Raw genomic sequence first — 113,893 nt, 5'->3', positions numbered from 1 at the left:
TGAACGGAACTCAGATCCGCCTCGGCCCGGCCAGCTTCGCCGACGACGAAACCTTGGCGGCTACCATCGCGCACGAACATGTCCACATCCAGCAGCAGTTGGCGGGCGAACATCTCACCCGGCCGCTACGGGAGCTGGAGGACGAAGCGTACGCCAGCGAATTGCCAGCCCTTGAACGGTATAGGACCAACTCGTCATGACTGCAGTGCAGTTCCGTGTGAACGAAGTCTTCGACATCCCCACCCGCGGCGGGTTGATCGCTGTCTGCTCGACCGACAACGGTGAGATCATCGGCGTTCCCCGCTTGCGGGATCATTCGAGTGGCCAGCCGGTTCACGTGCTCGGGGTGGATCGCCCAACTCCGCGGACTCTGCGCACCGGAGAGACGATTCTCGTCATAGACCGGGCGGACGCCGAGTACGTGCAAGTAGGACGGCTATGGACCGTGGAAGGGCAGTGAGCCGGAATAGCTGGCATCCCCGCCCTTGCCACTCGGTCACGCGCCCATGTGGGCGCCGGCCCGGCTCGACCTCACCGGCCGTCCGTTGACCGTCAGGCGGAACTTCGATCCGCGGACCCCCACCGGCACCGGCTCCAGGGCGATCCGCGGCCCGAACTTCGTCAGGGTGATCAGCAGGCCGCCGACCACCGCCATCGCGATACCCACCCACAGCAGGTTGAGAACGGAGAGGGTGACGCCGCCGACGGTGATGCCCGCGCCGGTCTTGGCGAGTGCGTTGGTGTACATAGCGGACAAGGTCCTTCCAGTGGGGTTTCAGGTGGCGGCCCAGCCGCCCTTGTCGCCGCGGACGAAGGCGGCGAGCGCTTTGGCGTAGATGTAGGTCAGGAGGAGGGTGTAGAGCTGTTCCGGGACGAAGGTCGCCGCGTACAGGCGGGCTCGCCAGCCCATGGCCCAGACCGACCACACGCGTTCGGCCAGGAGGATGACCGAGGGCAGGGCCCAGTACCAGCGGAAGTCGACGTCGCCGAAGACGATCAGGGAGACCGCGAGCGCGATCAGGTAGACGGCGGCGACTATTGCCGAGAGGAGGAGGCCTACCTGTTGGCGCCAGTAGGTCCAGCGCATGTGGAAGGGCATCAGGCGGCCGTACTGGACGATGTTCCGCATCGCCCCGAGGTACCAGCGTTCGCGTTGCCCGATGAGTTTCGGGACGGTTTCCATGACGTCGGTCGTGGCCGTCATGCCCTGCGGGGAGAGCACCTGATATCCGCATGCTTGCAAGGCGAGAGTGAGCTCGTTGTCCTCGGTCAGCGAATGGGTGTCGTAGAACTGTTGGCCCTCGGGGAGCAGGGTGCCGGCACGGCGTTGCTGCCGTACGTCGAGCAGGGCCCCGTACGAGAAAAGGGTGCCCGTGCCGGTGAGAACGTGCGCCCGCCCGCCCATGCGTTTAGCGACCTGGCCGTAGCGGTGGTATTCCATGCGCTGCAGGTAGCCGAGCACGGTGTGGCATTCGCGGCCGGTGAAGGTACCGCCGACTCCGCCCACGCCGGCCGTGAGGTGCCGCGCGGCGATGCTCACGAATTCCGGGGACAGGGTCGTGTCGGCGTCCATGACCAGGATCGCCCAGTCCCACGGGTCGTCGAGGTACGGCTCGAGCCGGTCCAGCGCGTAGTTGATCGCGCCGGCCTTCTTGTCGGGGTTGTGGCCCGGGTACGGGATCACGTAGGCGCCGTGCGCGGCCGCGACGTCGGCGGTGTCGTCGGTGCAGTTGTTGGGTACGACGACGATCTGGTCCGGGGGCTGGGTCTGGCGGCGCAGCGACGCGATGGTGTCGGCGATGGCGTCGGCCTCGTTGTAGGCCGGGACGATCGCGACGACCTGCAGCCGCCGCTGCGGCCGGAACCGCCGGGTTCCCTCACCCGTGGCGTGCGAGGCGGTGCGGGGCCGGGGTACGGCATGGCGCGGCGGTGCTTCGGCCGGATGGCTGCCGATCATCGGTTGCCGCCACTCCCTGGGTCGTCACGCATGGGCATACGTCGTTGCGTGAAAGACCGTAAACCTCTTCACCTCTTTCCGGGAACACCCGGGACGGGCCACCCCGCCGGGCCCGAACGGCGAGCCGGGCCGACCGATCGGCCCATCGGACACGAAGCGGCCGATCAATCACCCTCGGCGAGGTCGGCCGGGTCACCGTTGGTGCTCGTCGCTGTCAGCGCGGCGGCGAAGAGAACCATCTGATTGACGGCGTTGAGGAAGACGAGCAGCCCGACCGAGCCGGCGACGAGCTGGTACGTCGGGTTCGCCTCGGTGCGTTCCACGTAGATCCGCCCGAGGGTCTTGAGCAGCTCGAGGCCGACCGCCACCAGCAGCGCCGGCCCGAGGACCCGGCGCCACGGCATCCGTACGCGGGGCAGCCCCGTCAGCATGGCGGCGGCGAGCACCATGTTCACGCCGACGGCCAGCACCACGCCGATCACGCTCAGGATCCACCGGGACGGGGTGGCGCCGGCGTCCGCCGCGTCGACCAGCCGGTCGGCTACCACGGAGGTCAGGTACGCCACCGAGAGCGAGGCCGCCAGCAGGATGCCGAGGCCCACGAGCACCAGCAGATCGATCAGCACCCGGCTGACGAGTTTGCCCGGATACTCTGGCAATCGCCACATTCGCCGGATCGACGAGCGCAGCGCGTCCACCCAGAACCAGCCTGTGACCGGCAACCCGATGAACGCGACGACTCCGGCCGTACCCCGGGCGTTCCGTAGGGTCTGCACGTCGACCTGGGGCAGGTTCTCGGCCACGTACCGTTCCACCGAGCCGAGCACGACCGGGTTGTCGAGCACGAAGCCGAAGATCGAAAAAGCCAGCAGGCCGAGCGAGAAGGCGGCGAAGAACGCGTAGTAGGTCACGGCGGCGGAGAGCCGGCCGCCGTCGGCCTCGTCGTACCGCACGCCGGCCCGCACCAGGTGGTCGAGCCACCCGGCCCGGCGACGCAGCCGGGCCCACGCCCCCGTCACCCATCCCACGAACCGCCGAGCCGTCACGCGGCCAGCAGTACCCGCGGCCCGGCCCTGTTACGCAGCGGATCTGCTCAGCGGGGAGAGGTTTTCCGCAGCTCGGCCGCTACGTTGCTGCGGAGCTCCGACACCCGCTTCAGGTCGGCTTCCGCGGTGAGAACCGCCCGCAGCGCCGTGTCGAGGTGCGGGCCGTGGTGTCCCTGTGTGCCGCTGGGCAGGCCCTCGGCGCCGCTGCGCAGCGTGTTCAGGCAGAGCTCCGCGCCGTCGAGGCGGCCCCACAGGTAGTCGTTCTCGCGGTACTCGGTCTTGAGGAAGCCGCCGAAATGGTGGACGGACACCCCTTTCAACTTCGGTTTGGGTACGCCGGCCAGCCGCCGCGCGTCCAGCGGGCTGAATCGCGTCACGCCGATCGGGGTGAACTGGGGCACCGGCGACAGCGCGATGACCGGGAAGATCAGCGAGTCCCACAGCGGGAAGGCCGCGTACCGGGAGAGCAGCTCGTCGGCGGCGGCGGCGTCCCAGTCGCGGGTCTCCTCGCCGAACGCCGTCCACATCAGCGTCTGGATGTCGGCGACCGCGGCGGACATGCCCTCGTCGTACCCCTTGACCAGCGTGGCGATCCGGTCCTCGAACTCGCTCGCGAAGACGGCGGGGTCGGTGAGGCAGACGGCCTCGGTCATCGACTCCCGGCCGAGGAACTGGGTCGTCTCCGCGGGCAGGCCGGCGACGGTCCGGCGGATCTGGTCGCGGATGCCGCCGATGATCGTCCAGGCCGCCGCCTTGAGCCGGTTGAGCTGCTCCGGTTCGACGCCCGGCGTCCCGTAGAGGTGGTTGATGCCGGCGAGGACGAACTTCAGGCGGCGCAGCCGGTACGGCACGTCGATCCGGTCCAGCAGCGCGATGCGTTCCAGATGGTCCTTCGCCGTCCAGCTCGGCTGCAGCCGGAGCCAGGCGTGGATGACCGCGCGGGCGAACTCGCGGCGGTTCGAGCCGGGCGGGTCCTCGAAGTGGTCGGCGAGGTGATCGGCGATCTCGTCGGCCGCCGCGTCCAGCTTCAGCCGGCAGTACGTGCCGTACGACGGCCCCAGCCGGTCGACGGCCTGCTTGTGCATCGCCTCGGTGAGGTGGCGTACCGCGGCGCGGTCGAGCTTGCGGGGTGCGCCGAGGCCGGCCACGTCGATCGCGTCCATGACCTCGCCGATGTGCTGCAGCGTGATGTCCCCGACCTGCTTGATCTTCAGGTTGAGGTCGCGCAGCTGGGTGAGCTCGCCGAGCACCGGCTGGTGGGAGCGGGCGCCGATCAGGGCGGACTTCAGGTCGGGCAGGAGCCCGCGGCGGCGCGGCGGCCGGGTGGCGTCCTCCGCGGCCGGGACGAGCGCCCCGCCGGGCACGGGTTCGATGTAGACCAGCCGCCGGATGACCTCGGTCTCGGCGGGCATCCTCGCGATGGCGTCGACGGCCAGGTCGAACGGCTGGTTGTTGAGCACGCCACCGTCGGCGAACAGCGCCGAGCCGTCGGGACGCTGCCACCGCAGCCGGGTGAGGACGGTCTCCCGGTCCAGCGTGCGGTCCCTGCCGTCGGCGGCGAGCTCCCCCGCGAAGCTTTCCAGCGAGACGGGGACGAACGCACCGGGGAACGCCGAGGTCGCGCGGGCCGCGAACGCCAGCGCTCCGGTGTCGCCCGGACCGAAGGCGGCGGAACCCTTCTCGTACGCGAAGGTGAGCACCTGCCGGTGGTCCAGGGCGTGCTGGCTCGGCCCTCCCCCGCCGGCCGGTACGAGCACGTCGAAGCCGTCGAGGTCGGTGGCCGTCACCATGAGCCGCAGGTCGTTGCCGTCGGGCACCAGCCGCTCGGTCTCCGGCTCGTCCATGGCGCCGATCGCGTCGTACAGCGAGCGGGACATCTCGTCGCCACGCAGCGGGTACGTGCGGCCGTGGCGCAACGCCAAGCCGGCCAGCACCCGTAGGCCGGCGACCGCCACCTGGGGATGCAGCAGCCCGACTCTCGGCCCGACCAGGAGTTTGCGCAGGTCGCCCTTCTTCATCCAGAGGTCGCGCAGGGCCCTCTGGGAGCCGCCGACGGCGAGGACCTTCGCGAGGCAGACGCCGTTGATGCCGCCTGCCGACGTACCGGAGATGACGTCGATGACGACGGAGACCGGGCGGCCGGCGACGGCCTGGTCCCGCAGCTCCTCGAAGTACGCGTGTTCGCTGCGGTCGCCGGCGTCGAAGGGGTTCGGTGCGTCGGCGACGGCCCTCGGATCGTCCTGATAGGCCCGGTCGAAGGCCCGGGAGGCGATCACCAGGTGGTGGAGTTCCCTGGTCAGGCCGTGCATGTAGATGGCGAGCGACACGCCGCCGGAGCAGACCAGGGCGAGCCGGAGCTGGCGCAGGGGAATCGGCGCCGTGGACGCCATGGCGGGCCTCCCACCATCGAGGGCAGTGATCGTCCTCATGGTGTCGCGGCGGCGGGCGCGGTGAGGGCTTTTGCCGCAACTCCGACACCGGGCAGGGGCTAAATTTCCGCCTTGACTTAAGTGTCGCCGGAAGTCAGGCTCCTCTCATGTCGGCACTCGTCGATCTTTAAGGAGCTCCCGTGAGGCGATCCCTGACCGCGGCCCTGGCGGCCGCGTCCACGGCCGCGGCGGCCGTTCTAGGTCTGCCCGTATCCGCCGCCGCGACGCACCGGGGCAGCCCGGTCACCGGCACCTACTCCACCGGCGCCGCGGCGGCCTGGCAGCCGCTGCCCACCGTCCGCTACGGCGCGGACGACGGCACCACCACCGACGCCACCGTCGTCGCGGACCCGAGCCAGGCGCGTCAGCGGTACGCCGGCATCGGCTTCTCCCTCGACGAGACCAGCGTCTCCAACCTGTGGAAGCTCACGCCGGCCAAGCGCGAGGAGGCCGTACGCCTGCTCGTCGACCCGAGGCACGGCGCCGGCTTCGACCGCTTCCGGCTCACCATCGGCAGCCCCGACCTCATCGAGCACCTGCCGTTCTGGTCGTACGACGAGCTGCCCGCCGGGGTGACCGAGGACTTCGGGCTCAAGCACTTCTCCATCCAGCGCGACATCGACCTGCACATCGTCGACACCGTCAAGCTGATCCAGCGCTACAACCCGCGCGCGACGTTCTTCGCCTCCGCGTGGAGCGCGCCCGCCTGGATGAAGACCAACAACCGGTTCACCGGCGAGGTGGCGCTGCTCCCGGGCAGCACAAGCGCCTACTACCAGGTCGGCAAGCTGCGGGACGACTGCATCGACGTGTTCGCGCGGTACTACGTGAAGTATCTGCAGGCGTACGCCCGGCAGGGCATCCGGATCGACGCGCTCACGCTGCTCAACGAGCCCGGGATGGACGTGGTCTACCCGGCCATGGACATCAGCGTCGCGCAGCAGCAGAAGCTCGCCGTGGCGATCAAACGGAAGCTGGCCGCCGCCCGGCTGCGGACCGGCCTCTACGTGCACGACTTCAACTTCTGGGACTGGCGCGACCCGAACAGCACCGAGACCAAGAACTACTACCGGATCTTCGACGACGCGAAGGCGCTCAAGGCGGCCGACGGGATCGCGTTCCACCCGTACTGGGGTGACCCCACGGTCATGCGCGACGCGTACGAGCAGTACGGCAAGCCGGTGCACATGACCGAGACGAGCGACCTGAACCCCGCGACGATCCTGAGCTACTTCCGGCTCGACGCGAGCTCGTACGTGATGTGGGCGCAGACCACCGACCAGGACGGCGGGACGCTGCACTGGACCGACAAGCGCGACAACAACGTCGACTGGGACGAGATCGGCCGCACCACCAAGTGGCCGAACCGACTGGTCAAGGTGGACACCGCCACGCGCGACTTCAGCGTCCGGGACGAGCTTTACGCGATGGGCCAGTTCGCGAGATACCTCACCCCTGATCACGTACGCGTGGAGTCGAGCGCGACCGCCAACGGCATCAGCAACGTCGTCTACCGCGACCACGACGACTACGTGGCGGTCCTGGGCAACGGCAACACCAAGGATTCGACGGTACGGGTGGAGCTCGCCGGGAAGTCGTTCGTGGCGAAGGTGCCGGCCGGCTCGTACGCCACGTACCGCTGGACGGCGCACGTGCCGCCGAAGCGCAACCACGCCCCCGTGCTGCGCGACGTGCCCGCCGTGACCGCGGACCAGTACGGCACCACCCGGGTGCAGCTCACCGCCACCGACCGTGATCGGGACAAGCTCGCCTACTACGCGGTCGACCTGCCCGAGGGCGTCACGATCGACGCGCGTACGGGCCTGGTGACGATCAGCCCGACCGCCCCCGGCACGCAGGACCTGACGTTCTACGCGACCGACGGCCGCGCCCGCGACGAGGTGACCGTGCACGTGACCGTGATGCCGCACGGCGCGCCGATCGGAGCGAAGGTGGAGGCGGAGGCGTACGCGGCCCAGCACGGCTGGACCGACGGCGGCCCGAACTTCATCGAGAGCAACGCGTCGGCCAGCGGCGGGAAGAACGTCGGCTGGACGGCGCCGGGGAACTGGCTGTCGTACCGGGTGGACGTGGCGCAGGCCGGCACGTACGACCTGGAGCTGCGGGTCGCCAACGGTACGGGCGCGGTCGCGGCGGACGCGGTGTCCTTCCGGGACGCCCAAGGGGCCGTGCTGGCGAAGGTGTCCGTGCCCGACACCGGCGGCTGGGGCGCGTACCAGTCGGTGCACGCGACCGTCACCCTGCCCGCGGGCGACCAGCTCGTGACCGTGTACTGCGAGACCGGCGGCTTCAACCTGGACTACCTGCGGCTCACCGCCTGACACGCCGGACGGCTCGGGCGACCGTTGTCGTACGGTCTCCCGAGCCGTCCTGTCCCCGGCGCCTACGTGCAGGTGACGCAGGTGCCACCCGGGCGGTCGATGATGGAGCCGGCGACGACCGATTGTCGGTCGCCCGAGGTGGCGCCGGCGCTCAGGGACGCGCCGACGGTGAGCGTCAGCCCGGCCAGGACGGCGAGGACGACGGCGAGCAGTCTCCAGGACATCAGGACTCCAGATCGCTTGTTTCATCGGGTTGGAACGCCAGGGACGGCGGTGCGGCGACACGTAACGCACCGAGCGCCAGTCCTAATTGGAACCTGTTCTCCACGCCGAGACGGTCCATCATCGTACGCATGATCCCGGTGACCGAGCGGGTGCTGATCCGCAGCCGCTCGGCCGCCGTCTGGTCGGTGTGACCGGCGGCCAGCAGCGTGATCAGGGTGCGCTCACGGTCGGACAGCTCGATCGGCGCCACCCACCGCTGCGGGGCCACCGCGGCCCGCCAGTGCCGGTCGAAGAGCGCGAGCAGCGCCTGCAGGACCGGCGGGCGCGAAACCTCGAGGTAGCCGCGTTCGAGGTCTTCCGGGTCGGCCGGCAGCAGCGCCGTCCGGCGGTCGATCACCATCAGCCGCAGCGGCACCTCGGCCGCCTCCCGCCGCTGGTACGACGTCCCGTTGACGAGGTGGCCGCTCACGTCCAGCGTGTCGCCGTCCGCGGGCGGCATGCCGAGGAAGCGCAGCTGCACGCCGCGTTCGAACAGCGCGGTGTCCATCGGCGCCGCGGCCCGGGCCGACACGGCGTCGACAACCTGGACGTTGCTCATCGACAGGAACTCGTGGATCGGCGGCGCGATGAGCTCACTCACGCGGCGGCTGGCGTCTTCCCGCGTCGGCAGGTAGAGCATGTCCTCCGCGAATCCACCCGGCAGGCCGGGGACGATCCCCATCGGCAGGGCCGGCGCGACACTCGTCCGCAGGGACCGTACGACGCCGTGGTGCTGGGTGGTCGTCGCGTGCCGGTCGACGAGCCGCATCCGGCGTGAGCGGAGCATCGAGACCACGGCGTCCGGACGGCGGGCGGTCCAGATGCGGGTCGTCGTACGGGAATCGTCGGTGGACACCACCGCGCCGGACTCGAGCAGCTCGGCCAGCGCATCCGCCGTGCGCCGGCCGGCCAGGCCCAGCTCGGCGGCGAGGGCCCGCTGGGTGCGCGGACCGAACGTCACGAGAGTGCGGAAGACAAGGTCCGCGTCACTGGAGAGACCCCAGCGGACCAGGGAGGGCACAGCGGCGCCGACAGGCAGCGGTGAGCTCGTCACTCCATCGATTGTCATCTCACAAGTCAACCGTCGCTTCCCACGGACGGCCCCGGAACGTTGGCCTTGCGGAGGAAGCCCAGCGCGAGCCCGAGCTGGAAGCGGTTGTCCACCCCGAGCCGGTCCATCAGGCTGCGCAGGATGTTGGTCACCGAGCGGGCGCTGATGCCGAGCTGCTCGGCCGCGGAGACGTCGGTGTGCCCCTGTGCCAGCAAGGCCACCAGCTCGCGCTCGCGGTCGGACAGGGTGATCTTCGGCAAAACAGATGCTCCGTTCCGGCGGTCCGTCACGTCGCGCATGGAACCACAGCGCTTGCGCGCCGGTCCAGGGCAAGGCGGATTCGTCCGATCCGGTTGCGCAAAACCGCAACGGCGCGCTTGCGGGATCCCGCAAATGTGCCGGGCGGCAAGCGTTCTCCGTTGACCGGTCGGCCGACGGTCAGCAAGGTGGCAGACACGGGGCGCGAAGGTCTCGTACGCCGCCGCCACGGACGTACGGGGCCGCCGGTGCACCGCCCCGCGGCAGGGCGCCGAGGCCGAACCGGCCGCGGCCGCCCGCCGGCGAGACCACGGGCCGGCTCCGACGTTCGGACGGGGGACGTCGGAACCGGCCCACCGGCGCGGGTCCTCTTTCGCCAAACCCGCTCATGATCATGGTGTCTCGGGGCGTAATAGGGACGATGAAGACGTTCCTCGCCCTTGTCGCCGCCCTGTCCGTGCTGCTGAGCTCCGGCGTGCCCGCCGCGGCCGCCCCGGCCTCCCCCGCGTCGACGGCACCGCCGTACCACGTGGTCCGCCCCGGGCAGACGATCAAGAAGATCGCCGCGGCGTACGGTGTGCGGCCCGCCCAGCTGCGCGCCTGGAACGGCATCGTCAAACCCAACCAGCCCACCCCCGACGGCGTGCTCAACGTCGCGAAGCCGACCACGCCCCTCACCGGCTGGCGCACCTACGTGGAGCAGGTCACCCCCGCGGCGGTCAACTGGAACCCGGCCGCGAAATGCCCGGTTCCCCCCGCCGACCTGCGCAAGGTCTGGGTCACGTACATCGACTTCTACGGCGTCTCCCGCTCCGGCAGCATCGTCGTCCACAAGAGCATCGCCGCCCGCACCCAGCGCGCCTTCCTCGCGCTCTACCGCATGCGCTTCCGCCTGCAGGGCATGAGCCCGATGTCGGTCAACGCACCCTGGATCACGGACATGGGCACGGTCACGGCGGGCTACACCTGCCGCACGGTGGCCGGCAGCAGAACGCTGTCCCAGCACGCGTACGGCTTCGCCATCGACGTCAACCCGGTCCAGAACCCGATGATCCGCGGCACCTACCTCGACCCGGGCAACGGCCGCGACTTCGTGTCCAGGGCGCCGTACCGGCGCGGCATGATGCACGCGGCGGGGGCGGTACGCGCATTCACCAGCAACGGCTTCCACTGGGGCGGGCGCTGGAACACCCTCAAGGACTACATGCACTTCAGCACGACGAACAGGTGAGGCTCAGCGCGTCCGCGTGACTCCGTGCGCGGCGAAGGAGCGGCGGTCGCCGCGCCAGGCTTCGCGGGGGGCTGCCTCGGTCAGCTCGGCCAGGTCGGTGGCGGTGAGGCGTACGCCCGCCGCTGCCGCGTTCTGGTCGATGCGGGCCGGGTCCCGCGTGCCCGGGATCGGCACCACGTCCGGCCCCTGGGCGAGCAGCCACGCGAGCGCCAGCTGACCCGCGGTCAGCTCGCGACGGGCGGCGATCTTGGCGACCGCGTCCACCAGCGCGAGATTGCCGGTCAGGTTGTCCGCGTGGAAACGCCCGTCGCCGGAGCGGAAGTCCCCTTCGGTGGGTGCCGGCCGCGTGCCGGTGAGCAGTCCGCGCCCGAGCGGGCTGTACGGCACCAGCCCCGCCCCCGCCCGCCGCGCCGCCGGTACGACGTCGTCCTCGGGTTCGCGCCAGGCCAGCGACCATTCGAACTGCACCGCGGCGATGGGGTGGACCGCCGCCGCGGAGGCGATCTGGCCGGGGCTCGCCTCGGACAGGCCGAGGTGGCGGACCTTGCCCGCCGTGACCAGCTCACCCATGGCGCCGACGGTGTCCGCGACCGGCACCTCCGGGTCGACGCGGTGCAGGTAGTACAGGTCGATCGTGTCCACGCCGAGGCGGCGCAGGGAGGCTTCGCAGTAGCCGCGGACCCGCTCGGGCCGGCCGTCGACGCGTACGCCGTCCGGGCCGCGCACGATGCCGAACTTGGTGGCGAGCACGACCCGGTCCCGGCGCCCCTGGACGGCCCGGCCGACCAGCGTCTCGTTGTGTCCCTGGCCGTAGCTCATCGCCGTGTCCAGGAGGGTCACGCCGAGGTCCACGGCGCGCCGGATCGCCGTGATCGACCGTTCGTCGTCGGCCGGGCCGTACCCCTGGGAGAAACCCATGCAGCCGAGGCCGAGCGCCGAGACCGTCAGTGCGCCGAGCTGTCGTTCGTCCATGTCGCCAGCCTGGCGGGCGGCGAGCCATCGGTCCAACAGCGATTTGCGCTGGCATTCATCGCTGTCCACGATGAATCGATGGAGCTGCGCCAGCTGACGTATTTCGAGGCGGTGGCCCGCCACGGCGGGTTCACACGGGCCGCCGAGCGGCTGCGCGTCGCCCAATCGGCCGTGTCGGCCCAGGTCCGGGCCCTGGAGGCGGAGGTCGGCGTCGCGCTCTTCGCGCGGACGACGCGGCGGGTGGTGCTCACCGAGGCGGGCGAGGTTCTGCTGCCTCGCGTACGCCGGGTGCTGGGTGAACTGGACGAGGCGCGGGAGGAGCTGGCCGGCCTCGCCGCGGTGGTGAGCGGCCGGGTGGCGCTCGGGGCGACCGCGGTGCTGGGGACGTACGACCTGCCCGGCGCCCTGGCCGCGTTCCACCGGCGGTTCCCGGGCGTGCGGCTCACGCTGCGCACCGGGCTGATCGCCGAGCTGCTGACGCTGCTGGACGCCGGTGACGTCGACCTCGTGGTGGGCCCGGTCCACGACGACCTCGCCGCCCGGTACGTGTCGCGGCGGCTCGTCGGCGAGGAGGTGGTGCTCGTCGTCCCGCCCGGCAGCCGTCTCGGCGCGGGTCCCGTACGCCTGGCCGACGCCCGCGACGAGCCGTTCGTCTGCCTCCCCGCCGGCAGCGGCCTGCGGGCGATCCTCGACCGGGCGGCCGCGGACGCCGGTTTCGCGGCCCGGGTGCCGTTCGAGACGCACAGCGCGGCGAGCATCCGCGAGCTGGTCTCCGCCGGGCTCGGGGTGGCGCTGCTCGCCGCGTCGGCGGCCCGTACGCCCGGCCCTCCGGTCGCGGTCGTGGCGCTCGACCCGGCGCCGGCGCACCCGCCGATCGGGGTGATCCACCAGCGGGACCGGCGGCCGGGCGCGGCGGCCCGGGCCTGCCGTCAGGCGCTCATCGCCGCGGCCGCAGCAGCGCGACCAGGAACTCGGCGTCGTCGGTGAACGGGCGCAGGTCCCACGACGAGAGCAGCAGGTCCGGCTCCAGCCCGGCGGTCGCCGCGTCGGCGAGGAAGTCGGCGAAGTCGTAGTCGCGGCCGGCGCCGAAGCCGACCACCAGGCGGGCGCCCTCGGCGAGGTGGGCGCGCAGGCGGCGCAGGATCTCGACGCGGGTGCCCGGGGCCACGAAGGTCATGACGTTGCCGGCGCAGACGATGACGTCGAAGCGGTCCGGCAGGTCCAGCTCGGCGAGGTCGCCCTGCAGCCAGCGGGGGCCCGGGTGGTCCTCCTCGGCCGCCGCGATCAGGTGCGGGTCCAGGTCGACGCCGGTGACGTCGTGGCCGGCGGCGGCGAGGAAGGCGCCGACGCGGCCGGTGCCGCAGCCCGCATCGAGAACCCGGGAGCCGCGCGGCACCATGGTGTCGACCAGGCGGGCCTCGCCGGCCAGGTCGGCGCCCTCGCGGGCCAGCTTCCGGAAACGCTCGACGTACCACGCCGAGTGGCCGGGGTTCTCAGCGATCTTCTGCAGCCAGAGGTTGTCCACGTCCGCAACGGTGCCAGACGCGCAGCGGCCCGGCCCCACCAGGGACCGGGCCTTCACCTGCGGGGGTCTACCAGGTGCGGTAGTCGTCCTGCGTCTGTGCGTTGAACAGGTCCGTACGGGCCCGGCGCGCCGGGTTGGTCCGCAGGTCCTTCAGCTCCAGCACGTCGACACCCTTGGCGATGTCGTTGGAGTAGATGAAGCCGTTGTACCAGTACGCCGACCAGGAGCCGCCGAGCACGAACTGGGTGGCCGAGATCGGGCCGCGCTCCCAGTACGCGAGCTCCTTCGGGCTGCGCGAGTCGGTGAAGTCCCAGACCGACACGCCACCCTGGTACCAGGCCTGCACCATGATGTCGCGGCCCGGCACCGGGATCAGCGAGCCGTTGTGCGCGACGCAGTTCTCGGTCTCGGTGTTGGTCCGCGGGATCTTGAAGTAGCTGCGGAACTCCAGCTTGCGGTTGCTGCCGCGGCCCACGATGTCGTAGATCGCGTCGGCGCCGCGGTTCGGGCCGATCTCCGGGTTGCAGGTGGCCATGCCGCCGCCGCCCAGCTCGTCGGTGAAGACCACCTTGGTGGCCTTGTTGTTGAACGTGGCGGAGTGCCAGAAGGCGAAGTTCTCGGTGTCGCGCACCGTGGTGATCACCTTCGGCGCCGACCGGACCGAGATGTCGAACAGCACGCCGTCGCCCATGCAGGCGCCCGCCGCGAGGTCCTTCTCCGGGTACGCCGTGATGTCGTGGCAGCCGGTCGTGGCCGACTTGCCCTCGCCGCCCTCGTACCCGCCGTCGGGGAACAGGACCGGCGTGGCGACGACCGCGGCGGAGGCCGGGGCGGACAGCGGCACCCGGACGATGGAGATCTTGTCGTGCGGCAGCGCGCAGTTCGGCTGGTCGGCCGCGGCCAGGTTGTACGACGACACGTACAGGTAGACGGAGTTGTCGCCCGCCTTGCCCGGCACCAGCGTCTGCGTGTGCGACCCGCAGTCGGTCTTGACCGACTTGACGTACTTCGGGGTCAGCGGGTCGCTGATGTCGAAGACCTTGATGCCTTCCCAGCGGTCGCCGGGTGCGGCGTTGGTGGACGCGGCGTTGTCGCACGAGTCGTTCGTACGCTGCGAGTCGGTGCCCAGGAACAGCAGGTTCCCGCTAATCGACACGTCGTTCTGCGAACCCGGGCAGAGCACCTGGGCCGCGACCGCCGGCGCCTTCGGGTTGCTGATGTCGTACACGGTGAACCCGTTGTAGTTGCCACCGAACGCGTACGTGCCCTTGAAGGCCCAGTCCGTGTTCGTCGAGGTGGCGAACGGTCCCGTCTTCGGCAGGTACGCGACCTGGTTGAGGTTCGGCGTGCTCGCGACCTCGTCGACGCCGGGCGGGGTGCCCGGGTCAGCCGGGGCCTGCGCCAGACCGCTGGACGGCGCGGCCAGCAGCCCGGCGACGACGGTCGCGGCGCTCAGACAGGCCAGGCGCTTGAGCTGCCGCCCTCGTGGGGCAGAGTGCTTCATGAAGCTCCTTCCGGCTTTCCACACACCGAGGGGCAGATTGTTGTCACGGTCGGTGCGCATTCACCATCGTCGCTACAGTAGTGGCCGGACGCCGGGCCGGGAAGCGTGTGACGTCGATGGAATGGAAGCGATGAGTCGCCAAAGGACAGTCGCGCTGGTCGCAGCCGCCGTGGCCGTGCTGGGCGCGGGCGGCGCCGCGCTCGCGGCCCGCTCGGGTGACGACCGGTCGGCGGCGGCGCCGCGGGCCACGGTCAGCTCGGGGCCGCCGCAGCGGGTCGTGCTGCCGGGGCGTCCGGGCGATCCGGCCACCGTGACGGACTCCGACAAGGTCCGCGCGCCCGACGGGTCGACGTACAACGCCGTCGACACGGCGTTCGTGCAGATGATGATCGTCCACCACGGGCAGGCCGTGGAGATGGCGAAGCTCGCGCCCGAGCGGGCCGCCGACACCCGGCTGCGGGCCCTGGCGCAGCGCATCGGCGCCGCGCAGACCCCGGAGATCACCTGGATGCAGGGGTGGCTGCGGGACCGCCGGCAGCCCGCTAGCGACCCCGCGCACGATCACCGGACGATGCCCGGCATGCAGAGCGACGCCGACCTCGGCGCGCTGGCCGGCCTGCGCGGCGCCGACTTCGACCGCAGATTCGTCGCCATGATGGCCGACCACCACCGTGGGGCGATCAAGATGGCCGGTGACGTGCTGGCCGGCGGCACCGACCAGCAGCTCTACGAGTTCGCCAACGAGATGGCCGTCGAGCAGGGCAGCGAGATCCGCCGCATGCAGCAGCTCGGAATCGGCTGAGCGGCCGCTCACAGCTATTGCATCGATCACGATCCCCCGTCGGGGAGATGCGCGAGGCTGACGTTCCTGGATAGGTTGTCCCGTGTGGATGTGAGGGGTGTGCTGCGGCGTGCGCGGCTGTCGCTCGTCGCCTCCCTGTTCCTCGCCGCCCTGCTGGGTGGCCCGGTCACCGCAGCCACGGCCGCCGAGCCGTTCGCTGCCCCCGGCACCGCGACGGCCGTCACCTCGATCGCCGGCACGCCGCTGGCCGATCTCATGGCCGCCGCCCCGACCGGTGATCTTCCCGTCGCCACCCCGGCTGTGGACCGGCTCGCCACCGTGGCGATCGACGCCGCCGCCGCACCGGGCACGGCCGCCGACCTGCTCGTGGTGGCGCTGCTGCTCGCCGCGTTCGCCGTCCGCCCTCGCGCCACCCGCCTGACCAGCCAGATCCGCGCCGCCGTCGCCGGCCCGCGGGCGCCACCCGCCGCCGCCTGACGGCACCCGGCAGGGCCCCCGTCCGCGCAAACGCGATCGGGGTTGGTCGATTACTGGCGCTCATCGGTGGAAAAGGAACGGACATGGAATTCGCTCTCGAGTTTCTGGCGGTCAACAGCGGCCGGGTGGTCGTCATCTGGCTCGCGCTCATCGTGCTGGCCGTCGTCGCGCTCGGCGGCCTGGCGCTGCCGAACGGCGTACGGCGTCCCCGGCAGATCACCGCGTGGCTGGCCGAGTCCGCCGCGCAGAAGCGGGCGGAGAACGAGCGCCGGGCCGCCGAGGTCCAGGAGATGATCCGGTACGCGGACGAGGTCGCCGTGGCCGCGCGAGGGGCCGCCGCGACCGCCGAGCGCCGCCGCGACGAATGCCAGCAGGCCCAGGCGGCCGTCGAGCGCGCGTGGCAGGCGTGGCAGGACGCAGACGCCGCCCTCGAGCGCGCCCGCCGCGCCGCCGCATACGAGGTCCCCGCCACCGAGCCGGCCACGGCGGACGACACCGACCGGGTGCAGGCGCTGCGGCGTGCGGCTCAGGCCGCGTACCGGCGTGGTGACCTCTCCGACGGCCAGCTGCTGGACGCGCTGACCCACCGCAACGGATGGGACCCGACGCTGCACCCGGTGGAGCAGGAGCTCGTGCTGGCCCGGGCGGCCGTGAGCCACCGCTTCACCGCGTACCAGCAGGCCCTGGACGCCGAGGACGCCGCCTGGCAGGCGGCCGACGTCGCGACCGCGGCCGTCCGGACCCTGCGCCAGGAGGCGACCGCCGCGATGGTGGTGGCCGACACGGCGCGGCAGGCGCTGCCCGAGCCGGCCCGCGCGATCCTGGACCGCGCCGGAGGCGAGACCATCGTGGTCAGCACGCCGGCGCCGGCCCACGCCGGGTTCGACGGTCTGGGCCTCGGCGACGGGGACGCCGCCGTCACCCAGCCGGTCATGGCCTCGGCCGAGACGACCCAGCCGGTCATGGTCTCCGCGGAGACCACCCAGGCCGTCGCGACCCAGGAGGTACGCCCCGCGCGCGGCTCGCGGCGCGAGGTGCCGGCCTGGGCCCAGCCGACCGCCGGGCGTCCGCAGGTCGCGGGGGTGCGCTGACGCCCATGCGGATCGCCCTGGTCACCTCGCACGGCTTCCCGGAGCCGCACTGGCACGACGCGGACACGCCGCTGGTGGCCCGGGAGCTGACCGCGCGCGGCGCCACCGCGGACGTGGTGACCTGGGACGGCGGCCGCCGGGTGGAGTGGGCCGGGTACGACGCGGTGGTGCTGCAGTCGCCGTGGAGCATGTGGACCCGGCTGCCCCAGTTCGACGAGTGGCTGTGGTCGCGGGAGCTCGACGGCACCCGCCTGCTCAACCCCATCGACGCGGTCGCGCTGGGCTCCAACAAGCGCTACCTGCTGCACCTCGGCACGGCGGGGATTCCCATCGTGCCGACCACGCTCGTCGACGGCGATCCCGATCCGGTGGTGCTGCGGGACCTCTTCCCGCCGCCGGAGACGCCGCGTCCCACCGTCGTGGCGAAACCCATCGCGGGCGGCGGCACGCTGGGCGCCCGCGAGTTCCGGGTGGACCAGCTGGGCGCGCTGGCCACGTACGTCCGCGAGCTCGGCACCGCGATCGTCCAGCCGTACGTGTCGGCCATCGACACCCACCGGGAGCTGGCCGTGCTGACGCTCGACGGGGCGATCTCGCACGCGGTGACCAAGGCGGCGATCCTGCGGCCGGGCGAGGCGACCCGGCCGTTCCACCCCGACCCGCGGCCGTACGCGGGCTTCACCGCCCAGCAGGAACGGGTGATCCGGCAGACGTACGCGGAGCTGCGCCGGCTGCTGACCAACGAGCCGCTGTCGGTGCGCCTCGACTTCATCGTCGACCCTGCGTCACCGTCGGGGCTGCTCCTGCTCGAGGTGGAGATGGTCGCCCCGGTGAAGTTCTTCCCGCTCTTCCCGCAGGAGTGCGGCCACTACGCCGAAGCGATCCTCGCCCGCGCCGCCATCTGAGCGGCCCGCGTCAGGCGGCGCCGCCGTTGACGAAGATCGTCTGGCCGTTGATCCAGCGGGCCGGCCCGGCCAGCGACGACACGACCTCGGCGATGTCCTCCGGCCGCCCCAGCCGCTGCATCGGGTTCTGCCCGGCGATCTGCTGGATCAGCTCGTCGCTCTTGCCGTCGAGGAAGAGCGCGGTGGCGGTCGGGCCCGGCGCGACCGCGTTGACGGTGATGTCGCGGCCCCGCAGCTCCTTGGCGAGGATCGGGCTGATCGCCTCGACCGCGCCCTTGCTGGCCGCGTACGCCGCGTAGGCCGGGAGGTGCAGGCGGGTGACCGAGGTGGAGAAGTTGATGATCGCCCCGCCCGCGCGGACCCGCCGGGCGGCCTCCCGGCTCACCACGAACGCGCCGCGGATGTTGGTGCGGTGCATGCGGTCGAGGTCGTCGAGGTCGAGCTCGGCGAGGGGCGACAGGATCATGATGCCGGCCGCGTTGACGACCACGTCGACGCCGCCGTACCGCTGCTCGGCGATGTCGAAGAGGGTCTCGACGTCGGCGGGCTCGGCGATGTCCGCGCGGACCGCCACCGCGCGGCCGCTCTCCTTCTCGATGACCGCGACGGCCGCCTCGGCCTCGGCCTGGTTGCCCGCGTATCCGACGACGACCGCCTGGCCGTCGGCGCCGAGCCGCTCGGCGACGGCCCGGCCGATGCCCCGGGACCCACCGGTGACCACGGCGACGCGCTGGTTGTCCGACATGCTGCACTCCTCGATCCGGTCCGGATGTTTACGTCGCTAACAGTGCCACGTTATCGTCGCTATCGTCAAGTCGCTAACACGCTTCTGTTATCGTCGTTACCATGGAGGGCATGAGGAGCAGCCGGGAGCGGATCGTCGAGGCGGCCGCGGCGCTGCTCACCGCGGGCGGCCGGGAGGCCGTGTCGACCCGGGCCGTCAGCGCCGCCGCGAACGTGCAGGCGCCGACGATCTATCGGCTGTTCGGTGACAAGCAGGGGCTGCTCGACGCCGTGGCGAGCCACGGGTTCGAGACGTACCTGCGCAGCAAGACGGCGCTGGAGAGGACCGACGATCCGGTCGAGGACCTGCGCCGCGGCTGGGACCTGCACGTCGGCTTCGGCCTGGAGAACCCGGCGTACTACGCGTTGATCTACGGGGAGCCGCGCGCGGGTGTCGAGTCGCCCGCCGCCCGCGAGGCCTCGATCATTCTCGCCGATCAGGTACGCCGCATCGCCGAGGCCGGCCGCCTACGGGTCAGCGAGGAGCGGGCCGCGCACCTCATCCACTCGGCGGGCGCCGGCATCACGTTCGAGCTGATCGGGCTGCCGCCGGAGCGCCGCGACCCGGAGCTGTCCCGGCTGGCCCGCGAGTCGGTCATCGCAGCTGTCACCACGGAGAAGCCCGCGGGCGCCGGCGGCGTGGCGAGCAGCGCGGTGACCCTGCGAGCGGCGCTGCCGGGCCTGGACGTGCTCTCCCCCGGCGAGAAGAGCCTGCTCGCGGAGTGGCTGGACCGGATGACGCGCTAGAGCGTCACCCAGGCGCCGGAGCGCACCGAGGCGGCCATCGCGTCGAGGGCGACGGCACTGCGGACGGCGTCGTCGAGGGTGGGGCCGTACGCCTTGCCCTCCGCGATCGAGCGCAGGAAGTGCCAGGCCTCGATCACCTTGAGGTCGTCGTACCCCATCGCGGTGCCGGCGCCGGGCTGGAAGGCCGCGCACTCACCCGCGCCCGGTCCGACCTGGACGGTCTGCGTCGGCTGGTCCTGGTAGTCGCCGGCCGCGCTGACCCGGAGCTCCCCCATGCGCCGGAAGTCCCAGGCGACCGCGCCACGGGTGCCGTGCACCTCGAAGCCGTACGCGTTCTGGTCGCCCACCGCCACCCGGCTGGCCTCGAGCACGACCCGCGCGCCGGAGGCCATCCGCAGCTGGGCCGACACGTAGTCCTCGTTCTCGACCCGGCCGAGCTCGCCGCCCGCGGCCCGGGTGTGCCCGGCGGTGGCACCGGCCGGCCGCGCCCGCTGCGGCAGAAACACGGCGGTGTCGGCGATCAGCGAGCCGATGTCGCCGAGCAGGTGCCGGACCAGGTCGACGCCGTGCGAGGCCAGGTCGCCCAGGACGCCGCTGCCGCCGCGGGCCCGCTCGAAGCGCCAGCTCAACGCGCCGTCGGGATGGGCCGCGTAGTCGCTGAACAGGCGGAACGCGGCATGGGTGACCGCGCCGATCTCGCCCGCGGCGATGAGCTCCCGCGCGGCGGCCACCGCGGGCGCGTGGCGGTAGTTGAAGCCCACGGTGGCCTGCACCCCGGACTCCTGCGCGGCCTGCGCGACGGCCCGGGCGTCCTCGGCGGTGAGGCCCACCGGCTTCTCGATCCAGAGGTGCTTGCCGGCGCGGGTCAGCGCCACGCCCATCTCGCGGTGCAGGAAGTTGGGCGCGGTGACGCTGACCGCGTGGACGTCCGGGTCGGCGAGCAGCTCACGCCAGTCCCGGGTGGCCGTGGCGAAGCCGTACTGGTCGGCGGCCTCCTCGGCGCGGCCCGGCACCTCGTCGGCGGCGGCGATCAGCTCCGGGCGTACCCCCAGGTCCGGGAAGTGGTGCAGGACCCGCAGGTAGGCCCGGGTGTGCACCCGGCCCATCCACCCGAAACCGGCGACCGCGACGCCCAGCGTTTGCCTCATCGCCGCAGCGTAAGAGCACGACGGGCAGGCAGCATAGGCTGCCTGCCCGTCAAAAACACCTCACCAGGTGGTCGGTGGTGGCGGCGGGACGACCGGCGGGCGGTCGTTGCACGTGATCACATTCGGAAGGTACGGCGCCAGCCATCCACCGTCATTTCCACCGAGATCCGTCAGGGCGAATTCCGAGCCGGCCGGGGTGAAGTGGAAGGAACCGCAGTTGTTCACGCCGACCGCGCCGACGTGGCGAGCGTTGACGTTCTCGAAGGACGCGGATCCGGCGGCGCGGGCGCTGACCACGGAGGTCCCCGTACCGTCGACCCTGATGTCCTTGAAGGACACCCCGCTGATCGAGTACTGGTCCTTCACCGGCCAGTCGCTGACCAGCATGATCGCGTTGTACGTGCTGTCGAGGTAGTGGTCGCCGGTGACCCGGATGTCGGCGTCGATGCTCCGGTCGAGGGCGAAGAACCAGATCGCCCCGAGCCCGATGTTCCAGTTCAGCTCGTACGTTCCCGCCCGTACGACGGCATTGTCCTTGATCGTCAGCGTGCCGGTGAACGGCTCGGCGCCGAACCGCGAGCCGGCGTGGATGCCGCTGCCCTCGCGGACCGGGTCGGCGATCAGGTTGGCGGAGACGGTGTTGCCCTCACCGCCGTAGATCGCGATGCCGTTGGCGAGCGTGGGGCTCTGCACGGTGTTGTGGTCGAACGTGTTGCGCGCGTCCGTGGTCTTCTCCGACCACATGGCCAGGCCGTCGTCGCCGGTGTTGCGGATGACGTTGTCCCGCACGACCGAGTTCGTGACCCCGGTGTGGAAGTTGAGCCCGTCCGCGATCTGGTCGACGATCACGTTCCCGGTGACCCGCAGGTTCGTCATCGGCCCGTCGAACCACATGCCGACCTTGGTGTGCCGGATGTGCAGCCCCTCGATCGTCGAGTCGCTGAGCGCCCCGCCGATGCCGTTGACCTGGTCGGTGTCGATGCGCTCGCGGACGTCACCCTCGATCGCGAAGCCGCGCAGATGCACGTTGCGGCTGCCGCCCTCGGCCGCCGGCCTGCCGTAGAAGCCGACGCCGGTGTGGACCGAGCCGTCGGGCGCGGGCTCGTCGAGCGCCACCTCGTGACCCCTGACCTTCGTGTACCAGCTCCCGGCCCCGACGATCGTCACGTCGTCCACGATGATGTGCCGGTCGACCTGGTACGTGCCCGGCGGCAGGTAGACCTTGAGCCGGGCCTTGCGCGCGAACGCGATCGCCCGGTCGATGGCCGCCGCCGAGTCCCGGCGGCCCGTGGGGTCGGCGCCGAAGAGCAACACGTTCGCGGCCACGGCCTCGACGTGCGGGGCGCCGACGAGCTCCGAGTCGAGCAGGTCGACGACGGTCCACGGGGCCGCCGCGGAAGCGGTCAGCCGGACCCGGTCGCCGGCCCGGTACGTGCGCCCGAGCAGGAGCCGCCGCTCGTCGTAGAAGTGCATGGGCCGGAACGGCTTCGTGATCACCGGCGTGGGGGTCGTCGCCGACGGGACGCAGCCGCACTCGGTGATCCACCAGTCCGGGTGCAGCAGGTCCGCGCCGGGGTCGTTCGTGAACGGGTACTGGTTGTAGAGGTACGCGTACTGCGAGGTGAGCGTCATCGTGCGGCGGCCGTGACCGTTGACGGTGACGGCCAGCGGCGCGGTGATGCCGCCACCCGTAGGAGCGTCCGGCAGCGCGTACCGGACGGTGATCGCGTTGGCCGCCGCGGGCAGCGTGAACTCGACGTACTGGCCCGGGGTGAGCCGGACGGCCCGCCGCCCGGACGCCTCGGCGGGCAGGGTGTAGGCGGCGCGGTCGGGGCCGATGACCTGGCCGGTGAAGCGGGCGCTCTCCGCCTCCTGCTCGAGGAGGCCGACGCGTGCGCCGCGGCCGGCGGTGAGGGCCGGGTCGAGGCCGGCCCGGGTGACGGGGACGGTGGGCGCGGCCTGGGCGGGACCGCCGGGGATGAGGACGGGTGACAGCCCGGTCAGGGCCGCCACCGCGACGGCGGCCCACCTCGTGCTCAGAGACATGCCGTGACTCTAGGTTCATTGTGATGAAACCCACAAGGCATAGTCGCGTAATTTCGTCGTCCTGTTGTCTTCTTTCAGAGCACCACGACGAGCTTTCCGGCGGCGCGGTTCGCCTCCATGTCGGCGTGGGCCTGAGCGATCTCATCCAGCCGGTACGTGCGGTCCAGCGGCACGACCGCCTCTCCCCTGGCCACGGCGTCGAGAAACTCCTGTAGCACCTCGGCCGGCAGGTCGTCCGCGTCGCCGCCGTACGCGGTCAGCCGTACGCCGCGCGGCAGGTAACCGATCGGATAGAAGTCCTTCACGATCCACTCGTTGGACAGGATCCCGGAGAAGCAGACGACCCCGTGCCGGCGTACGGCGCGCAGCGTGTCGGGCAGAGCCGGGACGCCGACGAGTTCCAAGGCGTTGTCCACACCGTCCGGGACGACGGCGCGCACCTTGTCTGCCACCTCGCCGTCGTCGATGAGCACGTGGTCGACGCCGATGCGCTCCAACGCCGCCGCCTTGGCCGGATTGCGGGTGGTCGACAGGACCGTGATGCCCTGCCGCTTGGCGAGAACGGCGGCGGTCATGCCCACCGACGACGTGCCGCCGCGGATGAGCAGGGTCTGTCCCGGCTGCACGCCGAGGCCGTCGGTCAGCGAGCCGTACGCCGTCTGCAGCGTCTCGGGCACCGCCCCCAGCACGGCCCAGCCCAGGTCACTCCGGAACGGGATCACCTGCCGGGCGGGTACGCACGTGTACTGCGCGTACCCGCCGTCGAAGGTGCGGCCCATCCCGCCCATCATCGCCATCACCTGCTGCCCGGGCTCGTACTCGCCGCCCGGCGCGGCGGCCACCACCCCGGCCGCCTCGATGCCCGGCACGCGCGGGAACGTGACGCCCTCGGCGAGGCCGAGCCGGGTGTGCAGCTCGGACCGGTTGAGCCCGAACGCCTTCACCCGGATCAGCACCTCGCCGGGGCGCGGCACCGGGACGGGCAGCGTCCGCACCCGCAACGCCTCGGGCGGACCGGGCGCGTCCAGCACGACTGCTTCCATGAAAGTATCTTCCATGGAAGCTAATTTACTCGAAGAACTTGAGACTCCAACCGGTGTTCGTGGTGGCGCCCGGCACACTGGTCGCTCCAGCTGCCGTTCGCGGAGTACACGATGTGCAGCTGGCAGAGATGACTGTCAATACGTGCGTTCCTCGGCGACAAGCTGCCGGGTCGCCGGGGCCACCTCGGCGGCGAAGCGCTCGATCGTCGGCGCGTCGTCGGCGGCCAGGATGAAGGCACTGACGCCGTACTCGAGGGCGAGGCCGGCGAGGTCCTCGGCCCACTGCTCGGCCGGCCCGTCCAGGAACGCCCGGCCCGTGGGTGCGAAGCGGCCCCCGATGTTGAGCAGCCGGCGGACCGCCCGCGGATCCCGGCCCGCGGCCCCGGCCGCCTCGTCGATGTGCCGGTTGATGCCGGCCAGGTCCTCGGCGCCGCCCGGCAGATAGCCGAGCGACGGCAACACCCCGTCGGCCGCCCGCCCGACCAGCGCCAGCATCCGCGGCTTGTACGCGCCCACCCAGATGTTGATGTCGTGCGCCGGAGCCGGGCCGCGCTTCGCCCCCACCACCTGGTAGTACTCGCCGCGTACCTGGACCGGGCCGGGCCGGTCCACGGCCCAGACCTGCCGGATCACCTCGATGCCCTCCTCGAGAGCCGCCACCGACTCGCCCGGGCTCAGCCGGCGCCCGCCCATGGCCACGATCGGGTCCCAGAAGCCGCCCGCGCCGATGCCCAGCTCCACCCGGCCGCCGCTGAGCACGTCCAGGCTCGCCAGGCTGCGGGCCAGCGGCGCGGGCGGACGCAACGGCAGGTTCAGCACGTTGCCGCTGAGGTGGATCCGCTCGGTCCGGGCGGCCGCGTACGACAGCAGCGTCCAGGTGTCGTGGAACCGCGGCTGGTACGGGTGGTCCTGGAACGTGGCCAGGTCCAGGCCGGCCCGGTCCGCCACGACGGCCAGCTCGACCGCCTGGTGCGCGGGCTGCGCCGTGGGCGTGATGAAGGCGCCGAACTGCAGGTCGTGCCCGTAGTCAGTCATCGCTGTCCCCCTCGCGGGTCGATGGTGAAGTTGTCGCGGAGCAGGTGATGCGGGTCGTAGCGCCGCTTCAGCTCGCGCAGCCGGGCCAGCGTGGCGGGCGGGAACGCGTCGGTCAGGCGGTCGGGGCTCCGGTCCGTCTCGAAGCTCAAGTACATGCCGTCGAAATACCCGTACAGGTCGCGCCAGACGGCGTCCACGCGGCGCGGATCCGAGCCCATCGCGACCACCGAGAAGTTGGCCGAGCGGTGGGCGTACGCGGTGGCATCGGCGGGGACGTCCGAGACCGCGCCGCCGACCGTACGGATCTGGAACCAGTGCACCGCGCCGCTCGCGAGCATCCGGGCGGCGGCTGCGGCGAACTCCGGCGTGAGGTGCTCGATCAGCCCGGAACGGGCCACCGGATCCCCCTGGGCCCGGTGGTACCCCTCGGCCGCGTTCGCCATGATTCCCGCGTACGGCAGCAGCACGACGTTCTGGTCGTACAGCGGCCCGACCGCGGCCAGGGGCTGCAGCCGGTCGATGATCGTGTCCGGCTGGTCGGCGTCGACGACGGCCATGACCTGGGCGAACGATGGCTGCCCCGGGCGTCGCGGACCCAGGATGAGCTGCCCGCTGACATCACGCGGCGCGGCCTCGATCGCCTGCCCCCATGCCACGAGCAGCGCCGCCGGATCCTCCGCGCCCACCACGAACTGCGCGAAGCCCACGTCGCCGACCTCGTCCACCTCGAAATCGAACGAGGTGACCACGCCGAAATTCGCCCCGGCGCCGCGCACCGCCCAGAACAGGTCCGCGTGCTCGTCCGCCGAGGCCCGGACGACCGTACCGTCCGCCAGCACCATCTCGACCGCCCGCAGGTGGTCGATCGTCAACCCGTGCTCGCGGGCCAGCCACCCGACCCCACCGGCGGTGGCCAGCCCGCCGACGCCGACGCCGCCGTAGTCACCCGAGCTCAGCGCCCAGCCGTACGGCGCCAGAGCTGCCGCCACATCGCCCCAGCGAGCACCGGGCCCGATCCGGACCAGGCGCTTCGCCTCGTCGAGCACCTCGATGCCGTTCAGGGCCGCCACGCTCACCACGATGCCGCCGTCGTTGGTGGACCGTCCGCTGATCCCGTGGCCGGCGCTGCGCAGTCCGAACGGCACGCCGGGATGCGCCCGTACGAACCCCAGCGCGTCGACGACCTCGGCGGTGGTACGCGGCCGCAGCACCAGCCCGGGCGCTCCTCCCCGCAGGTACGTGTTCCGTACGCGCGCGTACTCGACATCGCCCGGCTCCACCGCGGTCTCGGCCAGCGACGCCGGCACCCGGTCGTAGTCGATGCCCGCGCGGCGCTTCGCCCGTACCGCCGCACTCCTGCCGGGGACGGTCCCGGCCGTCTTCCCGACGGCCTCCCGCAGCGCGGGGATGGCGTCCTTCACAAAGCGGCGCAGCACTGTGGGGTCGGTGGAGCGGACGAGGAGCGTGCCCGCGCCTTCCTCGACGATCAGGGGAAGCAGATCGTCGGTGGACACCCCAGGGTCGATGATCAGGGTGCGCCGGATCTCGGCGGGGTCCCGCCCGGCCGCGCGGGCCGCCTCGTCGATCACCTTGTTCGCCGCCGCCACCCCGTCCGGTCCCAGCACCGCCAGCTCCGCGACCCAGCCGTCGGCCGTCCGTCCGGCGATCTGCAGCAAGCTGTGGGCGTACCCGGAGATCTGGATGGGGATGCGGTGGGCCGGCAGCGGGCCGCGCTGCATCCGGGGGATGCGGTAGTGCTCGCCCCGGTAGGTGAGCGGGCGCGGGTCGTCCGCGTCGAGAACGCCTCGGATGATCTCTATGGCCTCCGCCTCGCCTTTCGCCTCGGCGCGCTCGCCTGTCGTCAGGGTGAGGTCGACGCGGCCGGCGGAGAGCAGGTCCAGGGCCGCCGCGGACCGGGCCAGCATCGCCGGGTCGCGTGGTGGCACCGACGTGTGCGCCGCCAGCTGGACCCGGCCGGTCCGCGCGGCTACCCAGCTCAGCAGGGTCCACGCGTCGAGCCCGTCCGGATCCTCCGCGATCGCGACGACGTCGTAGCCGAGCTCCTCGGCGAGCCGCGCCCGCTCCACGCTGTCCCCCGCCCGGGCGGCGTCCGGGTCGAGCAGCACACCGTCGCCCGGCCGGGCGGCGTCCGGGTCGAGCAGCACGCCGAACGTCAGCTGATGCCCGTAGGTCATCGGTCGCCTCCTCGCGGGTTGATACATCAACCGTTGATACATCAACCGGCGGCCGATCCGCAAACGGACGTAATATTCGTCGCGTGACCGCGACCGCCGACGTCTCCGCCGCCTGGCAGGCGTACCAGCGCATGCGCCTGCAGCTGAACGGCCGGATCAACCGCGAACTGTCCCGGTCGACGGGCCTGTCGGAGGCCGATTTCGACATCCTGTTCCTGCTCGAGCAGTCGCAGGAGGGCACCATGCGCTCCATCGCCCTGCGCTGCGGCCTCGAGTGGGAGAAGTCACGCCTGTCCCACCAGCTGCGCCGGATGGCACAGCGCGGTCTGATCACCAAGGCCGCCGGCGCGGTCATCGAGCTCACCGACCGCGGTCGCGAGCAGATCGCAGCCGCCCGGGCCTGCCACGAGGCGGCCGTCCGGCGCTACTTCGGCGACGTGCTCACCCCCGACCAACTGGCCACGCTGACCGCCATCTCCGACCGGGTCGTGTCGCGGCTCACGCAGGATCGGGAGCACTCCGGGCAGTAGGTTCAGATCATGCCCAATCTGCACGTCATCGTGGCCAGCACGCGCCCCGGCCGGGTCGGCCTCCCCGTCGCCACCTGGGTCGCCCGGGCCGCCACCGAGCACGGCGCCTTCGACGTCGAGCTGATCGACCTCGCCGACCACGCGCTCCCCCTGATGGACGAGCCCAACCACCCCCGCCTGCGGCAGTACACCCACGACCACACGAAGCGCTGGAGCGCCACCGTCGACCGCGCGGACGCCTTCGTGATCGTCCACCCGGAGTACAACTACAGCTTCAACGCGGCCATCAAGAACGCCATCGACTACCTGCACCAGGAGTGGGCGGACAAGCCCGTCGGCTTCGTCAGCTACGGCGGCATCTCCGGCGGCCTGCGCGCCACCCAGGCCCTGAAGCAGGTGGTCACGACGCTGCGCATGGTGCCGATCGTGGAGGCGGTGCCGATCCCGCTCGTCGGCCAGTACCTCAACGACGACGGCGAGTTCGTACCGAGTGAGCCGATCGCGGCCGGCGCGGCGCCGATGTTCAACGAGCTGTTCCGGCTGCATCAGGCCTTGGCGCCGCTGCGGAAGCGGGACTGATCCGCCGCGGCCCTCTTCCAGCGCGCGGCCGGTTCCACCGCGCCGGCGCCGCCCCGTCGGGTTCTTCCGCATAGCTGCCGCTGGTCCGCCGCGGCCCTTCGCTGGGCCGCTGCGGCCCTTTGCCGGGCCGCTGCGGCTCCGGGCCGCCCTCGCCGGGTCGCTTCTCAGCTCAGGACGTACCGGCCGCGGCCCAGCCGTTTCGCCTCGTACATCGCGGCGTCGGCGACCCTCAGCAGGCCCTCGTCGGCCCGGGACGTGCGGGTAGCCACGCCGATGCTCGCGCCGACCGTCAGGTACCGGCCCTCGAACGGCACGGGCCATGCCACGTCGGAGATCAGCCGCTCGGCGAGGCGGGCCGCCTCCTCGGCGGTGACACCGGGGCAGAGCAGCACGAACTCGTCGCCGCCGAGCCGGGCCACCAGGTCCTGCTCGCGTACCGCCTGCGACAACCGGCCGGCGACGGTCCGCAGAACCGCGTCGCCGGCGGCGTGCCCGTACCGGTCGTTGATCTCCTTGAAGCCGTCGAGATCCAGGTAGAGCACGGCGACGGGAGCGTCCGGCGCGGGCACCGCCCGGGCCAGCCGGTCACCCAGCACGGACCGGTTCGCCAGCCCGGTCAGCGGGTCACACAGAGCCTGATAGGCGAGCTGCGCCTGCGCCCGTTCCTGCTCCCGGACCGCTGCCGCGAACCGTACGATCACCAGCAGCGCACACGCCGCCGAGGCCACGACCGCGGTCACCTTGTCGTCGGAGATGAGCGTCAGCAGCGGGGCGGTCATCAGCGCCACGGCCAGGAAGAAGATCCGGCCTGGGTGCAACGTACCGGCCGCGACGCCGGGATTGGTCAACTCGTTCCGGGCCGGATGCAGCCCGGCCGCGACGACCAGCGCGTTCCCCAGGATCACGGCCGCCCCGAGCCGCCCGTAGACATCCTCCGGCAGGAACAGCGGCAGCACGTTCCAGCCCAGATCCATGGCGAGGAACCACACCGCCCCGGCAAGCACCAGCCGCGTCGGCGCCGTACGCCGCCCCGGCGACAACGCGACCACCAGCGCCCCGCTGAGCAGCACCACGTCGGCGAACGGGTACAGCAGAGGCACCGCCGACTGGGCGACGCTGAACCCCTCGGCGAGCGGCTTCATGATGAACTGCCAGCTCACCGCGCCCGCCGCGACGGTCAGCGTGAGCGCATCAACAACGGCACCGCGCAACCGGCCCGGCGCCCGCCGCCGCGCCATCAAGGCCAGGGAAGAAGCCAGCAGCGGATAACCGCCGAGCCAGAACGCATCCGCCAGCCCCACCGCCGGCGTGCCGCCGAAGACGTGCACCTCGAACAGCTCCCAGGCGTCGCCCCCGAACCAGAGGGTCACGCAGAGGGCGACAAGCACCCAGGGCAACCGCTCACCCCGCCGGTGCAGCTTGAAGGCCGCCCACCAGGCCAGCACACACAGGACGGTGTAGGCGACGACATGCAGGACCTCACCGGCGGGCGAGAAATAGAAGTACGCCTCCACCGCGGTGACAAGGGCCATCACCAGCACAAACAGTCGTACGCCAGTCCGGGCCACGCCGGGCCATCGACCCACATGGGGCCTACTTGAGCTGATGTGGCGCGTGTTACCAGACCCCGTCGTCGCCTCGTCCGGGATCAGCAGCCGGCGCAGGCCCACCGGGTGGTGGGGCCGGCGCGGCCACTTCCGCGGCGCAGGCCCACCGGGTGGTGGGACCGGGCGCGGCCACTCCCGCGGCGCAGGCCCGCCGGGTGGTGGGACCGGGCGCGGCCACTCCCGCGGCGCAGGCCCGCCGGGTGGTGGGGCCGGGCGCGGCCACTCCCGGAAGGCCCGCTCCCAGCCGGGCGTACGGAGGCCGCCCCGAGTCGGGTGCCCTGGTCAGGGAGCGCGCCGGGCCAGCCAAGCGCGGTCTGCGCCGATCAGCAGGAGCGCATCGTCGCTGCCGGCGACCGCGATTGGACCGGCCGGCACAGCGAGCTCAGCCCACGAGCCGCCGTCGGATGAGCTCCACACCCGGTCCGCCGAAGCCACCAGGCTGCCGGCCGCAACTGTCAACGACCGCACCCCCGTCGGCGTAGCCCGACCGAAGCCGCCGGCCGAGCCCTCACCGCCGGTTTGCGTCCGACCGCCGCTCGACTCGCTGCCGCTCCATTCACTGCCCCTCGACTCGCCGCCGCCGAGGGCCGGCCATTTGCCGCCGACGCGTTGCCAGGCGGCGAAGGCATCCCCTCTCTGCCCGACCGCGATCAGATCCCCGCGGAACGTGGTGAGCCGCTGCAGCTCAACAGCCTCGACCGACGACCGCGCCCACCTCCTGCCGTCAGCCGACTCCCAGACCGCGCCCCCGGCCCCCTGCCCCGAGGCCGGCGCGGCCGCCCCGATCAGGACATACCGGCCGTCGAGCACCGCGCCGTCGCGCGCCAGCGCCCCCTTCTCACCCACCTCGTACCGGACGAAGCGGGTGCCGTCCCGCGACAGCCAAGCCGCCGGCCCGCTGGTCCGGTTCCCGGCGATCAGGAATCCGCCGGGCCCACCGGCGATCCGCCCGACGTCCACCGCCTCGTCGCCCCCGTACAGCTCGAACGGCGCCGGCACCTCGGCGAGCGCCCCGTCCGGCCGCTGGTACCACGTGCTCGTCCGAGGGTTGCCGTGCGCGCCACCGCTCTGCGCACCGATCGCGGCAACCCGGCCGTTGGCGCACGCCACCGAGTACAGGACGTTCCGCGGCCCGTAGAAGCTTCCCGGATGCGGCACGATCGTCACGCTGTGCCAGGTACGCCCGTCCGCACTGTCCCAGGCAGCCGGGCGAGGATCACCGCCCGCCGCCTGCAGGGCGCCGACCACCCACCAGCGCTTCCCGCACCGCACGGCGTCGCGCAGCACCTTCGGCGCGGCGGCGGGCAGCGTCACCTCCACGAACCTCGTGGTGCCGTCGCGGTCGGGACCGGGAACGAGGCCCGTGCTGCCGTCGCCGTTAGGACCGGGAACGAGGCCCGTGCTGCCGTCGCCGTTAGGACCGGGAACGAGGCCCGTGCTGCCGTCGCGGGTGGGACTGGGCGCCGGTGGCGTGGCACCAGATCCCGTGCACGCGGACGCCGCGAGCAGGGCGACCACAAGCGCGAAGCACGCCGTGAACGCCCGCCCGCGCACGTCAGACCTTCCGCAGCCGGAACGTCAACCCGATCCCCTCATCGGTGAACGGCGTCCCCCACGCGCCGCCGCCCTCGGCCGTGGAGGCTTCGCCGTAGTCGGACGCGAGCACCTCCTCGGTGACCAGGCCCCGATGCTCCTCCAGAGCCGCAGCCGTGTCCGGGTCCGTGGCGACATAGCGCAGCGCGATCCGATCGGACACCTCCAGGCCGCTCGACTTGCGCGCCTCCTGGATCAGCCGGATCGCCTCCCGCGCAAGGCCGGCGCGGCGCAACTCGGGTGTCAGGTGCAGGTCGAGGGCCACCGTCGCGCCCGCCTCCGACGCGACGGCCCAGCCCTCCCGCGGCGTCTCGGTGATGATCACCTCGTCGGGGGCCAGCTCGACCGGCTCCCCGGCGACGGTGACCGTGGCCGTACCGGTGGCTAGATCATGCTTGAGCACGGTGGCGTCGGCCGCCGCGATGGCGCGAGCCACGTCCTGGACCCGCTTGCCGAAACGCTTGCCCAATGGCCGGAAGTTGGCCTTGGCCGCGGTGTCAACCAGCGACCCGCCCGCCGCCGCGACGCTGAGCACCATCCCCACGTTCAGCTCGGACGCGACCTCGGCCAGCAGGTCCGGGTCGAGCTCGGCGAAGCCCTGCGCCGATGCCAGCGCCCGGGCGAGCGGCTGACGGGTCTTCACGCCCGATTCGGCGCGGGCCGCGCGGCCCAGCTCGACGAGCCGCCGGACCAGCGCCATCTGTTCAGCCAGGCGCGGGTCGATCAGGGACTCGTCGACCGTCGGGTACGCCGCGAGGTGCACCGACGGCGCGGCGGTCGGCGTCACGGGCAGCACGAGGTCCTGCCACACCCGCTCCGTGATGAACGGGACGATCGGCGCGAGCAGCAGCGTCACCGTGGACAACGCCTCGTGCAGGGTCGCGAGCGCCGCCGGATCGCCACGCCAGAACCTCCTGCGGCTGCGGCGCACGTACCAGTTGGACAGGTCGTCGACGAACGCCGCGAGCAGCCGGCCGGCCTCCTGCGTGTCGAACACCTCCATCGCCGCGTCCACCGCGCGCACCAGCGCATGCAGCTCGGACAGCACCCAGCGGTCGAGAACCGGCCGGTCGGCGGGCGCCGGGTCCGCGTCCGACGGCGTCCACCCGGCGGTACGCCCGTACAGCGCCTGGAAGGCAGCCGTGTTCCAGTACGTCAGCAGGATCTTGCGTACCACCTCCTGCAGAGCGGTGTGCCCGACCCGCCGCGACGACCAGGGCGAGCCCACCGCGGCCATGAACCAGCGCACCGCGTCAGCACCGTGCCGGTCGAGCAGCGGGATAGGCTCGAGGATGTTCCCGAGGTGCTTGGACATCTTGCGGCCGTCCTCGGCCAGGATGAGCCCAAGACAGACCACGTTCTCGTACGCGGACCGCCCGAACACCAGCGTCCCCACCGCCATCAGCGTGTAGAACCAGCCGCGGGTCTGATCGATCCCCTCGGAGATGAACTGTGCGGGATAGCTGCGCTCGAAAAGCTCCTTGTTCTTGAACGGGTAACCGAACTGCGCGAAGGGCATCGACCCGGAGTCGTACCAGGCGTCGATGACGTCCGGAACCCGAGTCGCGGTCTGCCCGCACTCGCACGCGAACGTGATCTCGTCGATGAACGGGCGGTGCGGATCGAGGTCACTGAGATCCCGCCCGGTCCGCTCGCTCAGCTCGGCGAGCGAACCGATGCAGGTCTGGTGGTCATCGGGGCAGCGCCAGATGGGCAGCGGCGTACCCCAATACCGCGAACGGGACAACGCCCAGTCCACATTGTTGGTCAGCCAGTCGCCGTACCGGCCGTGCTTGATCGTCTCGGGCTGCCAGGTGGTGCGCTCGTTCTCCGCGAGCAGCTGGTCGCGGATCGCGGTGGTGCGCACGTACCAGGACGGCTGCGCGTAGTAGATCAGCGGTGTGTGGCAGCGCCAGCAGTGCGGATAACTGTGCTCGTACTGCTCCTCCCGGAACAGCACGCCGCGGGCCTGCAGGTCGGCGACCAGCACCGGGTCGGCGGCCTTGAAGAACATCCCACCGACCAGGGGTACGTCCGCAGCGAACGTGCCGTCGGGGCGCACCGGGTTCACCATCGGCAGCCCGTAGGCCCGGCAACTGGCCAAGTCGTCCGCGCCGAAGGCGGGCGCCTGATGCACCAGACCGGTCCCGCTGTCGGTGGTGACGTACGTCGCCAGGATCACGATGTGCGCATCGGGCACGTCGACAAGATCGAAGGGCCGACGGTACGCCCACCGCTCCATCTCCTTGCCGGTGAAGCTGTCACCCGTACGCGTCCAGCCGGCCAGCACCTGCTCCATCAGCGGCTCGGCGACCACCACCCGCTCGGCGCCATCGGTGGCCACCACGTACGTGACATCGGGGTGAACCGCGACCGCGGTGTTGGAGACCAGCGTCCAAGGGGTCGTCGTCCACACGAGCAACGAGACGCCGGAGAACGGACCCGAGGTCAGGGGGAACCGCACGAAGACGGACGGGTCGACGTCCTGCTCATACCCCTGGGCCAGCTCATGATCCGACAACGCCGTCTGGTCCCGGGGGCACCACGGGGCCACCCGGAAATCCTCGACCAGCAGGCCCCTGTCGAAGATCTGTGTGAGCGACCACCACACGGACTCGATGTAGCCGGGATCCATCGTCCGGTACGCGTCGTCCATGTCGACCCAGTAACCCATGCGCTCGGTCAACGCCGTGAAAGCATCGGTGTGCCGGGTGACGGACTCCCGGCACTTCGCGTTGAACTCGGCGATCCCGTACGCCTCGATGTCCTGCTTGCCGGTGAACCCCAGCTCCTTCTCCACCGCAAGCTCGACGGGCAGGCCGTGACAATCCCACCCGGCCTTCCGCTCGACGTGGAAGCCTTTCATCGTCTTGTACCGCGGGAACACGTCCTTGAAGACACGGCCCTCGATGTGGTGGGTGCCGGGCATGCCGTTCGCGGTGGGCGGCCCCTCGTAGAAGACCCAGTCGGGTCCCTCGGAGGTCTGTTCCAGGCTGCGCGCGAAGATGCTGTTGGCGCGCCAGAAGTGCAGCACCTCATGGTCGAGCGCGGGCAGATCGACCTGCGCGGGTACGGAACGGTACATCGGCCCTCCTCCGTCGAGTCTCGCCATCGGGAGGTCACACAGCTCCCGCCGGCTCACTTGCCGGTGGACACGGGTTGCGCCCGCCGGCTCACTTGCCGATGGACGCGCTTGCCTCCGCCGGCTTCTCACCGCCGGAGGGACGAGGCCGTGGCCCCGCGGTACCACCCTCCTTGGCCACGACGATCCATGGCCCACTCATTCGGGTCGCCCGGCTCGGAGGGTGATCTTGGCGCCGCGCACACCCCCGGGCTCCCACCATCCCCGGTCGCTCTCCGGCTGCGTACGGCGTTACTCGGTCCTCGTCAGCGCCTTGCGGAATCGAATCGTAGCGCAGTCGGCGGGTCCGGCCGACCGGTTATCCACAGGCCTCTGAGCTGGGAAAACATGCTGTCGTCAGAGGAACCGCGACGGATCGCCGGCCCCCTCCCGCAAGATCTCCGGCGTACCCCCGGACAGGTCCACGACGGTCGTCGGCACGGTGCCGCACTCCCCGGAATCGATCACCGCGTCGACCACATGATCCAGACGCTCCTTGATCTCCCAGCCCTCGGTCAGCGGCTCCTCCTCGCCGGGCAGCAGCAGCGTGCTGGACAGCAGCGGCTCCCCCAGCTCGGCGAGAATCGCCTGGGTCACGACGTTCTCGGGAATGCGTACCCCGACGGTCTTTTTCTTGGGATGCAGCAGCCGGCGCGGAACCTCCCGGGTCGCGGGCAGAATGAAGGTGTAACTGCCAGGCGTCGCGGCTTTGACCGCACGGAACACCGCATTGTTGATTTGTACGAGCTGACCGAGCTGGGCGAAGTCCCAGCACACCAGCGTGAAGTGGTGGCCGCTGCCCAACCGCCTGATCTCGCGAATCCGCTCGAGCCCGGACGCATTTCCGATCCGGCACCCGAGCGCATAACAGGAGTCCGTCGGGTACGCGATCAGCGCGTCATCCTTCAGGAGCCCCACGACCTGGGAGATCGCCCGTGGTTGCGGGTTATCGGGGTGCACGTCGAAGTACTTGGCCACACGGAAAGCCTAGAACCGTCGGCGTCCTGCCGTTGTGCTCCTGAAGCAACGATTCTTGTGTCTCAGGTCCCTTGCGCCCGAAAGTCTGACGCGGCTCACCCGCAGCGCACGTGGGCGGCTCCATCCGGCGTGATCCGCTGGTCAGGTCGGACAGGGCTGTTCGACCGGCACCAGCGGCCGGCCGGCCCGCGCAGCCTGCGCCTGGGCAAGCAGACCGACCCCCATCCCCGCGGCCAGGGCGCTGAAGCCGACGGTCGCCACACCGACGGAACCGCCGGCGACCCGCTCCCCCAGCAGAACAAGACCGATCAAGGCAGCCGCCACCGGATTGGCCAGGGCGTTCACGGCGAGCGGCGCCGCAAGCCCGTCACGGTACGAGCGTTGAGTGAACAGCAGCCCGGCGCCGGACAACACGGCAACGGCGGCAGCCGCGAGCGCAACGGTCGGCTGCGACAGCGCACCGAGCCCCGCGTCGCTGACGTGCACGGCAACCGTCTGGGTGAGCGCCGACGAGACCCCAAACGCCACTCCCGCGGCACCCGCCGCCCACAGCCCCGACGCTCCGGGCACAGCGCTCCAACCACCCAGGGTGGTCAGCACGACGGCCGTCACCAGCAGCAGCCCGATCAGCTGTCCCCCGCCCAACACGCCGATACCGCCGGCCGCGCCCATGAGCACGAGAATGCCCCCAAGGCCGAAAACAACCACCGCCATCCCGTGCCACTCAACCCGCGTCACCGCGCGCCGCACGACGACCGCCCCGAACGGTACGGCGAGCACCAGCGTCAACACGCCGAACGGCTGCACCAGCGACAGGGCGCCGTACCGCAGAGCCACGACGTGCAGCGCAGCGCCGGCCCCGTTCAGCCCGATCGCCACCCACCACAGCGGGGTCCGGATCAGTGCACCGATGGGCTGATGCGCCACCCGTTCCTGGAGCACGGCAGCCCCCGCGTACGCCATGGCGGACGCAAGGCAGAGCACAACAGCGATCGCAGTGGCCGTCATGGCGTCGGCTCCGATGGTCGGACGACTCCGTTGGCCCCCCAGTTCGGCCGCGATGGCTTCGAGGTTGCGGCGCCGAACGCGTCGATGCTCGCCTTCGGAGGCACAGCGGCAGCGGCTGCGGCTACGGCTGCGGCTGCGGCTGCGGCAGCGGCAGCGGCTACGGCTACGGCTGCGGACATCTCCCGGCCTGCCGCTCTGGACGGCTGACGTCCGCGGCCCTGTACCCCGCCGCTCCTATCCCCGCCCGAGGTCCGAAGCGCGGTGGAGCGACGGACGGCCGACGCACCCCGCCGCCGCGCCCCACCTGCCGAAACTCCGCTCAGCGCCACGTGGGTCACCGTACGCGCGGACCCACCCGCGTCGCGTCGTCCGCACGCGGTACCGCAGGCTCCCCCAGAACCGCTCGATGCGGTACCGGAGCCACTCCGACTACCGCGCTCGTAGTACACGCGCCCAAGCGCAGGAGCTGATGGCGTGAGCTATCGGTCTAGGCTTCCTCCATGGCGTTCGAGCAGCACGGACACACTCACCGCCTCGACTGGGTGGACCCGACCATCCGCGAATGGGACTGCACGGTCGTATGGTCGGATCCCACCGACCCGGAGGCCGGCATCGTGCTCGACCGGTCGGCGTTCTACCCGGGCGGCGGAGGCCAGCCGCCCGACCATGGCGTGCTCCTCTGGGAAGGGGTGCAGACCCGCATCGTCGACACCCGCAAGGGCGACGATCTGTACCTCATCCCGGCGCCCGGCGACCCCGTGCCGCGGGCCGGCACGAGCGTCCGGGGAGCCATCGACGACGTACGCCGCAGCACGCTCATGCGCACGCACTCCGGCCTGCACATCCTGTGCGGTGCGGTGTTCCGCGACTTCGGCGCCCTGGTCACCGGCGGCAACATGCAGCCGGGCGAGGCCCGTATGGACTTCAACCTGCCCGAGGTGCCGCCCGGCTTCAAGCAGGCCCTCGAGGACGCGGTGAACGCCGAGATCGCGGCCGACCGGAAGATCGTCGCGCGCGTCCTGCCCCGCGAGGAGGCTCTCGCGATTCCGGACCTGGTGCGCACCCAGGACGCGCTGCCGCCGCTGGACGACCCCGAGATCCGCGTCGTGGACATCGTCGGCCTCGACGTTCAGGCCGACGGGGGTACGCACGTCGCCTCCACGGCCCAGGTGGGCCGCATCCAGGTGGTGAAAGTGGAGAGCAAGGGTCGCCAGAACCGCCGGGTACGCATCAAGCTCGCCTGACCCGCCACGCCTGATGGACATCCACCACCGCCTCAGCTCCTGAATGATCGAACTGGCGTTCAGCACTCTGCATCACCAACTCGTCAGCAAGAGGTGGTTGACCAGCAGGGCCGTCGCCGCCTGAACCGCCAGCCAGGTACGCCGGCCCGGCAGGGGCAACATCGCCGCACCGGCGGCGAACCAGACCGCGAACGGCAACCAGATCCGCTCGGTTTCCGCCTTACTGAGCCCGGACAGGTCGGCTGCAACGATCGAGGCAGCGGCGGCGAGCGGCAACAGCCGTGTGGCGTCCCATGACACCTGCGCTACGGCTCGCCGAGCGATCACTGCAGCCGTGGGCCCTGCGCAAGCCACCAGAGCCGCGATATTGGCCCAGACCCAGTAGCCGTACGGGCGGATGCTGGCCAGCCCTTGGTAGTAGCGCTCGACAACCAGGTGGTAGCCGTCCAGCCACCAGAATCCCGCTACAGAGAAAGCGCCTATAACGACCACGCCGCCTACCAGGGCGCCGCCCAGTACGGTGGCAACCGCGGCTGTCCTCGGCTCTCGGCCGGACGAGGTGACGCCCCCTGCAGTTCTCCGCGAAGCCGCGGCTGCCCGGGTCCCGTCTCCCCCGGGCGCTTTTCTCCCTGCCAGCGTGGCGACAAGGACTAGGGGCGCAAGCAGCACCAACCCGTAGGACAGGTAGGCGCCGAAGGTGACAAGCGCTCCTCCCGCCACGGCCGTCATCGCGCGCTTGCGGGTCAGAAGCATGACACCAACAGCCGTGACGCCGGCGAACATTCCATCGGCGGATGCACCGACCCAGACCGCGCCAGGAAAGATCACCGCGAACGGTACGACTGCTCGAGCCGCTGCCTCGCCGGAAGCACTGAGGAGCCGTACGGTCTCCGGCACTGCAATAGCCGCCAGTGAGCCGACGAGGACACAAACAATGGCTGCCCAGGCACCGCCACCGAGGCCCAACCGCTCCAACCAGACGAAGACGAGGAGTGCGCCAGGCGGGTGGCCTGCCACATGCGTCGTCCAGGAATCCGGCTGAAAGGCGAGGATGCGGCCGGTGAAGTCTCCGAGCATCTCCGAGACGTCCGTAATCCCCGGGACCTCGTGCAGGTACTCCGGCCCAGTCGACAACCTGCCGGCCACGCCGCGATGCCACCCGTCGACCAGGGCCAAGCTCAACGTCCATGCCACAGCCGCGACGTAGGCAGTGCCAACGAGAGCGCGCCAGGACAGCCGCTCCGCGACCATGAATCCTTGCCACACGACGAGCGCCCCAACGGCGAGAGCCAGCGGAGTTCCGAGGCCCAGATGCGGTAGCCAGTGAGCGTAGAACGGCGCCGCGCTTGCCTGCACCGGCCGGCCGTTGAGGTACAGGAGCCCACCGATCAAGGCGGCCAAGGCCACGAGGGCCACCGCAACGATGGCAGCTGCGGCATCCCTCCGGTCGACCGGACGACGGCTCGGCTCGACGGCATCGACCTTCCGCCGTTCCGATCGACGGCTCCGAACGGCGGCCATGCTGATCATCAGCGCAGCGCGGCGCGAGCGAAGTCGGCCATGCCCGTGGCCAGCTCGATCTCAGCACGGAAGCCGAGCTCGACCTCCGCACGTCGTGGGGAGGCCACCACGTGCCGCACGTCCCCGAGCCGGAATTCGCCAGTGACAACGGGCTGCGGTCCCCCCATCGCGCCGGTCAGAGCAGCCGCCATGTCCAACACCGTCGCGGGTCGCCCCGACGCGACGTTGTACGCCGAGAATCCTTCCGTCTCGGCGGACAGGGCCAGCACGTTCGCTCGCGCCACATCACCGACGTGGACGAAATCCCGACGCTGACCGCCGTCCTCGAAAACTCGAGGTGAGCGACCGGCTTCGAGCGCAGACCGGAACATCGCCGCAACCCCGCTGTAGGGCGTATCCCGCGGCATCCCGGGCCCGTAGACGTTGTGGTAACGCAACGCCACCACGGAGCCGCCAGTCTGTCGCGCCCAAGCTGCGGCGAGATGTTCCTGAGCAAGCTTGGTGGCGGCATAGACACTCCGCGGGTCCAGGGGCGCCTCCTCTGCCACCAGCACCGACGTCAGACCGGCGCCACAGAGCGGGCAGGACGGCTCGAAGCGGCCGGCCACGAGGTCGGCCACCGCTCTCGGTTGCGGACGCTGCGGCCCGTGATCCCCGCACTCGTACGCCCCCTCGCCGTACACCACCATGGAGCTCGCCAGAACCATGCGGCCGACGCCGGCGTGAGCCATCTCGGCGAGCAGCACCGCCGTCCCGAGGTCGTTGTTACTGACGTAGTCGGGAAGATCGGCAAGGTCGACACCCATCCCGACCATGGCTGCCTGATGGACGACGGCATCGACACCGCGGAGGCTGCGCCGGACCGCATCACGGTCGCGCAGATCGACGACGTCGACCGGGGCACCCGCCACGGACGGCGGGAGAGCCGTCCGATGCGCCGCGGGATGACCGCAGTCCACGACAGACACGGGGTGCCCGGTCGCCACGAGTGCGGCCGTCACATGAGATCCGATAAATCCGGCGCCGCCGGTCACGAGCACATGGGTCACGACGCCGAAGATAGGCCCGGTCGAGGACCGATGAGAACAGCTCGGCGCAGCCGTCAGAACTTCGTAAGAATGCGGCATCCGTCGTTACTTTGTAAGGGTTTCCGGGCCGGGACCGGCGATACGTTCCCGTCCATGACCGATGTCGTGCTGCCTTGTTTGAACGAGGCGCCCGCCCTGCCATGGGTGCTCACCCGCATGCCGGCGGGCTTTCACCCGATCGTCGCCGACAACGGCTCCACCGACGGCTCCGCTGACGTAGCGCGGGCACACGGCGCTCGTGTGATCTGCGTGTCGCAGCCGGGATACGGCGCCGCGGTGCATGCCGGGTTGATCGCGGCGGATCCGGACGACGGCCTGGTGTGTGTCCTCGACGCCGATGGGTCCTTCGACCCGCGAGAGCTTTCCCGGCTGACCGATCCGCTACGGCAGGGCACCGCCGACCTCGTCGTCGGACGGCGGCGCCCGACATCCCGGCGCGCATGGCCCCTTCACGCTCGCGCAGGGAATGCGCTCTTGGCTCGCCGCGTACGCCGGACGACCGGACTGGACGTTCACGACATCGGGCCGATCAGGGCAGCACGGCGGGCGGATCTTCTCGCGTTGAACCTGGTGGACCGTCGTTTCGGCTACCCGCTCGAGTTGTTGATAGCCGCGGGCCGCGCCCGGTGGCGAGTGCTCGAGCTCGACGTGCCGTATCACCCGCGCACCGAAGGTACCCGCTCGAAGGTGACCGGCACTGTCCGAGGCACTGCCCGAGCGGTCCGTGACATGCGGGCGGTGCTGGCTCGATGACCCAGTTCCTCGTTCTCGCCAAGGCGCCCGTCCCGGGCCGTGTGAAGACGCGGCTGTGCCCGCCGTGGACCTATGAGCAGGCAGCGCAGGTCGCCGCCGCCGCGCTCTCCGACACCCTTGTCACCGTCGGCTCGGCCCCCGCGGCGTCACGCACGTTGGTTGTTGACGGCTCGTACCCCGCTCCGCCTGGCTGGCAGACGCTGCCGCAACGCGGCGGGCCGCTGAGTGATCGGCTCACCGGCGCGTTCTCGGATGCCGGCGGCGACTCGGCCGTGCTGCTCGGGATGGACACCCCGCAGGTCACCGCCGACATGCTGGAAGACGCGGGCGACTACGCCGGGGCCGACGCCACGCTCGGGCTGGCGGAGGACGGTGGATGGTGGACGCTGGGGCTACGGGACCGTTCGCACGCTGAGGTTCTTCGCAAAATTCCGACGTCCACCGACCGGACAGGCCAGCTGACCCTCGCCGCGCTGCGTGATCGAGGACTCCGGGTTCGGCTTCTGCCCGTCCTGCGGGATGTCGACACGGTCGCCGACGCGCGATCCGTCGCAACGCTGTGCCGCCCGGAAAGCAGCTTCAGAGCCGCCGTGGAGGCACTGCGCCATGAGTGCTGAGGTGCTGAGCGTCTATGACGAGGCGCTGCGGGCTGCCGAGGAGAGCCGCGGTGCCGAGCTCATCCTGCAGGACGCCTTCGGCAGGGAACGCATGATCGACGCGGCGGAGTGGTATCGCGACCACATCTCCGGCGACGAGGGTTTGGTCCGCCGCTGCTCGGGACCCACGCTCGACGTGGGATGCGGCCCGGGTCGTCTCACTGTTGCCGTCAGCGCGCTCGGACACGCCGCCCTTGGTATCGACATCAGCCCGATGGCCGTCAGCATCGCGCGACGGCGAGGGGCGGCTGCGCTGCGGAGAAATGTCTTCACACCCGTTCCGGGGCACGGTCGCTGGCACCACGTCCTACTCGCCGACGGCAATATCGGCATCGGTGGTGATCCCTCCGCGCTTCTTCGCCGATGCCGGGAGCTCATCGGCAGGGCCGGGCGCATCCACGTCGAGTTGTCGTCACCCGGCGGGCAGAGCTGGGCCGGACGAGCAACCGTACGCGGGGCCAGCGAGCGACCGCCCGCGGCTTTCCGCTGGGCGGAGGTGGCTGCCGACGACCTCGCCACCTTTGCGGGGCCGGCTGCCCTGCACCCGGTTGACACCTGGCAGGAGGCGGGGCGATGGTTCGCGTCCTTGGAAAGGATCTGAGACTTCCTGATCTGGTGAGCCCCGAGTCGTTCCATTCCGAGCTGCGGTCGACCCGATTGACGAGTCAGCTCGGCATCGCGTTGGGCGTCGCCTTCGCCGTCTGTTTCGTTACCGGGCTCACCAGCCACCTCATTCAGCATCCTCCGGCCTGGTTCTGGTGGCCGTCGCGACCCGCGGGCCTTTACCGCTTCACGCAGGGGCTTCACGTGGCGACCGGTCTGGCGTGCGTACCCCTGCTGGGAGCCAAACTCTGGTCGGTCTACCCGAGGCTCTTCGAGCGCCCGGCGGTGCGCTCGATAGGTCATGCTCTGGAACGCGCAAGCATCGCGGCGCTCGTTGCGGCGGCCCTGTTCCAGGTCGTCGGAGGGTTGCTCAATGTCTCTCGCTGGTATGGAGCTCTTCCGTTCTTCTTCACTACCGGGCACTACTGGGGAGCATGGCTGGCCGTCGGCGCATTGCTGGTTCATATCGGCGTCAAGCTGCCCACTGTCAGGGACAGTCTCGCTCGCCGAGTCGCCGACAAGGGGCCAGGAGGCATCAGCCGGCGGGAACTGCTGGGTACGGTCGGCGCCGCGGCCGGAGTAATCACCTTGGCGACGGTCGGTCAGACCGTAGCGCCGTTGAGCCCCGTCTCCGTCCTGGCACCTCGCCGTCCCACCGTCGGGCCCCAGCGCCTGCCGGTGAACAAGACGGCAGCCGGCGCCGGAGTGCGGGACCTTGCCTTGGATCCTGCGTACAGGCTCGTGGTGAGGGGACCGGACGACGAGCTCTCGCTGTCGCTCGCCGAGCTTGCCTCGCTGGCCCAGCACACAGTGGTGCTGCCGATCGCCTGCGTCGAGGGCTGGAGTGCGAGCGGCACATGGAGCGGCGTACGGCTCGGCGACCTGGCCAGGATGGTCGGCCTCGATCCCGGCGAAGCCTCCGCCGAGGTTGAGTCCTTGCAGCAGGGCGGCCGGTACCGCGTCTCGACCGTGGCGCCCACGCACATTCGGGATGACTGGACGCTGATCGCACTAGGGCTCAACGGCGAACCACTGCACCTGGATCACGGATACCCGGCGCGGCTCATCGCTCCGAACAGGCCGGGAGTCCTGCAGACGAAGTGGGTCGGACGCATTACCTTCCGGCGGGACAAATGACGTCCGACCAAAGCGGTGTGGCGAACGATGGCGGCCGGCAGACGGAGCCCGGCTTGCGGACCGGTGGGAGCCACGCGGCAAGCGAACGCGTCGCGGAAGGTGGTGCGACCATGGCGAACCCTCACAGGCTTCGTCCCCCACAGAAGGAGGGGCTGCGGGCCGCTGCCGGCGTGGGCACCACCAGACGGGCGCTGATCGTGGCCGGTGGCTTACTCATGGGTTATGCCGTCTTCGGAGCCACCACAGAACCCGGGCTGAAGCTGGGCGGGGTCCTGTTGTTCCTGATCGCGATGGTCGCGGGCCATGACGGCCTCTTCATGCCCGTGGTCATCGCCGCGGGCGGCCTCGTTACCCGAGCCGGTCGCCTCGTTCGCGCCGCCGCCATCATCAGTCTTTCGGTGGGCGTCGTGGCCCTGCCGTTCGTGCTCGGCTACGGACGGAGCTCCGACAACCCATCCGCTCTTCCCCTGCGGTACGGGCTCGGCCTCATCCTGGTGCTGGCATCCATCTGGGCCGTCGTGCTGGCGACCATGCTCATCCGGCGTCTTGGTCGAATTCGTCAGAACACCGTAAGAAGCCAGAAGTCCCCTCCCGGGCCCTCCGATGGGTAGCGTCGCTGTCGTGACTCACCACGTTCTGGTCGTGGACGACGATCCGACCGTCAGCGATGTCGTCCGGCGCTACCTTGAGCAGGACGGCTGCCGTGTCCGGCTGGTCGGGAACGGCGAGGCCGCGCTGGCAGCTGCCTCGGCCGAGATGCCCGATCTCGTCGTCCTTGACCTGATGATGCCCGGCATCGACGGCCTGGAAGTGTGCCGGCGGCTACGCCAGGATGCGCCTGAACTGCCCGTTCTGATGCTCACTGCCCTGGGCGAGGAGCCCGATCGCGTCGCCGGACTTGAGGTGGGCGCGGACGACTACGTGACCAAGCCGTTCTCTCCGCGCGAGCTGACGCTGCGGATCCGGTCGATCCTGCGACGGGCGGCCCAGACGGACAAGCCGCATCCGGTGCTCGTCGACGGCGATCTGATCGTCGACACGTCCCGACGCGTCGCCACGATCGGGGGCGCACCGGTCAAGCTCACCAAGGGCGACTTCGATCTGCTGGCGTTCCTCATGGCGCACCCGGGCCGCACCTGGAGCCACCAGCAGTTGCTGGAGAAGGTGTGGGGGTGGTCGGTCGGGGAGACCGGGACGGTCACCACCGCCATGGCGCGGCTGCGTGCCAAGATCCAGCCTGAGGACGCCTCGCCCAAGCGCATCCTGACGTCGTACGGCGCCGGATACCGGTACGAGCGGGTGACCGGCCGTGCGTGACCTTCTGCTCATCGGGCTGTACGCACTGGCGGCAGGCGCGGTTGTCGGCCTTATCGGCGAGATTTCACTGCGGCTGCTGCGCCACCGCTCGATCATCATGCACATCTGCGTGATGCTCACGATCACGGTCGCGTCCGTGGTGGCGGGGGTCGCGGCGGTCGCGCAGGCGATGTTCCTCTCGGCACACGACCTGCAGGTCGTCCTCACCACGGTGCTCGCCTCCGCCACGGTCAGCCTCACCGTCGGCGCCACGTTCGGCCGCCGGCTCGCCGCCGCATCCGTCTGGTCGGTCCAGGCGCGAGAACGCGAGCGACAGATGGAGGCGAGCCGGCGGGAGCTGGTCGCGTGGGTCTCGCACGACCTCCGAACGCCGCTGGCCGGCCTTCGCGCCATGGCAGAGGCGCTCGAAGACAATGTGGTCAGCGATTCGGTGACGGTGGCCGAGTATCACCGGCGGATCCGCACGGAGACGGACCGCATGAGTCAGCTCGTCGACGATCTGTTCGAGCTGAGCCGCATCAACGCCGGCGCGCTGCAGCTGAAGATGGCGAGCGTGGCGTTGCGCGACATCGTGTCCGATGCGATCGCCACCACCACTCCTCTTGCGGCGCAGCGAGGAGTCCGCATCGTCACGCGGGAGTCCGTCTGGCCGACAGCCACGGCCAGCGAACCGGAATTGACGCGTGTCATCTCGAACCTGCTGGTGAACAGCGTGCGTTACACGCCTCGCGACGGGACCGTGGAGATCGCAGCAGGCGCCGGGCCCGGCGAGATCTGGCTGTCGGTCTCCGACACCTGCGGCGGAATTCCCGAAGCTGACCTCCCGCGGGTGTTCGACGTGGCATTCCGCGGCGAGCGCGCCCGCACACCGCGGCCTCAAGAGGAGGCAACAGGCGGCGGGCTGGGGCTCGCGATCGTCCGTGGGCTGGTGGAGGCGCACGGCGGTCAGGTACACGCACACAACACCGAGGCCGGGTGCCGCTTTGAAGTACGGCTGCCCAGCGGCCCGGCGCCCATCACTCCTGCTCACCGCGCCTCGGCATCGGCGAGCCGAGAAAGGCCGGCCATCCGCCACACCCCAGCACCGCCGAGCACGGTACAACCAGCAACCCACCACGCCACGGCACCCCGGGACCAAGGAACGCCATCCACCCCTTACGCCACGGCACCCCGGGACCAGGGAACGCCATCCACCCCTTACGCCACGGCAACCCCGGACCAGGGAACGCCATCCACCCCTTACGCCACGGGACCCCTCGACCGGGGACAGCCCACTACCCACTACGCCGCAGCACCGCCGGATGTCGGACAACCGATCGGCCACCGCGCCGGGCAGTCCTGGCAGGAAAAGCCAACCGCTCACGAATTGCAGTTGGATTGGCAAATTCCTGACGTTCGCACCGAAATGCCCGGTCGGCGTGATGACAGATCGGGGTAGCCTTGCGAACCGATAGACCGAGACCGGGGGGATCGGGTGAGTCGGCTGCGCAAGCGCTGCGAGCTTCTCCTTCAAGGCATGCCCATACCGCAACCGTTCGATTTGGACGCATTCTGCGCGGTCGTCGCCGCTCGTCGCGGCCGGCCGCTGACGCTCCAGCCGACACCCGGGTTGAGCGCCGGGGCCCCGTGCGGGCTGTGGATCTCGGTGCCCACCGCGGACTACGTCTTCTACGATCCCGACACGTCGCGTCTGCACGCCGAGCACATCGTGCTGCACGAGCTGGCGCACATGCTGAGCGGCCACACGACCAAGCTCGACGTGAGCGGTGGCGCGCTGGCGAGGTTGGTTCCCGACCTGGATCCTCGTACGGTGCGGACCGTGCTCGGCCGGGTCAGCTACACGACGTCGCAGGAGCGGGAAGCCGAGATGCTGGCCTCCCTGATCCGCGCGCGAGCCGCCGAGCCGGTCGCGCCGCCGGATCTGCTCGGCGGCACTCTCAGCCGAGTCGCCGACGTGTTGAACTTCCGCTCTTGAACGGCGCGCTGACCGGGGTCGTCCTCGTCCTGCTCTGGGGCTCCGTCCTGGTCCGCCTCCCCACCCTGTGGCGGGATGCCCAGCAGCGGGCGATGTGGGCGATGCTTCTCACGCTGGCGGTGACCAAAACTGTCGCCACCCCTGGGGTCAACGGATTCCTTGCCGATTTCGTCTCCCAGCCGCAGGTGATTCCCCATTTCCTCGGCATCGCGGTGGCCTTCTTCCTGCTGCGCTTCATCTCCCTGCTGACGGCGTACTACCCGGCGCACCCGAGGGCCGCTCGTCATCAGGCGCTGCTGGCGGGTGGAGTTGTGGCGTCGCTGCTGATTCTTTGCATCGTCACGCCGGGCGGTATCACCACGAAGGGCACCGAGCTTCTGAGCACGGCCATTGCGCCGGCGGCGGCGGCGTACTGGGTGGTATTGAATGGATATCTAGGCGCCGTTCTGGTGATCGCGAGCAGGCTGTTCTGGCGCGTACGCCGGTCTGCGCCGCCGGGCTTGTTACGCCAAGGGCTGCATGCCATCACCATCGGGCTTCTCATGATCGCCCTGTACGCGATCCTCAAGACCGCGCTGGTCATCCTGCACGCGTGTGGCCTCACGATGACGGTCGACACGATCGAGCCGATCGCCAACGCAGTCCGCGCCATCGGCACGATCCTGGCGGTGATCGGCGCGGCCGTGCCGGCGGGCGGCAAGCTTCGTTCGCTGGTACGCGCCTACCGCTCGCTCAGGGCCCTCACTCCATTGTGGCGAACGATGCGCCGGACGTTCCCGGAAGTCATCCTTTTCTCGCGCCGGCGTGCGCTCGTCGAGCTCGCCGGCGTCGAAGACGTTCAGTTGCGGCTCTACCGGAGGGTCATCGAGATTCGCGACGGGTTGCTGGCACTGCGCGACTATCTCCCCAGCGACACGTTCAAAGAGGCCCGCGCCTTTCTCGGCGACCGCGCGACGCCCGCGCTCGTGGAGGCATGCGGAATTGCGCTCGCCCTCAACCGACACCACGCAGCAACCGCAGCCGACGAAGCAGGCGCGCCGGTCACAACAACCCGGGCAGGCAGAACAGGCGCGGCGCCCGCGGCAGGCGCGGTGGGCACGGCAGGCGCGATCAGCCAGAGCTCACCGGGAGCGCCTCCCACAGATACAGCGGACCCGAGATGGACGGACGTGGGCGGCGAGCTGGCCGACGAGATCGCTTGGTTGAGCGCAGTCAGTGCTGCCCACCTTCGCGACGAGCCCAGAGCCTTCGCCCGTCTCCATTCCACTGCCGGAGTCAGCTGACGGACATATCACCAAGGAGCGGTGGCCGACGGCGCCGCACCCGCCGCGTGCGGAACAGGGCCGGCGAGCGGACAAGTCGTCAAAGAACGGCCTGCTGGAGGGCAAGTGACCAGCCTGGACCCTGTGGCGGCGTGACGCGCCTTCAGAAACCAAGCCAGCCCACGCGAGCTCGGCACCAACGCGGCCCGGCACCCGCTCAGTCGTCCCCTTTGGCCCGGTCGCGTTCCAGTTCCCAGACCTTGCGTACCAACTCACCTATCGTGTTTCTGCTGCTGGGGGACACATCTGCCGCCCGCAGCGCGATCTCTGTGACCTGGGCGTCTCTCAGCGTACGGAGCAGGGCCAGTTGGTCGTCGATCTTTCGAGCTTCGCCGTCGTCGAGGAAGTAGGCGACCGGTACGCCGAAGAACGTTGCCAGGCCCTTCAGATGCTGGATCGTCGGGTTGTCGCGGCGGCCCGTACGGAGCTGCCAGATGTACGTGTGGGAGATCTGGATGCCCTGGTCGGCTCGGATGGCTTCGGCCACGGCCATGTAGCTGAACTCCCCCTGACCGGGGGGCCGGACCTGTTTGAAGAGGCGATCGAGCTTGTCGGCGATGGAGAACTCGCGGGGCATGCCTTTCCCCTCCTCGCCGGGACCACGACGACGTGGTGCGACTTGTTGGCCGCGTGGTCGGCAGGCGGGGCGGCCCGATTCCGGGCGGGCCTTTCAGGACCACGAGTGCCAGCGGCGCGGTGCGGATCACACGGCTGCCGAACAGCTGATCAGCGGCCGAGCAACTACGCGATCAATCAATAACAACCCGACAAATCGGCATCCAAGGAACCGACATGTCGAGCATCCTGCAACGAACTGCGGAACAACCGAGCAACAAACAACCCGGCAGCAGACTGCCGAGCAACCGAGCAGCAACTGCCCCGGCATCCGAGCCACCTGTCCGGGCAACCCGAGCACCCGAACAACCCGAGCACCCGAACAACCCGAGCACCCGAACAACTCAAGCACCGAACAACCCGAGCACCGAACAACCCGAGCGCCGAACAACCCGGGCACCGGACGACCAACCAACCCGACGGTCAGTCAACCGAGCACCGCACCACCCCGCAACCCAGCTGCCAGGCGTGCGGATCGTACCGACGAAATCGGCCGTCGCATCGACGTCCATGAGCAACCGTACGGCTGCACATCCCCCGATGCTGGACGTCGCGAACGACCGTAAACTCAGATTGATAACACTTCGGCCGAGCGTAAACCATGGACGTACGTCGCTCAACCCGCCGGTAGGATCGGCGCCATGACGGACATCGTGGAGAGTGCTGAGGTATCGACGCTGCTCGACGAGTTGACGCGGATGGAGGGGCGCGAGGATCCGTACCCTCGGTATCGCCGGTTGCGGGAGATCTCTCCGCTGGTCCGCGCCGACGACGGCGCGCTGGTTGTCACCCGGCATGCCGATTGCGTTGCGGTGACGCGCGATCCGCGGCTGGGGCACATGCCCTCGCACATGATCGATTTCGTCAGCCCGGGGTGGCGGGATCATCCGGCGCTGCGGCAGCTGTTCACCAGCATTCTCACGATGAATCCGCCGGATCACACGCGCCTGCGCCGCCTGATCAGTTCGTCCTTCACCGCGCGTCGGGTGCAGGCGTTGCGGCCGCGGATCGCCGAGATGGTCGGTGACCTGCTCGTACGGATGAGCGGCGAGGTCGATTTCATCGAGGCGTTCGCGTTCCCGCTGCCGGTGAATGTCATCGGCGAGCTGCTGGGCGTTCCCGAGCCGGACCGCGCCCAGTTCCAGGGGCTGGTCCGCGACTGGACGCAGGTGCTGGAGATCATCACGCCGGAGGTGCTGGCGACGGCCGACCCGGCGGCCACGACGATCCGCGAGTATCTGAGCGGGCTGGCCGCCGAGCGGCGGCGCAAGCCGGCCGATGACCTGATCAGCGCGCTGGTCCTGGCCGAGGAGGACGGCGACAAGCTCACCGACGACGAGCTGCTGACGATGGCCGGGCTGCTGTTCGCCGCCGGGTTCGAGACCACCACGAACCTGCTCGGCAACGGCCTGGTCGCGCTGCTGCGCAACCCCGATCAGCTCGCGCTGCTGCGCAAGGACTCCGGTCTCGCGCCGGGCGCGGTCGAGGAACTTCTCCGGTACGACAGCCCGGTGCAACTGCTCAGCCGGGTGGCCTGGGACGACGTCGAGATCGCGGGCGTACGCATCTCCGGCGGCGAACGCATCGTGGCGTACCTCGGGGCGGGCAACCGCGATCCGGAGCGGTTCCCGGACCCGGACCGGCTCGACCTGACCCGCTCAGACAACGCACCGCTGTCGTTCGGTGGGGGCATCCACTACTGCGTGGGGGCGCCGCTGGCCCGGCTCGAGGCGCAGATCGCGCTGCCCGCGTTGGTCACCCATTTCCCGGAGCTGGCGTTCGTCGGCGAACCGGAGCAGCGGGACAGCCTCGCGATCCGCGGCTATACGAAGATCCCGATCAGCGCCGCCTGACGAGCAGGCGCCGCCGGACGAGCAAGCGGGCCGGACGAGCAAGCGGGCCGGACGAGCAAGCACGGCCAGACGAGCACGCACGGCCAGACGAGCACGCACGGCCAGACGAGCACGCACGGCCAGACGAGCACGCGCGGCCAGACAAGGGCGAAGCTCAGGTGAGCGATTGCGGCCGAGGAGAACGGAGTCGGAAAGCTGAGATGGCCGGCCGTGTCCGGGAAGAGCCGTGAAGGGTCGGCGCTGACCCAGAAAGCCAAGCGAGCCGAGACCGAGCGAGCCGAGACGGAGTGAGCCGAGACGGAGTGAGCCGAGACGGAGTGAGCCGACACGGAGCGAGCCGAGACCGATCGGGCAGGGAAAGAGAGCGACTGGGCCGGGAAGAGACCGACCGAGCCGGAAAATAAGAGCGCCGCTGCGAATTCCACGGGGGAAGAACTCGCAACGGCGTCGAGACAAAGAGTATCGACCGGCGCGGTTGTTGTCCATCCGTACCGGCGATCATCGTGGGGCGCCGAACTACCGATGCGTGCCCCGCCGGTCGGGGTCGGCGTCGCCCCGATCAGCACACCGGACACCCTGGTCAGCAAGATGGCCGCGCCGGTCAGCCGACGGCCGCACCGCACCCCACGGCATGCCAAGCCGCCGGTCAGGAGAAGGCTCACCGCACGTCAAGCCGCCGGTCAGCGCAAGCCCGCACGGCACGGCGGAGCCGCCGGTCAGCGCAAGCCCGCACGGCACGGCGGAGCCGCCGGTCAAATGCCGGCTGAGGCCGCCGGCGTCTACTCAGCGACCCCCACGCCCGGCGCCTCCGCGCTCTGTGCGAGGAGCTTCTTTCGCTGCTTGGTGGGCAGCTTGTCGACGTACAGCAGCCCGTCCAGGTGGTCGGTCTCGTGTTGCAGGCAGCGCGCCAGGAGGCCTGTGCCTTCGATGCGGATCGGTTCGCCGTGCATGTCGACGCCCGTCACGGAGGCGGTTGCCGGGCGGCCGATGTCGGCTCGTACTCCCGGGACCGAGAGGCAGCCTTCGCTGTCCACGTCGAGGCCGCGGTTGTCCGGGAGGTGCAGCACCGGGTTGACCACGTGCGCCACGACGTGCGTACCCGTCTCGTCGGGGCAGTCGACCACGAAGACGCGGGCGTCGACGCCGATCTGGTTGGCGGCCAGGCCGACCCCGTCGGCCGCCGCCATGCTGGCGAACATGTCCGCGACGAGCTGCTGCAACGTCTCGTCGAACACCGTCACGTCCGCGCAGCGGCGGTGGAGCACGGGGTTGCCGTAGCGGGTGATCGGTCGTGGGGTTCCGGCCCGGGTCTGCACGCGCCCATCCTAATTTGCGACCGTGAGGGCGACATACAGCCCGGCGACGGCGATCGCCATGCCGCCGAGCAGCAGCCGCAGGCCCTTCTCCGGCATCCGCGGTTGCAGGTGCGCGCCGAGGTAGCCGCCGATCAGGCCGCCGAGGCCGCACGACAGCCCGACCACCCAGTGCGGCGCGATCTCGCCGCCCTCACCCAGCGCGAGGACGGCGTAGGCGCCGGCGCCCGCGACGGAGGTGACGAACGTGGAGGCGAGCGCGGCCGGTGCGACCGTCGCGACCGGCATGCCGCGGCCGACCAGGATCGGGCCGAGGATCGAGCCGCCGCCGATGCCGTAGATGCCGCCGACCACCCCGACTGCCAGGGACATGCCGGTCACGCTGCGCGAGGAGGGCGCCGGCTTGGGGCGGGTCTTTCTTGCGGGTTTGAGCGTACGGGCACAGAGCCACGCCCCCAGCGGAAGCAGCAACGCGGCCACGATGATCCGGAAGGCGCGCGGGCCGGGGACGGCGTACACGCGGATGATCGCACCGACGACCACGCCGGGCAGGGTGCCGGTGAGCATGAGCCGGGTCAGCGGACCGGTGAGCGCCCCGCGGCGGCCGTACCGGAGCAGCGCGCCCGGGCCGGAGACGACGTTGAACAGCAGGTTCGTCGGGGTGACCGCCGGGTTGGGCACGGACAGCATGCTCAGTTGGACGGGCAGGAGGAAGACGGCCCCGGAGACGCCGACCGGCGTGGTGAGGACGGCGATGAGCAGCCCGGCCGCGAACCCGATGACGACCTCGACCATCGGCCCAGTCTCCCGGACGCCCAGGAGAGGCCGCCGGGCACCTCACCGGCCCGGCCGGCGGAAAGCCGCCGGCACGCCACCGGACCAGGCAGCGGAAAAGGCCGCCGGGCCAGGCAGCGGGAAAGCCGCCGGGCCGAGGCAGCGGGAAAGCCGTCGGGCCGAGGCAGCGGGAAAGCCGCCGGGCCGAGGCAGCGGAAAGGCCGGCGGGGCGTCGCCGGCCCGGGGCTGGGAGGCCGGTGACGCCCCGACCGGGGTCAGGCGGTGGGCGGGGTGTCGCCGGCCGGGCCCGGTTCGTCGGCCGGGCGGGTGGCGCGGCGGGCGGCCCGGCCCGCGGCGTCGGCCGCCGTGCCGGCCCAGTTGCGGGCCTTGCCGGCCTGGGTGCCGGCCCAGTCGCCGAGGTCCGCCGCGCCGCCGGTCACCCGGCGGGCCAGGGAGATCAGCGGGTCCTGGGAATTCTCGAACGTCTCGCGGTAGTGCGAGGCCGCGGCCTTGACGTCGCCGGTGACCGAGGCGTTGCCGTCGCCGTCGCGGCGGTCGTAGTCGCCGCCGAGGATGCGGGCGTAGTCGCCGGAGTCGACCCATTTGCGCAGCTCGGCGGCGCGGGCGACGGGTACGGGGTGGCTGCTCCACGCGGTCATGCCGATCTTGTGGATGCTGTCGCGCAGGTCGCCGCCGCCCTCGTAGTCCGCGGCCTGCTCGAGGAACGCCGCCGTGTCGATCTGGCTGAGGTCGCCACCGCCGGCCATCTTCATCAGCAGGCGGATGGAGGCAGCCGGGTCCTGGCCGGCGAGCAGGCCCGCGCGGTCGGCCGACAGTTCCGCCTTGCGCCACCATTCGTACATCGCCACGATGATGGCCCGCAGTGCGAGCGCGCCGATCGGGATCCAGCTGACGTTGGTGGCCCAGCGGGTCAGGATCATCATGATCGTCTTGTAGACGGCGTGGCCGCTGCGGACGTGCCCGATCTCGTGGCCGAGCAGCGCGCGCAGTTCGTCGTCGTCGAGCTTCTCGACCGCCGCCGTGGTGATCACGATGAACGGCCGGTCCATGCCGATCGCGCGGCCGTGGATGATCGGGTCCTGGGTGACGTACAGGTCCGGCAGCTCGGCCACGTCGAGGGTGGCAGCCGCCTCGGTGAAGCGCTGGTAGACGCGGGGGTACTGGCGGTGGTCGACGCGGATCGAGCCGGCCAGGTACTGCAGGCGGAACCCACGCTCGTTCCACATGCCGAAGAACGCCTTCACCACGTCGTCGAAGCCACGCAGCTCGCGCAGGGCGGTGAGCGCGCCACGGTCGGCGGGGTGCTCCCAGGCGCGGGAACTGATCCCGGTCAGCGTGACCCGCTGCCGCGCGGGCCGATTGTCGTCGTCGATGGTCATGGCGGTCCTTCCGGTCGACGCCTCCGCGAGGCTTCTGCAGGACACCGAGCTTGGCCGTCCGGGGCGGGTCCGCGCATCGGCTCGGAGCCGGATCTCCCCCGGTCCCCCTGCGACTTTCGGCCGACCCGTACAGGACGGACAAATCCTCAAGCTGAGGTGTTTTTGATGGCCGGCAGCGGTTGTGACGGCCTTCGCGGCGCTCGCATCCTCGAGGGGTGCGCATCGGACTGATCGGGTTGGGACGGATCGGCGCGTTCCACGCCGGGACGCTCAGCTCGCTGCCGGGCGTCGAGCTGGTCGTGTGCGATGCGCTGCCCGCGGTCACGGAACGGGTCGCCGCGACGGTCGGCGCCGAGGCCGCCGCGACCCCCGCCGAGCTGCTGCGCCGCGACCTCGACGGCGTGGTCGTCGCAGCCGCCACCGACGCGCATCCTCAGCTGATCCTCGCGGCGGTCGAGTCGGGGCTGCCCGTGTTCTGCGAGAAGCCGGTGGCCCGGGGCGCCGCCGAGGCCGAGGAGGTGCTGCGGCACTGCGCCGGTGCCGTGGTGCAGATCGGGTACAACCGGCGGTTCGATCCCGGCTTCGTCGCGGCGCGGGCGGCGGTGCGCGCCGGGGAGCTGGGCCGGCTGCACACCGTACGGTCGACGACGCTGGATCCGGCCCCGCCGCCCGCCGCCTACCTCGCCGCCTCCGGCGGCATCTTCCGCGACTGCAGCGTGCACGACTTCGACATCATCCGGTTCGTGACCGGCCGCGAGGTGGTCGAGGTGTACGCGACCGGCAGCGCCCGGGGCGACGACGTGTTCGCGCGGACCGGCGACGCCGCCACGACGGCCGCCGTGCTCACCCTCGACGACGAGACGATCGCGGTCGTGTCGAACACCCGCTACAACGGCCGGGGGTACGACGTACGCCTGGAGCTGCACGGCACCGCCGACAGCGTCGCGGTGGGGCTGGAGGACCGCCTGCCGCTGCGCTCGGTCGAGCCGGGGGTGTCGTTCCCGGCCGGGCCACCGCACGACTTCTTCATGGACCGTTTCGCGTCGGCGTACCGGCGGGAGCTGACCGCGTTCACCGAGGTCGTGGCCGGTACGCGGGAGAGCCCGTGCACGGTCGCGGACGCGGTGGAGGCGGGCTGGATCGCCGAGGCGTGCACCCTGTCACTGCGCGAGCACCGGCCGGTACGGATGACCGACGTGAGGAGTGCCGCATGAAGATCGCCGGAGCGCCCATCTCCTGGGGTGTCTGCGAGGTGCCGGGCTGGGGACACCAGCTGCCGGCCGACCGGGTGTTGCGGGAGATGCGCGAGGTCGGGCTGACCGCGACCGAGTTCGGCCCGGACGGCTTTCTGCCCTCCGACGACATCCTGCGGCAGATCGGGCTGACCGCGGTGGGCGGGTTCGTCCCGGTGGTGCTGCACGAGGGCGAGCCGGTCGTGGACCTGGACCGGTTCGTGGCGGCGGGCGCGGACACGGTGGTGCTCGCCGCGGCCACCGGACGGGACGGGTACGACGACCGCCCCGACCTCGGCGACGACGGCTGGAAGCGGGTGCTGGCGAACCTCGACCGCATCGCCGGAGCCGCCCGCGCGAGGGGCCTGACCGCCGTCCTGCACCCGCACGTCGGCACGATGGTCGAGACGCCGGAGGACGTCGACCGGGTGCTCGACGGCTCGCAGGTGGCGCTGTGCCTGGACACCGGCCACCTGCTGATCGGCGGTACGGACCCGGTCGAGCTGGCGGAGCGGGCCGGCGAGCGCATCGCGCACGTGCACGCGAAGGACGTCGACGCCGCGCTGGCCGCGAAGGTCCGCGCCGGGCGGCTCACGTACACCGGGGCGGTCGCGGCGGGCATGTACCGGCCCATCGGCGACGGTGACGTGGACTTCGCCCGGGTCGCCGCGGCGCTGCGCCGGCACGGCTACGACGGCTGGTGGGTCCTCGAGCAGGACACGATCCTCACCGGCGAGCCGGTGGGCGAGGGGCCGGTCGCGGACGTACGCCGCAGCGCCGAACGGCTCCGGGCGATCCTCGCTAGCTGAACCGGTAGCGGGTCTGGGTGTACGGGCTCTTGCCGAAGGACAGCACCTTCGCGGGCGCCACCCCGAACACCCAGCCGGTGCGCCCGTCGGGGTCCCGGAACGCGTCCGAGCCGACCTCGTAGTCCCAGTCCAGCTTCGACTTCCACAGGCCGGCGAGCGCGGTGAGCCGGTGCCGGTCGGTCACGCGGACGGCGGTGCCCTCGACGATGACGTCGACGCCCTCGCGCAGCCGGTTGACCCCGGTGGTGAGCACGACCGCCGGGTTGCGGACGAGGTTCGCCGACTTCTGCTCCTGGTCACCCGTGCAGAAGTGCAGGACGCCCTCCCACCAGACGGCGGGCAGCGGGGTCACGTGCGGGCGGCCGTCCGGGCGTACGGTCGACAGCCAGAACATCTCCGAATCCTCGAGCAGCCGTTCGATCTTCGCCCAGGGCACCGCCGCGGTGCCCGGCTCGCTGAAATCCCCGTTGAGTTCGGCGGTCGGTTCCATACTCGTTCTCCTCAGGACAGTTCCTCGGCGCGGGCCAGCAGGGCCCGCTGCTCAGCGTAGGAGTGGGCGACCGAGGCGGCCCGCTCGAAAAGTGCGACGGCCCGCTCCCGGTCGCCGGCCCGGGCGGTGAGCTCGGCCTCGGCGGCCACCGCCAGCGGATAGTCGTCGAGGCCACCGCCCTCCCGGGCCGCCGCGAGCAGCGCCAGCCCGTCCGCCGGCCCGTACGCGTACCCGTGCGCGACGGCCCGGTTGAGCTGGACGACCGGCGACGGCAAGCGCTCGGCGAGCCGGTCGTAGAGGCCGGCGATCCGGGGCCAGTCGGTGGTGTCGGCGGCGTGGCAGGCGGCGATGCGGGCCTGCAGCGCGTACGGGCCGTCGGTCGCCGGCAGGATCCGCAACGCCTCGGCGATCGCGTCGTGGTCCCAGCGGGCGCGGTCCTGCCGGTCCAGCGTGAGCAGGTTGCCCTCGTCGTCGCGGCGCGCGTCCCGGCGCGAGTGCTGGAGCAGGAAGAGGGCCAGCAGCGCCGCCACCTCCGGCTCGCCGGGCATGAGCGCCGTGAGCAACCGGGCCAGCCGGATGGCCTCGGCCGCGAACGCCGGCTCGCCGTCGCTGTCGTACCCGCGGGTGAAGAGCAGGTACAGCACGGCCAGCACCCCGGGCAGCCGCTCGGCCAGCGCCGCGCCCGACGGCACCCGGTACGGGATCCGCGCCTGCGCGATCTTCGCCTTGGCCCTGGTCAGCCGCCGGGTCATCGTCGACTCGGTGACCAGGAACGCGCGCGCGATGTCCGCGGTCGGTACGCCGGCGACCGTCCGCAGGGTCAACGCCACCCGGGCCTCCAGCGCGAGCGCGGGGTGGCAGCAGGTGAAGATCAGCCGCAGCCGGTCGTCCGACGCGGTCGCCGGCTCCGGGGCCGGATCGCTGAGCACGGCAAGCTCCGCCAGCTTGCGGCGTTCGACGGTCGCGCGCCGCAGCACGTCTATCGCGCGGTTGCGCGCCACCGTCATCAGCCAGCCGCCGGGGTTGTCCGGAACGCCGTCGGACGGCCAGCGTTCGAGCGCGACCGTGACCGCTTCCTGGGCACAGTCCTCGGCGAGGTCCCAGTCGCCGGTGATCCGGATCAGCGCGGCCACGATCCGGCCGTGGCTGTCCGCCAAGGCCTCGGCAACGACGGCCCGGACCGGCTCCATCAGGCGCCGGGGAAGGGCCGCAGCTCGATCCGGCCGCGCCACGCCATCGGGTGGGCACGGACCACCTCGATGGCCTCGTCCAGGTCGGCGCACTCCAGGATGTCGTAGCCCACGATGACCTCCTTGGTCTCCGCGAAGGGGCCGTCGGAGAGCAGCAGCTGCCCGCCGCGGACCCGGACCGTCGTGGCGGCCGACGGCGGGGCGAGCTGGTCACCCTCGAGGCGCCGGCCGGCCGCGTCGTTCTCGGCGACCCACTTGTCGACGTCGGGCACCAGCGAGTCGTCGGTCTCGGGCTCGGTGTCGGTGCAGACGAACATCATGTACTTCATCTCGGGCTCCTCTGTGTCGGTGTTGCCCCAGTGACGAACGGCGGTGGCGCGACCGGACAGGTTCGCGGAAAAAGATCTCAGAATTCTGCCGGCGGGGCGTTGTGGGGCGTGATCACCTGGATCGCCGACGGGTTGGACCGTACCGGACCGGGCAGCGCGCCCCGGGCCTGCATGATCACGTGACAGGCGCGGCGCAGGTCCTGCCGCAGGTCGTGGTGGAGCACCGCGGAGAGGCGGCGCTGCCGCAGCAGGGCGGTGTTCTCGCCGTCCAGGTCGTGCGCGACGAAGACGTCGTAGCGGCGGCCGGCCCGCTCGAAGGCGTCGATCACGGCCGCGTTGCCGCCGGCGCCCGCGTACATCGAGTAGACGGCGCGGACGGCCGGGTTGCCGCCGAGCACCTCACGGGTTCCGATGTGGACGGCGTCGGCGCGGTCCTCCTCGTCGACGACCTCGAGCAGCCGCCGCCCCACGGCCCGGGCACGCATCTCGGCGCGGAAACCCATCTCCCGCTCGTCCTCGCCGCGGAACGAGCCGTGCCCGCGAACCACCAGGACGTCGCCGGCGCGCTCGGCGAGCCACTCCTGCACCAGGTAGGCGGCGGTCGCTCCGGCGGCCCGGTTGTCGATGCCGACGTACGCGGCCCGCGCGCTGGTCGGCAGGTCGGTCACGAGCGTCACCACCGGTACGCCCTGCCGTGCCAGCCGGGCGACGGCGGCGACGATCTCCGGGACGTCGGGGGCCTTGAGGATCACCCCGTGCGACTTGGCCCGCCCCACCTTGTCCAGTACCGCGAGGAGATCGCCCGCTCCGGCGCTGTCGAGGAAGTGGAACCGCGATCGGATCACCGCCGGCCGCAGCCCCGGCAGTTCGGCCTCGAGCGCGGCGCGGACGCCGGCCGAGAACCGCGCGGGCGCCTGCACGACGACGTCGATCATGAACGTCCGGCCGCCGAGGCGCAGCTGCGACTGCTGCCGGTCGAGATCCGCGATCGCCTGCTCGACCTCGCGGACCGTGCTCGCCCGGACCCCGCCGCGCCGGTGCAGCACCCGGTCCACAGTGGCCGGGCTGAGGCCGGACTGGGCGGCGATCTCGCGGATGCGGTACGGGTGCTTCACGCCGTACACGATGAGGGGTTTTTGAGGTCCTTTCAAGGGTCTTTGATGGCCTTTCAGCCCCTAGCCTGACGACATGACGACCTGGTTCTCGGCGGCGGACTGCCGCCTCGCGGACTTCCGGACCCTGGTGGAGCAGCCGACGGACGCGGCCGCATATCCGCTGGCCACCGGCGTCGAGCACAACGTGCTGAGCTACGACCGGACGATCCTGACGGCCGACCGGCGGGCCGCGGCGGCCGAGCTGGCCCGGGCGCTGATGGACGGCCCCGGCATCGTGGTGTTCCGGGGCGCCTTCGCGGCGGAGGTGGTGGACCGCGCCACGGCCGTGTTCGCCGCGATGATCGAGGAGCAGAAGGCGGCGGGGGTGGCCGGCGGCGACCACTTCGCGAAGCCGGGGGCGAACGACCGGGTATGGGGCGCGCTGGACAAGTTTGCGCTGCGTGACCCGGCGGCCTTCGCGGCGTACTACGACAACGACCTGCTGGCGCTGGTCTGCGAGGCCTGGCTCGGCACCGGATATCAGGTCACCTCGCAGGTCAACGTGGTGAACCCGGGCGGGCAGGCGCAGGTCGCCCACCGCGACTACCACCTCGGCTTCATGTCGCGGGAGCAGGCGGAACGCTACCCGGCGCACATCCACGCGCTCTCCCCCGTGCTCACGCTGCAGGGGGCGGTCGCGCACGTCGACATGCCGGTGGAGACCGGTCCCACCCTGTACCTGCCGCACTCGCAGAAGTACCCGGCCGGGTACGTGGCCTTCCACCGGCCGGAGTTCACCGCGTACTTCGAGGAGAACCACGTCCAGCTGCCGCTGGCGAAGGGTGACGCCGCCTTCTTCAACCCGGCGCTGTTCCACGGGGCCGGCACGAACCGCAGTGCGGACGTCAGGCGCATGGCCAACCTGCTGCAGGTCTCGTCGGCCTTCGGACGCGCCATGGAAACCGTCGACCGTACGGCGATGTGCCGCGCGCTGTACCCCGTCCTGCGGGCGTACCCGGGTTCCGTGGCCAACGTCGTGGCCGCCTGCGCCGAGGGGTACGCGTTCCCCACCAACCTCGACCGTGACCAGCCCATCGGCGGTCGCGCCCCGCAGACCCAGGCGGAGTTGATGCACCGGGCGCTCGCCGAGCAGTGGGATACGTCACAGCTCGAAAAGGCCCTCCACGACCAGCGCGAACGGCGAGCCGCCGCGGGCTGACGGTTCCCGATCTTGCAAAGTCGGCGCTATGGTGGTTGGGCGCCCGAAGCGGCGCTGCCCCTGGCCGAGAGGCGCTGCGACGGACCTGCTGGTCCGCCACGCTCGGCCCGCGGGCCACTGTCGAAAGGGCGCCTCCTGAAGAGGGGGTGCCCTTCTCCATGTCACCACGACTCCAGCAGCTCAACGGCATCGACTTCGCCGTGGCCGACCTCTCGCTGGCCGCCTTCGGCCGGCACCAGATGCGTCTCGCCGAGCACGAGATGCCCGGCCTGATGTCCATCCGTGAGGAGTTCCGCGAGGCCCAGCCGCTCCGCGGTGCCCGCATCGCCGGCTCGCTGCACATGACGATCCAGACGGCCGTGCTGATCGAGACCCTGGTCGCGCTCGGCGCGCAGGTCCGCTGGGTCTCCTGCAACATCTTCTCGACCCAGGACGAGGCCGCCGCGGCGATCGTCGTCGGCCCCGAGGGCACGGTCGAGGCCCCCTCCGGCACGCCGGTCTTCGCCTGGAAGGGCGAGACGCTGGAGGAGTACTGGTGGTGCACCGAGCAGCTGTTCGACTTCGGCGACGGCCTCGGCCCCAACATGATCCTCGACGACGGCGGTGACGCCACCCTGCTCGTGCACAAGGGCGCCGAGTTCGAGAAGGCCGGCGCGGTCCCCGCGACCACCGCCGAGGACGCCCACGAGTACACGATCATCCTCGACACGCTGCGCCGCAGCCTCGAGTCGGACCCGCAGCGGTTCACCAAGGTCGCCGCCGAGATCCGCGGCGTCACCGAGGAGACCACCACCGGCGTGGCGCGGCTCTACAAGTTCGCCAAGACCGGCGAGCTGCTCTTCCCGGCGATCAACGTCAACGACTCGGTCACCAAGAGCAAGTTCGACAACAAGTACGGCATCCGCCACTCGCTGGTCGACGGCCTCAACCGGGCCACCGACGTGATGCTCGGCGGCAAGCTCGCCGTGGTCTGCGGCTACGGCGACGTCGGCAAGGGCTCCGCCGAGACGCTGCGCGGCCAGGGTGCCCGCGTCGTCGTCACCGAGGTGGACCCGATCTGCGCGCTGCAGGCGGCGATGGACGGCATGCAGGTCGTGCGGCTCGAGGACGTGGTCTCCGAGGCCGACATCTTCATCACCACGACCGGTGGCACCGACATCATCACGGTCGAGCACATGGCCGCGATGAAGCACAACGCGATCGTCGGCAACGTCGGCCACTTCGACGACGAGATCGACATGGCCGGCCTGGCCAAGGTCCCCGGCATCGAGAAGGTCGAGGTCAAGCCGCAGGTCCACGAGTGGCGCTTCCCGGACGGGCACGCGATCCTCGTGCTCTCCGAGGGCCGGCTCATGAACCTCGGCAACGCCACGGGTCACCCCAGCTTCGTGATGAGCAATTCCTTCACCAACCAGGTGATGGCGCAGATCGAGCTGTGGACCAAGCCCGACGAGTACGACAAGCAGGTCTACGTGCTGCCGAAGCACCTCGACGAGAAGGTCGCCCGGCTGCACCTCGACGCGCTCGGCGTCCGGCTCACCGAGCTCACCAAGAAGCAGGCGGAGTACCTGGGCGTGGCGGTCGAGGGGCCGTACAAGCCCGACCACTACCGCTACTGATCGAACCCCTGGGGCCGCGTCCTACCGGGCGCGGCCCCACCGGGCGATCCTGTCGAGAAGGCTGCGCCCCAGCGCGTTGCCCGGCTCCAGGATCGCGATCTGGAAGACGTGCGGCATCCCCTCGTAGACGTCGACCTCGACCTTCGTACCGGCGACGGACGCCTTCTCCGCGAAGCGCAGCGTGTCGTCCCGCAGCGCCTCCGCCCCGCCGACCACCATCACCAGCGGCGGCAGGCCCGAGAGGTCGCCGTACAGCGGGGACTGCGGCGCCCGATCGCCCGGGGCATCGCCGAGATACTGCCCGATCAGGCGGGTCAGCAGCTCCCGCGTGACCGGATCCTCCGGCGAGTCGTCCACCGACGCCCCCGTGATGGCGAGGTCGGTGACCGCCGACCAGGTCAGCACGCCGGCCGGGAGCTCCTCGCCGGCGTCCCTCAGCCGCAGCAGCATCGAGAGCGTGAGCGCGGCCCCGGACGACTCGGCCAGCACGAGGATCCGCTGCGGCGGCACCCCGCCGTCCACCAGCCCGCGGTACGCCGCCAGCACGTCCTCGAGCGGCTCCGGGTACGTGTGGGCCGGGGCGAGGCGGTGATGCGCCACGAGCACGGGGCGGCCGGTGGCGCGGGAGAACTCGTACGCGGCCCGGTTCATCAGCGGCGGGTTGCGATGCTCGAAGCCACCGCCGTGCACGTACATGAGGTGTCCGGCCTCGTCGGAGGCCTCGGCGCGGACCGTCACGCCCCACGGCACGGGCACCGGCTCGACCGGGATCTCGAACGACAGGCCGGCGAAGCCGGGAACGGTGGCGCCGTCCGGCACCGGGAGCACGGTGAGGTCCATGCCGTGGTGTCTACCGGCCGCCTGTGGCCCCGGCAACCGGATTCGGCGGCAGCGACACCTGGCCGGTGAGCCGCAGATCGCGCGAGGACGAGCCCACCGAGATCCGGTACGCGCCCCCGGCCGTCACCCACCTGCCGGCCCAGTGCTGGAAGCTCCGCGCGTCCAGCGTGGTGGTGACCCGGCGGGACTCGCCCGGTCCGAGCGTCACCCGGTCGAAGCCGCGCAGGTTGTTCGGCGGTTCCCCGGTGGCAGCGGGCTGGCCGACGTACACCTGGGCGATCTCGGCTCCGGCCCGGGCGCCGGTGTTGGTGATCGTGTACGAGACCGGCACCGAGCCGTCCGGGCGGGGCGCGCCGACGGCCAGGTCCGCGTACCGGAACGTCGTGTACGACAGCCCGTGGCCGAACGGGAACAGCGGGGCCACGTTCCGCGCGTCGTACCAGCGATAGCCGACTTGCAGCCCCTCGGAGTACTCGCCGCCGGGCCAGCGCTGCGGCGCCGCCGCCGGCACGTCGGCCAGCGAGCGGGGGAATGTGACCGGGAGCTTGCCGGAGAAGGTGACGTCGCCGTAGAGCAGGGCGGCGAGCGCGTGGCCGTACTCCTGGCCGGGATACCAGGCCTGGATCACCGAGCGCACCGAGTCCACCCACGGCAGGGCGACCGCGGAACCGGTGTTGACCACCACGACCGTGTTGCGGTTGGCGGCGGCCACGTCCCGTACCAGGCGGTCCTGGTCGGCGGAGAGGCTGATGTCCTTGAGGTCGGCGCCCTCGGTCCCGTCCTTGCCGACCACGACCACGGCCAGATCGGCGCGGGCGGCGGCCGCCACGGCGTCGTCGTGCAGCCGCTGCCCGGGCCGGGTCCAGCCGAACGCCACGACGGCGTTGCCGGTGAACTGCGCGTGTTCGATCTCCACCGGCACCGGCCTGCCCGCGGTGAGCGTGACCGTGCCGGTCCGGGTGCGCCGGCGCGTCTCGGACCAGCCGTTGTCCACGACCGTACGCCCGCCGATCCGCAGCCGGCCGCCGTCGCTGCTGGTCAGCGAGAACGTGTAAGCGCCGGTGGCGGGCGGGGTCAGGGTGCCGGTCCAGCGCGCCGACCAGTTCTCCTTGATCCCGATGCCGGCGTTCCCGTGGTGCCAGAACTCGTCGAGCGTCGCGTCGGTGCGGGTGGCGACCGGGGGGCCGGCCATTGTCGTACCGGCGAAGAACTCGCCTCGCAGGCCGCCGCCGAGCACGTCCGCCTCGACCGGAGGCAGCGCGCCGTCCGCCCGGACGGTGCCGGGCTGGTAGGTCACCTCGGCGCCGGCGCCTGCCCGATCCTTGATCCCCCGGTACGGCGAGACGACATCCAACGGGATCACCCGGGCGCTGCCGCCGCCCTGGCTCACCACGCTCGCGCCGCCCCCGTTGCCGAGCACGGCGACCGACCGTACGCCCGGGCTGACCGGCAGCAGGGCGCCCTCGTTCTTCAGCAGCACGCTGCCCTGCTCGGCCACCCGGCGGGCGACCCGGGCGTGCGCGTCGTTCGTCACCACCGCGCTCAGGTCGCCGGTCTGCTCACGGTCGAACAGGCCGCGCCGGAACATCGCCGTGAGGATGCGGCGTACGTGCTCGTCGACGTCGACCTTCCCGGCCTTGGCCGCCGCGGTGAGCGGGGCGCCGAAGTACCGGCTGTCGGGCATCTCCATGTCGAGGCCGTTGGTCGCGGCCCGGACCGTCGAGTGGGTGCCGCCCCAGTCCGAGGTGACGAAGCCGGAGAACCCCAGCTCGTCGCGGAGGATGCGCTGCAGCAGGTCGCCGTTCTCGCAGGCGTACGTGCCGTTGACCGGGTTGTAGCCGCACATGACCGAGTCGGCGCCGGCCGCGATCGACGCCTCGAACGCGGGTAGGTAGATCTCACGCAGGGTCCGCTCGTCGATCCGCGCGTTGCTGCCCGGCGTGTTGCGGGCGGTCTCCTGGTTGTAGACCGCGAAGTGCTTGACCTGCGCCATCGGCCCCTCGGCACGGATGCCACCGATCTCCGCCGCCGCGGACCGCCCGGCCAGGTACGGGTCCTCCCCCAGCGACTCGAACGCCCGGCCCCAGCGCGGGTCCCGGACGATGTTCACGGTGGGTGCGAGGGCCACGTTCGTACCCTTGCCCCACTGCTCGGCGCCGATGACCCGGCCGTACTCCCTCAGCAGCGCGGGATCCCAGGCGGCCGCGGCGGCGACCGGCGCGGGCAGCTGGGTGACGCCGGTGGTGTCGTTGCCCACGCCCGCCGGGCCGTCCTGCAGGTGCAGCGCCGGGATGCCCAGCCGCGGGTTGCCGTCCACGCAGCCGATGTAGCCGCACTCCGCCCCGCCGTGCATCATCGTCAGCTTCTCGGCGAGCGTCATGCGCGACAGCAGCGCCTCGGCCCGGTACTCGGGCGTGGAGGTCCGCTCCCGGCCGCCGGTCCCGGCCAGCACCGCGCAGAGCAGCAGGCCCAGCACCCCGGCCGTACGCGCCACCCGCATGGACCCTCCCCGCCTCGCGTGACCCCGCGCAGCCTAGCCGCGGCCACCCCGGCCATGATCGCGAGATCATCCGCCGTCCGGGAGAATGGGACGGTGCATATCGAGGCGACACTGTTGTTCGTACTGGCGGGAATCGCGGTCATCGTCGCCGCGCGTTGGTTCGGCGACCGGACCGGTATACCCGCGGCCGCGGTGCTCACCGTGCTCGGTATCGCGTACGCCGTCCTGCCCGGCCCCAACATCGAGCTCGAACCGGAGCTCGTGCTGACCCTCGTGCTGCCGCCGCTGCTCTTCTCGGCCGCGCTCGACTCGTCGCTGCTGGACATCCGCCACAACCTGCGCACCGTGGTCAGCCTGTCGGTCGTGCTGGTGCTGCTCACCGCGCTGCTGATCGGCGTCGGCTTCCACTTCTTCGTGGCCGGGGCGACGCTCGCCGCCGGGGTCGCGCTCGGCGCCGCGGTGGCCCCGCCGGACCCGGTCGCCGCGCTGTCGGTCGGCAAGAAGGTCGGGCTGCCCCGCAACATCGTGACGCTGGTGCAGGGCGAGGGCCTGCTCAACGACGCGACCGCGCTGACCCTGCTCAGCGTGGCCGTGTCCGCCGCCGTGGGCGGGACGTTCTCGTTCTCCGCGGCCGTGGGCGAGTTCGTCATCTCCGCGACGGGCGGCGTGATCGGCGGCATCGTGGTCGCGTACGCCGTCCGCTCCACCCGCCCGCTCGCACAGGACCCGATCATCGCGAACGCCATCTCGCTGGCCACCCCGTTCGTGGCGTACCTGCTGGCGGAGCGGGTGCACGTCTCGGGCGTGCTCGCCGTGGTCGTCGCGGGGCTCATCGTCGGGCACGACACCCCACGGCTCGGCTCGGGCGCGAGCCGGCTGCAGGTCAGCGCGGTGTGGCGGCTCGTCGACTTCGTGCTCGAGGGGCTGGTGTTCCTCCTGATCGGCCAGCAGCTCCCCCGGGTCATCGAGGGGCTGTCCGAGTTCAGCACCTCGACGATCGTCATCGCCGTGGCCGTGTCGGTCGGCGTGGTGCTGGTGCTGCGCCCGCTGTTCCTGATCGTCACGCAGAGCCTGCCGCGCTGGATGCACTCCCGGCTGGGCGGCGAGCCGGACGCCGCCGACGCGAACCGCCGCCTCAACGGCCGGGAGATCACGGCGCTGAGCTGGTCGGGGACCCGCGGCGTCATCACCCTCGCCGCGGTCTTCACCATCCCGGCGCGTACCAAGGAGGGCAACCCGTTCCCCGACCTGGACCTGCTGCTGTTCTGCGCGTTCGTGGTCGTGCTGGTCACCCTCGTCGGCCAGGGCGTCACCTTCGGCCCGCTGGTGCGCAGGCTGGGCCTGAAGGCCGACGAGGCGGACCGGATCCGGCTGCGCAACGAGGCCCGCTCGGCCGCCGTGCAGGCCGCCATGGACCGGCTCGACGAGATCAAGCACCAGCGCCACGACCACGTGGAGGACCAGGCGATCGAGACGATGCGCCGGCAGCTCGGCCACCGCCTCGAGCGCTACCGCCGCCGGCTGGACCTGCTCGACCAGGCGGACTCCGACGAGGTCCCGGTGTCCCCGCAGTACGAGGCGGCGCTGCGGGTGCGCCGCTCGGTGATCGACGCCCAGCGCGACGAACTGCTGCGCTGGCGGGACGTGGGCCGGCTCTCCGACGAGGGACTGCGGGTTCTCGAACGGGAGCTGGACCACGAGGAACGGCTCCTCCCCGACCGCTCGGCCTCCTGACCGCCCGCGCGGTCAGACGACCGGCACGTCGCGGCGGCGGAAGCCGGCGAGCCCGGCCGCCCCCAGCGCCACCGCCACCAGCGTCAACGCTACGAGCGGCGTCGCGGTGGCGTCGCTGCCGGGCACGCGGGGCACGTGGGTGAACGGCGAGACGTCGAGCACCCACTGGTCGAGCTGCAGTGCCGCCCCGACGATCAGCAGGAGGAAGCAGGCCGCCACCACGCCCCACGCGGCCGGCGCCTGCCGCGGCAGCAGGCCGAAGAGCAGGACGGTCAGCGCGGCCAGCACCCACACCGCGGGCACCTGGGCCAGCGCGCCGCCGAGCGCGCCCCGGAACGTGCCCGGCACGTCGTCCAGGCTCGTCCCGGCGATCAGGCCGGAGACCGCGCCGGCGGCGGCGAGCGCGAGGGCCGGCCCGGCGAAGGCGAACACCAGGTGGCTGCCGATCCAGCGCAGCCGGGTGGTCGCCGTGGCCAGTACCAGCTCGGTGTGACCGGTGCCCTCCTCGTCGCGCAGCCGCAGGGTGGCCTGCACGGCGTACGCGGCCGCGACGAGCCCGAGCATGCCGCTGGTCGCGACGAAGAAGTTGTCCACCGCGCCGGACGCGCCGCCCATCCGGGCGAAGACCTCGGCCATGTCCGCGTTGTCGTCGGTCAGCTCGGCCACGCTCTGCGCCACGCCGCCGAAGACCAGGCCGAGCGCGGCGAAGCCGGCGACCCAGCCGAACAGCAGCCCGCGATGCAGCCGCCAGGCCAGCGTGAACGGGCTGCCCAGGCCGGGCGCCGCGGATGCCGGGCCGGGCCTCGGAGCGAGCAGGCCGGCGCCCACGTCGCGGCGGGCGGCCAGGGCGGCCGCACCGGCGATCAGTAACCCGGTGAGGGCGACGGCCAGCAACCCGGGCCACCACCGGTCCGCACCGTACGGGAACATGCGCTGCACCCACCCGATCGGCGACAGCCACGCCAGCCAGCCGAGCGTGCCGCTGCCCGTGTCGCTCACGTCGCCGGCGAGGCGCAGCACGTACGCGACGCCGAGCGCGATGACGGAGATCGAGCGGGCCGTCCGGGCGCCACCGGCCAGTTGCGCCGCGACCGCGCCGACCCCGGTGAACATCCACCCGGCGAGGCCGAACTCGGCGGCCAGCGCGACGGAACCGGCGACCGGCAGGCCCTGCGCGATCATGAGGGAGGCGAGGATCAGGGCGAGCACCACGTTCGCGCCGAGCGTGGCGATCACCGCCGCCGCCAGGCCCGCGTGCCGGCCCACGACGCCGGAGCCGATCAGCTCGGTGCGGCCCGCCTCCTCCTCCGTACGCGTGTGCCGTATGACCGTGAGCAGGCTGAACAGCGCGATCATCACCGGGATGAAGCCGCCGCGCCAGGCGACCAGCTCGCCGAGGCTGCTGCCGTGCAGCGGCCCGTACAGTCCGACGAAGCCCGCGTTGCCGGTGCTGACCCGCGCGTACTCGAGACGGTCCGCCGCGGTCGGGAACAGGCTATCGAAGGACGACACGTAGAGCGCCGGTACGCACCCGAGCACCACGGCCCACAGCGGCAGCAGCACCCGGTCGCGCCGCAGGATCAGGCGGATGAGCTGCCAGGTGCCGGTCATTCCGACGGCTCCTTGCGGTATTGGCGCAGGAACAGCTCCTCGAGCGTCGGCGGATGGCTCGTGAGGCTGCGCACCCCGACGCCGACCAGCGTGCGCAGCGCGGGTTCGAGAGCGTCGGTGTCGACGTCGAAGGTGACGCTGTGGTTCTCGGCGCGCAGGCCGTGGACGCCCGGCATGGTGGCGAGCCCGTCGACCGGGCCGGCGAGCTCCGCCTGGATCGTCGTGCGGGTGAGGTGGCGCAGGTCGGTCAGGGTGCCGCTCTCGACCGTACGGCCCTCGCGGATGATCGTGACCCGGTCGCAGAGCGCCTCGACCTCGCTGAGGACGTGGCTGGAGAGCAGCACCGTACGGTCACCGCGCCGGCTCTCCTCCCGGACGACGTCGCGGAACGCCGCCTCCATCAGCGGGTCCAGCCCGGAGGTCGGCTCGTCGAGGATCAGCAGCTCCACATCGGACGCCAGCGCCGCGACGAGCGCCACCTTCTGCCGGTTGCCCTTGGAATACGTCCGGGCCTTCTTGCGCGGGTCCAGGTCGAAGCGCTCGAGCAGGTCGGCGCGGCGCTTCTCGTCGAGCCCGCCGCGCAGCCGGCCGAGCAGGTCGATGACCTCGCCGCCGGAGAGGTTGGGCCAGAGCGTGACGTCGCCCGGCACGTACGCGAGCCGCCGGTGCAGCGCGGTCGCGTCGGACCACGGGTCCCCGCCGAGCAGCCGGGCCGTCCCGGCGTCCGGGCGGATCAGCCCGAGCAGGACCCGGATCGTCGTGGTCTTCCCGGCGCCGTTGGGTCCCAGGAAGCCGTGCACCTCGCCGGTGCCCACGGTCAGGTCGAGACCCTGCAGGGCGTGGGTACGCCCGAAGCTCTTCGTGAGCCCCGCAACGCTGATCGCCTCGGTCATCATGACTCCTCAGGGGTACTCATGAGCCGGTCAAGGGCGGCGTACGCCTGCTCGGCCTGCTCGGACGAGAGCAGCGGCTGCGCGAAGATCTCGACGGCCGCCCGGAGCATGCGCAGATGCCCGTGGGGTTGCCGGGTGTCCTCACCGATCGCCGCCGATATCTGGTCGCGCATCATGAACATGCCCATCTGCAGCGCGCAGAGGACCGCCGCGTACGCCCGCGGGTCGGCGGACTTGACCGTGGCCTTCTCGTACCACTGCTCGGCCTCCCCGACCATGCGCTGGAACAGGTTGGCGCCGCTCGGCGAACCGTCCAGCGTGGACCGGATGAGGTAGCTCTGCAGCCGCAGTGGGGCCGCGCGGATCGCGTCGTAGATCAGGCGCCCGTCGGACGAGCCCCCCTCGATGTACGGGGCCCGGATCCGCGCGATCTCGGCCATCGCGTACTCGTCGCAGGCGTCGCGCAGCCCTTCCTTGGAGCCGAAGTGGTGGCGCAGCAGCCCGGACGACACCCCGGCGGCCTGGGCGATGTCGCGGATGGTGGCGCCGCCGATGCCCCGTTCGGCGAAAAGTTCGATCGCGGCGTCCCGGATGCGGGCGCGAGCGGTCAGGTCCCCCGTACTACTCACGCGTGCAGATTACTACACAACCGTGTAGTCCTCCAGGGTTCGACGGACGGCGATACGTGGGCTGCACAACACCGGCCGGCCCAGGTCCGCCAGCAGGCCCTCGGCTCCCGCCATGCTGGCCTGCGCGAGCACCACGACGTCGACGTCGAGGGTGCGGGCGTGCTCGGCCACGCGGCGGGCGTACCCGTCGAGGTCGCCCGCCTCGAACAGCGGCCAGGCGTCGAGGCACGGCGCCTCGACGATCTCGGTCCCGGGCCTGGCGCAGGAGGCCAGCAGCTCGCACGTGGGGCCGAGCGTGGAGGCCGTGCTGGCGACCACCCCGATCCGGGCGCCGGCCGCGACGGCCGCCTCCGCCATGGGCCGGTCCACCCGCAGCACCGGTACGCCCACCGCCGCGCCCATCCGCTCGGCATGCCCGCCCAGCGTGGAGCACGTGCACACGATGACGTCCGGGCCTTGGGCGGCCACCTCCCGCAGGCGTTCCAGGAGGCGATGCTCGACGTCGCTGTCGACTCCACGCACGCGGGCATCCGCGAGCAGGCTCTCGTCGACGACGTGGACGTCCGCGCAGCCGGGGCCCAGCTCCCGGAGCAGGCCGCGGAAGGTGCCGACGTGCACCTCGGCGGTGTGCAGAAAACCGATGATCGTCATCGGCCCAGCCTGCCCCAGGCTCAGGCGCAGAAGATCTCGGACAGGCCGGTGATGTCGAAGACCCGCCGGATGTGCGGCGGAACGTTGACGACCACCAGGGCGCAGCTCGGTCTCCGGTGCTGGACCAGCGCGTTGATGCCGGACGAGTCCAGGAAGGTGACCTTCGTGAGGTCCACCTCGACCCGGCTCCGGCCGGGCACGGCGTCGGCCAGCGCGTCGGCGAACACCGGAGCCGTGGCCTGGTCGATCTCACCGGCGCAGCAGAGGCACGCATAGTCGTCGGTGGCCTGCACCAGGCCGACGGTCAGCAGCTGCTCCGGCACGGTGAGCGGTTCGCGGGTCAGACGGTCTGCCATCGGGACCTCCACGATGAGGATCGATGGCCAGCCTAGTCGCCGCAATGGCCGGGCGACAGCATCGCGGAACGGATAGTCACGATCGTGGCACGCTGCGCTGATCAGCGTTCGGTGAGGATCACGTGCAGGCGCCGCGGGCCGTGCACCCCCTCGACCCGGTTGAGCTCGATGTCGCTGGTCGCGGAGGGCCCGCTGATCCAGGTCAGCGGGCGGCGCGGGTCCAGCCGCGCGATCGCGTCCGGCACGGCCGCGACGACCTGGTCCGGGCGGACGACGCAGATGTGCAGGTCCGGCAGGAGCGAGATGACCCGCCGCCCCTGGTCGGGCGAGCCGTCGAGGACGATCGTGCCGGTCTCGGCGATCGCGACGGTGGCAGCGGTGAGCACCGCGTCGGCGTCGTGCTCGTCCTCGACCGTCGCCATTCCCGGCGGCAGCCACGCCGGGTCCAGGCCCGGCGGCACGACGAGCCGGCCGGGCTCGAGCGAGGCGACGATCCCGGCGACGTCCGAGCCGCGGTGCACCACGGCTTTGTAGTCCACGAGCCGGTCGACGAGCCGCTCGACGTCTGCGCACTGCGTGCCGGCTCGGCGGTAGGTCCGCGGCACGTCCGGCGCCGCGGTGTCACCCAGCGCCGCGCGGATCCGGCCCAGGATCAGGTCCTTGCTGCTCATCGCCCGGCCCACCAGTCGCGGAAGGTCTCCGGAGGCGGCTGCGGGAGGTCCCGGCTCGCCGTCCAGCCGTTCAGGGGTCGCGGCAGGCGTCTGGCGTGGCGGCTGAGCTTGGCTGCGTGCTGGGCGCGGGCGTACAGGGCCGGGTGGTCCATCGTGTACGCCGCCGCGGCCATCGCGATCCGCTCGGTGCGCGGGTGCGGCGCCTCGTTGCGCAGGTGCACGAGGATCGAGGGAATATCGATCTTCACGGGGCAGGCGTCGAAGCAGGCGCCGCAGAGCGAGGACGCGTACGGCAGCGACGCGTTGTCGGCCACCCCGGTGAGCTGCGGGGAGAGCACCGCGCCGATCGGTCCGGGGTAGACCGACCCGTACGCGTGCCCGCCGGTCCGCTCGTAGACCGGGCAGACGTTGAGGCACGCGGAGCAGCGGATGCAGTGCAGCGCCTGACGTCCCACCTCGTCGGCGAGCACCGCGGTGCGCCCGTTGTCGAGCAGCACCAGATGGAACTCCTGCGGGCCGTCGCCCGGCGTCACCCCCGTCCACATCGACGTGTACGGGTTCATCCGCTCCCCGGTCGACGCCCGCGGCAGCAGCTGGAGGAACACCTCGAGGTCGCGCCACGTGGGCACCACCTTCTCGATGCCCATCACGGTGATCAGGGTGTCGGGCAGCGTGAGGCACATCCGCCCGTTGCCCTCGGACTCCAGCACGGCGAGCGTCCCCGTCTCGGCGACCGCGAAGTTTGCGCCCGAGACCGCCACCTTGGTGCTCAGGAACGTCTCCCGGAGGTAGCGCCGCGCCGCCGCCGCGAGGGTGGCCGGGTCGTCGGTGAGCGCCGGGTCGACGCCGGGCATCTCGCGCAGGAAGATGTCGCGGATCTCCGTACGGTTGCGGTGGATGGCCGGCACCAGGATGTGGCTGGGCTTGTCATGGCCGAGCTGCACGATGAGCTCGGCCAGGTCCGTCTCGACGGGGGCGATCCCGGCCGCCTCGAGCGCCTCGTTGAGGCCGATCTCCTGGGTGGCCATCGACTTGACTTTGATGACCCGGCGGTGCCCGGTGGCTTCGACCAGGCCGGTGACGATCCGGTTGGCCTCGGTGGCGTCGGCCGCCCAGTGCACCACGCCGCCGGCCGCGGTGACGTTCTCCTCCAGCCGTTCCAGCAGCTCGGGCAGGCGTGCCATGGTCGCGGCCTTGAGCGCGGACCCCGCCGACCGCAGCTCCTGCCAGTCGGGCAGCTCCGCGATGACCGCGCCGGACTTGCCGCGGATCGTGGTGGTGGCGTGGGCGAGGTTCCGGCGCAACTGCTCGTTGCCGAGCGCCTTGCGGGCCGCGTCAGGGAAAGACTCGTCGCCGCGCAGGTGACCCACGCCGCGGGGCGCGGTCGTGGGCATCCCCAGGAAAGTGCTCATGACGCCTCCGACGCTGCGAGAATCTCCGCGAGGTGGACCGTACGCACGTCCGAGCCGAGCCGGGAGAGCCCGCCGCCGATGTGCATCAGGCAGGAGGCGTCACCGGCGGTGCACATCTGCGCCCCGGTTTCGAGCACGTGGCGCATCTTGTCGCCCAGCATCGCCGCCGAGGTGTCCGCGTTCTTGAGCGCGAACGTGCCGCCGAACCCGCAGCACTGCTCGGCCGCGGGCAGCTCGACGAGCTCCAGGCCGCGGACGTGGCGCAGCAGCCGCAGCGGCTTGTCACCGACCCGGATCATCCGCAGCGAGTGGCAGGTCGGGTGGTACGTGACCCGGTGCGGGTAGGACGCCCCCACGTCCTCGACCCCGAGCACGTCGACGAGCAGCTCGGACAGCTCGTACGTGCGGCCGGCGACGTCTTCGGCGCGGGCGGCCAGCGACAGGTCACCCGCGTTCCTGGCGACCATCGCGTGCTGGTGGCGAACCGATCCGACGCACGAGCCCGAGGGCGCGACGATCACGTCGTACGGCGCGAAGGTGCGCACGTGGCGGCGTACCAGGGGAAACGCGTCCTTCTGATAGCCGGTGTTGATGTGCATCTGCCCGCAGCAGGTCTGGCCCGGCGGGAAGACCACCTCGTGGCCCAGCCGCTCCAGCAGCGTGACCGTCGCCTTGGCCGCCGCCGGGAACATGGTGTCCGCCAGGCACGTCACGAACAGCGCGATCCGCACATCAGCCTCCCAGCCGCCGCTCGGCCGCCCGCCACGCCGCGTCGTCACCGCGGGGCTCGTAGCGCACGATGTGCTGAGTCTCCCGCAGCAGGGCCCGCATTGCCGAGAGGTCGCCGCTGATCGTTCCCGCCGCGCGCGCCTGCACGAGGAGGTTGCCCAGCGCGGTGGCCTCGACGGGACCGGCCAGCACCGGAAGCCCGCAGGCGTCGGCGGTGAGGCGGCAGAGCAGGTCGTTGCGGGCGCCTCCGCCGACGACGTGCACCGCGTCGACGCGCCGGCCGGAGAGCTCCTGCGCCTGGCGTACCGCCCGCCGGTGGGCCAGCGCGAGGCTGTCCACGATGCACCGGACGATCTCCGGCCGTCCCGGCTCGCGCCCGATGCGCTCGCAGATCCGTCGTTCCATGCCGCCGGGCGGCAGGAAGACCGGGTCGTCCAGGTCGACCACGGCCCGGAATGCGGGTACGGCCTCCGCCGCGCGCAGCAGTCCGGGCAGATCGGGCTCGCCCCATTCCCGCAGGCACTCCTGGAGCGGCCAGAGGCCCATCACGTTACGCAGGTACCGCACGGTCCCGTCGACGCCGGCCTCGTTGGTGAAGTTGGCCAGCCGCGACGCCTCGGTGAGCACGGGCGCGTCCAGTTCCACCCCGACCAGCGACCACGTCCCGCAGGAGATGTACGCGAAGTGCTCCGACTCCGCCGGCACCCCGGCCACCGCCGACGCGGTGTCGTGCGAGCCGACGGCGATGACCTCCGGCGTGCCGGCGCCCACCTCGGGCAGCACCGGGCCGATGACCGTGCCGGGTTGCCGCAGCGGCGCGAACAGCCCCGGCCGGATGCCCAGCGAGGTCATCAGCTCGGTTGCCCACGCTCCGGTCCGGATGTCGAGCAGCTGCGTGGTCGAGGCGTTGGTGACCTCGGCGCCGCGCTCGCCGGTCAGCCAGTAGGCGATCAGGTCGGGAATCATGAGCAGCTGCCGTGCGATCTCGAGCTGGGGCGTCCCTGCGGCCGCCAGGAGCTGGTAGATCGTGTTGAACGGCAGCTTCTGCAGACCGGTGACGGCATAGAGCTCATCTTCGGGGACCAATGCGGCGATGCCGTCGGTGCGGGAGTCGCGGTAGTGCACCGGGTTGCCGAGCAGCGCGCCGCTCGCGTCGAGCAGGCCGTAGTCCACCGCCCACGAGTCGATGCCGATGCCGTCGACCGGTCCGGCCCGGCGCAGTCCTTCCAGGACGCCGCGGTAGAGCGCGAGGATGTCCCAGTGCAGGGTGCCGGCGGCCCGGACCGGCTCGTTGGGGAAGCGGTGCACGGGCGTCAGCTCGCACACGCCGGGGCGGACGCGGCCGGCCATCACGCGCCCGCTGGACGCGCCCAGGTCGACCGCCGCGAACGTCGTCACCGCAGGAACGCAGCCGCGACGCCCGCATCCACCGGGATGTGCAGGCCCGTGGTGTGCGACAGCTCCCCGCCGGTCAGCACGAACACGGCGTTCGCCACGTGCTCCGGCAGGACCTCGCGCTTGAGCAGGGTGCGCTGGGCGTAGAACTCACCCAGCTCCTCCTCGGGTACGCCGTACACCGCCGCGCGCTGGGCGCCCCAGCCGCCGGCGAAGATGCCCGAGCCGCGGACGACGCCGTCGGGGTTGACGCCGTTGACCCGGATGCCGTGCCCACCCAGTTCGGCGGCGAGCAGGCGGACCTGGTGCGCCTGGTCGGCCTTGGCGGCGCCGTACGCGACGTTGTTCGGCCCGGCGAAGAGCGAGTTCTTGCTGGAGATGTAGACGATGTCGCCGCCCATGCCCTGCGCTGTCAGCACGGCGGCCGCGGCGCGCGAGACGAGGAACGAGCCCTTGGCCATCACGTCGTGTTGCAGGTCCCAGTCCTGCTCGGTGGTCTCCAGGAGCGGTTTGGAGATCGACAGCCCGGCATTGTTGACGACCAGGTCGACGCCGCCGAAGGCGAGGACGGCCGCGCGCATCGCCCGCTCCACCGCGTCGCCGGAGGTCACGTCGGCCTCGACCGCCACGGCGGCGTCGAGGCCGCCGATCTCGCCGGCGACCTCGGTGGCCGAGCCGAGGTTGCGGTCGGCGATCACCACGCAGGCGCCCTCGGCGGCGAGCCGCAGCGCGACGGCCCGCCCGATGCCGGAGCCGCCGCCGGTCACGAAGGCGACCCGGGTGGCGAGCGGCTTGGGCTTCGGCATGCGCCGGAGCTTCGCCTCCTCCAGGGCCCAGTACTCGATGCGGAACTTCTCCGCCTCGTCGATCGGCGCGTACGTGGACACCGCCTCGGCCCCGCGCATCACGTTGATCGCGTTGACGTAGAACTCGCCGGCGACGCGGGCGGTCTGTTTGGTCGCGCCGAAGCTGAACATGCCGACGCCCGGTACGAGCACGATGGCCGGGTCCGCGCCGCGCATGGCCGGGCTGTCCGAGGTGGCGTGCCGCTCGTAGTAGGCGCGATAGTCCTCGCGGTACGCCGCGTGCAGCTCCCGCAACCGTGCTTCCACCTGCTCCAGCGGCGCGTCCGGGGCGGTGTCCAGCACCAGCGGCTTCACCTTCGTCCGCAGGAAGTGGTCGGGGCACGACGTCCCGAGCGCGGCGAGCGCGGGCATCCGTTCGCGTCCCACGAAGTCGAGCACGAGCTCGGCGTCGGTGTAGTGCCCGACCTGCGCCCTGTCGGTCGACGCCAGGCCGCGGAGCAGCGGGAACAGCGCGGCGGCCCGTTCCCGCCGGGCCTCCTCGGGCAGCGGCTCGTGCACCGGCGCGCCGAACGGCTCGGCCCTGCCGTGCTCGGCCAGGTACGCCGCCGCCGTACCGATGATCTCCAGCGACCGCGCCTCGCACTCCGCGCTGGTCGCGCCCCAGGCGGTGATGCCGTGCCCGCCGAGGATGACGCCGATGGCCTGCGGGTTGGCCCGCTGCGCGGCGGCGATGTCGAGGCCCAGCTGGAAGCCGGGACGGCGCCACGGCACCCAGAGCACCCGGTCGCCGAAGATCTCCTTGGTGAGCGCCGGCCCGTCGGCGGCGGTGGCGAGCGCGATGCCGGCGTCGGGGTGGAGGTGGTCGACGTGCGGTGCCTCGACGAGGCCGTGCATCGCGGTGTCGATGGAGGGCGCGGCACCGCCCCGGCCGTGCAGGCAGTAGTCGAACGCGGCCACCATCTCGTCCTCGCGTTCGACGCCCGGGTACACCCCGGTGAGCGCGCGCAGCCGGTCGAGGCGCAGCACCGCCAGGCCGGCCTCGGTCAGCGTGCCGAGGTCGCCGCCGGACCCCTTGACCCACAGCAGGTCGACGGGCGCGCCGGTGACGGGATCGGTCTGCGAGCCCTTCGCCGAGGTGTTGCCGCCCGCGTAGTTGGTGGTGCGCGGGTCGGCGCCGAGCCGGTTGCTGCGGCCGAGCAGATCGGCGACCACCGAGCTGGTCATCAGCACTCCTCTGTGATGAAACGTTTCATAACTATCGAGGAGGCTACGGGGGCCACCTGAAGCCGGTCAATAGACCAACCGCGAATCGGCTGGATCTGAAACGTTGTCAGAAAACCTTCGGGCGCAGCACCGTCGAGGCCCGCGCCACCAGCTCGGGGACGAACGAGAGCTGCTGATGCTCGTGCCGCCCGCCGGCCGCCTCCTCCAGCACGAGCTGCGCGGCCGCCCGGCCGAGCTCCTGGCGCGGCTGGCGGACCGAGCTCAGCGGCACGGCGGCCGCCGCCGCGAACTCGATGTCGTCGAAGCCGACGATCGCGAGATCCTCCGGCACCCGCAGGCCGGCGCCGATGCTCTGCTGCAGCAGCCCGAGCGCCAGCAGGTCGTTCGCGCAGAATGCCGCGGTCGGCCGGCGCCGGGCCGGGATGCCGGCGAGCCGCTCCCCCGCCGAGCGGCCCTCGGCCACGCTGAGGGCCTCCGTCGGGAGGTAGATGAGATCCTCGGCAGGCAGCCCGAGCTCCGCCCAGACCTGCCGCGCGCCCTCGAGCCGCTCGCGGACCTGGCCGAGCGACTCCGGCCCGCCGACCACCGCGACCCGGGTGTGACCCTGCTCGGCGAGGTGTTCGACGGCGATGCGGCCGCCGAGCACGTCGTCGACCGCGACCGAGCAGAAGGCGCCGCCCGCGCCGACCCGGTCGACGATCACCACGGGGATGCCCCGCCGGGAGATCTCGGCCAGGTGCGGGGCGTCCGGATTGACCGGCGTGATCAGCACGCCCTGGACCCGCTGCTGCATGAGCCGGTCGAGGTGCACGGCCTCGCGGTCGGCACGCCCGTTGCTGGTGCAGATGAACAGCGACAGGTCGGCATCCTCGGCGGCGAGCTCGATGCCCTGCGCGACGTCGTGGAAGAACGGGTTGCCGCCGTCGAGCATCACGTACGCCAGGGTGCGGCTGGTTCCCGCGCGAAGCTGCCGCGCCGACTCGTTGCGCACGAAGCCGAGCTCGGCCATCGCGCGCTCGACACGCTCGCGGGTCGCGGGGCTGACCACCTCGGGCCGGTTCATCACGTTCGACACCGTGCCCAGCGAGACGCCCGCGGCGGCGGCGACGTCCTTGACGGACGGGGTTCTGCCGTTCCCCACCACTGCGCCCCCTTGAAACGTTGAAGCGACATCGTACGGCATCCGCCCGTCCACGTTTCTGCCGAATGCTTGACACGTGTGATCGGCGCCACCTACGTTCGTCCCACGGCGTCTGAAACATTTCAAAGTCGCGTACGGAGGTGGCCATGGACGCATTGCTGGAGGTGCGCGACGTGACCAAGTCGTTCGGCGCCGTGGCGGCCGTCCAGGGGGTCAGCTTCGCGCTGCACGCCGGCGAGGCACACGCGCTGGTCGGCGAGAACGGCGCCGGCAAGTCCACAATCGTCAAGATGCTGGCCGGGGTGCACCGGCCCGACACCGGCACGCTGGCGGTCGACGGCGCGGAGGTTGACTTCGCCGGGCCCGCCGACGCGAAGGCCGCCGGGATCGCGGTCATCTACCAGGAACCCACGCTCTTCCCCGACCTGTCCGTCGCCGAGAACATCGCGATGGGCAACCAGCCGCTGACCCGCCTGCGCCAGATCGACCGGCGGGCCATGAACGCCAACGCCGAGCGGTTGTTCACCCGGCTGGGCGTCCGCATCGACCCGGCCCGCCCGGCCCGCGGACTCTCCATCGCCGACCAGCAGCTCGTCGAGATCGCCAAGGCGCTGTCCAGCGAGGCTCGCGTCCTCGTGATGGACGAGCCGACCGCGGCGCTCAGCGGCGTCGAGGTGGACCGGCTCTTCGCGGTCACCCGCGCGCTGCGCGACGAGGGCGCGGCCATCATGTTCATCTCGCACCGGTTCGAGGAGATCACCGCCCTCTGCCAGCGCGTCACGATCATGCGTGACGGCCGGCACGTCTGCACCGAGCCGGTGGCCGACCTGACCGTCGACGACATGATCCGCCGCATGGTCGGCCGCGACCTCAGCGCGCTCTACCCCAAGCAGGAAGCCACGATCGGCGAGACCGTGCTCGAGGTCGAGGGGCTGAGCCGCGAGGGCGTGTTCCGCGACGTCAGCTTCACCGTCAGGGCCGGGGAGATCGTCGCGCTGGCCGGGCTGGTCGGCGCCGGACGCTCCGAGGTGATGCAGGCCGTCTTCGGCGTCGACCGGTACGACTCCGGTTCGGTGCGCTTCCTCGGCAGGAAGCTCAAGCCGGGCTCGCCGCGCGCCGCGATGGCCGCGGGCATGGGCCTGGTGCCGGAGGACCGCCGCCAGCAGGGCCTGGTCATGGAGCTCTCGATCGAACGCAACGTGACGCTGCCCCGCTCGCGGGCGCTGGCGAAGCTCGGCCTGCTGTTCGGCGGCGTGGAACGGCGCGAGGCGGCGAGCTGGACCCAGCAGCTGCAGACCAGGCTTGGCCGGCTCTCCGACCCGGTGGGCACGCTCTCCGGCGGCAACCAGCAGAAGGTCGTCCTGGCGAAGTGGCTGGCCACCGGGCCCCGGCTGCTCATCGTCGACGAGCCGACCCGCGGCATCGACGTCGGCACCAAGGCCGAGGTGCACCGCCTCCTGTCCACGCTGGCGGCGCGCGGGCTCGCCGTCGTCATGGTCTCGTCCGAGCTGCCCGAGGTGCTCGGCATGGCGGACCGCATCGTCGTCCTGCGGGAGGGGCACGTCGCCGCCCAGCTCACCCGCGCCGAAGCCACCGAGGAGTCCGTCATGTACGCGGCCATGGGTCAGCCGTCATGACCGCCGCACTGGTCACCAAGTCGAAGCGGCCGGCGCTGTCGGCGGGCGGGCTGATGAAGACCCGGGAGCTGGGGATCATCCTCGCGCTCGCGATCCTCGTGATCTTCACGGCCGTGAACCACCCCCGCTTCCTGTCCGGGCAGAGCATCCGCGACATCCTGCTCAACACGGCGATCCTCGCGGTGATGGCGGCCGGCCAGGCGGTCGTCGTCATCACCCGCAACATCGACCTCTCCGTCGGCTCGGTGCTCGGGCTGAGCGCCTTCACCGTCGCGACGATGATGAGCACGAACCCGGACCTGCCGATGATCGCGGCGCTGCTGGTGGGCCTCGCGGTCGGCGCGGTGGCCGGCCTGATCAACGGCGTGCTGGTGCGGTACGGCCGGGTCCCCGCGCTCGTCGTCACGCTCGGCACGCTCTACATGTTCCGCGGGATCACGTACTCGTGGGCCGGCGGTCAGCAGGTGAACGCCGACGAGCTGCCGCGGCACTTCCTGCGGTTCGCCAACGCCTCGGTGCTCGGCGTGCCGTGGCTGGTGCTGATCGCGGTGGTCGTGGTCGGCGGCGTCTCCGTGCTCATGCGCAACTACCGGGTGGGCCGCGAGCTGTACGCGATGGGCTCGAGCCCGCAGGCCGCCGAGCTCGCCGGCATCCGCGTCGCCCGCAACCTGCTCGGCGCGTTCCTGCTCAGCGGCGCCCTGGCCGGGCTGGCCGGCGTCCTCTTCGCCGCCCGCTTCGGCACGGTCGACGCCTCGGCCGGCAACGGGTACGAGCTCACCGTCGTCGCCGCGGTCGTGGTCGGCGGGGTCGCGGTCTTCGGCGGCAGCGGCACGGTCTGGGGCGCGGGGCTCGGCGCGCTGCTGCTCACGGTGATCGGCAGCGCCCTGGCCGTGCTGGACATCAACCAGTTCTGGCAGCAGGCCATCGTGGGCGCGCTGATCCTCTTCGCCATCTGCGCCGACCGCCTGGTCGCCGTCCGCATCGCCCGCTCGCTCAGGAAGAGGGACAGCCATGTCTGAGGTGCGACGACGCCTCGCGAGCTGGGACAGCATCATCATCGCGCTGACTGTGCTCGTGCTCGTCGTGGCGTCGGTGGGCGTACCCAACTTCGGCACCAGCCGGAACTTCACCTTCCTGGTCCTGGACCTGATGCCGATCGTGCTGGTCGCACTGCCGATGACGTTCATCATCGTGACCGGCGAGATCGACCTCTCGGTGGCGAGCACGCTGGGCCTGACCAGCTCGCTGATGGGCTGGTTCTGGAACAACGGGCTCTCGATCGAGACCATCATCCCGCTCTGCGTGCTGGTCGGCGCGATGCTCGGGGCGTTCAACGGCTTCCTCGTCACCGGGCTCGGGCTACCCTCGCTGGCGGTCACGATCGGCACGCTCGCGCTCTACCGCGGCCTCGCGTTCGTGGTGCTGGGCGACGGGGCGGTCGCCGACTTCCCGTGGAACTACACCGGCTGGGTCACCGGGACGATCGGCGGGGGCGCCGTACCGAACGTGCTCATCCTCATCGTCGCGCTCGCGCTGATCTTCGGGGTGGTCCTGCACGCGACACCGTTCGGCCGTTCGCTGTACGCGATCGGCGCGAACGCCCAGGCCGCGCATTTCTCCGGCATCCGGGTGGCCCGCACGAAATTCTGGCTGTACGTCGCCAGCGGAGCGATCGCCGGCCTCGTCGGTGTCCTGTGGACGCTGCGGTACTCCAGCGCTCGCGCCGACAACGGCTCCGGGCTCGAGCTGGCCGTGGTGGCCGCCGTGCTGCTCGGCGGCGTCTCGATCTTCGGCGGCCGGGGCACCCTGCCCGGGGTTCTCGCCGGCGTCGTGCTGCTCGCCGCGCTGCAGAACGCCCTGCGGCTGCAGGACGTCTCCGGCCAGGCGCTCAACATCGTCACCGGCGCGCTGCTGGTGCTCTCCGTCCTCCTTCCCAACGTCGCCTCCTCGATCCGCGCCACCTGGCACCGGCGGAGACTCCGCCAGGCCGCCGCTTCCTGAGATCCCCCGCTCGTATAGGAGTCCGTCATGCTTCGTACCCATCACCGGCTACTCACCGCAGCCAGCGCCTCACTGCTTGTCCTGGGCCTCGCCGCTTGCGGCGGCACCACCAAGGACAGCGCGTCCTCCGACGGCGGCGCGGCCGCCCAGACCGGCGCCTCGGCCGACCCGAACGCCAAGACCAAGGAGGGCCTGAAGATCGCCTTCCTGCCGAAGCAGCTGAACAACCCGTACTCCGACGTGGAAACCAGCGGCGGGAAGGTGGCGGTCGGCGAGCTCAAGGGCGAGTACAAGCTGGTCGGCCCGAACGACGCCAGCGCCTCCTCGCAGGTCAGCTACATCAACACGCTGATCCAGCAGCAGCAGGACGTGATCGTGGTGGCGGCCAACGACCCGAACGCGGTCTGCCCGTCGCTCAACCAGGCCCGGCAGGCGAAGATCAAGGTCGTCTCGTTCGACTCCGACGCCTCCAAGGACTGCCGGGACGCGTTCATCAACCAGGCCACGACCCAGGGCATCGGCGAGAGCCTGGTGAAGATGGCGAACGAGCTGGCCGGCGGCGAGGGCGAGATCGCGATCCTCTCGGCCACCCCGAACGCCACCAACCAGAACGCCTGGATCGAGGTGATGAAGAAGGAGCTGGCCAAGCCGGAGTACAGCAAGCTCAAGCTGGTCAAGACCGCGTACGGCAACGACGACGACCAGAAGTCGTTCCAGGAGGCGCAGGGCCTGCTGCAGTCGTACCCGAAGCTCAAGGTCATCGTCTCTCCCACCACCGTGGGCATCGCCGCGGCCTCGCGGTACGTCAGCTCCTCGAACTACAAGGGCAAGGTGGCGATCACCGGGCTGGGCCTGCCCAACCAGATGCGCGAGTACGTCAAGGACGGCACGGTGAAGAAGTTCGCGCTGTGGAACCCGGCGGACATCGGCTACCTGGCCGCGTACGCCGGCGCCGCGCTCGCCTCCGGGCAGATCACCGGCAAGCAGGGCGAGAAGTTCACCGCCGGCAAGCTCGGCGAGTACACGATCGGCGCGGACGGCGAGATCGTGCTCGGCCCGCCCACCGAGTTCACCGCGCAGAACATCGACCAGTTCAACTTCTGATGTTGGAGTCGTCATGACTGACCCGTCCGCCGTCAAGCGTGCGCTCGCCGCTCAGCGGATCGAGACCCCGTCGTGGGCCTTCGGCAACTCCGGCACCCGGTTCAAGGTGTTCGCCCAGCCCGGCGTCCCGCGCAGCCCCGAGGAGAAGATCGCGGACGCCGCCGTCGTGCACCGCTTCACCGGCGTCGCGCCGACGGTCGCCCTGCACATCCCGTGGGACAAGGTCGACGACTACCAGGCCCTCGCGGACCACGCGGCGTCGCTGGGCGTCGGCATCGGGGCCATCAACACCAACGTCTTCCAGGACGACGACTACAAGCTGGGGTCGGTCACCAACCCCGATCCGGGCGTACGGCGCAAGGCCACCGACCACCTGCTCGAGGCCGTCGGCGTCATGGACGCCACCGGTTCGCGCGACCTGAAACTGTGGTTCTCGGACGGCATCAACTACCCCGGCCAGGACGACCTGCGCAACCGGCAGGACCGGCTGGCCGCGGCGCTGCGCGAGGCGTACGACCGGCTCGGCGACCACCAGCGCATCCTGCTCGAGTACAAGCTGTTCGAGCCGGCCTTCTACGCCACCGACATCCCCGACTGGGGCACCTCGTACGCCCACTGCGTCGAGCTCGGCGAGAAGGCGACGGTCTGCATCGACACGGGCCACCACGCACCGGGCACGAACATCGAGTTCATCGTGGCGTTCCTGCTGCGGCAGGGGAAGCTTGGCGCGTTCGACTTCAACAGCCGCTTCTACGCCGACGACGACCTGATGGCCGGCGCCGCTGACCCGTTCCAGCTGTTCCGCATCATGTACGAGATCGTCCGCGGCGACGCGCTCGATCCGGCGTACGGTATCAACTTCATGCTGGACCAATGTCACAACATCGAGACAAAGATACCTGCCATCATCCGATCGGTCATGAACATTCAAGAGGCCACCGCGAAGGCTCTCCTCGTGGACCGGGAAGCGCTGGCCAAGGCGCAGCACGACGGTGACGTGCTGGAGGCGAACGGCGTGCTGATGGACGCGTACAACACCGACGTGCGGCCGCTGCTCGCCGAGGTCCGCACGGACATGGGCCTCGACCCGGACCCGGTGGCGGCGTACAAGCGCAGCGGCTACCAGGAGAAGATCGTGGCCGAGCGGGTCGGGGGGGGGGCGGGGGGGGGGGGGGGGGCCCCCCCCCCCCCCGCGACCCGATGTCAGGCCACCGTCTGCGGGGGCGCCGCCGCGCCGGTCATGATGGCGACCGCCTCCGACATGGAGTGCGACTTCGGGGTGATGACCGTCGCGCGGCGGCCGAGGCGCTGGATGTGGATGCGGTCCGCGACCTCGAAGACGTGCGGCATGTTGTGGCTGATCAGGATCACCGGCAGGCCGCGGTCGCGGACGTCGCGGATCAACTGAAGCACGCGGTTGCCCTCCTTGACGCCCAGCGCGGCCGTCGGCTCGTCGAGGATCACCACCTTGCTGCCGAAGGCCGCCGACCGGGCCACCGCCACCGCCTGCCGCTGGCCGCCGGAGAGCGACTCCACCGCCTGGCCGATGTTCTGCAGCGTGCCGATGCCCAGCTCCGACATGTGCCGGCGGGCCTCCGAGCGCATGTGCCCGCGGTCCAGCATCCGGAACACCGACCCGAGGACGCCGGGCCGCCGCTGCTCCCGGCCCAGGAACAGGTTGTCGGCGATGTCGAGCCCGGGCGCGACGGCGAGCGTCTGGTAGACGGTCTCGATGCCGGCCTCGCGCGCCTCCATCGGGTTGCGGAACTGCACCCGCTGCCCGTCGAGGTACATCTCGCCGCTGTCCGGGATCAGCGCCCCGGACAGCGCCTTGATCAGGCTGGACTTGCCGGCGCCGTTGTCGCCGATGACCGCGAGGATCTCGCCGGGGTACAGCTCGAGGTCGCTGCCGTCGATCGCGACGACCCGGCCGTACCGTTTCGTGAGGCTCTTGGCCTGCAGAACCGGAGTCGCCCCGTTCATGATTTCACCTTCCGGATCCACTGGTCGAGGGAGACGGCGATCAGGACCAGGAGGCCGATCGCGAAGCCCTGCCAGACCACCTCGACGCCGCCGAGCTGCAGGCCGTTGCGGAAGACGCCGACGATCAGCGCGCCGATCAGCGTGCCCAGGACGCCGCCGCGCCCGCCGAAGAGGCTCGTGCCGCCCAGCACCACGGCGGTGATCGAGTCGAGGTTGTAGTCGGTGCCGACGTTCGGGCTGGCCGAGGCGAGCCGGCCGATGAGGATCCAGCCGCCGACGGCGTACAGCAGGCCGGCGATCGTGTAGACGGAGAACAGCACCCGGTTGGTCCGGATGCCCGCGAGCCGCGCGGCCTCGATGTCGTCGCCGGTCGCGTATACGTGCTTGCCCCAGGCCGTGGAGCGCAGCGCGTAGAAGAAGTACGCGAACATCGCCAGCATGATGATCGAGCCGTACGTGAGCCGGAACCCGCCGATGGGGATCGTCGTACCGGTCCACGTCATCAGCGACGGCATGTCGGAGCCGCGTACGGTCTCACTCTTCGACACGACCGCGTTGAGCGAGAAGAAGATCGTCAGCGTGCCGAGCGTGACGATGAACGGCGGGAGCTTGATCCGGGTGACGAGGAAGCCGTTCAGCGCGCCCATGGCTGTGCCGCAGGCGAAGCCGAGCAGCAGCGCCAGGACCCCGGGCATGCCGAGCTTGGTGCAGAAGTTCGCCATCAGGACCGAGGAGAAGACCGCGATGGCGCCCGCCGCGAGGTCGATGCCGGCGGTGAGGATGACCAGCGTCTGACCGAGCGCCAGGGTCGCGATGACCGTGACCTGGGCCAGCACCAGCGACAGGTTCGCCGCCGAGAAGAAGCGGGTGTTGACGAGCGAGAAGGCGATGATCGCGACGACCAGCACGGCGAGCGGGCCGAAGACCGGATTGCCGTGCAGGACGTGCTGGACGCGCAGCCCGAACGAGTCGTGCCGGGCGGTGTCGAAGTCGGTGGCGGTCTCGGTTGCGGTCGCCATGGTCAGCCCCAGCAGTTCTGCTTGCCCCACGCGGAGTCCTTGGCCTCCACGCCGGCTTGCGGTTGGTCGGTGATCAGCTGGGCACCCGTGTCGACGAAGTCTTTGCCGCTGGTGGCCTCCGGCTTGGTCCCGTCCTTCGCGAACTTGGCGATCGCCTCGATGCCCAGCGAGGCCATCTTCAGCGGGAACTGCATCGAGGTCGCGCCGATGACGCCCTTGGCGACGTTGTCGACGCCGGGGCAGCCGCCGTCGATGGAGACGATGGTGACGGTCTTGTCCTTGCCGGCCGACTTGAGCGCCTGGTACGCCCCGGCCGCCGCGGGCTCGTTGATCGTGTAGACGAGGTTGATCGACGGATCCTTCTGCAGCAGGTTCTCCATCGCCGTGCGCCCGCCGTCCTCGGCGCCGTCGGTGACGTCGTGGCCGGCGATGCGCGGGTCGTTCTCGTCGCCGATGCGGTTCGGGTCACCGACCGGGATGCCGAAGCCGTCGAGGAACCCCTGGTCCCGCTTGACGTCCACGGACACCTGGTTGGCGTTGAGGTCGAGCATGGCGATCTTCGCCTGCTTGCCGTCCTTGGCGAACTTGGCCTTCGCCCACTGCCCGATGAGCTTGCCGGCCTGGTAGTTGTCGGTGGCGAAGGTGGCGTCGACGGCGTCCGGCGGGTCGGTCGGCGTGTCCAGCGCGATGACCAGCATGCCCTGCTGCTTCGCCTTGTCGATGGACGGCACGATCGCCTTCGAGTCGCTCGGGGTGATGAGGAAGCCCTTGGCGCCGGAGGACATCAGGTTCTCGATGGCCTGCACCTGGGCCTCGTTGTCACCGTCCTGCTTGCCGGCGAACGACTGCAGCTTCAGCCCCTGCTGCGTCGCGGCCTGCTGCGCGCCCTCCTTCATCTTGACGAAGAAGGGGTTCGTGTCGGTCTTGGTGATGAGCCCGACGATGTCGCCGCCGCCGGAACCGCCACCGTCGTCGCCGCCGCACGCGGCCGTGCCGAGCAGCAGGGTCACGGTGGTCAGCGCCGGGCCGACCCTTCGCAAGATCAGCGTTGATCCACGCATGTCTCCTCCAAATCGATTTAGCAGGAATCGAGAGACAACGTTGTCTTGCAGTAGACGACTCGGACCATCGACTGTCAACAATTAGTTTCCGGCTCATTGCGTACAGTGATCATCAAGGGGGAACGGATGGGGCGGCCCACGATGAACGACGTCGCCCGCAGCGCGGGCGTCAGCCTCAAGACCGTCTCGCGGGTGGTGAACGGCGAGGCCACCGTGGACCCCGCCCTCGCTGCGCGGGTCCGGGCGGCGGTCGCCTCGCTCGGCTACCGGCCGAACCTCGGTGCCAGCATGCTGCGGCGCAACGACCGGCGTACGCGGACCATCGGCGTGCTGCTCGAGGATGTCAGCAACCCGTTCTCGGCCGCGGTGAACCGGGCGATCGAGGACGAGTCGCGCGGGCGCGGGGTGCACGTGCTGACCGGCAGCCTCGACGAGGACCCGGTCCGCGAGCGGGACCTCGCGGTCGCGTTCGCCCGGCGGCACGCGGACGGGCTCATCCTCGCCCCGACCGCTCCTGATCAGGGCTACCTGGCCACCGACTGGCAGCCCGGTACGCCCGTGGTGTTCGTCGACCGGCCGCCGACGGGCTACCGCGGCGACGCGGTGCTGGCCACCAACCGCAGCGGTACGGCCGAGGCGGTCCGCCACCTCGTGGCCCGCGGCCACCGCCGGATCGCCTTCCTCGGCGACGCCCCGCGGATCGCGACCGCCCGCAGCCGCCGGCAGGGGTACCGCGACGCCATGCGCGAGGCGGGGCTGCCCACGTGCGAGACGGTCGCCCCGGACTGCGGCGCGGAGGCGGCCACGCTGGCCCTGCTGACGCTGCCGGCCCGGCCGACGGCGCTGTTCACCGCGCAGAATCTGATCACCATCGGAGCGCTGCGCGCACTGCGCCGGCTCGCCCTGCAGCACCGCGTCGCGCTCATCGGCTTCGACGACTTCCCGCTGGCCGACCTGCTGGACCCGCCGGTCACCGTGGTGGCTCAGGACCCGGTCGCGATGGGCCGGGCCGCGGCTCGGGCGCTGTTCGAGCGCATCGACGGGCACACGGAAGAACCGCGCGAGATCAGCATCCGGACGATGCTGATCCCGCGCGGCTCGGGAGAACTGCTACCGGCTTAGAGCGCTGCTACCGGCTCACGGGAAGTTCGTGACGTTGACCGGTACGGTCGCCGTGCCCTGCGCCGGGCCGCCGGTGTTGTTGACGACGTGGTCGATGACCCCGTTGCCACCCAGCGAGACCGTGAAGATGTTGTGCAGCTTCACGCCGCCGTTCACCGGGACCTCGAAGCCGCGGTCCGAGTGCACCTGCGGGTTGACGTTGAAGTAGCAGTAGCTGCCCATCGCCCACGCCTCGTGGCTCGTGACGCTGTCCGCCACCTTGTACGCCGCGTACCCGTTGGCGCCCGAGCGCCAGGCCGCGTTCGACGGCGGGTCGTACGGCTGCTCGTTCTGCAGGAAGTACGTGCGGCCGCCGTTGCCGTTCCAGATGACCTCGTACTTCTGGTAGTGCTCGACGAAGAGTCCGTACGCCGTGACGTTCTGACCGTTGACGATCAGGCCGCTGTCGCCGGTGTTGACCGTCCAGCCGTACGTGCCGGCGTTGCCGTGGTCGGCGCGCCACGCCCAGATGTGGTCGATGATCGTGTTGTTGCTGTTCACCAGCAGGCTGTTGGTGGCCTTACCGGCGATCGAGCCGCCGATCCGGAAGAACACGTCCTGCACGGTGGTCGGGTTGCCGGCGTGGTTGGCCGAGGACCCGTTCGGGCCGATGACCAGCAGGTTCGCCGAGTTGGTGGTGCCGGCGTCGAAGAGCACGCCCGCGATCTTCACGCCGTCCACATCGGCCACCTGCATCGGCGTGACGCCGTTGTCCGGGATGATCGTCGCGTAGCCGAGGCCGAGCACGACCGTGTTGGCGCGGGTCACGTTGATCGTCTGGTTCACGTGGTAGACGCCCGGCTGGAAGATCAGGTTCAGGCCCTGCGCGAGCGCCTGGTTGATCGTCGCGGCGGAGTCGCCGGGCTTCGCGACGTAGAACTGGCTCAGCGGGATGCTGGTGCCCGGCGTGTTGCCGTTGGCCCAGGTCACGCCGGACGCGTTCTGCTGCAGGTTCGGCACGAAGACCGCGTACTGGCCGCCGGTCTGGTAGAGGTACGGCTTCTCCCGGATAACCGGGGCCGTGCCGATCGTCGTGTACGGCGGGTTCGGGAAGCTCGACGCCGGTGCGCCCTGCACGCCGACGAAGGCCTGGTTCCACACCGCGTTCAGGCTCGAGCCGATCTGGCTGTTGCGGGTGAACCACTGCTGCTGCGAGTACTGCTGCTCCGAGCCGCTGATCCGCGAGTCGGCGATGTAGCCGCCGGAGGCCCAGCCGTACCCGTTGGGGGCGAGGTTGAGGTCGCCGTGGATGTCCATGCGGCGGAACGGCGCGGCCTGCGAGACGGCCCAGCGGTTGGCGCCGCTGACCGGGTACACCGAGATGTTCTCGACCGAGCGCCAGAAGTTCTGGGTGGCGTTGCCCTGGAACCAGCCGGCGTCCACGGTGATGTCACCGTTGATCCGCACGTCCTGCGGGTTCTGCCCGAGGCCGAGCACCGAGGTGTAGAAGCCCACCTGGATGTTGAGGCCGTTGTAGGTGCCCGGCTTGAACGCGAGCACGTAGCGCTGCAGGCCGAACTGGTTCGACTCCTGCTGCTTGAAGATCGCGTCGGCCTGGCTCTGGATCGAGGCGCTCGACATCGACGGGTCGAAGACGATGACGTTCGCGCCGAGGCTGCCGCCACCGGGGACGGTCGGGCCGGTGGGCGGGGTCGTCGGGTCGGTCGAGGTGCCGCCGAAGACCTTGAACTCCCACAGCGAGTAGCCGTAGCCGGTGGCGCGCTCGGTGCCGTACATGCGCACGTACCGGCCGGTCGCGTTGACGGTCACGCTCTGCACGCCGGCCTGGCCGGCGGTGGCGGGGCTGGCGTCGGCCCAGCTGCTGCCGTCGTTCGAGGTCTGGATCTTGAAGGTCTTGGCGTACGCCGCCTCCCAGTTCAGCTCCACCCGGTTGATCGCCGAGCTGGCGCCGAGGTCGACCTGCAGCCACTGGGGGTCGGAGAACGCGGAGGACCAGCGGGTGCCGGTGTTGCCGTCGACGGCGGCGGACGCCGGGTACGGACCCGGGTTCTCCGACGACGAGGCGGTCGCGGGCTTGCCCTGGGAGAGCAGCGTCTCGGCGGCGTGCGCGGTCAGCGTGGTGAACGCGCCGAACGCCGCAACGACCGCGACGACCAGGCCGCCGGTGGCGCCGAGACGCCACCGGCTGCGAGGCCGGGGGATGGTTTGGGGGACGGTCATGGCTTCGCTTCTCCTCTTATGGAGGTACGGACGCGCGGGGTTCGCGTCCGGATGAGGCAGGAGCCGGGGAAAGCTCCGGTACGGGCGGACGATCGTGGGAGAGCGCTCACCCGTGTTGGTGTGGACGCTAAGTTCGTTACGTCGATGTGTCAAAGGGTCGGCGTACCGGTTACGGACGCGGTCCCGGAACCGGTTCCGCCGATCGGTCAGGACTCGACCCCCAGTACCGGTACGCGCGCACCTCCCGGCGGCCGCCCACTCCCCCCGGCATCCACCCCTAGCTGGCGCTATGCCCGTTTGGACCGCAGTCAAGGCCACTTCGACGCGAGGTATCGAGCCGCGGCCGATTACGCTTTTCCCGGTTCATCGAGGCGTCCGAATGAGCTGGAACCACCAGGACGGTCCTATGCCACATAAAGGACATCATTGGTGATCTCGGGGAAGCGCTTCCCGGCCCGCGAGACCCTACAGTGGCTCCATGCGCCTGGTCCTGACGACCGACACCCACGTCCCCAAACGAGCCCGGGACCTCCCCGCCCCGCTCTGGGCGGCGATCGACGAAGCCGACGTCGTCATCCACGCCGGCGACTGGGTCGAGGTACCGATCCTGGACGCGTTCGAGTCCCGCTCCCGGCGCCTGATCGCCTGCTACGGCAACAACGACGGCCCAGCCCTCCGCGCCCGCCTACCCGAGATCGCCCGCGCCACCCTCGACGGCCTGCGACTGGCGGTCATCCACGAAACCGGCGACGCCAACGGCCGCGAACGCCGCTGCGACGAGGCCTTCCCGGACACGGACGTCCTGGTCTTCGGCCACTCCCACATCCCCTGGGACACCACCACCCCGGCCGGCCTCCGCCTGCTCAACCCGGGCAGCCCCACAGACCGCCGTCGCCAACCCCACTACACCTACATGACAGCCGAGATCCAGGCGGGCAAGCTGACGGCTGTGACGCTGCACAACCTCCCACCGCGCTAAGGTCTGTCCCGCGGACATGCATAGCGATCCGGACCCCGTGACCATGTGACCAGCCAATTCACCCATGACCTCGCCTAGGATCCGGGCATGACATGGTTGTGGGGGCTACTCGGAATCATCGTTGTCTCGGTCGTTGCCTCGCTGACGTACGTAGGCATCCGTGACCGGCATCGCACGACGTCCGGGGACGACAGCTCGGCAGCCCGCAAGGCGGCCTCCGAAGCGGAGCGCTACGCCGCCGAACGGCACGCCGCTCAGGGTCGCGACCCGAGAAGCTTCGGGTCCGGCGGACACGGCTAAGTTCCGTCCCGCGGAGCATGTCCGCCGGGGACCGCGCGTAGCCAGTCGAGTGTCTCGACCAGGTCGAGGGTGGCTTGGTAGTTGAGGGCGACCTTGTCGAATCTGCTGGTCACGCCGCGCCAGTGTTTGCGCCACGTCCGTCGGCCAGGGTGTGGACCGCGGCGGCGGGAGTCGCTCTGCTGGAGAGCGGGAAACCGGCTCACACAGAGCAACCACAACGGCTTCGGGGGGAGGGGGCGGCCCACGCAGGGATCAAGCTTGACCGCCCGGAGTGGGTCGCCCCCTCCCCCCGAAGCCCACCGCAACCAAGAACGAAGCTTTCAGGTAAGACGGACCGGCCCGGCATCGATGCGAACCCGGAACAGCGAGTACGGATAGCGGCGCAGATCCTTGCCACCCTGGTAGGTAGCCTGCCGATGCAGCTGGTTGGCGGTCACGTAGAGATGCCCGTCCACCGCGACCGACATCGTGTCGGGCCACAACAGGCGAGGATCGTGGACGACCGTCTCGATCGTGCCGTCCGGGAGCCGGCGGAGGATCGCGTTGTGCTCGGTGTTGGTGAGGTAGAGCCGGCCCTGGTCGTCGGTCTCCAGGCCGTCCGCCACGCCGCCCTTGTCGCCCTCGTCGGTCACCGTCGCGGCCACCTCGTCGTCGCTGAGCGTACGGTCGCAGAGCGCCTCGGTGGACACGCTGTACCAGCGGCGGGACATCAGCGGGCAGTAGTACAACCGGGAGCCGTCGGCCGCGATGGCGATGCCGTCCGCGCCCATGGTGACCGGCTTCGGCGGGCCGTCCTCGGGGCGTTCCATGAAGGGTGCGCCCTCGACGACGGGGAGGAAGCCCGGCGCGGTCTCCGCCTTGGTCGACGGATGGTCGTGCAGCCGGCGCCAGGCCGTGCCGCTGGCCAAGTCGACCACGATGATGCCGTTGGGCCCCTGGTCGGACGAGTCGGTGATGTACGCGACGTCGCGCCGCAGGTCGAAGCGCACGTCGTTCAGGTACGTGGTGGGCAGCGCAGCGCTCCGGTCGAAGCAGATCGTCCGTTCGACGGTGTCGGTGGCGAGGTCGATGCAGACCAGCTTGGGGCCGCAGACCTGGGTCTCCCGGAACATGGGCGAGCCGGTGTCGAGCACCCACAGGCGGTCCGCCGGGTCGACGACGATGCTCTGCACCGACACGAACGCCCTCGGGTCGTCGTCGCCGTCCGGGGTGTTCCAGCGCTGGTCGGGGTACGCGACCACGGTGCCGTCCCGGATCTCGCCGACGGTGAACACGACGTCGTCGCCCCACTTCGGGAAGTTGACGAAGATCCGTCCCTGGGCGGAGACGCTCACGCCCGTCGGCATCGGCCCGCTGTCGAAGGTGTGCACCGTCTCCAGCGCGCCGATGGGCTCGTCGACCGGTTGATCGCTCATCCCCGGGGGTTTACCCGGCGGCCATGGCCACAAACGGGGTTCGCCACGCACGCAGAATGAAGGGCGAGGGCCAGCGAATGCTGGGCCCCCGCCCGGCCTCGACGGGAGTTGCGGTCAGCACCACCCACCGAGCTACGACATGAAGCTCTTGATCTTGACTTAGACGCCCAGGTCGACGCTGGGGTAGAGCGGGAACGCGCCGAGCAGGTCGTTGGCCTGCTTGCTGATGCCCTCGGAGACGGCGGGGTCGAGGTCGAACTTCGCCTTCGACGCGCCTGCCTTCGTCTGCGACAGGACCGTGTGCATCAGCTCGGCGATCTGGTCCATCTCCGCCGTGCCGAGGCCGCGGGTGGTCAGGGCGGGGGTGCCGATGCGGATGCCGGAGGTGTACCAGGCGCCGTTCGGGTCCTGCGGGATCGCGTTGCGGTTCGTGACGATACCGCTGTCCAGCAGGGCCTGCTCGGCCTGGCGGCCGGTGAGGCCGTACTTGTCGACGTCGACCAGGACGAGGTGGTTGTCGGTGCCGCCGCTGACCAGGGTCGCGCCGCGGCGCAGCAGGCCCTCGGCGAGCGCCTGGCTGTTGTCGACGATGCGCTGGGCGTAGTCGGCGAACTCGGGGCGGCGGGCCTCGGCGAACGCGATCGCCTTGGCGGCCATGACGTGCGCGAGCGGGCCGCCGAGCACCATCGGGCAGCCGCGGTCGACCTGGTCGGCGAGCTCCGGCTGGCAGAACACCGCGCCGCCGCGCGGGCCGCGCAGGCTCTTGTGGGTGGTGGTGGTGACGATGTGCGCGTGCTCGATCGGGTTGAAGTCGCCGGTGAAGACCTTGCCGGCGACCAGGCCCGCGAAGTGCGCCATGTCGACCATGAACGTCGCGCCGACCTCGTCGGCGATCTCCCGCATGATGCGGAAGTTCACCTTGCGCGGGTACGCCGAGTAGCCACCCACGATGATCAGCGGCTTGAACTCGCGCGCGGACTCCCGCAGCGCCGCGTAGTCGATCTGGCCGGTCGCCGCGTCGACACCGTAGCTGCGCTGATCGAACATCTTGCCGGAGATGTTGGGGCGGAAGCCGTGCGTGAGGTGGCCGCCCGCGTCCAGGCTCATGCCGAGCATGCGCTGGTTGCCGAAGGCCTGCCGCAGCTCGGCCCACTCGGCGTCGGTGAGGTCGTTGACGTTGCGCTTCTGCGCCTTGGCCAGCGCCGGCGCCTCGACCCGGTCGGCGAGCACGGCCCAGTAGGCGACGAGGTTGGCGTCGATGCCGGAGTGCGGCTGGACGTACGCGTACGGCGCGCCGAACAGGGCCTTGGCGTGCTCGACGGCGATCTGCTCGACGGTGTCGACGTTCTGGCAGCCGGCGTAGAAGCGGCGGCCGATGGTGCCCTCCGCGTACTTGTCGGAGAGCCAGTTGCCCATGGCGAGCAGCACGGCGGGGGACGCGTAGTTCTCGGACGCGATCAGCTTGAGGGACTCGCGCTGGTCGTGCAGTTCCTTGGCGATGGCGTCGGCGATGCGGGGCTCGACGGCGCGTACGGCCTCGAGGGCGGCACGAAACGCGGTCGACTCGGCGTTCAGCTCAGACATCGGACCTCCCTATCACAGGTGAAGAGGCCCAGGCGCACGGCAGGTCACCCCGATGGGTGGGACCGCTCCCCGATGGTGGATCCATCCGAACGCGCCAGTCACGGCCCGGGGGAAGCATACCGGCGTACGGCGGTGCGATCACAACCCGGAAACGGGACGGGCAGTTGCCGTGATCACTAGCCTGACCGGGTGAACGGCGTCCAGATCCTCCTGATCATCGGGGCCGGCATCGCCGTCTCCGCCCTCGCCCACCGCCGCGGCGTGCAGCCCGGCCTCGTGGTCGTGACCCTCGCCGCCGCGGCGAGCTTCCTGCCCGGCATGCCCCGGCTGGAGCTCGAGAGCGAGCTGATCCTGGCGATCGTCGTGCCGCCGCTGCTCTACTCGGCGTCGCGGGCCGCACCGGTCACGGCGTTCGGCCGTAACCTGCGGGCCATCCTCAACCTCGGTGTGCTGCTGGTGGTGCTGACCGCGGGCGCGCTGGGGCTGCTGTCGTCCTGGTTGCTGCCGGGGATCGGGCTGGCCGCGGCGTTCGTGCTGGGTTCGGTGCTGGCCCCGCCGGACACGATCACCACCGTGTCGCACGGTGCGGAGATCGGGCTGCCACGCCGGGTCACCGCGATCCTGACCGGCGAGAGCCTGGTCAACGACGCCACCGCGCTCACCCTGTTCAGCATCGCCGTCGCCGCGGTGGGTGGCGAGCACGCCTCGTGGGGCTCGGGCATCCGGGACTTCGCGTACAACGCCGCGGTGGGTGTGGCGGTGGGCGGCGTGCTGGCCGTGGCGACACTGTGGGTACGTAAGCGGCTGGGCAACTCGACGCTGGAGACGTCGCTGGTGCTCCTGGTGCCGTTCACGGCGTTCCTCATGGCCGAGGAGCTGCACGCCTCCGGGATCCTGGCGGTGGTGACGGCCGCGTTCGCCATCAGCGCCAACACCTCGTTCGATCCGCGCCACCAGTACCCGGGCGCGTACCGGACGCGGCTGCAGGAGGACGCGTTCTGGCCGGTCGTGGACTTCCTGCTCGAGACGTTCGTGTTCGCCTACATCGGGCTGCAGCTGCGCTTCGTGGTGGAGGATCTGCGCGCCGACGACGAGGTCGACCTGACCCGGACGTTCGTGGCGGCCGGGGTGCTGCTGGTGGCCGCGATCGTGCTGCGGATCGTCGGCGTCTACGTGACCTTCGGGCGCTGGCAGCTGAGCTGGCTGATGTACCGCAAGCGGGTCGAGGCCCACCCGGAGATCGCCGAGCACCTGGCCGCGGCGCGCGAGGCGGCGGAGGAACGCGACCGGCGACGCGGCCGGAACCGGCGCCGGACGCTTCCGCTCGGGCCACCGACGGCCCGCGAGACGCTCGTCGTGGGGTGGACCGGCATGCGGGGCATCCTCACCCTCGCTGCCGCGGCGGCCATCCCGGAGACCACCGCGGGCGGCGAGCCCTTCCCCGGCCGCGACGCCATCCAGGTGATCGCACTCGTCGTCACCCTGGGCACGCTGCTCATCCAGGGCACGACGATCCGCCGGGCGGTCACCCTGCTCGGCCTGGACGTCCGGGCCGAGCGCGAGGAGGCCGAGGCGATGCGCCGCCGGGGCGAGGAGATCGTCGCGGCCGCGGCGTCCGGTACGACCGACGCCGACTTCGATCGGCAGCGCACCCGGCTCGGCGAGAGCCTGGCCACCGGGGACATCGACGAGGACACCGCCCGCGCGCTGATCGCCGAGGTCGACCTGCGCCAGGCCGCCCAGCACACGGTCGCGGAGAAAATGCCGTGAGCCGGGCCGCGCCCGACGGTACGGTCGGCGCCATGCCAACGCCGCACGCCCTCCTCGCGCGGGCCTCGACGCCTGTCGCGCGCGGGCCCCTGCACTCGTCCCGCCTGCGTCACCGGCGTCGCGCCCTGCGCCGCCGCTGAGCCTGCCCCTGAGCTGAGCGCCGCCAGGGCCCCTTCGTGTCCTTTTCCCACGGACGGGCCTCGCTGACGCCTGTCCGCGTTCGCCGCCGCACCCGGCGGCAGACAGGACCCAGGTCATGGCGCCACATCGACAGGAACACGCCCGCGCCCGGCGGGCGTACGGACAGAACTTCCTCACCGATCCCCGCTCGCTGCGGCAGGTCGTCGCGGCCACGGACATCGGACCCGGCGATCTCGTGTACGAGGTGGGCGCCGGTCGCGGCCACCTCACCGCCGAGCTGGCCCGGCGTACCCGGCGGCTCGTCGCGTACGAGGTGGACCCGGAGCTGGCCGCCGCGCTGCCCGACCGGCCGGGGGTGACCGTACGGGCCGGGGACTTCCTGCGGGCCGTACCCCCGGCGGAGCCGTTCGCGGTGGTCGGCAACATCCCGTACGCGCTCACCTCGGCGGTCGTCGAGTGGTGCCTGGACGCACCGGCCCTCACCACCGCGACCCTCGTGACGCAGCTCGAGTACGCCCGCAAGCGGACCGGCGACTACGGACGCTGGAGCCGGCTGACGATCCGCACCTGGCCGCACCACGCGTGGGAGCTGGCCGGACGGCTGCCGCGTACGGCGTTCCGCCCGGTCCCCCGCGTCGACGGCGGCGTCCTGCGGGTGCGCCGCCGCCCGGTGCCGCTGATGCCGGACCTCGCGGACTGGCAGCGCTTCGTGGACCTCGGCTTTACCGGGCTGGGCGGTTCCCTTCAGGCCACCTTGACCGGCCGCTACGGCGTACGTCGCACCGCCGCGGCGTTCCGTGCTGTCCGGCTCGCGCCCGGCGTACCCGTCGGCCAGGTGTGGCCTGAGCAGTGGCTGACCCTGTACCGCCTGCTCAGCCGATGACTACACGCGGAAGCGCTCGGCGACCGTACGCAGCTCGTCCGCCACCCGGTTGAGCTGCGCGACCGCCGCATCGGCCTCGGCAAGCGTGCTGGTCGTCGCCTCGGCGGAGCGGGCGACGCCGTTGATGTTCGCCGCGATCGTCGAGCTGCCGCCCGCGGCCTCGGTGATGCTGCGGCTCATCTCGCCGGTCGTGGCGGTCTGCTCCTCGACCGCGGAGGCGATCGTGACCTGGTAGTCGTTGATCCGCTGGATGATCTGGGAGATCTCGCCGATCGCCGCGACCGCGCTCGACGTGTCCGCCTGGATGGTCTCCACCCGGCGGGAGATGTCCTCGGTGGCCTTCGCCGTCTCCTGCGCCAGGTCCTTGACCTCGGACGCGACGACGGCGAAGCCCTTGCCCGCCTCGCCGGCGCGGGCCGCCTCGATCGTGGCGTTGAGCGCGAGCAGGTTCGTCTGCTCCGCGATCGCCGTGATCACCTTGACCACGTCGCCGATCTCGGCCGAGGAGGCGCCCAGCTTGGCGACCGTCTCGTTGGTGTTCTGCGCGACCCCGACCGCACCGGCGGCGACCTGCGCGGCGTCGTTGGCGTTCTGGGCGATCTCCCGGATGGACGCGCCCATCTCGTCGCTGCCGGCCGCCACGGTCTGCACCGAGGCGGAGACGTCGCCGGCGGCCCCGGCCACCAGCCCGGCCTGGGCGGCGGCCTCGCGGGCGCTCTCCCCGATCCGGCCGGTGACGCCGGTGAGCTGCTGGGCGCTGGCGCCGAGCTCCTGGGCGCCGCCCGTGAGCTGCGCGACCGTGCCGCGCAGGCCGTCGCGGGCCCGGTTCACGGCCACCGCCATCCGTCCGAGCTCGTCGCGCGAGCGCACTTCCGCGGGCACGGTCAGGTCGCCGTCGGCTACCGCGCCGAGTGCGTGGGCGACCGAGGCCAGCTGCTGGCGGATCAGCCGCGCCACCAGCATCCCGATCGCGGCGGCCAGCAGGATGCCGGCGATCAGCGCCACGATCACGTACCGCCGGGCGTTGCGGAACTCCTCACCCGACTCGGCCGTGATGGCGTCCGCCTCCGTGTCCTCCGCCTTCTGCAGCGCGGCCACGGCACCGTTCATCTCGTCCTCGACGGACTGGAACGCCGCGCCGATCTGGGCCGGCGGAGGCAGCGTGAAGCCCGCCGGCGGCGGCGTCTGGAAGACGATCGTGTCGCGCAGCGTGCGGTAGCGGCCCATGGCGTCGGTGAAGGCGTCGAGGTTCTTGCGCCGGACGGGTGAGTCGGCGGCGATCTTCCCGTACGCGGCCAACGCACCGTCGATCTTGGTGTCGGCGTCGCGGACGTCCTGCTTGCCCTGCTGTTTGTCCGGGCCGGGCGGGCTGATCTGCCAGATGAGCATGCCGCGGAACATGTCGCCGATGCCGCCGCGCAGCTCTGCGACCTGCTGGAGGCTGTCGACGTGCTTGGCCTTGAGGTCGCCGATGTCCTCGTTGATCTCGTTCATCCGGCTCAGCGCCAGCGTCCCGACGATGATCGCCACGAGCGCCATCGCGGTCGCCGGCAGCACGGTCTTCACCGTCATGCCACGGTCCGCCAGCCACCCGGTCACGGGGTTGCGCTGCACCGTCACCTCGACGGCGCCGTTGGTCCTGCCCGCCATCCCGGCACCACCTCTCGTCCGGGACGATCATCACTCCCGTACGGGGGCCGAGGGGCGAAAACGCGAAAGCCGGTCAGGTGAGAGCGAGCTCCACGAGCTCGGCGTCGCCCGGCCGCCACCCGTCGACGACGACCGCCACGTAACGGGCCCGGGCGCCCAGGGCCCCGTACGTCAGCCCGTCCTGGGAGGCCTCGATCCGGTGCGGACGGCGGTGGCCCGTACCCCATGTCAGGTCGACGCGACGCACCCGGGTGACCGTGCCGAGGTCGACGACCATGCGGCCGGCCGGACCGGGCCGCCACGACGTGGCCGGATCGCCGTCGACCGCCCGGCCCGGCGAGGTCATGCCCTCGGGCAGCGGCGAGGTCGGGAAGGTGGTGCGGCCGCGGGCCAGGTCGGCGGTCGGCGTCACCGGCCCGCCCGGCACGGTGAACCGGCGCGACCTCCCGGAGGCCAGGCGTACGCCCGCCGACCAGGAACCGCACCGCAGCGTGATCCGTACGCGGTGGTCCCGCGGGGCCGTCACCGTCACGTGGTGCGAGTCGTGCACCTCGAAGCGGGTGCCGGCCGGCGCCGCACCCTCGACAGTGAAGCGGGGCGGCTCGACGCGGGCGGTGCTGCCCTTGAGGCTGACCTCCCACTCCAAGCCCTTGCCGGTCGCCACCTGCATCCCCCGGTAGAGCCGGGACCGCGAGGGGAGGCGGACGGTCACATCGCGCACCGGGTCGGGCGCGAGGTTGAAGAGGCTGAGGTAGCCGTCGGCGTCGCTGACGGACAGACCCTCGGCGGCGGGCAGGGCCCGGGTCGCGGCCGCTGCCAGGTCACGGCGGCTGCCGGCGTACCCCTCGATCAGGGGCGCCGGCGCGCTGATGCCGGCCGCCGTCACGGTGATCTTTCCCTTGCCGCCGTGGGTGACGACGCCGGCGCGCCCGTCGATGCCGACCCACCGCCGCGCGGCGCGGGTCTCCGGGACGGCCGCCGCATCGGTCCAGGTCAGGCCGTCGATCGAGGTCTGGATGACGAACCTCTTGGCGTACGCGGCCTCCCAGTGGATCCGCACGCCGGCGACCCGCACCGCCAGGCCGAGGTCCACGGCGAGCCAGCTGTCCGCCCGGCCGCGTTCCTCGGCGGCCACCGTCCAGCGGGTCAGCGGGTTGCCGTCGGTGGTGTGGCGGGCCGGATACCAGACGTCCTCCGACGACGCGGTGGGCATGGCGCCCTGGGCCAGGTCGGCGCCCCGCACGTCAAGGACCTCGAACGTGTAGATCGAATAGCCGAACTTCGTGGCCGGTTCCCGCCCGAGCATCCGCACGTAGCGGGCCTTGCGCGGGCTGAACGCGATGCTCCCGGTGAACTCGTCGTCGAGCTCGGCGCGGCCGCCGTCGAAGGTGAACGTCCGGCGGCCGGTGAGACCCGGCACGCCCGGCATCGCGATCGTGAACAGCGCGAGGTTGCCTTCCCCCGGGAGGCCCGTGCTGGCGTACACCACCGTGCCCGTGGGCAGCGTGGTGAAGCCGGCGTACCCGCCGCTGACCGCGAGGACGGTCGCGGTCGCGTCGACCCCGTCACGGTTCTTGGTGTACGCCCTCGTCCAGCGCTCGGTGGGATGCGCGCCCGCGGGCAGGAACGCCGGCACCCGCGCGTCGACCAGCCAGTTGTCGTGGCCAGGCTGCCACAGGAAGCGGGCGAACTCGGCCTTCGTGACCGCCGCCGCGAACGCCGCCGGCGACTGGTGGACCGTGAGGCCGACGTCCCGTCCGAAGTCCCGGGTGCCCGCGGCGGAACGGAAGAACTCCTGCTTCGACACCGGTGCCACGGGCGTCTTGCGGAGGCGGTGGAACAGATAGGCGACGGCGACCTCCGCGCGGGCCACCGGCTCCTCGCTCTCCTCCGCACCGAACTTCACGAGCCGGAACTCGGGCTCGTGCCGCACGTACGGCACCAGCCGCTCGGCAAGGTCGGCCTCGGCGCGGGCCGCGTCCCGGTCCCCGGCCACCTGCGCCAGGAAGGCCAGCGGGAGCACATCGCGCCCGTAGAGGTGGTAGCGGTCGGTGGCCATCGGCATGACCGGCTCACCGGCGTCGCTCGCCAGCAGGCGCAGGGTCCGCCACAGCTGCTCGCCGCTGGGCTGGCGGGTCAGGATCTCCGGCACCGGCTGCCCGGCCACGAGGAAGTGGATCGCTCCGCGGCCCGCCGTACGCCACAGCTCGGCCTGATGGTCCGGGCTCACCGAGCCGCCACTCTCCACGATGAACGAGTCGTGGATGTTGTGCGCGGTGGTCCGCTGGTCGATCCGGTCCCCGTCCACCACGGCCGGATTCGCCCGGTCGGCGACGGGCAGGGCGCTGGCATTGCTCGCCCAGAAGAGGAACCGCTCCCGCCAGGACTCGGCCGACTCCGGGTCGGTGGTCCAGGCCGTCCCGGGCACGAGCGCCTGCGCGTACGCCCCCATCGCCGTCAGCTTGCTGTCGCCCTTCCACCCGCCGGCGGTCCCGTTCGGCGTGAAGCCGGCGCTCAACGGGTCGTCCTGGGTGTTCAGCTCGTACGCGTACGCGGCCTGCCCCTCGGCGATGCGCTGCACGTTCGCCCGGGTGGCGGCGTCGAGGTCGGCCCACATCAGCCGGGCGGCGAGCACGAAGTACAGCTCGAACGTGGAGTCCCAGAACAGCAGCCGCCCCCACTCGTTGCCCCCGGCGAGCCGGTTGGTGGCGGCGAACCGCTTGATCGTCGCCACCGTCCGCGCCCTGAGCGTCGCCGCATCGACCCCCGCGAGCCCGGCGTCGTAGTCGTCCATGCCGAGCAGAACAGCGTTACCGAGCACGGAAATGAACCGGAACTCACCGCCCCGGTACGCCCCGCTCGCGTCGTCCCACTGCTCCTCCACCCACCGCGTGTGCAGGTGCAGTGCCTCACGGTAAACAGCGGCCACCGGCCCCGCCGCCCGCGGCGCACCGACCGCGGCCGAGGAGCCGGCGAATGCGCTGCTCACGCCGCTGATACCGGCCAGCATGAGGAGCTGCCGACGGGACAGTGCGACCAAGGGGACCTCCGGGCGGGACGCCGATGCCCTGCATACCCTTCGCTTCAGCCCCAAAGACTGTCAAATCACACTTCAGTACCGGCCCCGCGGTACGCGGCGAGCATCGCCCTGACATAGGCCGGCATCACAGCGCGAACCTCGTCCTCGGGTGCCGCGCTGGCAAGGTTGTCGACGGCCAGTTCGACACCGCGCGCACGAGGGGCCCCGAACAACTCGTCGAAGTACCTCATCGCGGCTTCAACGCCGGCGGAACAGATCGGCTGGCACTTCAGCTCGGCAAGCCGCATCCCGACCATCTGCGGCGAGAGACGACCACGCATGAGCCGGAAGACGTCGCCTGCGTCCTTCGGCTTGATGCGGCTCCCCCTGCCTGCGGCGACGCGTTCTCCGATCTTGTGCGCCTTCGCGACCAGGAGAGCCGGCGCGCCCGCCACGCGGAGCGTCGCCGCGCGAGGGTCCCTGCCGGGCTCCAAGCTGGTGATCGTCATCCTGTCGTTGTCCAGCAAGCTGGCCTCGAGACCAGCCGCGATACGCGAGGCGTTCTTCCCGTGATCGGGCAGCTTGGCATCGCGCCCGGATCCGGGCGCGATGCTCTCCGCGACCATGAGGTCGACCTCGATGAGAGTCTGCGCGCCGCGCACCTCGGTACGCCGTAGCCCGGCCCCCGGCTCGACCCCGTTGCCGCCGGCCTTGACCTTCAGAGCGAATCCGGCGTCGGTCATCGCCCGCACGATGGCCGGGTCGGCGGCGAGGAGCATGGGATCGATACTGAGGTCCGCATCCGTCGTGAACGGGGCGACACCCTCGAGATCCGCATCGCCGGCGCGGAGATAGACGGCCTGCGCGCCCACCAGGACCAGCGCCTCGCGGTGGGCGTCCAGTGCATCGCAGGCGTCAAGCAGGACACGGCGGGCCGCAACGTACAGCGGGTCGTACTGAGAGTCGAACACAAAGGACAGACTAGTCGCCTGTCAGGTAGTCACTCCGCCACTGTCCAGTGTGTTCTTCCATCCATTCGATCAGCGCCTCCCCTTCCTCCGGGAGGCGCCCGTTTCCGCTGAGGCAATCCAGCGCCACCTGGGACAGGCCGGCGTGAAGAGCACCTCGGACGACGCGGGCACGCGTCAGCTGCGATGGGTGCGCCGCCCGCAGCAGCAGGACGTTCGCGCCCCGGTCGGCAGGGAGCAGTTGGTGCTCTTCGGCAAACGTCACCGGGTCAGGGACATAGAGGGCCAACTGGGCCGGTGCAGCGACCGTCACGATCTCGCGCACCGCGTACGAGCCGGTCACGAGCATCTGACTGTCGGCGCGTACGGCTTCCGACCCGAGGTCGCGGACGACCCTGTCGAGGCCGGCCCGGGCCACGTAACCGCTACCCCGATTCGACTTGATCAGCGAGTAGTGCCGGGCCCGCTCCCGCAGCAGGCGCGACCAGTCGACTTCTTCGATCATGCGGTTGGCGCCGCGGCGCAGCAGGCGTTCGCTGCCCAGTGCCTCCACCGTCCGCGAGGCGTACGCCGGGCTCACCCCGGCGACGCGTGCAAGATCGGTGATCCGATACGGCGGGGCGTGGTCCACGAGGGCGCGCACCAAGCCGTTGACCGAGCGCCCCTGCAGGCCGCGCCGGGGACTCTCGGACGGGAAGGGGTCACTGGTGGCGCCCTCGGTGTGGACGAGGATCGGAAGGCCCGGGACTCGGATCTGCCCGTTGCCGGTCAGATCCAGGTGGTTGATCCTCTGTTCGGCGAGGAGCTGGCGCGAGCGAGGGCTGAGCCAGGGCGCCACCACCAGAATCGACTGACTGCGCAGCCGGGAGAGTTCACCGATGAGCTGATCGACGTGCCGGGGCGTGAAGCGCGAGAACCCCCGCACGGTGATCTCAACAGTGAGCCGGGCGGTCCGCACCTCCCAGACCGCATCGCGGTCGCCGTCGCCGTACCGCCCGTCCACCCTGACGTCGAGGCTGTCGTCCTCCAGGAGATCGCGGAAGCGGGCGAAGGCCGTGGGCAGCAATTCGCGCGTCAGCAGCTTCTCCATATGGCAATGTTGCCACAGAACCCCGATTTGCCATCAAGTGTCAAGTCGCGGTCCTGTGGCAAGTACCCCGGATATCGTCTGCTCAGGCCGTACGCCGGCGGCGGGCGAAGGGGTCGGTCAACGCAGGCGGGACGTAGCCCGAGTCCGCGCGGCTGAAGGTGGTGCCCGGCGCGACGATCTCATCGATGCGGTCCAGCACGTCCGTGCTCAGCGTCACGTCCAGCGCGCCGATCTGGGACTCGAGGTGCTCCATCGTGCGCGGCCCGATGATCGGCGCGGTCACGGCCGGGTGGTGCAGGACGAAGGCGATCGCCAGGTGCACCAGCGGGATACCTGCCTCGTCGGCCAACTGGCCGAGCTTGTCGGCCGCGTCCAGTTTGCGCTGGTTCTCCGGCAGGGAGAGGTCGTAGCGCTGCGGGAGGCGGTTCGCTCGCGTCGAGCCCGGGGTTTCCCGGCCCTTGCGGTACTTGCCGCTCAGCCAGCCGCCCGCGAGCGGGCTCCAGGGGATGACGCCCATGCCGTACTGCTGCGCGACCGGCAGGAGGTCGGCTTCGATGCCGCGGACCAGCATCGAGTACGGCGGCTGTTCCGTGACGAAGCGTCCGAGGCCGCGGCGCTGTGCCACCCACTGGGCCTCGACGATCTCGTGGGCCGGGAACGTCGACGAGCCGAACGCGCGGATCTTGCCCTGGCGCTGCAGGTCGGTCAGGGCGGAGAGGGTCTCCTCGAGGTCCGTGTCGGGCGACGGGCGGTGCACCTGGTAGAGGTCGATCCAGTCGGTGCCGAGCCGGCGCAGGCTGTTCTCGACCTCGCGGATGATCCAGCGGCGGGAGTTGCCCTGGCTGTTGGGGTCGCCCTTGGTGCCGGCGGGGGCGTCCGCCGGTACGCCCATCTGGCCGTGGAACTTGGTGGCGAGGATGACGTCGTCGCGGCGGCCGTTCGCCAGCGCCTTGCCGACGATGATCTCGCTCTCGCCCTGCGAGTAGACGTCGGCGGTGTCGATGAAGGTGATGCCGGCGTCCAGGGCCCGGTGGATGATGCCGATCGACGTGTCGTGGTCCGGCTCGCCCCAGGCGCCGAACATCATGGCGCCGAGGCAGAGCGGGCTGACGTGCATTCCGGTACGTCCGAGGCTGCGGTACTCCATGACGGCTATGTGCCCCGTCAACGGTTCCGGAACCAGGATTACTTGCTTGTTAACTAATGCATCGATGAGACTGTCTCTACCGTCCCCAGCACCGCACGTCCCCCGTTCCGAGGCGCCGGCCGCTCACTCTCGAGGCCGGCGCCCCGGCGTATCCAGGGACTGGTTGTCCGTGGATCGATGCGACCTTCATCCGGGCGGCGGCGCGGGCCAGGCTTCAGGGCATGACAGACATCTCCGTACCGGATCTGACCGGCCGGCTGGCCGTGGTCACCGGCGGCAGCGACGGCATGGGCCTGGGGCTGGCGACCCGCCTGGCGGCCGCCGGCGCCGAGGTGGTCCTCCCGGTCCGCAACGCCGCCAAGGGCCGCGCCGCCCTCGACCGCATCCGCGCCGCCGCTCCCCGGGCGACGGTCTCCACCCGTACCCTCGACCTCGCCTCGTTGCGGTCCGCCGGCGCGCTGGCCGACACGCTCCTCGGCGAGGGCCGTCCCATCCACATCCTGATCAACAACGCCGCGGTGATGGCGCTGCCCACCCGGCACACCAGCCCCGACGGCCTCGAGCTGCAGTTCGCGACCAACTACCTCGGTCACTTCCTGCTCACCACGCGGTTGCTGCCGCTGCTGCGCGCTGGAAGGGCTCGGGTCACCACCCACACCAGCTTCGGCGCCCGCTCCGGCCGCATCGCCTGGGACGACCTGCAGAGCGGGAACGGGTACGGCGCCTGGCGCGCGTACAACCAGTCGAAGCTGGCCGGGATGCTGTTCGCGCTGGAGCTCGACCGGCGCAGCCGGGCCGGCACGTGGGGCCTGACCAGCAACGTCGCCCATCCGGGGCTGGCTTCGACGAACCTGCAGTCCACTCTGCCGAAGCCGCTCGCCGCGCTGTTCAAGCGGCTCTCCGGCCTGGGCTATCCGGTCCAGAAAGCGGACCACGGCCTGCGCTCCGCCCTGTACGCCGCCACCAGCCCCGAAGCCGAGGGCGGCCGCTTCTACGGGCCGGGCGGGCTCGGCCACTTCACCGGCGCGCCCGCCGAGCAGCGGATCTATCCGTCCGCCCGCAGCACCGAGGACGCCGAGCGGCTCTGGCGTGTGTCGGAGGAGCTCACGAGCCGCGTACCGGCCCGGGGCTGAGGGAGGATGGGACCCGTGGACCGCGCCCAGCTCGCCGACTTCCTGCGTACGCGCCGGGAAGCGCTGCAGCCCGAGGACGTGGGACTGCCCCGGGGGCCGCGCCGGCGCACGGGCGGGCTGCGCCGCGAGGAGGTCGCGGCCCTGTGCGGCATGTCGGCCGACTACTACAGCCGCATCGAGCAGCAGCGCGGCCCGACTCCCTCCGAGCAGATGCTCGCCGCCATCGCGCGGGGCCTGCACCTCTCCCTCGACGAGCGGGACCACCTGTTCCGGCTCGCCGGGCACGCGGCGCCGCGGCGGGTGCTTCGCTCCGACCACATCAATCCCGGGATCATGCGCATCCTGGACCGGCTGGAGGACACGCCGGCGCAGGTGCTGAGCCACCTCGGCGAGACGTTGCGGCAGACCCGGCCGGCGATCGCGCTGATGGGCGACGACTCCCGCTGGACCGGGATGGCCCGGAGCATGGTGTACCGCTGGTACACCGATCCGCTCGCGCGGGCGATCTATCCCGAGGAGGACCACCCGGCGCACGGGCGGATCTTCACGGCTCAGCTGCGGGTCGCGTACGCGCGTGAGGGCAACGGTTCCCGGGCCGCCGCCATCGTGGATGCCCTGCACGAGGTCAGCCCCGAGTTCCGCGCCGTGTGGGCGGAGCACGACATCAGCGCCACCCACACCGAGCTCAAGCGCATCGCGCACCCCGAGCTCGGCGTCATCGAGGTGCACTGCCAGACCCTGATCGACCCCGACCAGTCACAGGTGTTGCTGGTCTTCACCGCCGTACCGGGCACCGAGAGCCACGAGAAGCTCCAGCTGCTGTCCGTGCTCGGCGATCAGCGTCTCTGACGCTTTCCGCGTACCCCTGTCATGTCCTTGAAAGGACCTTCCATGCCCGAAATCGCCCTGATCACCGGCGGCAACCGCGGCCTCGGCCGCGCCTCGGCCCTCGCGCTGGCGGAGGCCGGCATCGACTCGATCATCACCTACCGGAGCGGCGCCGCCGAGGCGGCGGACGTGGCCGACGCCGTCAAGCAGGCCGGCCGGACCGCGGTGGCCCTGCGCCTCGACACCCGCGAGGTCGGCACCTTCGACGCCTTCGCGGCCGAGGTCCGCGAGACGCTGCGGACGACTTGGAACCGCGACACCTTCGACCACCTGCTGAACAACGCCGGCGTGGGGCTCGGCGCCCCGATCGCCGACACCACCGTGGCCGCCTTCGACGAGCTGCTCGGCGTACACCTTCGCGGCGTCTTCTTCCTCACCCAGAAGCTGCTGCCGCTGATCGCCGACGGCGGCCGGATCGTCAACTTCTCCACCGGCCTGACCCGCTTCGGCGCGGACGGCCCCTGGGCCGCCTACGCGGCGGCGAAGGGCGCGGTCGAGGTCTTCACCCGCTACCTCGCCCGGGAGGTCGGCCCGCGCGGCATCACGGCGAACGTGGTGGCGCCCGGCCCGATCGGTACGGACTTCGCCGGCGGCATCCTGCGCGACGACGAGAACGTACGCGCGCACCTGGCCGCGCAGGCGGCGATGGGCCGGATGGGACGTCCCGAGGACGTCGGTGGCGCCATCGCCGCGCTGCTCACGGGCCGGACCGGCTGGATCACCGGCCAGCGCATCGAGGTGTCCGGCGGGACCCAACTGTGAGCTGAGGGGCCGGGCTCAGTCCGCTGAGCCCGGTTCCGCCATCTTGCGGTGCATCTTGGCCTTCGCGCTGTCCGGCATGACCTTCGACGCGGCCGCCTGGACCTTCGTCATGACCGAGCCGGCCACCACCTTCTCCTCGCCCTTCATCAGGGCCTTGTACGCCTGCTCCGCCACCTGCGCCGGGTCGTCCTTCTTGCTCGCGCCGACCCGGGTGTCGTCCATCTCGGCGCGGTGGAAGAAGTTGGTGTCGGTCGGGCCGGGCATGAGCGAGGTGACGGTGACGCCGGTGTCCTTCAGCTCCTCGCGCAGCGCCTCGGCCAGCGACTGCACGAACGACTTCGACGCGTTGTAGACCGCCTGGTACGTGCCCGGCATCATCGACGCGATCGACGAGGTGAACAGCACCCGGCCCTCGCCGCGCGCCACCATGTCCGGCAGCACCCGCTTGGCCAGGTGCACCGTCGACGTCACGTTCACGTCGATGATGTTGATCTCCTGCGCCAGGTCGGTCTCGCGGGTGAAGTCGCCGCCCATGCCCCGGCCGGCGTTCAGCGCGATCGCGTCGACCGGCCGGCCCGCCGCTCGGATCTCGGCGTACAGCTTCTCGACGCCGTCGTACGTGGCCAGGTCGGCGCGCACGGCCGTGACCTGGTTCTGCCCGTCCCGGCGCAGGTCCACGGCGGCCTGCTCGATGTCCGTGTCCTCCGCCGCCAGCAGCAGGTCGTACCCGTGGTCGGCGAACTGCCGGGCCAGCTCGTACCCGATGCCGCTGGACGCGCCGGTGACCACCGCGAACGGACGCTCGGTGGGAGTCGTCATGGTTTCGTCCTCCTCGTTGTCTTCGTTCCGGGTGCCCGGTCGACGGGTGGTTAATCCAGGCATATCCGCGGTGTCACCGGGCACCACGAGAGGTGACGACGACAGCCGAGACGCGGAGGACCGCATGCGCGCACTGACCTGGCAGGGCACCGAGAAGGTGTCCGTCGAGACCGTTCCCGACCCGAAGATCCAGGAGCCCACGGACGCGATCATCAAGGTCACCTCCACCGCGATCTGCGGCTCCGACCTGCACCTGTACGACGTGCTCGGCATGTACCTGGAGAAGGGTGACATCCTCGGCCACGAGCCGATGGGCATCGTGGAGGAGGTGGGTCCCGAGGTCACCCACATCCGCCCCGGCGACCGGGTGGTGATCCCGTTCAACATCTCCTGCGGCTACTGCTTCTTCTGCAGCCGCGGCTACTACGCCCAGTGCGAGACGACGCAGGTCAAGGAGCACGGCAAGGGCGCGTCCCTGTTCGGCTACACCAAGCTGTACGGCCAGGTCCCCGGCGGCCAGGCCGAGTACCTGCGGGTGCCCCAGGCGCACTTCGGCCCGATCAAGGTCCCGGAGCAGCACCCGGACGAGCGCTACCTGTTCCTCTCCGACGTGCTGACCACCTCGTGGCAGGCCGCGAAGTGGGCCGACATCGCTCCCGGCGGCACGGTCTTCGTGACCGGCCTCGGCCCGATCGGGCAGATGACCGCCCGGATCGCCCGCCACCTCGGCGCCGAGCGCGTCATCGCCACCGACAACGTGCCGGAACGCCTCGAGATGGCCCGCCGCAACGGCGTCGAGGCACTGAACTTCGACGAGATCGACGACATCCCGGCCGCCGTGTACGAGCTGACCCACGGCCGCGGCGCGGACAGCGTCGTCGAGGCGGTCGGCATGGAGGCGCACGGCACGCCGTTCCAGGAGTTCGCGCAGAAGGCGGCGGGCCTCCTGCCCGACGCGATGGCCCGCAAGGCGATCGACAAGGCCGGTGTGGACCGGATGGCCGCGCTGCGCACGGCGTTCGCCGCGGTCCGCCGGGCCGGCACGGTGTCGATCATCGGCGTTTACGGCGGCCAGGCCGACCCGATGCCGATGTTCGACCTGTTCGACAAGGGCATCACGATGCGCATGGGCCAGGCCCACGTGAAGCACTGGGTCGACGACATCCTGCCGCTGCTCACCGGCGACGACGACCCGCTGGGCGTCGACGACCTGGTCACCCACCGGCTGCCGCTCGAGGAGGCGCCGCACGGGTACGACATCTTCAAGAAGAAGGAGGACGGCTGCATCAAGGTCGTGCTCAAGCCCTGACGGAGCGGGCCGCCCGCCGATCGGATGTGCGGCGGGCGGCCACTGCGCGCAGAATCGGGCGCATGTTTGTGATCAGGGAGCGGTTCTTCGCGTTCGGCGACGACTTCGACGTGCTGGACGAGCACGGCACCAAGCTGTTCCATGTGGACGGCAAGGTGTTCAGCGCCCGGGACCGGGTGGTGATCGAGGACCCGGCCGGCGTCGAGGTCGCCAGCGTCCACCGGCACCTGGTGGCGTTGCGGCCGACGTACGAGATCCGCATCGGCGGTGAGAAGGCCGCCGAGGTCCGCAAGAAGCTTTTCACGCCGTTCCGGGACCGGTTCACGATCGACGTGCCCGGCCCCGACGACCTCACGATGAAGGGCGACCTGCTCGACCACGAGTACGTGATCGAGCGCGGCGGCCGGGACGTGGCCGCGGTCTCCAAGCGGTGGCTGACCATCCGCGACACGTACGCCGTCCAGGTCTCCGCCGGCGAGGACGCCCTGCTGATCATCGCCGCGGTGCTGGCGCTCGACCTCGCCCTCGAACGCGAGGAGAAGAAAGAGGAGAAGAAGAAGGCGCGGGACGAGGACGAGTGACGCCCCGGGTGTCCCGCTGATCTCGCGCGGGTCGCGAGGAACCAGCGCCCGCCCGCATCCGACCAACGCTTCCGACACTGGAACGCGGACGGAGATGTGATGCGGGCAGCGAGGGTTCTGGCATTGGCGGCGGCGGCCGTGGTGGCGTTCGGTTCGGCCGGCTGCGGATCGGCCACCGAGGCAGCGGGCGCGCCGCAGCCGTCGGCGAGCGGGGGTGGCTTCTCCGTCCGGGACCCGTGGGTGAAGGCCGCCGACAAGGGCATGACCGCCGCCTTCGGCACGCTGGTCAACGACGGCCCGGCCGACGTCACCGTGGTCGCCGCGAGCTCACCGGTGTCCGCCATGGAGCTGCACGAGATGGCGATGCAGGACGGCGCCATGGTGATGCGGCCCAAGCAGGGCGGGCTCCTGGTCAAGGCCGGCACGAGCCACGTGCTGGAACCCGGCGGTGACCACCTCATGCTGATGAACCTGTCCCGGCCGGTCCGGGCCGGCGACGAGGTGACCTTCACGCTGGCCTTCGCCGACGGCAGGACCATGGACTTCCGCGCGGTTGCGAAGCCCTTCACCGGCGCCGCGGAGAGCTACGCCCCGAGCATGGCGCCCCGGTGAGGCTGCGCCGCCGGGCCGCGCTCTCGGCGGGCGTGGCCGCCGCTGCGGCCGGCGCGTTCGCGACCGCAGCGGCCATGCAGGACGGCGCGAGCCCGAGCATGGCCGCGCAACCCTCCGACGGTACGACCACAGAACCGTTCCACGGCCCGCGCCAGGCAGGGGTCGAGACGCACGCGCAGGCACACGCCGCGTTCGTCTCGTTCGGTCTGCACCAGGGCACGGACCGGGCGGCGCTCGGCCGGCTCCTGCGCCTGCTCAGCGACGACGCCGCCCGGCTGACCCGGGGCGAGCCCCCGCTGGCCGACACCGAGGCGGAGCTGTCCCTGCTGCCCGCGCGGCTGACCGTCACGTTCGGGTTCGGGCCGGGGCTCTACCGGGCGGCGGGGGTGGCGGCGCCCGTACGCGAGCTGCCGGGCTTCCCGATCGACCGCCTGCTGCCCCGCTGGACGGGCGGGGACCTGCTGCTGCAGATCTGCGCCGACGACCCGGTGACCGTCGCGCATGCTCAGCGCGTACTCGTCAAGGATGCGCGGCCGTTCGCCGCGGTCCGGTGGGTGCAGCAGGGTTTCCGTCGCGGCCGGGGTATCCAGGACGACACGCAGACCCAGCGCAACCTGCTCGGCCAGCTGGACGGTACGCGCAACCCCGAGATCGGCACGCCGTCGTTCGCCGCGGCGGTGTGGCGCCCGGACGGCAGCAGCACGATGGTCGTCCGGCGGATCCGCGCCGAGATGGAGCGCTGGGATCAGCTGGGCCGGCGTGACAAGGAGCTCGCGGTCGGCCGCCGGCTGGACACCGGTGCGCCGCTGACTGGCATACGCGAGCGGGACGAGCCCGACTTCGCCGCGGTGGACGCCACCGGGCTGCCCGTGATGCCGGACTTCGCGCACGTCACCCGGGCCCACGTGTCCGACGAGGCGCTGCGGATCCTGCGGCGGCCGTACAACTACGACGGCGCGCCGGGGGCGGACGGGCGGGCGGACAGCGGGCTGATCTTCGTGTCGTTCCAGGCGGACGTCGAGCGGCAGTTCGTACCCATCCAGCGCCGGCTCGCCGAGCGGGACCTGCTGAACGAGTGGATCACCCCGATCGGCTCGGCGGTCTTCGCGGTGCCGCCCGGATGTGCCCCGGGCGGCTGGGTGGGCGACCAGGTGCTGCATTGAGCCATCCAGAAAGGACAGTCGTGAGAATCCTCCGATTCCTGACGGCCGCTGTGGTCGCTGCCGTCGTCGCCGTCTCGGCCGCAGGCCCCGCGGAGGCGCACAACGCCATGGTCGAGGCCGTTCCTGCGAAGAACGCCGTGCTCAAGAATGCTCCTAAGGGTGTCGAGCTGCGGTTCCTGCAGGAGCTCGACGACCGCTTCCTCACCATCGTCGTCACCGGGCCGGACAAGCAGAAGATCGCCACGGGTACGCCGGAAGCCGACGGAAAGGTGGGCTCGGTGGCGTTCACCGACGCCCTGCCGAACGGCGGGTACACGGTCGCCTATCGGGTGGTGTCCCGCGACGGTCACCCGGTCCAGGGCTCGTACGCCTTCAGCGTCCGGGATCCGGCGGAGCAGACGCGGCCTCCGGAGCCCGTCGCGCCGAGCCCCGCCGCGCTCGCTTCGGCGAGCCCCGCCGTGGTGCCCGTGGCGCTCGCGGAGGATGAGGGCGTGCCCTGGTGGCCGGTCGCCGCGGTCGCCGCCGGGGTGGTGCTGGCGGGTGCGGGAGCGCTGCTGGTGGCCCGCCGTCGCCATTGAGTGATCAAGCCCGTACGCTGCGTACATTATCGACAGTGACCGTGCAGCTACTAAAAGTGACTCATACTTTCGGCTAGTCAGCGATCGACCTCTCGGCTAAGGTCGTTGTAACCGAACGGGCCAAGCGTGCCTGGACAACGGGGGTCTCATCGACCACCGTCGACCCGATACAGCGACATCCCCGACCCGATCGGGCCCGGCTGACCGCCGGGCCGGCTCTCCGGACAGGGGCCAGGGAGGACCACGACATGACTGTTACCCAGTCGACCGCGACTCACGCACCGACCCGGATCAGCGAGGCGCCGGCGGACAGCGCCGCCGATCTGCTCAACGCGATGGCCGCGATGCCTTCCGGTCACCCCTCCCGCGCGATGCTGCGGGACCGGGCGATCGAGGCCTGGCTGCCGCTGGCCCGCCACCTCGCGCACCGCTACTCCGGCCGCGGCGAGCCCACCGACGACCTCGTCCAGACCGCCACCGTCGGCCTGATCAAAGCCGTCGACAAGTTCGACCCCGAACGCGGCGTCGACTTCGCCGGCTACG

Annotated in this window: 100 protein-coding genes, 2 pseudogenes and 2 riboswitches (1 of these 104 cut by a window edge); of the genes and pseudogenes, 46 read left to right on the top strand and 56 right to left on the bottom strand. The window is 71.2% G+C overall.

The genetic code is table 11. From position 1 onward, the window contains the following. Together IT780_RS29935 and IT780_RS29930 are read left to right on the top strand one after the other, a co-directional pair. Positions 1-200: the 3' end of a WXG100 family type VII secretion target gene (locus IT780_RS29935; protein WP_199515151.1), read on the top strand. The gene continues 1,003 nt to the left of window position 1, outside the view; only the last 200 of its 1,203 coding nucleotides appear in the window; its start codon lies off the left edge, out of view; the stop codon is at positions 198-200. Next, a complete protein-coding gene (locus IT780_RS29930; RefSeq protein ID WP_199515150.1) occupies positions 197-460 on the top strand; it encodes a hypothetical protein in 264 nt (87 codons plus the stop codon). The genes IT780_RS29935 and IT780_RS29930 overlap by 4 nt, the downstream gene beginning before the upstream one ends. A gap of 36 nt (positions 461-496) precedes the next feature. Here IT780_RS29930 and IT780_RS29925 read toward each other — a convergent pair whose 3' ends face one another. The 4 genes from IT780_RS29925 to IT780_RS29910 form a co-directional block, all read right to left on the bottom strand. After that, on the bottom strand, positions 497-748 hold the full coding sequence (locus IT780_RS29925; protein ID WP_199515149.1) for a hypothetical protein: 252 nt from the start codon (positions 746-748) through the stop codon (positions 497-499). A 27-nt stretch (positions 749-775) separates the two neighbouring features. Then, complete coding sequence (locus tag IT780_RS29920) at positions 776-1,957, bottom strand: glycosyltransferase family 2 protein (RefSeq protein WP_199515148.1); 1,182 nt, start codon at positions 1,955-1,957, stop codon at positions 776-778. Between the two features lie 164 nt (positions 1,958-2,121). Further along, positions 2,122-3,003, bottom strand: a complete 882-nt coding sequence (locus IT780_RS29915; RefSeq protein ID WP_307831458.1) for a YihY/virulence factor BrkB family protein — start codon at positions 3,001-3,003, stop codon at positions 2,122-2,124. A 47-nt stretch (positions 3,004-3,050) separates the two neighbouring features. Beyond that, positions 3,051-5,393, bottom strand: coding sequence for a patatin-like protein (locus tag IT780_RS29910; protein WP_199515147.1), 2,343 nt, complete (start codon positions 5,391-5,393; stop codon positions 3,051-3,053). Between the two features lie 179 nt (positions 5,394-5,572). Here IT780_RS29910 and IT780_RS29905 point away from each other — a divergent pair, with 179 nt between their 5' ends. After that, complete coding sequence (locus tag IT780_RS29905; RefSeq protein WP_199515146.1) at positions 5,573-7,774, top strand: carbohydrate-binding protein; 2,202 nt, start codon at positions 5,573-5,575, stop codon at positions 7,772-7,774. A 62-nt stretch (positions 7,775-7,836) separates the two neighbouring features. On the opposite strand, the gene IT780_RS29900 is transcribed toward IT780_RS29905, so the two are convergent. From IT780_RS29900 to IT780_RS29890, 3 genes are read right to left on the bottom strand one after another with little or no spacing between them, the layout of a single operon-like run. Next, positions 7,837-7,998: a hypothetical protein gene (locus tag IT780_RS29900; protein ID WP_199515145.1), complete on the bottom strand. Its 162-nt coding sequence runs from the start codon at positions 7,996-7,998 to the stop codon at positions 7,837-7,839. Further along, positions 7,998-9,107 (bottom strand): helix-turn-helix transcriptional regulator, encoded by a 1,110-nt coding sequence (locus IT780_RS29895; RefSeq protein ID WP_199515144.1) that lies wholly within the window; start codon positions 9,105-9,107, stop codon positions 7,998-8,000. The genes IT780_RS29900 and IT780_RS29895 overlap by 1 nt, the downstream gene beginning before the upstream one ends. Before the next feature lie 8 nt (positions 9,108-9,115). Continuing rightward, on the bottom strand, positions 9,116-9,388 hold the full coding sequence (locus tag IT780_RS29890) for a helix-turn-helix domain-containing protein (RefSeq protein WP_233413733.1): 273 nt from the start codon (positions 9,386-9,388) through the stop codon (positions 9,116-9,118). A gap of 380 nt (positions 9,389-9,768) precedes the next feature. Between IT780_RS29890 and IT780_RS29885 the strand changes: the two genes are divergently transcribed. After that, the gene (locus IT780_RS29885) at positions 9,769-10,578 is read left to right on the top strand and encodes a M15 family metallopeptidase (protein ID WP_199515143.1); all 810 of its coding nucleotides are present in this window, start codon (positions 9,769-9,771) and stop codon (positions 10,576-10,578) included. Positions 10,579-10,581: 3 nt separating this feature from the next. Here IT780_RS29885 and IT780_RS29880 read toward each other — a convergent pair whose 3' ends face one another. Beyond that, positions 10,582-11,550: an aldo/keto reductase gene (locus tag IT780_RS29880; protein WP_199515142.1), complete on the bottom strand. Its 969-nt coding sequence runs from the start codon at positions 11,548-11,550 to the stop codon at positions 10,582-10,584. A 78-nt stretch (positions 11,551-11,628) separates the two neighbouring features. Between IT780_RS29880 and IT780_RS29875 the strand changes: the two genes are divergently transcribed. Next, positions 11,629-12,537, top strand: coding sequence for a LysR family transcriptional regulator (locus IT780_RS29875; RefSeq protein WP_199515141.1), 909 nt, complete (start codon positions 11,629-11,631; stop codon positions 12,535-12,537). Here IT780_RS29875 and IT780_RS29870 read toward each other — a convergent pair. Next, on the bottom strand, positions 12,488-13,075 hold the full coding sequence (locus IT780_RS29870; RefSeq protein WP_199515140.1) for a class I SAM-dependent methyltransferase: 588 nt from the start codon (positions 13,073-13,075) through the stop codon (positions 12,488-12,490). The two genes, IT780_RS29875 and IT780_RS29870, sit on opposite strands and share 50 nt — an antisense overlap. A 67-nt stretch (positions 13,076-13,142) precedes the next feature. Next, positions 13,143-14,579, bottom strand: a complete 1,437-nt coding sequence (locus tag IT780_RS29865) for an LVIVD repeat-containing protein (RefSeq protein WP_199515139.1) — start codon at positions 14,577-14,579, stop codon at positions 13,143-13,145. 130 nt (positions 14,580-14,709) lie between these two features. Between IT780_RS29865 and IT780_RS29860 the strand changes: the two genes are divergently transcribed. The 4 genes from IT780_RS29860 (at position 14,710) to IT780_RS29845 (ending at position 17,854) form a co-directional block, all read left to right on the top strand. Continuing rightward, the gene (locus IT780_RS29860; RefSeq protein ID WP_199515138.1) at positions 14,710-15,381 is read left to right on the top strand and encodes a DUF305 domain-containing protein; all 672 of its coding nucleotides are present in this window, start codon (positions 14,710-14,712) and stop codon (positions 15,379-15,381) included. 84 nt (positions 15,382-15,465) lie between these two features. Beyond that, entirely contained in the window at positions 15,466-15,858 is a 393-nt protein-coding gene (locus IT780_RS29855; protein ID WP_199515137.1) for a hypothetical protein, read from the top strand. Between the two features lie 83 nt (positions 15,859-15,941). Further along, complete coding sequence (locus tag IT780_RS29850; protein ID WP_199515136.1) at positions 15,942-16,949, top strand: hypothetical protein; 1,008 nt, start codon at positions 15,942-15,944, stop codon at positions 16,947-16,949. Positions 16,950-16,954: 5 nt separating this feature from the next. After that, positions 16,955-17,854 (top strand): ATP-grasp domain-containing protein, encoded by a 900-nt coding sequence (locus tag IT780_RS29845; protein WP_199515135.1) that lies wholly within the window; start codon positions 16,955-16,957, stop codon positions 17,852-17,854. A gap of 10 nt (positions 17,855-17,864) precedes the next feature. Here IT780_RS29845 and IT780_RS29840 read toward each other — a convergent pair whose 3' ends face one another. Beyond that, positions 17,865-18,599 carry an SDR family oxidoreductase gene (locus tag IT780_RS29840; protein ID WP_199515134.1) on the bottom strand — a complete coding sequence of 245 codons (735 nt, stop codon included), beginning with the start codon at positions 18,597-18,599 and terminating at the stop codon, positions 17,865-17,867. 110 nt (positions 18,600-18,709) lie between these two features. Between IT780_RS29840 and IT780_RS29835 the strand changes: the two genes are divergently transcribed. Beyond that, on the top strand, positions 18,710-19,384 hold the full coding sequence (locus IT780_RS29835; RefSeq protein ID WP_199515133.1) for a TetR/AcrR family transcriptional regulator: 675 nt from the start codon (positions 18,710-18,712) through the stop codon (positions 19,382-19,384). On the opposite strand, the gene IT780_RS29830 is transcribed toward IT780_RS29835, so the two are convergent. From IT780_RS29830 to IT780_RS29810, 5 genes are all read right to left on the bottom strand, one after another. Then, a complete protein-coding gene (locus IT780_RS29830) occupies positions 19,381-20,532 on the bottom strand; it encodes a Gfo/Idh/MocA family protein (RefSeq protein ID WP_199515132.1) in 1,152 nt (383 codons plus the stop codon). The two genes, IT780_RS29835 and IT780_RS29830, sit on opposite strands and share 4 nt — an antisense overlap. A gap of 60 nt (positions 20,533-20,592) precedes the next feature. Beyond that, positions 20,593-22,578, bottom strand: a complete 1,986-nt coding sequence (locus IT780_RS29825; RefSeq protein ID WP_199515131.1) for a glycosyl hydrolase family 28-related protein — start codon at positions 22,576-22,578, stop codon at positions 20,593-20,595. A 74-nt stretch (positions 22,579-22,652) separates the two neighbouring features. After that, positions 22,653-23,636, bottom strand: coding sequence for a zinc-binding alcohol dehydrogenase family protein (locus tag IT780_RS29820; protein WP_233413732.1), 984 nt, complete (start codon positions 23,634-23,636; stop codon positions 22,653-22,655). 120 nt (positions 23,637-23,756) lie between these two features. Continuing rightward, the gene (locus tag IT780_RS29815) at positions 23,757-24,656 is read right to left on the bottom strand and encodes an LLM class flavin-dependent oxidoreductase (protein WP_199515130.1); all 900 of its coding nucleotides are present in this window, start codon (positions 24,654-24,656) and stop codon (positions 23,757-23,759) included. Next, complete coding sequence (locus IT780_RS29810; RefSeq protein WP_199515129.1) at positions 24,653-26,851, bottom strand: LLM class flavin-dependent oxidoreductase; 2,199 nt, start codon at positions 26,849-26,851, stop codon at positions 24,653-24,655. Before IT780_RS29810 ends, IT780_RS29815 begins: the two co-directional genes overlap by 4 nt. 83 nt (positions 26,852-26,934) lie before the next feature. Between IT780_RS29810 and IT780_RS29805 the strand changes: the two genes are divergently transcribed. Together IT780_RS29805 and IT780_RS29800 are read left to right on the top strand one after the other, a co-directional pair. Beyond that, positions 26,935-27,381: a MarR family winged helix-turn-helix transcriptional regulator gene (locus IT780_RS29805; RefSeq protein WP_199515128.1), complete on the top strand. Its 447-nt coding sequence runs from the start codon at positions 26,935-26,937 to the stop codon at positions 27,379-27,381. A 9-nt stretch (positions 27,382-27,390) separates the two neighbouring features. Further along, a complete protein-coding gene (locus IT780_RS29800) occupies positions 27,391-27,960 on the top strand; it encodes an NADPH-dependent FMN reductase (protein WP_199515127.1) in 570 nt (189 codons plus the stop codon). Between the two features lie 164 nt (positions 27,961-28,124). Here the strand turns inward: IT780_RS29800 and IT780_RS29795 are convergent, their stop codons facing one another. From IT780_RS29795 to IT780_RS29775, 5 genes are all read right to left on the bottom strand, one after another. Further along, the gene (locus IT780_RS29795) at positions 28,125-29,492 is read right to left on the bottom strand and encodes a GGDEF domain-containing protein (protein WP_233413731.1); all 1,368 of its coding nucleotides are present in this window, start codon (positions 29,490-29,492) and stop codon (positions 28,125-28,127) included. Between the two features lie 357 nt (positions 29,493-29,849). Beyond that, the gene (locus tag IT780_RS29790) at positions 29,850-30,881 is read right to left on the bottom strand and encodes a hypothetical protein (protein WP_199515125.1); all 1,032 of its coding nucleotides are present in this window, start codon (positions 30,879-30,881) and stop codon (positions 29,850-29,852) included. 241 nt (positions 30,882-31,122) lie between these two features. Further along, positions 31,123-34,245, bottom strand: coding sequence for an isoleucine--tRNA ligase (gene ileS / locus IT780_RS29785; RefSeq protein ID WP_199515124.1), 3,123 nt, complete (start codon positions 34,243-34,245; stop codon positions 31,123-31,125). 393 nt (positions 34,246-34,638) lie between these two features. Further along, on the bottom strand, positions 34,639-35,259 hold the full coding sequence (locus tag IT780_RS29780; protein ID WP_199515123.1) for an L-threonylcarbamoyladenylate synthase: 621 nt from the start codon (positions 35,257-35,259) through the stop codon (positions 34,639-34,641). Between the two features lie 141 nt (positions 35,260-35,400). Next, on the bottom strand, positions 35,401-36,267 hold the full coding sequence (locus tag IT780_RS29775; protein ID WP_199515122.1) for a DMT family protein: 867 nt from the start codon (positions 36,265-36,267) through the stop codon (positions 35,401-35,403). Positions 36,268-36,767: 500 nt separating this feature from the next. On the opposite strand from IT780_RS29775, the gene IT780_RS29770 reads away from it, so the two are divergent. Next, positions 36,768-37,511 carry an alanyl-tRNA editing protein gene (locus IT780_RS29770; RefSeq protein WP_199515121.1) on the top strand — a complete coding sequence of 248 codons (744 nt, stop codon included), beginning with the start codon at positions 36,768-36,770 and terminating at the stop codon, positions 37,509-37,511. Positions 37,512-37,583: 72 nt separating this feature from the next. On the opposite strand, the gene IT780_RS29765 is transcribed toward IT780_RS29770, so the two are convergent. Together IT780_RS29765 and IT780_RS29760 are read right to left on the bottom strand one after the other, a co-directional pair. Beyond that, positions 37,584-39,041 (bottom strand): hypothetical protein, encoded by a 1,458-nt coding sequence (locus IT780_RS29765; RefSeq protein ID WP_199515120.1) that lies wholly within the window; start codon positions 39,039-39,041, stop codon positions 37,584-37,586. Then, complete coding sequence (locus IT780_RS29760) at positions 39,041-40,081, bottom strand: NAD-dependent epimerase/dehydratase family protein (RefSeq protein WP_307831456.1); 1,041 nt, start codon at positions 40,079-40,081, stop codon at positions 39,041-39,043. Before IT780_RS29760 ends, IT780_RS29765 begins: the two co-directional genes overlap by 1 nt. Positions 40,082-40,213: 132 nt before the next feature. Here IT780_RS29760 and IT780_RS29755 point away from each other — a divergent pair, with 132 nt between their 5' ends. The 9 genes and pseudogenes from IT780_RS29755 to IT780_RS29715 all read left to right on the top strand — a co-directional run bounded on the left by IT780_RS29755 (position 40,214) and on the right by IT780_RS29715 (position 47,844). Continuing rightward, positions 40,214-40,873, top strand: a complete 660-nt coding sequence (locus IT780_RS29755; protein ID WP_199515118.1) for a glycosyltransferase family 2 protein — start codon at positions 40,214-40,216, stop codon at positions 40,871-40,873. Next, on the top strand, positions 40,870-41,490 hold the full coding sequence (locus IT780_RS29750) for a TIGR04282 family arsenosugar biosynthesis glycosyltransferase (protein ID WP_199515117.1): 621 nt from the start codon (positions 40,870-40,872) through the stop codon (positions 41,488-41,490). The genes IT780_RS29755 and IT780_RS29750 overlap by 4 nt, the downstream gene beginning before the upstream one ends. Then, the gene (locus IT780_RS29745) at positions 41,480-42,130 is read left to right on the top strand and encodes a class I SAM-dependent methyltransferase (protein WP_199515116.1); all 651 of its coding nucleotides are present in this window, start codon (positions 41,480-41,482) and stop codon (positions 42,128-42,130) included. Before IT780_RS29750 ends, IT780_RS29745 begins: the two co-directional genes overlap by 11 nt. Continuing rightward, positions 42,103-43,269: a molybdopterin-dependent oxidoreductase gene (locus IT780_RS29740; protein ID WP_199515115.1), complete on the top strand. Its 1,167-nt coding sequence runs from the start codon at positions 42,103-42,105 to the stop codon at positions 43,267-43,269. Before IT780_RS29745 ends, IT780_RS29740 begins: the two co-directional genes overlap by 28 nt. A gap of 110 nt (positions 43,270-43,379) precedes the next feature. Then, positions 43,380-43,880 carry a hypothetical protein gene (locus IT780_RS29735; protein WP_199515114.1) on the top strand — a complete coding sequence of 167 codons (501 nt, stop codon included), beginning with the start codon at positions 43,380-43,382 and terminating at the stop codon, positions 43,878-43,880. A gap of 10 nt (positions 43,881-43,890) precedes the next feature. Then, positions 43,891-44,586, top strand: coding sequence for a response regulator transcription factor (locus IT780_RS29730; protein WP_307831455.1), 696 nt, complete (start codon positions 43,891-43,893; stop codon positions 44,584-44,586). Then, positions 44,579-45,625 (top strand): annotated as a pseudogene (locus tag IT780_RS29725) (sensor histidine kinase); the annotation flags it as partial. The gene IT780_RS29730 and the pseudogene IT780_RS29725, both read left to right, overlap by 8 nt. A 435-nt stretch (positions 45,626-46,060) precedes the next feature. Then, a complete protein-coding gene (locus tag IT780_RS29720; protein WP_199515111.1) occupies positions 46,061-46,561 on the top strand; it encodes a hypothetical protein in 501 nt (166 codons plus the stop codon). Continuing rightward, positions 46,558-47,844, top strand: a complete 1,287-nt coding sequence (locus tag IT780_RS29715) for an MAB_1171c family putative transporter (protein ID WP_199515110.1) — start codon at positions 46,558-46,560, stop codon at positions 47,842-47,844. Before IT780_RS29720 ends, IT780_RS29715 begins: the two co-directional genes overlap by 4 nt. 196 nt (positions 47,845-48,040) lie before the next feature. Here the strand turns inward: IT780_RS29715 and IT780_RS29710 are convergent, their stop codons facing one another. Beyond that, positions 48,041-48,460: a helix-turn-helix domain-containing protein gene (locus IT780_RS29710; protein ID WP_199515109.1), complete on the bottom strand. Its 420-nt coding sequence runs from the start codon at positions 48,458-48,460 to the stop codon at positions 48,041-48,043. A 736-nt stretch (positions 48,461-49,196) separates the two neighbouring features. On the opposite strand from IT780_RS29710, the gene IT780_RS29705 reads away from it, so the two are divergent. Beyond that, a complete protein-coding gene (locus IT780_RS29705; protein ID WP_233413749.1) occupies positions 49,197-50,351 on the top strand; it encodes a cytochrome P450 in 1,155 nt (384 codons plus the stop codon). Between the two features lie 779 nt (positions 50,352-51,130). Here IT780_RS29705 and def read toward each other — a convergent pair. From def to IT780_RS29690, 3 genes are all read right to left on the bottom strand, one after another. Continuing rightward, a complete protein-coding gene (def, locus tag IT780_RS29700; RefSeq protein ID WP_199515107.1) occupies positions 51,131-51,667 on the bottom strand; it encodes a peptide deformylase in 537 nt (178 codons plus the stop codon). A 9-nt stretch (positions 51,668-51,676) separates the two neighbouring features. After that, entirely contained in the window at positions 51,677-52,459 is a 783-nt protein-coding gene (locus IT780_RS29695) for a sulfite exporter TauE/SafE family protein (RefSeq protein ID WP_199515106.1), read from the bottom strand. A gap of 254 nt (positions 52,460-52,713) precedes the next feature. Next, positions 52,714-53,838 (bottom strand): M48 family metallopeptidase, encoded by a 1,125-nt coding sequence (locus IT780_RS29690; protein ID WP_199515105.1) that lies wholly within the window; start codon positions 53,836-53,838, stop codon positions 52,714-52,716. A 215-nt stretch (positions 53,839-54,053) separates the two neighbouring features. Between IT780_RS29690 and IT780_RS29685 the strand changes: the two genes are divergently transcribed. Then, positions 54,054-55,052, top strand: coding sequence for a Gfo/Idh/MocA family protein (locus IT780_RS29685; protein ID WP_199515104.1), 999 nt, complete (start codon positions 54,054-54,056; stop codon positions 55,050-55,052). After that, positions 55,049-55,879: a TIM barrel protein gene (locus IT780_RS29680; RefSeq protein ID WP_199515103.1), complete on the top strand. Its 831-nt coding sequence runs from the start codon at positions 55,049-55,051 to the stop codon at positions 55,877-55,879. Before IT780_RS29685 ends, IT780_RS29680 begins: the two co-directional genes overlap by 4 nt. Here the strand turns inward: IT780_RS29680 and IT780_RS29675 are convergent. The 4 genes from IT780_RS29675 to IT780_RS29660 form a co-directional block, all read right to left on the bottom strand. Continuing rightward, positions 55,872-56,369 carry a pyridoxamine 5'-phosphate oxidase family protein gene (locus tag IT780_RS29675; protein ID WP_199515102.1) on the bottom strand — a complete coding sequence of 166 codons (498 nt, stop codon included), beginning with the start codon at positions 56,367-56,369 and terminating at the stop codon, positions 55,872-55,874. The two genes, IT780_RS29680 and IT780_RS29675, sit on opposite strands and share 8 nt — an antisense overlap. An 11-nt stretch (positions 56,370-56,380) precedes the next feature. Then, positions 56,381-57,559, bottom strand: coding sequence for an RNA polymerase sigma factor (locus tag IT780_RS29670; protein ID WP_199515101.1), 1,179 nt, complete (start codon positions 57,557-57,559; stop codon positions 56,381-56,383). Further along, positions 57,559-57,888, bottom strand: a complete 330-nt coding sequence (locus IT780_RS29665; RefSeq protein ID WP_199515100.1) for a YciI family protein — start codon at positions 57,886-57,888, stop codon at positions 57,559-57,561. Before IT780_RS29665 ends, IT780_RS29670 begins: the two co-directional genes overlap by 1 nt. A gap of 77 nt (positions 57,889-57,965) precedes the next feature. After that, a complete protein-coding gene (locus IT780_RS29660) occupies positions 57,966-59,003 on the bottom strand; it encodes a LacI family DNA-binding transcriptional regulator (RefSeq protein ID WP_307831454.1) in 1,038 nt (345 codons plus the stop codon). 73 nt (positions 59,004-59,076) lie between these two features. On the opposite strand from IT780_RS29660, the gene IT780_RS29655 reads away from it, so the two are divergent. Then, on the top strand, positions 59,077-60,201 hold the full coding sequence (locus tag IT780_RS29655) for a phytanoyl-CoA dioxygenase family protein (RefSeq protein ID WP_199515099.1): 1,125 nt from the start codon (positions 59,077-59,079) through the stop codon (positions 60,199-60,201). 60 nt (positions 60,202-60,261) lie between these two features. Beyond that, a riboswitch (S-adenosyl-L-homocysteine riboswitch) is annotated at positions 60,262-60,342 on the top strand. A gap of 17 nt (positions 60,343-60,359) precedes the next feature. Then, complete coding sequence (ahcY, locus tag IT780_RS29650) at positions 60,360-61,820, top strand: adenosylhomocysteinase (protein WP_199515098.1); 1,461 nt, start codon at positions 60,360-60,362, stop codon at positions 61,818-61,820. Positions 61,821-61,841: 21 nt separating this feature from the next. On the opposite strand, the gene IT780_RS29645 is transcribed toward ahcY, so the two are convergent. After that, complete coding sequence (locus IT780_RS29645; RefSeq protein ID WP_199515097.1) at positions 61,842-62,660, bottom strand: alpha/beta hydrolase fold domain-containing protein; 819 nt, start codon at positions 62,658-62,660, stop codon at positions 61,842-61,844. Between the two features lie 10 nt (positions 62,661-62,670). Next, a complete protein-coding gene (locus tag IT780_RS29640; protein ID WP_199515096.1) occupies positions 62,671-65,160 on the bottom strand; it encodes a beta-glucosidase in 2,490 nt (829 codons plus the stop codon). Positions 65,161-65,253: 93 nt separating this feature from the next. Here IT780_RS29640 and IT780_RS29635 point away from each other — a divergent pair, with 93 nt between their 5' ends. Continuing rightward, positions 65,254-66,894 (top strand): Na+/H+ antiporter, encoded by a 1,641-nt coding sequence (locus IT780_RS29635; protein WP_307831453.1) that lies wholly within the window; start codon positions 65,254-65,256, stop codon positions 66,892-66,894. Between the two features lie 12 nt (positions 66,895-66,906). Here the strand turns inward: IT780_RS29635 and IT780_RS29630 are convergent, their stop codons facing one another. The 11 genes from IT780_RS29630 to IT780_RS29580 form a co-directional block, all read right to left on the bottom strand. Continuing rightward, a complete protein-coding gene (locus IT780_RS29630; RefSeq protein ID WP_199515095.1) occupies positions 66,907-68,505 on the bottom strand; it encodes an ABC transporter permease in 1,599 nt (532 codons plus the stop codon). After that, complete coding sequence (locus IT780_RS29625; protein ID WP_199515094.1) at positions 68,502-69,398, bottom strand: ABC transporter ATP-binding protein; 897 nt, start codon at positions 69,396-69,398, stop codon at positions 68,502-68,504. The genes IT780_RS29630 and IT780_RS29625 overlap by 4 nt, the downstream gene beginning before the upstream one ends. Next, entirely contained in the window at positions 69,398-70,027 is a 630-nt protein-coding gene (locus IT780_RS42850; protein ID WP_199515093.1) for a TetR/AcrR family transcriptional regulator, read from the bottom strand. The genes IT780_RS29625 and IT780_RS42850 overlap by 1 nt, the downstream gene beginning before the upstream one ends. Positions 70,028-70,039: 12 nt before the next feature. After that, positions 70,040-70,678: an aspartate/glutamate racemase family protein gene (locus IT780_RS29615; protein ID WP_199515092.1), complete on the bottom strand. Its 639-nt coding sequence runs from the start codon at positions 70,676-70,678 to the stop codon at positions 70,040-70,042. A gap of 20 nt (positions 70,679-70,698) precedes the next feature. Beyond that, a complete protein-coding gene (locus IT780_RS29610; protein WP_199515091.1) occupies positions 70,699-71,034 on the bottom strand; it encodes an STAS domain-containing protein in 336 nt (111 codons plus the stop codon). A gap of 101 nt (positions 71,035-71,135) precedes the next feature. Next, positions 71,136-71,705, bottom strand: a complete 570-nt coding sequence (locus IT780_RS29605; protein WP_199515090.1) for a LutC/YkgG family protein — start codon at positions 71,703-71,705, stop codon at positions 71,136-71,138. Then, positions 71,702-73,117 carry a LutB/LldF family L-lactate oxidation iron-sulfur protein gene (locus IT780_RS29600; RefSeq protein ID WP_199515089.1) on the bottom strand — a complete coding sequence of 472 codons (1,416 nt, stop codon included), beginning with the start codon at positions 73,115-73,117 and terminating at the stop codon, positions 71,702-71,704. Before IT780_RS29600 ends, IT780_RS29605 begins: the two co-directional genes overlap by 4 nt. Next, positions 73,114-73,848, bottom strand: coding sequence for a (Fe-S)-binding protein (locus IT780_RS29595; RefSeq protein ID WP_199515245.1), 735 nt, complete (start codon positions 73,846-73,848; stop codon positions 73,114-73,116). The genes IT780_RS29600 and IT780_RS29595 overlap by 4 nt, the downstream gene beginning before the upstream one ends. 1 nt (position 73,849) lies before the next feature. Further along, positions 73,850-75,244 (bottom strand): rhamnulokinase, encoded by a 1,395-nt coding sequence (locus tag IT780_RS29590; RefSeq protein WP_307831452.1) that lies wholly within the window; start codon positions 75,242-75,244, stop codon positions 73,850-73,852. Further along, entirely contained in the window at positions 75,241-77,271 is a 2,031-nt protein-coding gene (locus tag IT780_RS29585; protein WP_199515088.1) for a bifunctional aldolase/short-chain dehydrogenase, read from the bottom strand. The genes IT780_RS29590 and IT780_RS29585 overlap by 4 nt, the downstream gene beginning before the upstream one ends. A gap of 106 nt (positions 77,272-77,377) precedes the next feature. Next, on the bottom strand, positions 77,378-78,412 hold the full coding sequence (locus tag IT780_RS29580) for a LacI family DNA-binding transcriptional regulator (RefSeq protein ID WP_307831451.1): 1,035 nt from the start codon (positions 78,410-78,412) through the stop codon (positions 77,378-77,380). A 146-nt stretch (positions 78,413-78,558) separates the two neighbouring features. Between IT780_RS29580 and IT780_RS29575 the strand changes: the two genes are divergently transcribed. From IT780_RS29575 to rhaI, 5 genes and pseudogenes are all read left to right on the top strand, one after another. Next, entirely contained in the window at positions 78,559-80,049 is a 1,491-nt protein-coding gene (locus tag IT780_RS29575; protein ID WP_199515086.1) for a sugar ABC transporter ATP-binding protein, read from the top strand. Next, entirely contained in the window at positions 80,046-81,068 is a 1,023-nt protein-coding gene (locus IT780_RS29570) for an ABC transporter permease (RefSeq protein WP_233413729.1), read from the top strand. Before IT780_RS29575 ends, IT780_RS29570 begins: the two co-directional genes overlap by 4 nt. Then, positions 81,061-82,050 carry an ABC transporter permease gene (locus IT780_RS29565; protein WP_199515085.1) on the top strand — a complete coding sequence of 330 codons (990 nt, stop codon included), beginning with the start codon at positions 81,061-81,063 and terminating at the stop codon, positions 82,048-82,050. The genes IT780_RS29570 and IT780_RS29565 overlap by 8 nt, the downstream gene beginning before the upstream one ends. 27 nt (positions 82,051-82,077) lie before the next feature. Next, positions 82,078-83,154, top strand: coding sequence for a rhamnose ABC transporter substrate-binding protein (gene rhaS, locus IT780_RS29560; RefSeq protein WP_199515084.1), 1,077 nt, complete (start codon positions 82,078-82,080; stop codon positions 83,152-83,154). A 13-nt stretch (positions 83,155-83,167) separates the two neighbouring features. Further along, positions 83,168-84,289: pseudogene (gene rhaI, locus IT780_RS29555) on the top strand (L-rhamnose isomerase); the annotation flags it as partial. 68 nt (positions 84,290-84,357) lie between these two features. Here the strand turns inward: rhaI and IT780_RS29550 are convergent. The 3 genes from IT780_RS29550 to IT780_RS29540 are packed head-to-tail and all read right to left on the bottom strand — an operon-like array spanning position 84,358 to position 87,217. After that, the gene (locus tag IT780_RS29550; protein ID WP_199515083.1) at positions 84,358-85,137 is read right to left on the bottom strand and encodes an ATP-binding cassette domain-containing protein; all 780 of its coding nucleotides are present in this window, start codon (positions 85,135-85,137) and stop codon (positions 84,358-84,360) included. After that, positions 85,134-86,186, bottom strand: coding sequence for an ABC transporter permease (locus IT780_RS29545; RefSeq protein ID WP_307831450.1), 1,053 nt, complete (start codon positions 86,184-86,186; stop codon positions 85,134-85,136). Before IT780_RS29545 ends, IT780_RS29550 begins: the two co-directional genes overlap by 4 nt. Next, positions 86,159-87,217 (bottom strand): sugar ABC transporter substrate-binding protein, encoded by a 1,059-nt coding sequence (locus IT780_RS29540; RefSeq protein ID WP_199515082.1) that lies wholly within the window; start codon positions 87,215-87,217, stop codon positions 86,159-86,161. The genes IT780_RS29545 and IT780_RS29540 overlap by 28 nt, the downstream gene beginning before the upstream one ends. A gap of 105 nt (positions 87,218-87,322) precedes the next feature. Here IT780_RS29540 and IT780_RS29535 point away from each other — a divergent pair, with 105 nt between their 5' ends. Beyond that, the gene (locus IT780_RS29535; protein WP_307831463.1) at positions 87,323-88,339 is read left to right on the top strand and encodes a LacI family DNA-binding transcriptional regulator; all 1,017 of its coding nucleotides are present in this window, start codon (positions 87,323-87,325) and stop codon (positions 88,337-88,339) included. 15 nt (positions 88,340-88,354) lie between these two features. On the opposite strand, the gene IT780_RS29530 is transcribed toward IT780_RS29535, so the two are convergent. Continuing rightward, positions 88,355-90,559 carry a discoidin domain-containing protein gene (locus IT780_RS29530; protein WP_199515081.1) on the bottom strand — a complete coding sequence of 735 codons (2,205 nt, stop codon included), beginning with the start codon at positions 90,557-90,559 and terminating at the stop codon, positions 88,355-88,357. 478 nt (positions 90,560-91,037) lie between these two features. Between IT780_RS29530 and IT780_RS29525 the strand changes: the two genes are divergently transcribed. Then, positions 91,038-91,538 (top strand): metallophosphoesterase family protein, encoded by a 501-nt coding sequence (locus IT780_RS29525; protein WP_199515080.1) that lies wholly within the window; start codon positions 91,038-91,040, stop codon positions 91,536-91,538. A gap of 620 nt (positions 91,539-92,158) precedes the next feature. Here the strand turns inward: IT780_RS29525 and IT780_RS29520 are convergent. Then, on the bottom strand, positions 92,159-93,253 hold the full coding sequence (locus tag IT780_RS29520) for an L-dopachrome tautomerase-related protein (RefSeq protein ID WP_199515079.1): 1,095 nt from the start codon (positions 93,251-93,253) through the stop codon (positions 92,159-92,161). Between the two features lie 159 nt (positions 93,254-93,412). Further along, positions 93,413-94,837, bottom strand: a complete 1,425-nt coding sequence (locus tag IT780_RS29515) for a glycine hydroxymethyltransferase (protein WP_199515078.1) — start codon at positions 94,835-94,837, stop codon at positions 93,413-93,415. Between the two features lie 19 nt (positions 94,838-94,856). Further along, a riboswitch (ZMP/ZTP riboswitch) is annotated at positions 94,857-94,949 on the bottom strand. Positions 94,950-95,026: 77 nt separating this feature from the next. On the opposite strand from IT780_RS29515, the gene IT780_RS29510 reads away from it, so the two are divergent. After that, positions 95,027-96,607, top strand: coding sequence for a cation:proton antiporter (locus IT780_RS29510; protein WP_199515077.1), 1,581 nt, complete (start codon positions 95,027-95,029; stop codon positions 96,605-96,607). 256 nt (positions 96,608-96,863) lie between these two features. Continuing rightward, a complete protein-coding gene (erm, locus tag IT780_RS29505; protein ID WP_199515076.1) occupies positions 96,864-97,631 on the top strand; it encodes an ErmE/ErmH/ErmO/ErmR family 23S rRNA (adenine(2058)-N(6))-methyltransferase in 768 nt (255 codons plus the stop codon). On the opposite strand, the gene IT780_RS29500 is transcribed toward erm, so the two are convergent. From IT780_RS29500 to IT780_RS29480, 5 genes are all read right to left on the bottom strand, one after another. Continuing rightward, positions 97,632-99,281 carry a HAMP domain-containing methyl-accepting chemotaxis protein gene (locus tag IT780_RS29500; protein ID WP_199515075.1) on the bottom strand — a complete coding sequence of 550 codons (1,650 nt, stop codon included), beginning with the start codon at positions 99,279-99,281 and terminating at the stop codon, positions 97,632-97,634. 73 nt (positions 99,282-99,354) lie between these two features. Further along, positions 99,355-102,321 carry a discoidin domain-containing protein gene (locus tag IT780_RS29495; RefSeq protein ID WP_199515074.1) on the bottom strand — a complete coding sequence of 989 codons (2,967 nt, stop codon included), beginning with the start codon at positions 102,319-102,321 and terminating at the stop codon, positions 99,355-99,357. Positions 102,322-102,386: 65 nt separating this feature from the next. Beyond that, positions 102,387-103,271, bottom strand: coding sequence for a hypothetical protein (locus IT780_RS29490; protein WP_199515073.1), 885 nt, complete (start codon positions 103,269-103,271; stop codon positions 102,387-102,389). 10 nt (positions 103,272-103,281) lie between these two features. Continuing rightward, positions 103,282-104,358 carry a hypothetical protein gene (locus IT780_RS29485; protein ID WP_199515072.1) on the bottom strand — a complete coding sequence of 359 codons (1,077 nt, stop codon included), beginning with the start codon at positions 104,356-104,358 and terminating at the stop codon, positions 103,282-103,284. Positions 104,359-104,440: 82 nt separating this feature from the next. Beyond that, positions 104,441-105,505: an aldo/keto reductase gene (locus tag IT780_RS29480; protein WP_199515071.1), complete on the bottom strand. Its 1,065-nt coding sequence runs from the start codon at positions 105,503-105,505 to the stop codon at positions 104,441-104,443. A gap of 221 nt (positions 105,506-105,726) precedes the next feature. On the opposite strand from IT780_RS29480, the gene IT780_RS29475 reads away from it, so the two are divergent. Genes IT780_RS29475 through IT780_RS29465 form a run of 3 tightly spaced genes read left to right on the top strand, consistent with a single transcriptional unit; the run spans position 105,727 to position 108,288 of the window. After that, positions 105,727-106,638, top strand: coding sequence for an SDR family oxidoreductase (locus IT780_RS29475; RefSeq protein WP_199515070.1), 912 nt, complete (start codon positions 105,727-105,729; stop codon positions 106,636-106,638). A gap of 15 nt (positions 106,639-106,653) precedes the next feature. After that, positions 106,654-107,487 (top strand): helix-turn-helix transcriptional regulator, encoded by an 834-nt coding sequence (locus IT780_RS29470; protein WP_199515069.1) that lies wholly within the window; start codon positions 106,654-106,656, stop codon positions 107,485-107,487. A gap of 42 nt (positions 107,488-107,529) precedes the next feature. Next, positions 107,530-108,288, top strand: coding sequence for an SDR family NAD(P)-dependent oxidoreductase (locus tag IT780_RS29465; RefSeq protein ID WP_199515068.1), 759 nt, complete (start codon positions 107,530-107,532; stop codon positions 108,286-108,288). A 15-nt stretch (positions 108,289-108,303) separates the two neighbouring features. Here IT780_RS29465 and IT780_RS29460 read toward each other — a convergent pair whose 3' ends face one another. Then, positions 108,304-109,107: an SDR family NAD(P)-dependent oxidoreductase gene (locus IT780_RS29460; protein ID WP_199515067.1), complete on the bottom strand. Its 804-nt coding sequence runs from the start codon at positions 109,105-109,107 to the stop codon at positions 108,304-108,306. A 124-nt stretch (positions 109,108-109,231) separates the two neighbouring features. Here IT780_RS29460 and IT780_RS29455 point away from each other — a divergent pair, with 124 nt between their 5' ends. The 6 genes from IT780_RS29455 to IT780_RS29430 all read left to right on the top strand — a co-directional run. Next, the gene (locus IT780_RS29455; RefSeq protein WP_199515066.1) at positions 109,232-110,416 is read left to right on the top strand and encodes a zinc-dependent alcohol dehydrogenase; all 1,185 of its coding nucleotides are present in this window, start codon (positions 109,232-109,234) and stop codon (positions 110,414-110,416) included. A 62-nt stretch (positions 110,417-110,478) separates the two neighbouring features. Continuing rightward, on the top strand, positions 110,479-110,997 hold the full coding sequence (locus IT780_RS29450) for an LURP-one-related/scramblase family protein (RefSeq protein ID WP_199515065.1): 519 nt from the start codon (positions 110,479-110,481) through the stop codon (positions 110,995-110,997). A 99-nt stretch (positions 110,998-111,096) separates the two neighbouring features. Further along, positions 111,097-111,609 (top strand): copper chaperone PCu(A)C, encoded by a 513-nt coding sequence (locus IT780_RS29445; protein WP_199515064.1) that lies wholly within the window; start codon positions 111,097-111,099, stop codon positions 111,607-111,609. 2 nt (positions 111,610-111,611) lie between these two features. Then, positions 111,612-112,772, top strand: coding sequence for a Dyp-type peroxidase (locus tag IT780_RS29440; protein ID WP_233413743.1), 1,161 nt, complete (start codon positions 111,612-111,614; stop codon positions 112,770-112,772). A gap of 20 nt (positions 112,773-112,792) precedes the next feature. After that, a complete protein-coding gene (locus tag IT780_RS29435; RefSeq protein WP_199515063.1) occupies positions 112,793-113,350 on the top strand; it encodes a copper resistance CopC family protein in 558 nt (185 codons plus the stop codon). 248 nt (positions 113,351-113,598) lie between these two features. Further along, the coding region (locus tag IT780_RS29430) for a sigma factor (protein WP_267910173.1) at positions 113,599-113,893 on the top strand (295 nt) is incomplete at its 3' end.

This window comes from Nucisporomicrobium flavum (assembly GCF_016464385.1).
Classification (GTDB): domain Bacteria; phylum Actinomycetota; class Actinomycetes; order Mycobacteriales; family Micromonosporaceae; genus Actinoplanes; species Actinoplanes flavus_A.
Note: the sequence above shows the minus strand (reverse complement) of the source record. Positions and strands in the feature narration are given on the sequence as shown.

Bases quoted from the DNA above. Each gene is read 5' to 3' on its own strand.
- IT780_RS29710 (WP_199515109.1), bottom strand. From the start codon at position 48,460: ATGCCCCGCGAGTTCTCCATCGCCGACAAGCTCGATCGCCTCTTCAAA.
- IT780_RS29455 (WP_199515066.1), top strand. From the start codon at position 109,232: ATGCGCGCACTGACCTGGCAGGGCACCGAGAAGGTGTCCGTCGAGACC.
- IT780_RS29520 (WP_199515079.1), bottom strand. From the start codon at position 93,253: ATGAGCGATCAACCGGTCGACGAGCCCATCGGCGCGCTGGAGACGGTG.
- IT780_RS29765 (WP_199515120.1), bottom strand. From the start codon at position 39,041: ATGATCAGCATGGCCGCCGTTCGGAGCCGTCGATCGGAACGGCGGAAG.
- IT780_RS29665 (WP_199515100.1), bottom strand. From the start codon at position 57,888: ATGAAGTACATGATGTTCGTCTGCACCGACACCGAGCCCGAGACCGAC.
- IT780_RS29640 (WP_199515096.1), bottom strand. From the start codon at position 65,160: ATGCGGGTGGCGCGTACGGCCGGGGTGCTGGGCCTGCTGCTCTGCGCG.
- IT780_RS29705 (WP_233413749.1), top strand. From the start codon at position 49,197: ATGGAGGGGCGCGAGGATCCGTACCCTCGGTATCGCCGGTTGCGGGAG.
- IT780_RS29775 (WP_199515122.1), bottom strand. From the start codon at position 36,267: ATGACGGCCACTGCGATCGCTGTTGTGCTCTGCCTTGCGTCCGCCATG.
- IT780_RS29485 (WP_199515072.1), bottom strand. From the start codon at position 104,358: ATGGAGAAGCTGCTGACGCGCGAATTGCTGCCCACGGCCTTCGCCCGC.
- IT780_RS29460 (WP_199515067.1), bottom strand. From the start codon at position 109,107: ATGACGACTCCCACCGAGCGTCCGTTCGCGGTGGTCACCGGCGCGTCC.
- IT780_RS29895 (WP_199515144.1), bottom strand. From the start codon at position 9,107: ATGACAATCGATGGAGTGACGAGCTCACCGCTGCCTGTCGGCGCCGCT.
- IT780_RS29695 (WP_199515106.1), bottom strand. From the start codon at position 52,459: ATGGTCGAGGTCGTCATCGGGTTCGCGGCCGGGCTGCTCATCGCCGTC.
- IT780_RS29745 (WP_199515116.1), top strand. From the start codon at position 41,480: ATGAGTGCTGAGGTGCTGAGCGTCTATGACGAGGCGCTGCGGGCTGCC.
- IT780_RS29735 (WP_199515114.1), top strand. From the start codon at position 43,380: ATGGCGAACCCTCACAGGCTTCGTCCCCCACAGAAGGAGGGGCTGCGG.
- IT780_RS29920 (WP_199515148.1), bottom strand. From the start codon at position 1,957: ATGATCGGCAGCCATCCGGCCGAAGCACCGCCGCGCCATGCCGTACCC.
- IT780_RS29475 (WP_199515070.1), top strand. From the start codon at position 105,727: ATGACAGACATCTCCGTACCGGATCTGACCGGCCGGCTGGCCGTGGTC.
- IT780_RS29570 (WP_233413729.1), top strand. From the start codon at position 80,046: ATGACCGCCGCACTGGTCACCAAGTCGAAGCGGCCGGCGCTGTCGGCG.
- IT780_RS29530 (WP_199515081.1), bottom strand. From the start codon at position 90,559: ATGACCGTCCCCCAAACCATCCCCCGGCCTCGCAGCCGGTGGCGTCTC.
- IT780_RS29755 (WP_199515118.1), top strand. From the start codon at position 40,214: ATGACCGATGTCGTGCTGCCTTGTTTGAACGAGGCGCCCGCCCTGCCA.
- IT780_RS29885 (WP_199515143.1), top strand. From the start codon at position 9,769: ATGAAGACGTTCCTCGCCCTTGTCGCCGCCCTGTCCGTGCTGCTGAGC.
- IT780_RS29465 (WP_199515068.1), top strand. From the start codon at position 107,530: ATGCCCGAAATCGCCCTGATCACCGGCGGCAACCGCGGCCTCGGCCGC.
- IT780_RS29820 (WP_233413732.1), bottom strand. From the start codon at position 23,636: ATGGAAGATACTTTCATGGAAGCAGTCGTGCTGGACGCGCCCGGTCCG.
- IT780_RS29625 (WP_199515094.1), bottom strand. From the start codon at position 69,398: ATGACCGAGGCGATCAGCGTTGCGGGGCTCACGAAGAGCTTCGGGCGT.
- IT780_RS29575 (WP_199515086.1), top strand. From the start codon at position 78,559: ATGGACGCATTGCTGGAGGTGCGCGACGTGACCAAGTCGTTCGGCGCC.
- IT780_RS29815 (WP_199515130.1), bottom strand. From the start codon at position 24,656: ATGACTGACTACGGGCACGACCTGCAGTTCGGCGCCTTCATCACGCCC.
- IT780_RS29880 (WP_199515142.1), bottom strand. From the start codon at position 11,550: ATGGACGAACGACAGCTCGGCGCACTGACGGTCTCGGCGCTCGGCCTC.
- IT780_RS29860 (WP_199515138.1), top strand. From the start codon at position 14,710: ATGAGTCGCCAAAGGACAGTCGCGCTGGTCGCAGCCGCCGTGGCCGTG.
- IT780_RS29450 (WP_199515065.1), top strand. From the start codon at position 110,479: ATGTTTGTGATCAGGGAGCGGTTCTTCGCGTTCGGCGACGACTTCGAC.
- IT780_RS29830 (WP_199515132.1), bottom strand. From the start codon at position 20,532: ATGAGGCAAACGCTGGGCGTCGCGGTCGCCGGTTTCGGGTGGATGGGC.
- rhaS (WP_199515084.1), top strand. From the start codon at position 82,078: ATGCTTCGTACCCATCACCGGCTACTCACCGCAGCCAGCGCCTCACTG.
- IT780_RS29825 (WP_199515131.1), bottom strand. From the start codon at position 22,578: ATGTCTCTGAGCACGAGGTGGGCCGCCGTCGCGGTGGCGGCCCTGACC.
- IT780_RS29910 (WP_199515147.1), bottom strand. From the start codon at position 5,393: ATGGCGTCCACGGCGCCGATTCCCCTGCGCCAGCTCCGGCTCGCCCTG.
- IT780_RS29610 (WP_199515091.1), bottom strand. From the start codon at position 71,034: ATGGCAGACCGTCTGACCCGCGAACCGCTCACCGTGCCGGAGCAGCTG.
- IT780_RS29655 (WP_199515099.1), top strand. From the start codon at position 59,077: ATGACGACCTGGTTCTCGGCGGCGGACTGCCGCCTCGCGGACTTCCGG.
- IT780_RS29800 (WP_199515127.1), top strand. From the start codon at position 27,391: ATGCCCAATCTGCACGTCATCGTGGCCAGCACGCGCCCCGGCCGGGTC.
- IT780_RS29500 (WP_199515075.1), bottom strand. From the start codon at position 99,281: ATGGCGGGCAGGACCAACGGCGCCGTCGAGGTGACGGTGCAGCGCAAC.
- IT780_RS29615 (WP_199515092.1), bottom strand. From the start codon at position 70,678: ATGACGATCATCGGTTTTCTGCACACCGCCGAGGTGCACGTCGGCACC.
- IT780_RS29930 (WP_199515150.1), top strand. From the start codon at position 197: ATGACTGCAGTGCAGTTCCGTGTGAACGAAGTCTTCGACATCCCCACC.
- IT780_RS29850 (WP_199515136.1), top strand. From the start codon at position 15,942: ATGGAATTCGCTCTCGAGTTTCTGGCGGTCAACAGCGGCCGGGTGGTC.
- IT780_RS29540 (WP_199515082.1), bottom strand. From the start codon at position 87,217: ATGCGTGGATCAACGCTGATCTTGCGAAGGGTCGGCCCGGCGCTGACC.
- IT780_RS29750 (WP_199515117.1), top strand. From the start codon at position 40,870: ATGACCCAGTTCCTCGTTCTCGCCAAGGCGCCCGTCCCGGGCCGTGTG.
- IT780_RS29480 (WP_199515071.1), bottom strand. From the start codon at position 105,505: ATGGAGTACCGCAGCCTCGGACGTACCGGAATGCACGTCAGCCCGCTC.
- IT780_RS29525 (WP_199515080.1), top strand. From the start codon at position 91,038: ATGCGCCTGGTCCTGACGACCGACACCCACGTCCCCAAACGAGCCCGG.
- IT780_RS29925 (WP_199515149.1), bottom strand. From the start codon at position 748: ATGTACACCAACGCACTCGCCAAGACCGGCGCGGGCATCACCGTCGGC.
- IT780_RS29795 (WP_233413731.1), bottom strand. From the start codon at position 29,492: ATGGCCCTTGTCACCGCGGTGGAGGCGTACTTCTATTTCTCGCCCGCC.
- IT780_RS29670 (WP_199515101.1), bottom strand. From the start codon at position 57,559: ATGGAGCCGGTCCGGGCCGTCGTTGCCGAGGCCTTGGCGGACAGCCAC.
- IT780_RS29890 (WP_233413733.1), bottom strand. From the start codon at position 9,388: ATGCGCGACGTGACGGACCGCCGGAACGGAGCATCTGTTTTGCCGAAG.
- IT780_RS29845 (WP_199515135.1), top strand. From the start codon at position 16,955: ATGCGGATCGCCCTGGTCACCTCGCACGGCTTCCCGGAGCCGCACTGG.
- IT780_RS29515 (WP_199515078.1), bottom strand. From the start codon at position 94,837: ATGTCTGAGCTGAACGCCGAGTCGACCGCGTTTCGTGCCGCCCTCGAG.
- IT780_RS29835 (WP_199515133.1), top strand. From the start codon at position 18,710: ATGAGGAGCAGCCGGGAGCGGATCGTCGAGGCGGCCGCGGCGCTGCTC.
- IT780_RS29840 (WP_199515134.1), bottom strand. From the start codon at position 18,599: ATGTCGGACAACCAGCGCGTCGCCGTGGTCACCGGTGGGTCCCGGGGC.
- IT780_RS29900 (WP_199515145.1), bottom strand. From the start codon at position 7,998: ATGTCCTGGAGACTGCTCGCCGTCGTCCTCGCCGTCCTGGCCGGGCTG.
- IT780_RS29565 (WP_199515085.1), top strand. From the start codon at position 81,061: ATGTCTGAGGTGCGACGACGCCTCGCGAGCTGGGACAGCATCATCATC.
- IT780_RS29675 (WP_199515102.1), bottom strand. From the start codon at position 56,369: ATGGAACCGACCGCCGAACTCAACGGGGATTTCAGCGAGCCGGGCACC.
- IT780_RS29550 (WP_199515083.1), bottom strand. From the start codon at position 85,137: ATGAACGGGGCGACTCCGGTTCTGCAGGCCAAGAGCCTCACGAAACGG.
- IT780_RS29645 (WP_199515097.1), bottom strand. From the start codon at position 62,660: ATGGACCTCACCGTGCTCCCGGTGCCGGACGGCGCCACCGTTCCCGGC.
- IT780_RS29585 (WP_199515088.1), bottom strand. From the start codon at position 77,271: ATGACCAGCTCGGTGGTCGCCGATCTGCTCGGCCGCAGCAACCGGCTC.
- IT780_RS29740 (WP_199515115.1), top strand. From the start codon at position 42,103: ATGGTTCGCGTCCTTGGAAAGGATCTGAGACTTCCTGATCTGGTGAGC.
- IT780_RS29690 (WP_199515105.1), bottom strand. From the start codon at position 53,838: ATGACCATCGACGACGACAATCGGCCCGCGCGGCAGCGGGTCACGCTG.
- erm (WP_199515076.1), top strand. From the start codon at position 96,864: ATGGCGCCACATCGACAGGAACACGCCCGCGCCCGGCGGGCGTACGGA.
- IT780_RS29600 (WP_199515089.1), bottom strand. From the start codon at position 73,117: ATGAGCACTTTCCTGGGGATGCCCACGACCGCGCCCCGCGGCGTGGGT.
- IT780_RS29875 (WP_199515141.1), top strand. From the start codon at position 11,629: ATGGAGCTGCGCCAGCTGACGTATTTCGAGGCGGTGGCCCGCCACGGC.
- IT780_RS29605 (WP_199515090.1), bottom strand. From the start codon at position 71,705: ATGAGCAGCAAGGACCTGATCCTGGGCCGGATCCGCGCGGCGCTGGGT.
- ahcY (WP_199515098.1), top strand. From the start codon at position 60,360: ATGTCACCACGACTCCAGCAGCTCAACGGCATCGACTTCGCCGTGGCC.
- IT780_RS29770 (WP_199515121.1), top strand. From the start codon at position 36,768: ATGGCGTTCGAGCAGCACGGACACACTCACCGCCTCGACTGGGTGGAC.
- IT780_RS29680 (WP_199515103.1), top strand. From the start codon at position 55,049: ATGAAGATCGCCGGAGCGCCCATCTCCTGGGGTGTCTGCGAGGTGCCG.
- IT780_RS29810 (WP_199515129.1), bottom strand. From the start codon at position 26,851: ATGACCTACGGGCATCAGCTGACGTTCGGCGTGCTGCTCGACCCGGAC.
- IT780_RS29445 (WP_199515064.1), top strand. From the start codon at position 111,097: ATGCGGGCAGCGAGGGTTCTGGCATTGGCGGCGGCGGCCGTGGTGGCG.
- IT780_RS29865 (WP_199515139.1), bottom strand. From the start codon at position 14,579: ATGAAGCACTCTGCCCCACGAGGGCGGCAGCTCAAGCGCCTGGCCTGT.
- ileS (WP_199515124.1), bottom strand. From the start codon at position 34,245: ATGTACCGTTCCGTACCCGCGCAGGTCGATCTGCCCGCGCTCGACCAT.
- IT780_RS29630 (WP_199515095.1), bottom strand. From the start codon at position 68,505: ATGACCGGCACCTGGCAGCTCATCCGCCTGATCCTGCGGCGCGACCGG.